The 103,780-nt window shown below is 62.8% G+C and carries 79 protein-coding genes and 1 tRNA gene; 39 read left to right on the top strand and 41 right to left on the bottom strand.

Features of this window, described 5'->3' with window-relative positions; genetic code table 11:
- Positions 1-4 precede the first annotated feature (4 nt).
- The 3 genes from RIF72_RS13615 to RIF72_RS13605 form a co-directional block, all read right to left on the bottom strand.
- On the bottom strand, positions 5-1,432 hold the full coding sequence (locus tag RIF72_RS13615) for a class II fumarate hydratase (RefSeq protein WP_309075403.1): 1,428 nt from the start codon (positions 1,430-1,432) through the stop codon (positions 5-7).
- Between the two features lie 87 nt (positions 1,433-1,519).
- A complete protein-coding gene (locus tag RIF72_RS13610) occupies positions 1,520-2,134 on the bottom strand; it encodes a carbonic anhydrase (RefSeq protein WP_011774029.1) in 615 nt (204 codons plus the stop codon).
- Positions 2,135-2,219: 85 nt separating this feature from the next.
- Positions 2,220-2,921 carry a DUF4245 domain-containing protein gene (locus tag RIF72_RS13605; RefSeq protein ID WP_309075402.1) on the bottom strand — a complete coding sequence of 234 codons (702 nt, stop codon included), beginning with the start codon at positions 2,919-2,921 and terminating at the stop codon, positions 2,220-2,222.
- A gap of 200 nt (positions 2,922-3,121) precedes the next feature.
- On the opposite strand from RIF72_RS13605, the gene glpX reads away from it, so the two are divergent.
- Complete coding sequence (glpX, locus tag RIF72_RS13600; protein ID WP_309075401.1) at positions 3,122-4,144, top strand: class II fructose-bisphosphatase; 1,023 nt, start codon at positions 3,122-3,124, stop codon at positions 4,142-4,144.
- Between the two features lie 284 nt (positions 4,145-4,428).
- Here glpX and RIF72_RS13595 read toward each other — a convergent pair whose 3' ends face one another.
- The 5 genes from RIF72_RS13595 to RIF72_RS13575 are packed head-to-tail and all read right to left on the bottom strand — an operon-like array spanning position 4,429 to position 10,051.
- Positions 4,429-5,364, bottom strand: coding sequence for a peptidoglycan bridge formation glycyltransferase FemA/FemB family protein (locus RIF72_RS13595; RefSeq protein WP_309075400.1), 936 nt, complete (start codon positions 5,362-5,364; stop codon positions 4,429-4,431).
- Positions 5,365-5,367: 3 nt separating this feature from the next.
- Entirely contained in the window at positions 5,368-6,618 is a 1,251-nt protein-coding gene (gene manA, locus RIF72_RS13590) for a mannose-6-phosphate isomerase, class I (protein WP_309075399.1), read from the bottom strand.
- 42 nt (positions 6,619-6,660) lie between these two features.
- Positions 6,661-8,289 (bottom strand): LCP family protein, encoded by a 1,629-nt coding sequence (locus tag RIF72_RS13585; protein WP_309075398.1) that lies wholly within the window; start codon positions 8,287-8,289, stop codon positions 6,661-6,663.
- A 14-nt stretch (positions 8,290-8,303) separates the two neighbouring features.
- Positions 8,304-8,867: a 5-(carboxyamino)imidazole ribonucleotide mutase gene (purE, locus tag RIF72_RS13580; protein WP_309075397.1), complete on the bottom strand. Its 564-nt coding sequence runs from the start codon at positions 8,865-8,867 to the stop codon at positions 8,304-8,306.
- Positions 8,864-10,051: a 5-(carboxyamino)imidazole ribonucleotide synthase gene (locus tag RIF72_RS13575; protein WP_309075396.1), complete on the bottom strand. Its 1,188-nt coding sequence runs from the start codon at positions 10,049-10,051 to the stop codon at positions 8,864-8,866. Before RIF72_RS13575 ends, purE begins: the two co-directional genes overlap by 4 nt.
- 181 nt (positions 10,052-10,232) lie before the next feature.
- On the opposite strand from RIF72_RS13575, the gene RIF72_RS13570 reads away from it, so the two are divergent.
- Positions 10,233-10,799, top strand: coding sequence for a GtrA family protein (locus tag RIF72_RS13570; protein WP_309075395.1), 567 nt, complete (start codon positions 10,233-10,235; stop codon positions 10,797-10,799).
- Here the strand turns inward: RIF72_RS13570 and RIF72_RS13565 are convergent.
- Entirely contained in the window at positions 10,786-11,481 is a 696-nt protein-coding gene (locus RIF72_RS13565) for a TIGR03089 family protein (protein WP_309075394.1), read from the bottom strand. The genes RIF72_RS13570 and RIF72_RS13565 overlap by 14 nt on opposite strands.
- A 377-nt stretch (positions 11,482-11,858) precedes the next feature.
- Here RIF72_RS13565 and RIF72_RS13560 point away from each other — a divergent pair, with 377 nt between their 5' ends.
- The 3 genes from RIF72_RS13560 to RIF72_RS13550 are packed head-to-tail and all read left to right on the top strand — an operon-like array spanning position 11,859 to position 17,504.
- A complete protein-coding gene (locus tag RIF72_RS13560) occupies positions 11,859-12,404 on the top strand; it encodes a WhiB family transcriptional regulator (RefSeq protein WP_309075393.1) in 546 nt (181 codons plus the stop codon).
- A 29-nt stretch (positions 12,405-12,433) separates the two neighbouring features.
- Positions 12,434-15,769, top strand: coding sequence for a glycosyltransferase (locus RIF72_RS13555; protein WP_375164229.1), 3,336 nt, complete (start codon positions 12,434-12,436; stop codon positions 15,767-15,769).
- Positions 15,762-17,504, top strand: a complete 1,743-nt coding sequence (locus tag RIF72_RS13550) for a DUF5719 family protein (protein WP_309075392.1) — start codon at positions 15,762-15,764, stop codon at positions 17,502-17,504. Before RIF72_RS13555 ends, RIF72_RS13550 begins: the two co-directional genes overlap by 8 nt.
- Before the next feature lie 5 nt (positions 17,505-17,509).
- On the opposite strand, the gene RIF72_RS13545 is transcribed toward RIF72_RS13550, so the two are convergent.
- Positions 17,510-18,028: a metallopeptidase family protein gene (locus RIF72_RS13545; RefSeq protein ID WP_309075391.1), complete on the bottom strand. Its 519-nt coding sequence runs from the start codon at positions 18,026-18,028 to the stop codon at positions 17,510-17,512.
- A 112-nt stretch (positions 18,029-18,140) separates the two neighbouring features.
- Between RIF72_RS13545 and RIF72_RS13540 the strand changes: the two genes are divergently transcribed.
- From RIF72_RS13540 to RIF72_RS13520, 5 genes are all read left to right on the top strand, one after another.
- Positions 18,141-18,548 (top strand): DUF3499 domain-containing protein, encoded by a 408-nt coding sequence (locus tag RIF72_RS13540; RefSeq protein ID WP_375164228.1) that lies wholly within the window; start codon positions 18,141-18,143, stop codon positions 18,546-18,548.
- Positions 18,549-18,693: 145 nt separating this feature from the next.
- On the top strand, positions 18,694-18,912 hold the full coding sequence (locus RIF72_RS13535; protein ID WP_309075390.1) for a Trm112 family protein: 219 nt from the start codon (positions 18,694-18,696) through the stop codon (positions 18,910-18,912).
- Between the two features lie 45 nt (positions 18,913-18,957).
- Entirely contained in the window at positions 18,958-20,436 is a 1,479-nt protein-coding gene (gene ahcY, locus RIF72_RS13530; protein ID WP_309075389.1) for an adenosylhomocysteinase, read from the top strand.
- 128 nt (positions 20,437-20,564) lie between these two features.
- Complete coding sequence (locus RIF72_RS13525; protein ID WP_309075388.1) at positions 20,565-21,779, top strand: Ig-like domain-containing protein; 1,215 nt, start codon at positions 20,565-20,567, stop codon at positions 21,777-21,779.
- 34 nt (positions 21,780-21,813) lie between these two features.
- Complete coding sequence (locus tag RIF72_RS13520) at positions 21,814-22,284, top strand: hypothetical protein (RefSeq protein ID WP_309075387.1); 471 nt, start codon at positions 21,814-21,816, stop codon at positions 22,282-22,284.
- 8 nt (positions 22,285-22,292) lie between these two features.
- Here the strand turns inward: RIF72_RS13520 and RIF72_RS13515 are convergent, their stop codons facing one another.
- The gene (locus RIF72_RS13515; RefSeq protein ID WP_309075386.1) at positions 22,293-23,096 is read right to left on the bottom strand and encodes an RDD family protein; all 804 of its coding nucleotides are present in this window, start codon (positions 23,094-23,096) and stop codon (positions 22,293-22,295) included.
- Between the two features lie 105 nt (positions 23,097-23,201).
- Here RIF72_RS13515 and RIF72_RS13510 point away from each other — a divergent pair, with 105 nt between their 5' ends.
- Both RIF72_RS13510 and RIF72_RS13505 read left to right on the top strand, forming a co-directional pair.
- Entirely contained in the window at positions 23,202-24,197 is a 996-nt protein-coding gene (locus RIF72_RS13510) for a stage II sporulation protein M (RefSeq protein WP_309075385.1), read from the top strand.
- A gap of 116 nt (positions 24,198-24,313) precedes the next feature.
- The gene (locus tag RIF72_RS13505) at positions 24,314-25,561 is read left to right on the top strand and encodes a TIGR01906 family membrane protein (protein ID WP_309075384.1); all 1,248 of its coding nucleotides are present in this window, start codon (positions 24,314-24,316) and stop codon (positions 25,559-25,561) included.
- A 53-nt stretch (positions 25,562-25,614) separates the two neighbouring features.
- Here the strand turns inward: RIF72_RS13505 and RIF72_RS13500 are convergent, their stop codons facing one another.
- Together RIF72_RS13500 and RIF72_RS13495 are read right to left on the bottom strand one after the other, a co-directional pair.
- The gene (locus RIF72_RS13500) at positions 25,615-27,447 is read right to left on the bottom strand and encodes an AMP-dependent synthetase/ligase (RefSeq protein ID WP_309075383.1); all 1,833 of its coding nucleotides are present in this window, start codon (positions 27,445-27,447) and stop codon (positions 25,615-25,617) included.
- 13 nt (positions 27,448-27,460) lie between these two features.
- Complete coding sequence (locus RIF72_RS13495; protein WP_309075408.1) at positions 27,461-29,203, bottom strand: phospholipid carrier-dependent glycosyltransferase; 1,743 nt, start codon at positions 29,201-29,203, stop codon at positions 27,461-27,463.
- Here RIF72_RS13495 and RIF72_RS13490 point away from each other — a divergent pair.
- The 3 genes from RIF72_RS13490 to RIF72_RS13480 all read left to right on the top strand — a co-directional run bounded on the left by RIF72_RS13490 (position 29,202) and on the right by RIF72_RS13480 (position 31,929).
- Positions 29,202-29,354 (top strand): hypothetical protein, encoded by a 153-nt coding sequence (locus RIF72_RS13490; protein ID WP_309075411.1) that lies wholly within the window; start codon positions 29,202-29,204, stop codon positions 29,352-29,354. The two genes, RIF72_RS13495 and RIF72_RS13490, sit on opposite strands and share 2 nt — an antisense overlap.
- Before the next feature lie 57 nt (positions 29,355-29,411).
- Positions 29,412-30,287, top strand: a complete 876-nt coding sequence (rsmI, locus tag RIF72_RS13485; protein WP_309075407.1) for a 16S rRNA (cytidine(1402)-2'-O)-methyltransferase — start codon at positions 29,412-29,414, stop codon at positions 30,285-30,287.
- Between the two features lie 160 nt (positions 30,288-30,447).
- Complete coding sequence (locus RIF72_RS13480) at positions 30,448-31,929, top strand: NAD-dependent succinate-semialdehyde dehydrogenase (protein ID WP_309075382.1); 1,482 nt, start codon at positions 30,448-30,450, stop codon at positions 31,927-31,929.
- A 146-nt stretch (positions 31,930-32,075) separates the two neighbouring features.
- On the opposite strand, the gene RIF72_RS13475 is transcribed toward RIF72_RS13480, so the two are convergent.
- The 3 genes from RIF72_RS13475 to RIF72_RS13465 are packed head-to-tail and all read right to left on the bottom strand — an operon-like array spanning position 32,076 to position 37,133.
- On the bottom strand, positions 32,076-34,571 hold the full coding sequence (locus RIF72_RS13475) for a DUF3488 and transglutaminase-like domain-containing protein (RefSeq protein ID WP_309075381.1): 2,496 nt from the start codon (positions 34,569-34,571) through the stop codon (positions 32,076-32,078).
- Positions 34,568-36,031 (bottom strand): DUF58 domain-containing protein, encoded by a 1,464-nt coding sequence (locus RIF72_RS13470; protein WP_309075380.1) that lies wholly within the window; start codon positions 36,029-36,031, stop codon positions 34,568-34,570. The genes RIF72_RS13475 and RIF72_RS13470 overlap by 4 nt, the downstream gene beginning before the upstream one ends.
- 13 nt (positions 36,032-36,044) lie before the next feature.
- A complete protein-coding gene (locus RIF72_RS13465) occupies positions 36,045-37,133 on the bottom strand; it encodes a MoxR family ATPase (protein WP_309075406.1) in 1,089 nt (362 codons plus the stop codon).
- Positions 37,134-37,329: 196 nt separating this feature from the next.
- Here RIF72_RS13465 and RIF72_RS13460 point away from each other — a divergent pair, with 196 nt between their 5' ends.
- The 5 genes from RIF72_RS13460 to RIF72_RS13440 all read left to right on the top strand — a co-directional run bounded on the left by RIF72_RS13460 (position 37,330) and on the right by RIF72_RS13440 (position 43,467).
- A complete protein-coding gene (locus RIF72_RS13460) occupies positions 37,330-38,226 on the top strand; it encodes a TatD family hydrolase (RefSeq protein WP_309075379.1) in 897 nt (298 codons plus the stop codon).
- 291 nt (positions 38,227-38,517) lie between these two features.
- Positions 38,518-39,687 carry a transglycosylase family protein gene (locus RIF72_RS13455; protein ID WP_309075378.1) on the top strand — a complete coding sequence of 390 codons (1,170 nt, stop codon included), beginning with the start codon at positions 38,518-38,520 and terminating at the stop codon, positions 39,685-39,687.
- Between the two features lie 26 nt (positions 39,688-39,713).
- Positions 39,714-40,595, top strand: a complete 882-nt coding sequence (gene rsmA / locus RIF72_RS13450) for a 16S rRNA (adenine(1518)-N(6)/adenine(1519)-N(6))-dimethyltransferase RsmA (protein WP_309075377.1) — start codon at positions 39,714-39,716, stop codon at positions 40,593-40,595.
- Positions 40,592-41,584 (top strand): 4-(cytidine 5'-diphospho)-2-C-methyl-D-erythritol kinase, encoded by a 993-nt coding sequence (locus RIF72_RS13445; RefSeq protein ID WP_309075376.1) that lies wholly within the window; start codon positions 40,592-40,594, stop codon positions 41,582-41,584. The genes rsmA and RIF72_RS13445 overlap by 4 nt, the downstream gene beginning before the upstream one ends.
- A gap of 50 nt (positions 41,585-41,634) precedes the next feature.
- Positions 41,635-43,467, top strand: coding sequence for an ABC-F family ATP-binding cassette domain-containing protein (locus RIF72_RS13440; protein WP_309075375.1), 1,833 nt, complete (start codon positions 41,635-41,637; stop codon positions 43,465-43,467).
- A 480-nt stretch (positions 43,468-43,947) separates the two neighbouring features.
- Here the strand turns inward: RIF72_RS13440 and RIF72_RS13435 are convergent, their stop codons facing one another.
- A complete protein-coding gene (locus tag RIF72_RS13435) occupies positions 43,948-44,547 on the bottom strand; it encodes a TetR/AcrR family transcriptional regulator (protein ID WP_309075405.1) in 600 nt (199 codons plus the stop codon).
- A 288-nt stretch (positions 44,548-44,835) separates the two neighbouring features.
- Here RIF72_RS13435 and RIF72_RS13430 point away from each other — a divergent pair.
- From RIF72_RS13430 to sufU, 10 genes are all read left to right on the top strand, one after another.
- Positions 44,836-44,907 (top strand) — tRNA-Gln (locus RIF72_RS13430).
- A gap of 123 nt (positions 44,908-45,030) precedes the next feature.
- Positions 45,031-46,530 (top strand): bifunctional UDP-N-acetylglucosamine diphosphorylase/glucosamine-1-phosphate N-acetyltransferase GlmU, encoded by a 1,500-nt coding sequence (gene glmU, locus RIF72_RS13425; protein ID WP_309075374.1) that lies wholly within the window; start codon positions 45,031-45,033, stop codon positions 46,528-46,530.
- Positions 46,527-47,507 (top strand): ribose-phosphate diphosphokinase, encoded by a 981-nt coding sequence (locus tag RIF72_RS13420; protein WP_011774071.1) that lies wholly within the window; start codon positions 46,527-46,529, stop codon positions 47,505-47,507. The genes glmU and RIF72_RS13420 overlap by 4 nt, the downstream gene beginning before the upstream one ends.
- Positions 47,508-47,826: 319 nt before the next feature.
- Complete coding sequence (locus RIF72_RS13415; RefSeq protein WP_309075373.1) at positions 47,827-48,402, top strand: 50S ribosomal protein L25/general stress protein Ctc; 576 nt, start codon at positions 47,827-47,829, stop codon at positions 48,400-48,402.
- A 116-nt stretch (positions 48,403-48,518) separates the two neighbouring features.
- Positions 48,519-49,103, top strand: coding sequence for an aminoacyl-tRNA hydrolase (pth, locus tag RIF72_RS13410; RefSeq protein WP_309075372.1), 585 nt, complete (start codon positions 48,519-48,521; stop codon positions 49,101-49,103).
- 141 nt (positions 49,104-49,244) lie between these two features.
- Positions 49,245-51,977, top strand: coding sequence for a LuxR C-terminal-related transcriptional regulator (locus RIF72_RS13405; RefSeq protein WP_309075371.1), 2,733 nt, complete (start codon positions 49,245-49,247; stop codon positions 51,975-51,977).
- Positions 51,978-52,018: 41 nt separating this feature from the next.
- Positions 52,019-54,670, top strand: a complete 2,652-nt coding sequence (locus RIF72_RS13400; protein ID WP_309075370.1) for an AAA family ATPase — start codon at positions 52,019-52,021, stop codon at positions 54,668-54,670.
- A gap of 472 nt (positions 54,671-55,142) precedes the next feature.
- Positions 55,143-57,650 carry an ATP-binding protein gene (locus RIF72_RS13395; protein ID WP_309075369.1) on the top strand — a complete coding sequence of 836 codons (2,508 nt, stop codon included), beginning with the start codon at positions 55,143-55,145 and terminating at the stop codon, positions 57,648-57,650.
- A 79-nt stretch (positions 57,651-57,729) separates the two neighbouring features.
- Positions 57,730-59,055 (top strand): cysteine desulfurase, encoded by a 1,326-nt coding sequence (locus RIF72_RS13390; RefSeq protein WP_309075368.1) that lies wholly within the window; start codon positions 57,730-57,732, stop codon positions 59,053-59,055.
- Between the two features lie 68 nt (positions 59,056-59,123).
- Positions 59,124-59,576: a Fe-S cluster assembly sulfur transfer protein SufU gene (gene sufU / locus RIF72_RS13385; protein WP_309075367.1), complete on the top strand. Its 453-nt coding sequence runs from the start codon at positions 59,124-59,126 to the stop codon at positions 59,574-59,576.
- Positions 59,577-59,592: 16 nt separating this feature from the next.
- On the opposite strand, the gene nhaA is transcribed toward sufU, so the two are convergent.
- The 4 genes from nhaA to RIF72_RS13365 form a co-directional block, all read right to left on the bottom strand.
- The gene (nhaA, locus tag RIF72_RS13380; protein WP_309075404.1) at positions 59,593-60,879 is read right to left on the bottom strand and encodes a Na+/H+ antiporter NhaA; all 1,287 of its coding nucleotides are present in this window, start codon (positions 60,877-60,879) and stop codon (positions 59,593-59,595) included.
- A gap of 191 nt (positions 60,880-61,070) precedes the next feature.
- Positions 61,071-61,292 (bottom strand): SCO4848 family membrane protein, encoded by a 222-nt coding sequence (locus RIF72_RS13375; protein WP_309075366.1) that lies wholly within the window; start codon positions 61,290-61,292, stop codon positions 61,071-61,073.
- Position 61,293: 1 nt separating this feature from the next.
- Positions 61,294-61,791: a DUF2505 domain-containing protein gene (locus tag RIF72_RS13370; RefSeq protein ID WP_309075365.1), complete on the bottom strand. Its 498-nt coding sequence runs from the start codon at positions 61,789-61,791 to the stop codon at positions 61,294-61,296.
- 47 nt (positions 61,792-61,838) lie between these two features.
- On the bottom strand, positions 61,839-63,365 hold the full coding sequence (locus RIF72_RS13365; RefSeq protein WP_309075364.1) for an SDR family oxidoreductase: 1,527 nt from the start codon (positions 63,363-63,365) through the stop codon (positions 61,839-61,841).
- 109 nt (positions 63,366-63,474) lie between these two features.
- Between RIF72_RS13365 and mfd the strand changes: the two genes are divergently transcribed.
- On the top strand, positions 63,475-67,107 hold the full coding sequence (mfd, locus tag RIF72_RS13360) for a transcription-repair coupling factor (protein WP_309075363.1): 3,633 nt from the start codon (positions 63,475-63,477) through the stop codon (positions 67,105-67,107).
- Between the two features lie 4 nt (positions 67,108-67,111).
- A complete protein-coding gene (locus RIF72_RS13355) occupies positions 67,112-67,921 on the top strand; it encodes a metal-dependent hydrolase (RefSeq protein WP_309075362.1) in 810 nt (269 codons plus the stop codon).
- A 30-nt stretch (positions 67,922-67,951) separates the two neighbouring features.
- Here the strand turns inward: RIF72_RS13355 and RIF72_RS13350 are convergent, their stop codons facing one another.
- From RIF72_RS13350 to RIF72_RS13335, 4 genes are all read right to left on the bottom strand, one after another.
- Positions 67,952-69,088, bottom strand: a complete 1,137-nt coding sequence (locus tag RIF72_RS13350; protein ID WP_309075361.1) for a right-handed parallel beta-helix repeat-containing protein — start codon at positions 69,086-69,088, stop codon at positions 67,952-67,954.
- A gap of 10 nt (positions 69,089-69,098) precedes the next feature.
- Complete coding sequence (locus tag RIF72_RS13345) at positions 69,099-69,326, bottom strand: hypothetical protein (protein ID WP_309075360.1); 228 nt, start codon at positions 69,324-69,326, stop codon at positions 69,099-69,101.
- Positions 69,327-69,378: 52 nt separating this feature from the next.
- Complete coding sequence (deoC, locus tag RIF72_RS13340; RefSeq protein ID WP_309075359.1) at positions 69,379-70,071, bottom strand: deoxyribose-phosphate aldolase; 693 nt, start codon at positions 70,069-70,071, stop codon at positions 69,379-69,381.
- A gap of 115 nt (positions 70,072-70,186) precedes the next feature.
- Positions 70,187-71,074 (bottom strand): FAD-dependent oxidoreductase, encoded by an 888-nt coding sequence (locus RIF72_RS13335; RefSeq protein ID WP_309075358.1) that lies wholly within the window; start codon positions 71,072-71,074, stop codon positions 70,187-70,189.
- 189 nt (positions 71,075-71,263) lie between these two features.
- On the opposite strand from RIF72_RS13335, the gene RIF72_RS13330 reads away from it, so the two are divergent.
- The gene (locus RIF72_RS13330; protein ID WP_309075357.1) at positions 71,264-71,860 is read left to right on the top strand and encodes a dihydrofolate reductase family protein; all 597 of its coding nucleotides are present in this window, start codon (positions 71,264-71,266) and stop codon (positions 71,858-71,860) included.
- Between the two features lie 30 nt (positions 71,861-71,890).
- Here the strand turns inward: RIF72_RS13330 and RIF72_RS13325 are convergent, their stop codons facing one another.
- Positions 71,891-72,280 carry a metalloregulator ArsR/SmtB family transcription factor gene (locus tag RIF72_RS13325; RefSeq protein ID WP_309075356.1) on the bottom strand — a complete coding sequence of 130 codons (390 nt, stop codon included), beginning with the start codon at positions 72,278-72,280 and terminating at the stop codon, positions 71,891-71,893.
- Positions 72,249-73,526 carry an MFS transporter gene (locus RIF72_RS13320; protein WP_309075355.1) on the bottom strand — a complete coding sequence of 426 codons (1,278 nt, stop codon included), beginning with the start codon at positions 73,524-73,526 and terminating at the stop codon, positions 72,249-72,251. Before RIF72_RS13320 ends, RIF72_RS13325 begins: the two co-directional genes overlap by 32 nt.
- A gap of 228 nt (positions 73,527-73,754) precedes the next feature.
- On the opposite strand from RIF72_RS13320, the gene RIF72_RS13315 reads away from it, so the two are divergent.
- Positions 73,755-74,186, top strand: coding sequence for a translesion error-prone DNA polymerase V autoproteolytic subunit (locus RIF72_RS13315; RefSeq protein ID WP_309075354.1), 432 nt, complete (start codon positions 73,755-73,757; stop codon positions 74,184-74,186).
- Positions 74,187-74,191: 5 nt separating this feature from the next.
- Here RIF72_RS13315 and RIF72_RS13310 read toward each other — a convergent pair whose 3' ends face one another.
- Positions 74,192-75,199, bottom strand: coding sequence for a LacI family DNA-binding transcriptional regulator (locus RIF72_RS13310; RefSeq protein WP_309075353.1), 1,008 nt, complete (start codon positions 75,197-75,199; stop codon positions 74,192-74,194).
- Between the two features lie 135 nt (positions 75,200-75,334).
- On the opposite strand from RIF72_RS13310, the gene RIF72_RS13305 reads away from it, so the two are divergent.
- Complete coding sequence (locus RIF72_RS13305) at positions 75,335-76,801, top strand: sugar porter family MFS transporter (protein ID WP_309075352.1); 1,467 nt, start codon at positions 75,335-75,337, stop codon at positions 76,799-76,801.
- A 173-nt stretch (positions 76,802-76,974) separates the two neighbouring features.
- Positions 76,975-78,273, top strand: coding sequence for a Y-family DNA polymerase (locus RIF72_RS13300; protein WP_309075351.1), 1,299 nt, complete (start codon positions 76,975-76,977; stop codon positions 78,271-78,273).
- A 13-nt stretch (positions 78,274-78,286) separates the two neighbouring features.
- Here RIF72_RS13300 and RIF72_RS13295 read toward each other — a convergent pair whose 3' ends face one another.
- The 3 genes from RIF72_RS13295 to nirB are packed head-to-tail and all read right to left on the bottom strand — an operon-like array spanning position 78,287 to position 83,131.
- Complete coding sequence (locus tag RIF72_RS13295) at positions 78,287-79,444, bottom strand: uroporphyrinogen-III synthase (protein ID WP_309075350.1); 1,158 nt, start codon at positions 79,442-79,444, stop codon at positions 78,287-78,289.
- Between the two features lie 12 nt (positions 79,445-79,456).
- On the bottom strand, positions 79,457-80,491 hold the full coding sequence (gene cobA / locus RIF72_RS13290; protein WP_309075349.1) for a uroporphyrinogen-III C-methyltransferase: 1,035 nt from the start codon (positions 80,489-80,491) through the stop codon (positions 79,457-79,459).
- A 9-nt stretch (positions 80,492-80,500) separates the two neighbouring features.
- Positions 80,501-83,131 (bottom strand): nitrite reductase large subunit NirB, encoded by a 2,631-nt coding sequence (gene nirB / locus RIF72_RS13285; RefSeq protein ID WP_309075348.1) that lies wholly within the window; start codon positions 83,129-83,131, stop codon positions 80,501-80,503.
- A 281-nt stretch (positions 83,132-83,412) separates the two neighbouring features.
- Between nirB and nirD the strand changes: the two genes are divergently transcribed.
- Entirely contained in the window at positions 83,413-83,775 is a 363-nt protein-coding gene (gene nirD / locus RIF72_RS13280) for a nitrite reductase small subunit NirD (RefSeq protein WP_309075347.1), read from the top strand.
- Positions 83,776-83,780: 5 nt separating this feature from the next.
- Here nirD and RIF72_RS13275 read toward each other — a convergent pair whose 3' ends face one another.
- The 4 genes from RIF72_RS13275 to RIF72_RS13260 form a co-directional block, all read right to left on the bottom strand.
- A complete protein-coding gene (locus tag RIF72_RS13275) occupies positions 83,781-85,526 on the bottom strand; it encodes a phospho-sugar mutase (RefSeq protein ID WP_309075346.1) in 1,746 nt (581 codons plus the stop codon).
- Between the two features lie 101 nt (positions 85,527-85,627).
- A complete protein-coding gene (locus tag RIF72_RS13270) occupies positions 85,628-87,250 on the bottom strand; it encodes a glycoside hydrolase family 32 protein (protein ID WP_309075345.1) in 1,623 nt (540 codons plus the stop codon).
- A 90-nt stretch (positions 87,251-87,340) separates the two neighbouring features.
- Positions 87,341-88,939: a glycoside hydrolase family 68 protein gene (locus RIF72_RS13265; protein WP_309075344.1), complete on the bottom strand. Its 1,599-nt coding sequence runs from the start codon at positions 88,937-88,939 to the stop codon at positions 87,341-87,343.
- 461 nt (positions 88,940-89,400) lie between these two features.
- Complete coding sequence (locus tag RIF72_RS13260; RefSeq protein WP_179019401.1) at positions 89,401-90,201, bottom strand: purine-nucleoside phosphorylase; 801 nt, start codon at positions 90,199-90,201, stop codon at positions 89,401-89,403.
- Between the two features lie 121 nt (positions 90,202-90,322).
- Here RIF72_RS13260 and RIF72_RS13255 point away from each other — a divergent pair, with 121 nt between their 5' ends.
- Positions 90,323-91,732 carry an NAD(P)H-quinone dehydrogenase gene (locus RIF72_RS13255; RefSeq protein ID WP_309075343.1) on the top strand — a complete coding sequence of 470 codons (1,410 nt, stop codon included), beginning with the start codon at positions 90,323-90,325 and terminating at the stop codon, positions 91,730-91,732.
- A gap of 100 nt (positions 91,733-91,832) precedes the next feature.
- On the opposite strand, the gene RIF72_RS13250 is transcribed toward RIF72_RS13255, so the two are convergent.
- The 3 genes from RIF72_RS13250 to RIF72_RS13240 are packed head-to-tail and all read right to left on the bottom strand — an operon-like array spanning position 91,833 to position 97,012.
- Positions 91,833-93,395 carry an FAD-dependent oxidoreductase gene (locus tag RIF72_RS13250; protein ID WP_309075342.1) on the bottom strand — a complete coding sequence of 521 codons (1,563 nt, stop codon included), beginning with the start codon at positions 93,393-93,395 and terminating at the stop codon, positions 91,833-91,835.
- The gene (locus RIF72_RS13245) at positions 93,392-95,599 is read right to left on the bottom strand and encodes a molybdopterin oxidoreductase family protein (RefSeq protein WP_309075341.1); all 2,208 of its coding nucleotides are present in this window, start codon (positions 95,597-95,599) and stop codon (positions 93,392-93,394) included. The genes RIF72_RS13250 and RIF72_RS13245 overlap by 4 nt, the downstream gene beginning before the upstream one ends.
- Complete coding sequence (locus RIF72_RS13240) at positions 95,600-97,012, bottom strand: MFS transporter (RefSeq protein WP_309075340.1); 1,413 nt, start codon at positions 97,010-97,012, stop codon at positions 95,600-95,602.
- Positions 97,013-97,304: 292 nt separating this feature from the next.
- Between RIF72_RS13240 and RIF72_RS13235 the strand changes: the two genes are divergently transcribed.
- Positions 97,305-98,714, top strand: coding sequence for an MFS transporter (locus tag RIF72_RS13235; RefSeq protein ID WP_309075339.1), 1,410 nt, complete (start codon positions 97,305-97,307; stop codon positions 98,712-98,714).
- Between the two features lie 68 nt (positions 98,715-98,782).
- Here RIF72_RS13235 and RIF72_RS13230 read toward each other — a convergent pair whose 3' ends face one another.
- The 3 genes from RIF72_RS13230 to RIF72_RS13220 all read right to left on the bottom strand — a co-directional run.
- On the bottom strand, positions 98,783-100,654 hold the full coding sequence (locus tag RIF72_RS13230) for a biotin carboxylase N-terminal domain-containing protein (RefSeq protein ID WP_309075338.1): 1,872 nt from the start codon (positions 100,652-100,654) through the stop codon (positions 98,783-98,785).
- 60 nt (positions 100,655-100,714) lie between these two features.
- A complete protein-coding gene (locus RIF72_RS13225) occupies positions 100,715-101,386 on the bottom strand; it encodes a nucleoside triphosphate pyrophosphatase (protein WP_309075337.1) in 672 nt (223 codons plus the stop codon).
- A gap of 118 nt (positions 101,387-101,504) precedes the next feature.
- Positions 101,505-103,780: MMPL family transporter (locus tag RIF72_RS13220; protein ID WP_309075336.1), on the bottom strand; the 2,276-nt coding region annotated here is incomplete at its 5' end.

Below are 103,780 nucleotides of genomic sequence, written 5' to 3'. Positions count from 1 at the left end.
AGTATTAGTTCTTGTGAGCAGGGGACGTCATGGTGGTGACGTCGAGGGCCTTGTCGAGCTCTGCCTCGGTGACTTTGCCTTCGCCCTCGCCAACGAAGCCAAGCTTCTCGGTGGCCTGGCGGATGGTTAGGCCCTCCTTCACAGCGATCTTGGCGATCTTGGCAGCGTTCTCGTAACCAATGAACTTGTTCAGCGGGGTCACGATGGACGGGGAAGCCTCTGCAAGGAAGCGTGCACGCTCAACATTGGCGGTGATGCCGTCGATCATCTTGTCGGCCATAACGCGGCTGGTGTTGCTCAGCAGGCGGATGGACTCGAGCAGGTTGGCGGCCATGACGGGGATGCCGACGTTGAGTTCGAAGGCGCCGTTGGTGCCCGACCAGGCGATGGCGGTGTCGTTGCCGATGACCTGGGCGCAGACCATGATGGACGCTTCGCAGATGACCGGGTTGACCTTGCCCGGCATGATCGAGGAGCCCGGCTGAAGGTCCGGAATGGCGATTTCGCCGAGGCCCGTGTTGGGGCCGGAGCCCATCCAGCGGAGGTCGTTGTTGATCTTCATGAAGGAGATCGCGATGTTGCGGAGCTGGCTGGAACCTTCGATCAGGCCGTCACGGTTTGCCTGTGCTTCGAAGTGGTCGCGTGCTTCGGTCAGCGGCAGGCCGGTGTCGGCGGCGAGGAGTTCGATGACGCGCTCCGGGAAGCCGGCCGGGGTGTTGATTCCGGTACCAACAGCGGTGCCACCCAGGGGAACTTCGGCAACGCGGGGGAGTGCGGCGTTGATGCGCTCGATGCCGTACCGGACCTGGGCAGCGTAGCCGCCAAATTCCTGGCCGAGCATGACCGGTGTGGCGTCCATGAGGTGGGTACGGCCGGACTTGACGACGTCCTTGAACTCCACGGCCTTCCGATCGAGGGAAGCTGCCAGGTACTCCAGGGCCGGGATCAGGTCGTTGATCAGGGCTGAGGTGGCGGCGACGTGCACGGACGTCGGGAAGACATCGTTGGAGGACTGCGAAGCGTTCACGTGATCGTTCGGGTGGACAACTTTGTCACTCCCGGCGGCCGCGAGGGCGCGCGATGCCAGTTCGGCGATGACCTCGTTGGTGTTCATGTTGGAGGACGTGCCCGAACCGGTCTGGAAAACGTCAATCGGGAAGTCGCCGTCGTACTTACCGGTGGCAACCTCATCGGCAGCGGCGGCGATAGCCTCGGCGAGCTCACCATCGAGCACCCCCAGTTCGGCATTCGCCAGTGCAGCTGCCTTCTTCACGCGGGCAAGAGCCTCGATGTGGGTGCGCTCAAGCGTCTTGCCGGAGATCGGGAAGTTCTCCACAGCACGCTGCGTCTGGGCGCGGTACAGGGCGTTCACGGGGACGCGAACTTCGCCCATCGTGTCATGTTCAATACGGAACTCAGTGGTGGAAGTCATGGGGCTAGCTTAGGGCGATCGGACGCTTCACAGAAAACCCGGAGGGGAGTGCTACGTGCTCCGGCGCTGGGGCCGGAGCACGTCCTCTTAGAGCTTGCCGATCCCGGAAACGAGCGCCGCACGGCCTTCATCGAGCTTGTACGACAGGCCGATCACGGCAACCCGCCCGTCGTCGATGGCGTCGGAAATCACACGTGAGCTGTCAGCCAGGCGGGCAGCAGTCTGCTTGACGTGCTCCACCACCATGTCGTTGACGTCTTCCTGGCTATTGCGCTTGGCAGTCAGGACGGACGGTGTGATGCGCTCCACGAGATCGCGGATGAAGCCCGGAGGCATCTCGCCGGTTTCAACGGCCGCCTTGGTGGCCTTCACGGCGCCGCAGCTGTCATGGCCCAGGATGACGATCAGCGGAACCCGGAGTTCGCTGATGCTGTACTCGAGGGAGCCCAGGACCGCATCATCAATGACCTGGCCGGCAGTGCGCACCACAAAGGCGTCACCGAGCCCCAGGTCAAAGATAATTTCTGCAGCGAGCCGTGAATCCGAGCAGCCGAAGATCACGGCGAAAGGGTTCTGGTTCTCAATGAGTGATGATCGTCGCGAAGCATCCTGGTTGGGGTGCAGGGATTCGCCGGAAACAAAACGTTCGTTGCCCTCGCGGAGACGGCGCCACGCCAGGGCTGGAGTCAGGTAAGTAGGCACGAGCCTTACTTTACGACGCGGACTGCGCAGTCCGTGAAACTGTTGCGCCGGGTTAGGCGGATGCCCGGGGCCAGCGGACAGGGAGTTAGGCGGACGGCTGCGCGGAAGCAGTCGCAGTAGCCGGCGCGCTTGCAGGCGGCGCCTGCTCTGCAGACTTCACGACGGCGGCCGCCAACGTTGCGAACTCTTCCAGGTTTGCGGTGCCGCTCAGGACGATCGTGGTGCCGCGGTACTCCAGGACCATACTGCGCTTCTCTTTGCCTGAGTCGCGCAGCTCCCATTCCTGGCCGCCTGCACTACGGGTGCCGGTGACAGGAAGGTTCTCCGTTTGCTGCACAACCCAGGTGGGGTTCGCCTGGTTGGTTTGGGAGAGTCCAATGAAATTTTCTTTGGGAGTCAGGAAACCGATCTCCCAGGTAGGAACGCCGCTTCCGCTGCCGGACTCCCAGCGGGCGTAGTTGGGCTTGAATGTGTCGCCCGTATCCGGGGTAACCGGTGTGAATCCCGCCACACCCGTGGCGTTGCGGGCAATGGCCGCCACATCAACATCCGGCCTGAAACCTTCGCCCTTGGGAGCCGGGTTCATCAAAACGATGGGGAGGAAAGCCAGTACACAGACAAGCAGCGCAATGACCATGCCGATGACCGAAGCGTTGGCCCGCTTGGCAGCTTTCGCCGCAAGGACGGGTTTGTAGGGGGCATCCGAGGATGCCTGGGTGCTTGTTTGCTTAGCCTCCGCGGCATCCGGCTCATTGCCGGCAGCGGGCTTGTCCTGCGTTTCACTCACCCCTCCATGATCGCTTATCCCGGCAGGGAACACACATCCGGCAACCTCACCATTGGTATTGCGGTCCGTGGTCATCCAACGACTCCCGGACCACGTGGCGACTATGATCGTTGATAGAGGAACCCCGGGTTGCCCTGCGCAACCATGTCCGGTCCCGTGAATCGTCACTCGAAGAAGAGGTTCAAGTGTCTCCTGCACCAATGACCCAGCAGTATTCCACGATTTCGCCGTCGCTCGCCGTCGGCCTCGACGAGCCCGACCGCAACCTTGCGCTTGAACTCGTCCGAGTCACCGAGGCTGCGGCAATTGCCGGTGGCCACTGGGTGGGTTTCGGTGACAAAAACAAGGCAGATGGCGCCGCCGTGGATGCCATGCGCTCATTCCTCCAAACCGTCCACTTCAATGGTGTCGTGGTGATCGGTGAGGGCGAAAAAGACGAGGCCCCCATGCTGTTCAACGGCGAGCAGGTTGGTGACGGCACCGGTCCCGAGTGCGACGTCGCCGTGGACCCCATCGACGGCACCCGCCTGACCGCCCTCGGCATCAACAACGCCCTCGCAGTGTTGGCTGTCGCTGAACGCGGATCCATGTTCGACCCCTCCGCCGTGTTCTACATGGAGAAGCTCGTCACCGGCCCCGAAGCCGCCGACATGGTGGACCTTCGACTGCCTGTCAAACAGAACCTGCACCTCATCGCCAAAGCCAAGGGCGTCAAGGTCAATCAGCTCAACGTCATGATCCTGGACCGCGACCGCCACCGTCCGTTGGTGGAGGAAATCCGCGAAGCCGGCGCACGTACCAAGTTCATCATGGACGGTGACGTCGCCGGAGCTATCGCTGCGGCCCGCACCGGCACCGGCGTGGACGCTCTCATGGGCATCGGCGGCACCCCTGAAGGCATCGTCACTGCCTGCGCCATCAAGTCCCTCGGCGGCGTCATCCAGGGCCGCCTGTGGCCAACGTCGGACGACGAAAAGCAGAAGGCGATCGACGCCGGCCACGACCTCGACCGTGTCCTGTCCACCAATGACCTCGTCACCTCTGACAACTGCTACTTCGCAGCCACCGGCATTACCGACGGCGACCTCCTCCACGGCGTGCGCTACCAGAAGGACAGGGTCCTGACCCAGTCCATCGTGATGCGTTCCAAGTCCGGGACAGTCCGCTTCGTGGAGGCTGAGCACCACGCATCCAAGTGGGAGACGTACGCGCGCAAGCCGTAACCCCTCTGCACCTGACAGAAGGACGGCGAGCATCGCTCGGCGGCTATCTCCTCGTACCTCGTCGATTTGATGCCGCTTTCGCGATACTCGCCGTCCTTCTCTGCGTCCCGCCAAGTTCGGTCGCGCGCGGATTTGGGTGGCAGTGAGCGAGGTGTGCCGTTATCACCTACTTTGACTTTGGAAACCTGCGGACACGCCGGGATGGCCGGCGTGTCGAGATGAGGGCGTCCTCAAAGTAGGTGGCGGAGGTACAGGTTCCTCACGACACCCTTCGGCGAGCGGGCCTAGCGCAGTTTGTCGCGGAGCTTCCTGGCCAATTGGTAGGCGCCGTAGCGAAGTTTCCTGACCGGGAGGTCCCAAGTACCAGGGTAAGACACTTCACGGCCTCCGAATGACTTTTTGAACGCGGTGAAGCCCGCCCATTTGTGGTCCGGCTGGTCCTCCGGTGCCACACCCCAAAGGTCAACGTGTTTGAGCCCCTTTTCCTTGGCATCGGCCATCAGGGTGACCAAGAGGGGGATGCCCGCGCTGAGTTTGCGGTGGGTATCGTCCAAGGCGGCGTGCGCGTACACACGGGTGTCGGCGGAGTCGTAGGCGAAAGCAGCGGCGATCGGTTCCCCCTCAAGCTCCGCGATGAACAGCGTTCCCGCACCATTCGGCAGCAGGGAAGCGGCTACTTGCGTGAGGTACTCGTCGCTTTGGGGCTTGAAGCCGTTCCGGGCAGCTGTCAGATGGAGGAAGTGCAGGAGCACCGAGATGTCGGCGGGGTCCTGGGAAGTGCGGAAAGTCACGCCCTTCTTGTGGATGTTCCGGTAGAGGTTTCGGTTGGTTGGTTTCATACCAGCCAAGACGTCTTTGAAGTCGCTCTCAAGATCCACGATCCAGCTGAGCTCAGGCTGCTGGTTGACCGGCGCCGGCGTCAAACCACGGGCGCGAAGGAGAGTGTCGGCGTCGGACGCCGTGAACCCGGCGGCAGCGGGCTCCATCCGCACGAATACGGCACCCTCCGCCTGTGCCAGGGTCACCAAGGCCGCAGTGGCGGCGTCGAAAGCTTCCACTGACTCCGCTACGGGGCCGTAGGGGGTGTAGATGACCTTGCCGGCGGGGTTCTTCTCCTCGATGGCGAGGAAACTCCAGCCCGGCCCGGACTGCTCATACACACGGCGTCCGAGGGAACGCTGAACAGCGGCCCATGCGGGCGTTTGCAGGAAAAACTCCATGAATCAGTTCCCCAGCCCCGTGGTCACCGCAAAGGCAACACTGGTCTCTGTCGCTCCCTGCACGGGATGGACGTTCACCGGGGCCTCGACGTCGGGGATGAACGCTGCAGCGCCACGCTGAAGCCTGAGATCGCTCTTGGGGGAGTCGAGCAACACCGAACCGGACACCACGACGACGACGGCGGGTCCGGTTTGCGCCAGCGGCACCGGCTCGGCGCCCGGGCCAAGCTCAATGCGCTGCAGCTGGAATTCCTTGAAAGGCGGACGGTACAATTCCTGCCCGAACTCGGTCCCGCTCGCCTCGACGCGGGGTACACCGAGCGCTTCGAAGCGCACAGTCTTCAGCAACTCAGGGACGTCCACGTGCTTGGGCGTGAGTCCGCCACGGAGGACATTGTCAGAGGAAGCCATGACCTCCACGCCCAATCCGTGGAGATAAGCGTGGATGTTGCCGGCAGGCAGGTAAACCACGTCACCAGGCTGCAAGGAAAGATGGTTGAGAAGAAGGGAAATGAGGACGCCGGGATCTCCGGGGAAGGCTTCATTGATGTCCACCATGGCGGTCAACGCTTCGCGGTGCGGCTCCAGCGGTGCGCCGGCGGACAGGACAGCGACTACCTCGTTGATGGCGTCGGAGACGCTGGTGCCACCTTGGATGAGCCGGCTGAACGCTGCTTTTAATGCTGCGGGCTCATCGTGCTGGCCAAGATCTGCGATCACCCCGTTGATGACATCCGGAACGTCCACTGCCGCGGAATCAAGGACGTGGGCAAGGTGCCCAAAGATGTCCTTGGACTCCGAAGGTGAACGGAACCCACACAATGCCTTGAACGGAGTGAGCGCGAAGATCATCTCTGGTTTGTGGTTGTCATCCCGGTAGTTGCGGTCCGCTGCATCGGCGGGCATCCCTGCCGCATTCTCCCGTGCGAATCCTTCCCGAGCCTGGTCAAGGCTGGGGTGTACCTGCAAGGACAACGGCTGCTCTGCGGCCAGGAGCTTGGTGAGGAACGGCAGCCGGGGTCCGAATTCGGCGAGGCTTTCCGAGCCGAGGCAGCGCAGGGGATCCGAAGCGATCAACGCGTCCAAGGGCTGGGTGACCCCGTTGGGGTGGACGGCTGTGGAGGGGGAGTCCGGATGGGCTCCGATCCACATTTCGGCTTCGGGACCACCTGATGCCGGTCGACCAAGCAAGCCGGCGATCGCCGTCGTCGAACCCCACGCATAGGGTCGCAAAACATTCTCAATCTGGTACACGAAAGAAAGTCCTTATCGTTGCGCTGAACGTGGGGTGGGCTGCTACAGCGGTGCGCACTGTCCGTTGGTTGCCACAAGGTTGCGGATGCCTTGCTCATCGCCTTGGGCCTTGAGGCCGTTCAGCAACTCGATGGTGATCGGAGTGCCGTCCGGCGTGGTGGTCACCGGCGTGAAATCAGCCGACGGCGACGGCGACGGCAACTGGCCGGCGGGAACGGAACCGGCGAGCGGGCCTGCGGCCATGACGGCTCCCGCACCGGCGCCATCATAGGAAACGACGGCGTCGCTCGCCTTGGGGGTGTTGGAGGAGGACAGCAATTCCTGAACCTTGGAATGGATCAGGTCAAAGTCAGGCACCGTGGAGAAGGACACATCAAAGTCCGGCGGACCGATAGTGAGGCGCTTGACGGGCTGGTTCTTGGACTTCAAAGCGAGGTCCACAAAGCTGCCCAGCTGATTGGAGGAAACGTTGGAGTCAACCACCTTGGTACCGGCGTTGGCGATGTCCTCGAACTTGGTGAGGAGCGTCGCAGGGTCCAACTGCCTGAGCATGGCTTGCTGCACGCACTGCTGGCGCGCGATGCGGGCGTAGTCATCCACGAATTCGCGGGACCGTCCGTACCAAAGGGCCTGGAAACCATTCAAGTGCTGGTCCCCGGCAGGGATCCAGCCATCGGGCATGCCGTGAATGCCGTTGGCCTCGTCAGTGACGGGACCACTGATGGGTACCCAGCCACCGGCTTTGATACGGATGCCGCCCATGGCATCGATGAGTTTGGCGAAACCGTCCATGTCCACCAGGACATAGGCCTGGACGGTGATACCCAAAGTGCCGGACACCGCTTCGAGGGTGGCCTGCGCTCCGGGATCCGCGACGCCTGGATAGAGATCCTGGTGGTTGTTGGTGACCTCTGTGTTGACGGCGTTGATCAGGCATTCGTCACCGCAGTTGTAGCCATCGGGGTAGATCTCGCGCATCGGCGAGCCCTCGCTGAATTGGGCGTTCTGAAGGTTGCGAGGGACCGAGATGATGGCGCTCTCGCCGGTTTTCGCGTCGACGCTGATGACGGAAAGGCTGTCCGGGCGGCGGCCGGTCCTGTCGTCTCCGGCGTCGCCACCCATCATGAGGAAGTTGTATCGTCCGTCCACAGGATCAATGGAGGGACCTGCATTGAAAATGCTGCCGATTGCGTTGCGGCTCACGTTCAAGACGTAGGCGAGATAGCCCAGCGATCCGCTGGCGAGGACAGTGGTTACCGCCAGGACCACGGCGATGATGGGACGCATTCCCGGTGCCAGGAGCGCGGGCCTGATGATCCTCAGGGTATTGAGGAACAAGAATGCCCACCCCAACGCCAACGCCACGAGGATCACAATGATGAACAACGAACCCACCGGATGCGTGACTACGCTGAGCAGCAGCGTTCGGTTCACCAAGGCGATAAACAGGGTAAGCAAGGCCAGAGCCCACACAGTGATGGTGACGCGCAAAGCAATGCGGCCAAGTTTGCGGTCCCCGGCAACGATTTGCGCGCTGCCGGGAACAAAGAGGGTGAGGAGGACCAGCACGAAGGCGCGTTTGGTCCGCACCGGGGCGCTTGCGCCGGACGGATAGCGGACGGGGTCAGTCAGGGCGGAACCGTGCTGACTCGGGGTCTTGTGCGTGGTCATCAACTGCTGCCTTCCTAGCGGGAGCTCCGGGCAGAGGCATTGGCAGGGGAGAAGACCTCTTCCACTTTGTGGCGCAGGTTTTCACCCTTCTTGGTGGCGACGTCATTCAGTTCCTGGGCAAAGGTGAGGAGGTCTGCGCGGAGCTTCGATGCAAGTTCGTCAGTTCCCGAAGCCAACATGCGGACGGCGAGGAGACCAGCGTTGCGGGCACCAGCGATGGACACGGTGGCCACTGGAACGCCGGCAGGCATCTGGACGATGGACAGCAAGGAGTCCATGCCGTCCAACGTTTTGAGGGGGACGGGGACGCCGATGACGGGAAGGGGCGTGACGGAGGCAAGCATGCCGGGAAGGTGGGCTGCCCCGCCGGCTCCGGCAATGATGACGCGCAACCCGCGTTCGTGGGCAGTCTGGCCGTACCGGATCATCTCGGTAGGCATGCGGTGAGCTGACACGACGTCGGCCTCAAAGGGGATACCGAACTCGGCCAGGGCGTCCGCGGCGGCTTCCATGACCGGCCAATCGGAGTCCGAGCCCATCACGAGCCCAACCAGCGGGGCTGTTGTTTCCGAAGTCATGCGGTCTCCTCAAAGGTGGTCTGCTCGGGCTTGCGGCCGTCACGGATGATGTTGGCCACGGCGGTAGCGCGCTGGCGGACGGAGTCGACGTCGGAAACCGAGCTGCCAACCAGGTTCACATGGCCGATCTTGCGGCCCGGTCGAACGGACTTGCCGTAGGAGTGCACCTTTGCCGCGGGCTCGAAGGCCAACGCCATGGGGAAGGCCTTAAAGAGGTCCTGGTTGTCGCCGCCCAGGAAGTTCTTCATGACCACCACCGGGGCCAGTGCATCAGTTGCGCCCAACGGAAGGTCCAACACGGCCCGCAGGTGCTGCTCGAACTGGCTGGTGATGGAGCCGTCCTGCGTCCAGTGCCCCGTGTTGTGGGGACGCATCGCCAGCTCGTTGATGAGGAAGCCTGCTCCGATTCCCGGGGTTTCAAACAGCTCAGCGGCCATGACCCCGGTGACTCCGAGCTCGTTGGCAATGCGCAGGGCAGCCTCTTCGGCGGCAGCTGCAACTTCGACGGAAATATTCTGGGCGGGTGCGATCACTTCATCGCAAACACCATCCACTTGAATGGTGTGGGCAACGGGCCATGCTCGGGATTCGCCGCTGGGGCTCCGTGCAACAAGGGCCGAGAGTTCGCGGCTGAAATCAACCTTGGCTTCTGCCAGCAGGGGGTTCATGGCTTGGAACCAGTCGGCAGTTTCCAAGGCATCGTCTGCGGAGTCGACAATTCTGACTCCTTTGCCGTCATAGCCACCGCGGGGGGTCTTCAGAACCACGGGCCAGCCGATCCTGTCGCCAAAGGCCACCAGATCTTCAACGCTGCTGACAGCTGACCACTCGGGGTTCGGCAGGCCCAAGCGGTCGATTGCAGCCCGCATCACCAGCTTGTCCTGTGCGTTAACCAACGCATCAGGGCCGGGTTGAACGTTGACGCCGGCGTCCAAGAGGGCCTGCAGGTGTTCCGTGGGGACGTGTTCGTGATCAAAGGTCAGTACGTCCAGGCCCTTGGAGAACTCAAGAAGAGCGTCCAAATCCTTGTAGTCGCCAATAGGTGCAGTGGCCACTGCAGCCACGGCAGAAACGTCCTCACCCTCGGCCAAAACACGGAGTTCGAAGCCCAAGGCGGTAGCGGGCGGAGCCATCATTCGTGCGAGCTGGCCGCCGCCAACAACGCCAATTACTGGAAAAGTCACAAGGTTCAGCCTACCGAACCACCGGCAGGATCACTGATTCTGCCGTCCTTTGGGATGGTTTTTCTGCGGCGTGAGGCGACCGTATCGGCGTTCTCACAGCGCCCTCAAAGGCAGCACAAGGAAATCGGCGCTAAAATGGGTGAGGCCCATCGGCCCACTTTTTCAACGGCCATGGAGGGTCATGATCACCACACTTGCAGATCGCATCCGCGGACTTGCCTCACTTTTTTGGCGTGAGGTAGCAAAGTTCGGCGCCGTCGGCGGTGTTGCTTTCGTCATCGACTCGGCGGTCTTCATCTGGCTCTTTTCGGGCCCGATGCACGGCAGCGAAGTGTGGGCCAAAGCCATTGCAACCATTGTGGCAAGTATTTTCTCGTGGGTCGCCAACCGTTTCTGGACGTTCCGACACCGTAAACAGGCCAATGTGGTCCGTGAAGCCGCGCTGTTTGCCGTCATGAACCTTGTGGGGCTCCTGATTGCGTCGGGCTGTGTGTGGTTCGCCAAGTACATTCTTGACCTCAACGACAAGCCGTCACTGTTCATAGCCGGCAGCGTTGTGGGGCTCATCCTGGGCACTATTTTCCGATTCTTCGCCTACCGCTTCTGGGTGTTCAACGAAGAACTGGATGCCGAACCCGAGTTCTCGCATGACCACGAGATCATTGAACTGCACCACAAGCCCAAGGCAGGCTCCGAGTCCGGCGCCAACCCGGCAACCGGCGAATTCCCGTCGGTTAAGAACGGCTGACGCGCTCGTTCTCCAGAAGGTGCCCGGTCACTTCGAGCCCGGGGTGGACCAGCACTACGGAGCCGTCCTCTTTCCACGCCCCCAAAGAAGCTGCCAAGCACGATTCCAGGCCGTCCGCCGCGCGTACCAGTAGCCGGACGCCTGGTTCCTGGGCGGCGGCAAACCCGTCAATAAGATCCTCGTGGGGAAGTCCTGAGGTTCCGCGTACGGCGGGCAGGCCCGCCTCGGGTTCGTTATGAGCCATGAAGACGTCGCCATGGGAACGGACTTCCGCCGCATAGTCCACGACGCCGGACGGCAGCTCACCCGGCCAGCGCATGGCAAGTGCAGCGAGGGGCACGGCGACGACTGCATCGAAGCCGGCACCGGCACCATCGTAGGGCTTGTCGGTCGCCAGCAGATCCGCTGAGGTGTCGTTGAAGACCACCTCCATTCCCAGTTGCCACGCTGCAAGGGCCCAGACGAAGGATTTCCAATGTGCCGGGAGGTCCAGCTTGATGGACATTCCGGGTTCGGCATCCAATTCGTCCTGCAGCAGGTTGCTGGTCTTTGCGACCCAGTTATCCAGGACACGCCCCGAAAGTTCCACCCGTTCGGAGTCGGGACCATACCAGGTGAGTCGTGGTGACGTTGAATGGCCGGATCGCAGGGCGGTCATGAGGTTCGCTGCCGGGATGCTCATGCGTCAATCTTGCCACGGGGGTTGCGCCGCGTCCGTGGGCTTCGCAGCACGAATGTGAAATGCGACACACTATAGTTTTTCCAGTCGATGGTCGACTTGGGGGCCCGGGGCGGTTTTCCGCGGAAATTCAATGAAAGTTCACCTGAACCGATCAAACGCTTCCATTTGCCGCCCCGACACACGGGGCGCGGCTGAAAAATGTTGGGCGTGGCGCATCCCACGTTTCTACAGATTCTTGATTATTATCCCGGCGCGGCTTGACTGGCGGGTAGTTACACGCGTGTAATTAGTAATCAACGCCGCTGCACAGATTCCCGGAACGTCACCGGTAGTCGGAAACACATCCAAGCAGCAGCTGCAAAATCAGGAGGGACGCCATGGGGCAAGCGTTGCGTATCCAGGAAGATGCAGTCGTCGCAGAACATGCGTCGGTGAAGTACCGTTCGAGGGAAGTGCCGGGGGATTGGTACGTAGACCCGGCGGACCCGGAAGCGGCAGACCGATACAACCAGAATGTGCAGCAGTCCTTGGAGGATCAGGCAACTGCCCTCCTGGCCGCACATGAGGCGTTGGTCGGGGACCTGCCCGCTGGACCGGACGAAGATATGGACGACCCTCCCATGGAGCTGCGTCGTCCGCTTGAAACGCCGGGGCAACCTGTGTGGATCGGCCTTCCCAGCCAGGGGGACTTCGACGACGAAGGTGAACTGGGCTGGCAGACGGACGCACTCTGCGCACAAACAGATCCCGAAGCTTTCTTCCCGGAAAAGGGTGGTTCCACCAGGGACGCCAAGAAGGTCTGCGGAGCGTGCAACGTCCGCTCGCAGTGCTTGGAGTATGCCCTGGCCAACGACGAGCGGTTCGGAATTTGGGGCGGACTCTCTGAGCGGGAACGTCGTCGGCTAAGGAAGCGAGCGGTCTGATTCTCAAGGAAGTACACGTTACCGCCGTTGTGGTCTCCCACGACGGCGGCAACTATCTCCCCAGGACCTTGGCGGCATTGTCGGACCAGACGCGTTCGGCAGATGCCGCCATTGGCATTGATACAGGTTCCACTGATAACTCGCTGGACTTGCTCCGTGAAGCGCTCGGACAGAACAGCGTCACCTCTTATCAGCATGCAAGATCCGGTTTTGGCGCGGCTGTTCGTGCCGGCCTGCACGAGCTCGCTCCTGCCGACGGTGTCACGCAGGGTGATTCCGTGCAATGGATCTGGCTGTTGCACGACGACGCTGCTCCCGCGCCTGATGCCCTGGCGGAGCTGCTCCATGCGGTTGAACGCGCCCCCTCCGTAACCGTGGCGGGCTGTAAGCAGCTCGGCTGGGACAACAAGCGGCATCTGGTTGATGTGGGACTTTCAACCAGCCGCTGGGCTGAGCGCCTCACCCTGATCGACGCCGACGAAGTAGACCAAGGGCAATACGATGCCCGCACTGACACTTTTGCGGTGAACTCCGCAGGTATGTTGATCCGCCGCGACGTCTGGGAACTGCTGGAAGGTTTTGACCCGGCCTTGCCCGGCAGCGGCGATGACGTGGACTTTTGCTGGCGTAACTGGCTTGCGGGCAATCGCGTAGTTGTAGTGCCCAGTGCCCGGATGTTCCACGTGGAGCACCGCCCGCATGGCCTGGGAACATCCTCCGCGGCGCGCAAAGCCCAGATCCATATGCGGCTCAAGCACACGTCCTGGTGGAAAGTGCCGTTCCAAGCAGTGGGCGCCTTGTTCGGCGCCATCATCCGACTGATGCTGAGCATCCTGGTCAAAGAACCGGGATATGGCTTCTCCCAATTCACCTCCACCATTGCTGCCCTGGTCCGCCCGGTTGCCATAGCCAGGGGTCGCCGCGTTGCGGCCAGGACACGCCGGGTACACAGGTCCGTGGTCCGGGGACTTCAGACACCCACGCGGGACGTGCGTGCCAACAGGCGCTCGTTATTGGAAGCAATCCGCCCCGCCGAAGAAACTCCCGCTGTCTCTGACCTTTTGGCCCCTGAACCCAGCGGGGACGCGGCGGATGATTTCACCGCACTGGCCACCAATGAACGTGGCTGGGTGGGCACAGGCGCCGTCGCAGCTGCACTGATAGCCCTCGCCGCAGCACTCGTGGGACTGCTGGGGCTGCTTCGCTCAGGCACCGTTGCCGGTGGCGGGCTCCTCCCTCTTTCGGCGTCACCAGGCGACATTTGGTCGAATGCGTCCACGTGGTGGATTTCGTTAGGAGCAGGCCTGCCCGGACACGGCGATCCGTTCGGCTACGTGTTGTGGCTGCTCTCGCTCTTTGGAGGCGGGGATGGCAACACCGCGATGGTTTGGCTGCTGATCCTTGCCATGCCGTTGTCCGCACTGGGCGCATGGTTCGCGGCGGGCGCGCTGACTACCAAGCGTCGCTTCCGGGTAGCGGCGGCACTAGCGTGGTCCGGTGCTCCCGCACTTCTGATCGCGATCAACGAAGGCCGTGTCGGCGCCTTGGTGGCGCACGTCATGATGCCGTTGCTGCTCCTCGCGCTGTTGCGCGCCTCGGGATCGGCGGTCGCCCAAGGGGCCGCTTTGGCGGGGACACAACTCAGCCGCCGTCCGGCCCTGATCGTCGGTAAGCCTGGCATCAATGGGACACCGTCATGGACTGCCGCAGCCGCCGCAGGTCTTGCCATGGCCGTTGTCACGGCTTCTGCTCCGTCATTGTTGGGGCCCATCGCCGTTGCCGTGATTCTCGCCGCGGTGGTCCTCGGGCATCGAGGCAAAACACTGTGGTGGTCGCTCCTGCCAACTGTCGCTTTGTTCCTTCCCTACGTGGTGTCCGTGCTGGACAGGCCGCGCTCGTTGCTCGCCGATCCCGGAATGCCGCTGACGTTTGAGGCTGCTCCGTTGTGGCAGCAACTACTTGGCCAGCCGCTTGCCTTCGACATCGACGGCGGTTTGACCGGTCTGGCGATCTTCGGTCCTGGCGCTGTGCCCTGGGCTCTGTTGCAGGCTCTGCTGGTCATCGCACCAGTCCTGGTCCTGGCGGTTGCTGCCTTGTTCGTTCCGGGTAAACGCGCTGCGTTGGCCCGGGTTTTCTGGCTGGTCGCCCTGGCTACCCTTTCGAGCGGTTGGCTGGTGGGCCATGTAGCCACCGGGGTCAATAACAACGTGATTGTTGGGCCGTTCACCGGCCCGGCTGTATCAGCGGCAGGGATGTTGCTTCTAGGCGCTGCCGTTCTCGGTGCTGAGAAGCTCTTCACAGCAGCGCGAAAGATGCCCAAGGCTCCCCGGCGCCACCTTCCGCTGCGGCGCATGGCCTCGGCCGCGACCATGACGCTTCTGGTTGCCGGACCGCTCGCCGGCATGGCTGCCTGGACGGCTCAGAATGTGGTGCAGCCTACGCCGACTGCCGTGCCCGTTACGGCACCCACCACTGCCGAAAAGACGTCGTCCCTTGGCGCCGAACGGCAAATATGGCCGGTGGATACGGGCACGTTGCCCGCCACCGCCGTCGACCGTGGCCAGGGACCGGAGCGAACGCGTACGCTGGTCATCACCACCGGTGAGCAGGGCGCATTCTCCTCTTCCTTGATGCGGGGAGCCGGGACCACGTTGGACAGCTTGTCCACCATTGCCTCTGCACGAACCATCATTGGCGCGCCAGGACGCGAGGAAATCGCAGCCGATGACGCTGCCACCACATCCCTTCGCAGGGCAGTGGCCACCATCGTGGCGGGGACGGGCGTGGACCCCCGCGCCGACCTTGAACAACTTGGTGCCGGATTCGTGGTCCTCAAGGCAGCAGATAACGCCGCACAGTTGACGGCCAGCAGGATCGACGCCGTTCCGGGACTCGTAGCAGTTGGCCAGACAGACGCCGGATGGCTGTGGCGAGTGACTCCCCGGAACCAGCCCGCGGCTACTGCCGCGGACACGGCACACCGGGTACGCGTCGTGGACTCCCAAGGCGCTTTACTGAATGCGCTGCCATCCGAAGACGTGGATGTCGCTGCCACCGTGGAATCGGGCAATGAGGGCCGAAAGGTGGTCCTCGCCGAACGGTCCGATCCGGGCTGGAGCGCCTGGTTGGATGGCCGCCAACTGAAGGCCACCACGTCCGGCTGGTCCCAGGCGTTCGAGTTGCCTGCCAGCGGCGGCGACCTGGAAATCCGCTACACCAACCCTTGGGCCTTATGGATCGGAATCCTGCAGGCTGTGGTGATTGGATTGACGGTCCTGTTGGCCGTTCCCATGCCCGCACGCCGCAGCCGAACCGGTATGTCGAGGGATGAAGTCTCCCTCCGTAAGGAGTACAGCAGTGTCTGAGGACCAGAAGAGCGTGTCCGGCGAAAGCACTGGAGGCCTGGAAAAACCCAAGTCCCGTGCCGGGAACACGGGAGGAGCAAGCGGTTCGGGTAAGAGGTCCGGGAGCTCCAAGGTCCGCACTTCCGATTCCGGCAGTTCCAGTTCCCGAAGCACGAAGTCCCGCAGCTCCAACAAGGGAATGATCACTGGCGTCCTGTCAGCGGTGGCCATCCTTGCGGCGGGCGGAGGCGCCGTGGCCGCGACGTCCATGGTCCCGGAACCTTCCGGGGGCACCACCATGGATATCCGGCAGGCTGACGTTCCCGCGGGCCGTTCCATGGGTGTCTGTCCGGAACCCGCGAGGCTTGTGAGCGGAACCGTGGTGGGCACGGATGCTGACTTCAGCCCGGTGTCCACCACAGCCACCAGCGCCCTGAACGCAGTGGTGCTGAGCAACCCGGCGGGTACTGTGCCCGAGAGCAACGTGACCTCGCTGGGTGGTGAGACAGTGGATGAGATCGCCAAGGCTCCTACCAGCACGCCTACACCCACTGTTGGTCCGCCCGTACTCGCGGCCGGGGTTGCGAACATCAGCCCGGTGGCGTCTCCCTCGGTTGTGGGAGCCGAGGCCCTGGGAAACGAGCAAGCCTCCCTGGCTGCCAACCTTAGCTACTCAGCTACGGACGGCGATCTTCGCGGCCTTGCGTCAACACAATGCCAGCCACCGGGTAACGATGCCTGGCTCCTGGGGGCCAACACTTCGGTGGGCAGGACAGCCGTCCTGAACGTGAGCAACGCCTCGGAGACCCCGGCAACAGTAAACCTTGACCTTTTTGGATCCGAGGGACAGATCCAGGCCCCCGGGGCACGTGGTCTCCTGGTGGCTCCCGGAACCACCCGCTCGGTGAACCTGGCTGGACTAGCGCCGGGCGAATCGCAACTAGCCGTGCACGTGCGCAGCACAGGCGGTCCTGTTGCCTCAACTATCCAGCAGAGCGTGTTGCGTGGAATCGCCCCAGGCGGTGTGGAGTACCTCTCGCCAGGTTCGGCGCCTTCCAACCTGCAGGTGATGTCCGGCGTCGATATCCAGGATCCGGCGGCCGTCAAGGCGCTGGCCGGTAAGTCAGGTTTCGCGGATGCCGTACCGGCACTCCAGATCGCAGTCCCCGGATCCACGGACGCCGTTGTGCAAGTCGGTCTTTACGGCGCCAACGGTGAACGAAAGATTCCCAATGGGGGAGTCGTGACGGTTAAGGGCGGGACAGTATCCACACTTAACCTTGATGGCGTCCCGGCCGGTAGCTACACCGTCAGAGCCAGCTCGGATGTATCGTTCCTGGCATCGGCGAGGGTCACCCGCGGTTCCAAAGCCGAGGAACCAACCGACTTTGCGTGGTCGCCGTCATCGGCCCGTCTTGGCAGCCAGCACTTGGTGGCCGTACCGCGGGAAGGCCAGAGGTCTTTGAGCTTCGGCGTTCCCGAGGGGCGCGGCACGGTCAGTTACGCTCCCGTGACTGCTGACGGAAAGGTCGGCAAAACCGTTGATGTGGACATGTCCGGCGGGACCACATCTCTGATCGGGCTGCCGGACAAGTCCGGTGGCTCGGCTGTGGTGGGCTACGTGGTTTCCGCTTCGGGTGACCCGGTGTACGGTGCGCTGGTACTTGGAAAGCAAGGACGGGCAGACGTTTCCGTCGTGGCAATACAGGACGCGGCAGCGGGACTTGAGAAGGTCCCGGTCTCAGTCGGCTACTAAGGAAGCTATTGGTACCGGCGGCGGTAGACCGGGTCCAAGGTTTCCGGGGGCACGCCTAGCATTTCTGCGGTGTACTCGACTACGACGTCGTGGACAAGGTCCTGCAGTTCTTCACGGGTAGCAGCGCCTTGCTCAACCACTCGGCGGTACACCGTGATCATAGGTGCCTCGCCGCGGCCGCCGGGGGTGTAGGAGCCCAAGGGGGCGGTGTTTCCTGTAGCAACCAGCTGCTCAAGGTTGGGTGGAATCTCATCGACCGCAAAGAGAACGCCGTCGAGCTGTTTGCCCCACATGTCCTGAAGCCGTTCGGCGGAGTCCAGCACCATGTCATCAAAGCGTTCCGAGCGGGTGCGGAAGCCGGGGAGATTAGGGAGCATCAACTCCCCACGCAGTCCCCGTCCGTGCCGGTTTCGCCGGCGTCGCCGGAAGCCCCGCGCTTCCGAACCGGCGTGTTCCTGGGCCTGATCGCCATCGGCGTCAGTCCACCGGATGTTGAACCCGGGAACATGTGGCTGTGACTGCATATATCGACTTTAGTCCTGAGGAACCGCCAGCGCGACATCAAGGGCCCCACCGCGCCGCATCGGGGGATACTCGCGTTGAGTTCGTGGGGCACGGGCGGGCAATGCGCAATGTATGGGGCCATTGGCGCTAATCTGGGATGTTGTGGGTGCCATTCGTCAGTGTTCCAGATCAGCCTGCCGCCAGTCCGCGGTGGCCACTTTGACGTACGTGTACGCAGAGTCAACCGCAGTCCTGGGTCCTCTGGCCACGTACGCAGAACCGCATGCGTACGATCTTTGCTCGCAGCACGCAGAATCGCTCACGGTCCCGCGGGGCTGGGAAGTCCTGCGCCTCGCCATGCCCACAACGCCGCAAGAGCCAGGCCCGGATGACTTGCTGGCACTTGCCAACGCGGTCAGGGAGGCGGCTTCGGCCACCACCGAAACTTCAGCCCGGCACAGCCACCCTCAGATGGAGCCACCCGCCGGCACCGAAGGCACCCGTCGAGGGCACTTGCGCATCCTCCGCGAGCCGTCTTAGCCGGACGGCCTTCAGCTCCTGAGTTTCGGCTCCCGGACGCATTTCGTCGCCTGGATCAAAACAGGATCTCCCTGCGCGGTAGTCTGGAATCTGCAGATATATCCGCCAGCGGCGCCATGCCGGCGCCACCCAGGGAGCATCATTCATGCCAAAGGTCAGTCCTGAACTGTTGTCCATCCTGCGCTGCCCCGTTACGGGTTCACCGCTGGTCCAAGAGGGCGATGAGTTGGTTTCCACCGATGCCGCTGCGGAAGGCGAAAAGCTCCGCTACACCATTGAGGACGGCATCCCGCTGCTCCTGCCTCCCGAACTGCTGGCCGCAGCTAATGCGGCAACCTCAGGCCAGCACGATTCCAAGGCCTGAGGCGCTTTCTTCCATCAACTTCGCACGGTACCCCTAAGGACTTCCATGACTTTTGACTTCAAAGTGGCTGATATCACTCTTGCGGAGGCCGGCCGCCACCAAATCCGTCTTGCCGAGCACGAAATGCCGGGCCTCATGTCCCTTCGCGCGGAGTTCGGCGCGGAGCAGCCCCTCAAGGGTGCAAGGATTGCCGGTTCCTTGCATATGACGGTCCAAACCGCAGTGCTCATCGAAACCCTCACTGCCTTGGGCGCAGAAGTTCGCTGGGCTTCCTGCAACATCTTCTCCACCCAGGACGAAGCCGCTGCCGCCGTCGTCGTCGGCAAGGGCACCCCGGAAAACCCGCAGGGTGTTCCGGTTTTCGCTTGGAAGGGCGAAACACTTGAGGAGTACTGGTGGACTGCGGAGCAGATCCTCACCTGGCCTGGTGCGGACACCAACCCGGAGTTGGGTCCCAACATGATTCTCGACGACGGCGGCGACGCCACACTGCTGCTGCATAAGGGCGTCGAATTCGAAGCCGCGGGTGCCGTGCCGACGGCCAGCGAGGATGATCCGGAGGAATACGTCCTCATCCTGGATCTCCTGCGCAGGACCCTTGCCGCTGATCCGCAGAAGTGGACCCGCCTGGCTGCCCGCATCGAAGGCGTCACCGAGGAAACCACCACCGGTGTGCACCGCCTGTACCAGCTCGCGGAGCAGGGCAAGCTGCTGTTCCCGGCCATCAACGTCAACGACTCCGTCACCAAGAGCAAGTTCGATAACAAGTACGGCATCCGCCACTCCTTGCCGGACGGCATCAACAGGGCCACGGATGTCCTGATGGGCGGCAAAGTGGCGGTCGTGTGCGGCTATGGCGACGTCGGCAAGGGCGCCGCTGAGGCGCTGCGTGGACAGGGCTCGCGTGTCATTGTCACTGAAATTGATCCTATCTGTGCTCTTCAGGCCGCTATGGACGGCTACCAGGTTGCCAAGCTGGAGACGGTGCTCGCCCAGGGCGACATCTTCATCACAACCACAGGCAACAAGGACGTCATCATGGCCGAGCACATGCTGGGCATGAAGAACAAAGCGATCGTTGGCAACATCGGCCACTTCGACAACGAAATCGACATCGCCGGGCTTGCCAGGATTCCGGGCGTCAGGAAAGTTGAGATCAAGCCGCAGGTCCACGAGTGGGTGTTCGAGGCCGGGACGGATTCCGAACGGTCCATCATTGTGCTGTCCGAGGGCAGGCTGCTCAACCTGGGCAACGCCACGGGCCACCCGTCGTTCGTGATGAGCAACTCGTTCGCCAATCAGACCATTGCGCAGATCGAACTCTGGACCAAGAAGGACCAGCCCGCCGGTGAGCGCGAGTACCGGAATCAGGTCTACGTCCTTCCCAAGATCCTTGATGAGAAGGTTGCGCGCCTCCACTTGGATGCTTTGGGCGTGGAGCTGACGGAATTGAGCAAGGACCAGGCGGACTACCTGGACCTGGATGTTGCGGGTCCGTACAAGCCTGAGCACTACCGCTACTAAGCTGCATAGTCCGCCCCCGGCGGTACCCAAATCGATGGCGAAAGGCCGGGCACGCAACCAGCGTGTCCGGCCTTTCCGGTAGAATTGGGTGTTCGGTAATGCTTGCGGGGGACAGGATGACGGGAACCATGACGGAAGTCGCCAAACGTAAAAAGGGCAAGATCCTTGCCATCATTGGAGTCTGCGCAGCTATTGTCGTGGGTGGAATCGGCGTGGTCACGGTGCCGGGCCTGCTGGCAGGTTCTACGCAGGATTCGGCGGTCGCGCCCACTCCTACCGTCGAAGCCAAACCAGTAGAGTTGGGGATCACCCCGCTTGATGGAGCTGTGGAGTGGAACCCTGTTGTGGGTCCCCAGATCAAAGCAGTCAACGGCAAGCTGAAGGACGTAGTCCTGGCACCGGTGGGTGGCGGGACGGCTGTCCAAGGCAAGACCAGCCCTGATGGCAGCACCTGGACCACTCAGGAAGTGCTGAAGTTCAAAACCCAATACAGCTACACCTTCACCGTTGTGGATACTGCGGGGAAAGAGACCAGGAAGTCCCAAACCTTCACCACGGTTTCTGCCGCCTACGAGGCCGACGCTTCCATCTACCCCCGCCACGGCACCACAGCCGGCTCCGGGCAGCCCATTGAAATCAACTTCAGTGAGCCCGTTGTGGACAAGGCGGCAATGGAGAAGCGAGTGGCCATCACGGTCTCCTCCGGCCAACCCGTGGCCTGGCACTGGTACTCGGACAAGAAGGTCAGAATCCGTCCGGAGGCTTTCTGGGCGTCCGGCACCACCGTCACCGTGGACATGAAGCTTTTGGGCGTCGATTTCGGAAACAACATGATCGGCAACGCTGACGTGGTCTCAACGTTCACCACCGGCCCCCAGAGAGTGGCCGTGGTGGACGACAAAACCAAGACCATGAACGTGTACTCCGACGGCCAGTTGGTTCACACGGCTCCTGTGTCCCTTGGCGGGGAAGACTGGCTTTCGCCCACCGGGTACGCGGTGATCATGGAACAGGAACGCCACTCCAACTTCAACGCCGGAACAATTGGCCTGAAGCCCGGTGACAAAGGCTATTACCCGCCCCTCGTAGTGGAATATGCCAACCGGCTGACGTGGTCCGGCGTGTACGTTCACCAGGCCCTTGAGGCCGCATGGAGCTCCATTGGAGTAGCTAACGTCTCGCATGGCTGCGTGGGCCTGCTGCCGGCGGATGCTGAGTGGTTCTTCAACAACATGAAGACCGGTGACGTTGTCCAGATCCTGAACACCGGCGCACCGGCAGTGGAGCCGCTGGAAGGCTTCGGCGACTGGAACATTCCGTGGGCGAGCTACGCCCAGCGGTAGTCCTGCCGTTAAGATTGTCGAAGCCCGGCAACGGATGTTCGATCCAGACCTCGCATTCACAGCGGAGCACCTTTCCGAGCGCATAACGGCCGCCGCACAAGGTGATGCGTCCACGGTCCTGGCCACCGACGTCGAAACTCTCCATGGAGAAGTCCGCGCACTCCTGACGGAGGTTAGCGAAGAACTACGCGCCTCCTACGGGGCCGAGGACAAGCCAAGGCTCGACGCCGGCCGCCAACCGGGTGCCGACGCCAGGTTGGGCGGCGCTGATCTGATGGGAGCCGACCTCTCCAGCGCGCTCTACCTGACCCAACCGCAGATCAACGCCGCTGAAGGCGACCCCTCCACCCAGCTACCCCACGACTCACAAGACCGGATCACTGGTGACTGCAGCGGTATCGGGACTAGCCGGTCGGCCGGCGTCCGGCAGCGTGCGTCTAAGCGAGGAACGAGCGAGCGCGCCGAGGACGGCGGCCGACCGGCGATGGCTGGCGTCGGCCGGTAGCGGGGGCACTAACCGTTAGTGAACGGCAGCTTCCTGAGTCGTTCCCCTACGGTCGCGTTTCGCTGCTCCGCTTGGCGGAGCCGTGTGAGTTCGCGGTTGCGCCGTTCCCCGAGGACTGCTCCTATGTAGTCTTCGGGGATGGTGCCGGCCGGCGGGGGTGGGGCGACGTACCTTGCGAGTTCCGATGCGAGCGAGGCAGCCATGTTAATGCGTGAGGCGGGTGCCATCAGGTAGGCCTGCTGCACGAAGGTTCCTGCCCGGCGAGCGGTGGCATCCGGTACCCTGCCGATATCTGCCATGGCCACCCATGCTTGCAAATGGTGCGGGGCTACGGGCATGATGCGGGGCGTTGAGGGTACTCGTTGCCGGAGGGAGTAGGTGCCCGCAACGATGTCGCCGAGGCGCTTGGATTTGTCGTTGAACAGTGCAACTCCGATTGCGAGGCCGCCGAAGGTCAGGTAGATCTCCAGGAATCCGAGGAGCCCGCGGATGAGGGCGTGCCGAAAACGGATGGATCCGCCGTCGTCGCGCACTATGCGGAGCCCTGTTGCGAGCTTTCCCAAGGATCGCCCCCGTGTCAGGGTTTCCACGGTCACGGGGACGATGACCACCGAGAATATGACGCTGCCGAGGACCATTGCCTGTATGGCTGCGTCGTCGAGATCGCGGGAGGCGCTCGTGATCAGGATGATCAGCAGTATGGCAAGGACGACTTGGGAGATGACGTCCAGGACGAGCCCCAGCGCACGCGCTGCGAAGGAGGCCGGGCGAAGTTCGAGGACCACGGCCTCGCCTGTGATGATTGAACTCATGCCTGCCCCCATGTTTCGCCAACGCTTCGGGCCACTCGACTGCCCGCTGCAACGAGTCTAGCGGCGGGCTGACCTGCCGGTGGATACAGGCGCTAGGGTGGTGGCGTGGACATCGATGCCTTCTCGGCCGTACATGGGGACAAATGGTCGCGGCTTCATTTCCTGGCGCATAAGCGAAGGCTTACGGGCGCCGAAGCGGATGAACTCCTGCGCCTGTACCAGACAGTGTCCGCGCACTTGTCCCTGATCCGGTCCGTGGCGCCCGAGACAGGGTTGTCGGCATCCTTGTCTGCAGCGTTGGCTCAGGCCCGGACTAGGTTCACGGGGGCCCGCTCCAATTTCATGGAGGACCTGGCACGGTTCTTCGTGATTTCCCTTCCCGCGGCCTTCTACCGGATCCGATGGTTGACCATTTGGTGCGGGCTTGCCTTCGTCCTGGTGGCGGGCGCCTATGCCTTGTGGATTGGCACTTCACCGGAGGCGCTGAGGGCCGTGGCGTCCAGCGATGCCAAGGTGCAGCAGTATGTGGACGAAGACTTCATCGACTACTACTCCGAGAACCCCGCGGCCTCGTTCGCCGGCTTGGTGTGGACGAACAATGCGTGGATTTCCGCACAAGCTGTGGCTTTTGGCATTACCGGATTCTGGGTGCCCTTCATCTTGTTCATGAACGCGCAGGCGCTGGGAATCGCGGCGGGACTTTTCCTGGCCACGGGGAAGATGGACATCTTCTTCAGCTACATCCTTCCGCACGGCCTCATGGAACTCACTGCTGTCTTCATTGCCTGCGCGGCGGGGCTAAAGATTTTCTGGGCTATGGTTCGGCCCGGACCGCGGACAAGGCTGCAAGCTGTGGCTGATGAAGGCCGGTCGCTGATTACCGTTGCTTTGGGATTGGTGCTCGTCCTGCTGGTTTCGGGCATTGTTGAAGGCTTTGTGACGCCGAGCCCCCTTCCCGTATGGGCTAAGATCACCATCGGTGCTCTGGTTTTGGCCGGGTACTGGGTCTACACGTTGGTGCTCGGTGGGAAGGCAGTCCGCGCGGGCGTTACAGGAGATATGGATGCCAACGACGCCGGGTATCGCAGCATTGCATCGTAGACCTTACAGTTACGTTTCAATCTGGTCGCAGCCGGGGTGGCACCGCGTGTCAGTGTAATGCCGGGCGGTAGGCTCGAATGCAGACAAGAGAGCCGGCAGCAAGCAATCGCCGGTGGATGCCTACGGAAGTGAAACCCGCTGTGAGCGACAAGAGCCCAAAACCACAAGAACCGGACACGGACGTCCATGAGGACCCCAATGAACCGGCCTTCGACTGGATGAAGCCGAAGACGTCCAGTGGTGCATCTGCGGCCACTCCTGCAGCCAGCACCGGATCTGCGGCCGGCACCGGAGCCACACACAAGACCGGGGCAACGCCGTCGGCCGCGAAGCCGTCAGTCAACACTGCGTCAACTCCCACTACCGCGACGCCTGCCACCGGCCAGCCCGGGAGCCGCGCGGACCGCAAAGCTGCAGAAGCGGCGGAGGGGGAAGTCGAGCCGCCGCTGTTCGCCGACACCCTCGCGGGCGCTTCCAGCACCAAGCAGCCGGCGCACTACTCAGAACCCCTGCCGACGTCGGCTCTTCAGATACGTCCTCCGGAAGACGAAGTGGCGCGACGAAACGCTGAACGCGAGCAAGCAGCAAAGGTGAAACCGATCGGCCCGCGGATCTTCCAGGTGCTTTTGGCGGTTTTCTACCCGGTGATCCTGTTGGTGCTTGCCGTGCGGGCAGTCACCAGCCCGCTGTTTCTCTGGGTGGAGTACAACCGCCCGGGCTTCCCCGGCGACGGCTACGGTTTCAGCACTGATGACCGTATGACGTATGGCTCATATGCGGTTGATTACCTCAGTAACTGGGCCGGCCCGCGCTACCTGGGAGGCTTGGTCAACCAGGACGGCGACAAGCTCTTCACCGACAGCGAAGTGTCGCACATGGCCGACGTGAAGCTGGTCATTCTGTCCTCCTTCGGGGCCGGGCTTTTGCTCATCATCCTCAGCATCATCGCCATCCTGTATCTGCGTAAGAGAAGCACGGGCGGGATCCGCCGCGGACTCTTTGCCGGTTCAATCGTCACGCTGGTCGTCATTATTGGCCTCGCCGTTTTGGCCGTCCTGAGCTGGCAGCAGTTCTTTACCGAGTTCCACCGCATCTTCTTCGCGAATGGAACGTGGACATTCTCGCTGGAAGACACCCTCATCCGGCTCTTCCCGGGACAGTTCTGGATTGACGCGGGCATTGTCATCGGGGCACTGGTGTTCCTCGCAGCGACGCTGACATTCATCTTCACGTGGCCTACCAAGCGGCGTCGCGGCCTTGCGACGGCACAAACAGACGAGGACCGCGAGGAACTTGGCGAGGCGGCTTCCACGAACGACGACGCCGACAGCCTCCGCAAGGAACCCACAGGAATTACGCGCTAGCAGGTACGTCCCGTGCCGTGCTGCATCTGCGGTGGCCCAGCCAAGCGGGGAATCTACTTCGCATAGAGCTTCTCCACAGCCGCTGAAAAGTCGTTGAGCACCGCGGCCCGCTTCAGCTTCAGCGAGGGCGTCAGGTGCCCTGACTCGACGCTGAGTTCGGCCGTGATGAAAGCGAACTTCTTGATCGACTCGGCAGCCGAGACGAGCTTGTTGGCCTCGTCCACTGCCGACTGAACAGCCGCCTTTACCCGGTCATCGCCAGCGGCTTCCTCGGGGGTCAGGGCGCCGGCCTTGTTCTCGGCGCTCCAGTCGGCAAGTCCTTCGGGGTCCAATCCGACCAGTGCCGCGACGAAGGGCCGGCCGTCGCCGACCACTACTGCCTGACCCACCAGGGGGTGTTCGCGGAGCTTCTCCTCCAAAGGGGCCGGTGCCACGTTCTTTCCAGCGGCCGTGACCAGGAGGTCCTTCTTGCGGCCGGTGATGGTCAGGAAGCCGTCGGCGTCGAGCTCGCCGAGGTCGCCGGTGCGGAAGAAGCCGTCAACGAAGGAAGCCCGATTGGCCTCTTCATTGTTGTGGTAGCCCTTGAAGACACCAATGCCCTTGACCAGCACTTCGCCGTCCTGCGCCACCCTGATGGTGGTTCCAGGGAGGGGAATGCCCACCGTACCGATGCGGGACATGCTGGGAGTGTTGACGGTACAGGGTGCAGTGGTCTCTGTTAGCCCGTAGCCCTCAAGAACGGGAACTCCCGCGCCGTGGAAGAAATGGTTGTCCCGGAGGCTGAGGGGACTGGCTCCGGAAACCGTGTAGCCGACGTCGCCGCCGAAAACGTCCCGCACCTTGGGATAAAGGAGCTTGTTGAAAGTGGTGTGCTTCAGGCTCAGAAGCCAACCCGGTCCCTGCCCCTCACCACGGCTTGCGAGGTCCACCGCCGTCGAATATTCAACCGCGGTGGCCGAAGCTGCCGAGAAGAGGGCGGACTTACCGCTCATGGCCGCTTTGTGGCTGGCGCCCGCGTAGACCTTCTCGAAGATGCGGGGCACGGCGAGCAGGAAGGTGGGCTTGAAGGATCCAAGATCCGCCATGAGTCCGCTGGTGCCGGCACTGTGTCCCAGCGTGATGCCTGCCGTGAGGCAAACAACCTGCACAGCCCTGGCGAGGACGTGCGCCAGGGGCAGGAACATCAGGGTTCGTGCGTCTTGCTGCATGAGCAGTTCGGGGAGGAACGGGATGACGTTACGTGCCACGAGGACAAAATTGCCATGAGTGATTTCGCAGCCCTTGGGCTTGCCCGTGGTTCCGGAGGTGTAGACGATTGATGCCAGGCTCGACAGGTTCGCTGCGCTGCGCTGGCGCTCCAGTTCGGCGTCCATGATGCCGACCCCGACGGCGGAGACGCTGGTCAGGTTGGGTGCGTCGCCGTCGTGCTCCATCCGGATGATGGCCACAGGTTCCTCAGCCAGGGCCGCTGAGTGTTCCACTACCGCATGGACGAGGCTCGCTTTGGCAGTGTCCTCCACAAAGATACGCCTGGCTCCGGAGTCCGTGAGGATCCACTCGATCTGGCTCCCCGAAGACGTCTCATAGATGGGGACGGTGACTCCGCCGGCCATCCAGATGGCGAAGTCCACCAATGTCCATTCAAAGCTTGAGCGGGACAGCACGGCTACGGGATCTCCGGGATTGAGCCCACCCGCGATCAGGCCTTTGGCCAAGGCAGTGACGTCGGCCAGGAACCTGGCGGCCGAAATGTTCAGCCAGCCGTTCGCGGTTTTGTGCGCGTACAGGTTACCGAACGGATCCTTGTGGCAGCGTTCCAGGAGGAGGTCCGTCACGTTGGTGTTCGGGTCCGCCTCGACCAGAAGCTCCGTGCTTGCTTCCCTCACTGCTTGCCTCCTCCTAGATCCACGATGGCATCCACATCCTCATCCGCCACTCCTGGTAGGTGATGACTTCCGCCGTGAGCACAGGATAGAAGAATGCTGTGGTCAGCACTGCCAGCACCAGGACCAGGGCCACTATGTAAAACCCGGATCGTCGCCGCCAGACGGGATCGCTGCTGCGTCCCAATACCAACCCCAGCACATACGTCAAGCCCAAAACCAGGAACGGTTCGAAGGAAACGGCGTAGAAGATGAACATGGTGCGTTCCGGGTACATGAACCACGGAAGGTAACCGGCGGCTACGCCGGCGAGGATGGCACCGGCACGCCAGTCGCGGCGGCCGGCCCACCAGAACAGCAAGATGACCAAGGCGATGGTTCCACCCCACCACAGCACTGGATTGCCCACCGGCAGGATGGCCGAGGAACACGTCTCAACAACACAGCCCGGGGTACCCGGTTTGGGCGTCTGATAGAAGAACGAAGTGGGACGGCCCATGATGAGCCACGTCCACGGGCTCGACTCATACGGATGGTCGGAGCTGAGGCCTTGATGGAATTTGTAGGCTTCAAGGTGGTAGTGCGCCAGGGACCGAACGGAGTTGGGCAGCCAGTCCCAGCCGGGGGCCGGGTTGGTGGCAGCCCACTGCCGATAGTAAGCGTCCTTCGAGAGGAACCAACCCATCCAACTAAGCACATAGGTGACGGCGGCAACCGGGATGATGGTCACGAAGGCGGGGAGGCCATCCTTGATGATGCCGGCGCTGAACCAGCTCCGGATGCCTGCGATACGCCGGGCGCTCAGGTCCCACAGCACGGTCATCAGTCCGAAGGCGGCCACGAAGAACAGCGCCGACCATTTGGTTCCCACAGCCAGGCCAAGGCAGAGGCCGGCAACCAGTCGCCACCACCGCATTCCAAGCCAAGGGCCCGCAACCAGTTGGGTCGGTGTGGGACGGTGTCCCGGCGAAGCAGCCGCTTGAGCGGCGAGACGGGAAGCCAGACGACGGCGGCCGTCGTCGCGGTCCATCAATAGGGCGCCGAAAGCGGCCAGTATCCAGAGTGCCAGGAAGACGTCCAGCAGCGACGTACGGGAGAGCACCAGATGATGGCCATCGGTGGCCAGCAGGAGCCCGGCAACAGCACCGAGAGTGTGCGAGCGGAACAGCTTCAGTGCGATGAGTGAAACGAGGAACACCGTCAGGGTGCCTGCCAAAGCCGCGCCGAACCGCCAGCCAAAGGGGTTGTCTCCGCCGAACAGCCACATCCCGAAGGCAATCATCCATTTACCGACCGGCGGGTGGACCACGTACTCGGGAGTGTTGAGTAGTATGTCCGGGTTGCCGGCATTGAAGGAATCGTTTGCGTTGGCCGGCCAACTGCGTTCGTAGCCACTTACCACATAGGAGTAGGCATCCTTGACGTAGTACGTTTCGTCGAACACCAGGCTATGCGGGGTATCCAGCCGGAAGAAGCGGAGGATGCCGCCCAGGAGCGCCGTAATGGTGGGGATCAGCCAAAACCACAAGCGCAACGAGGCCGGGTAGTCGCGCCAGCTTTGCACACCACCGATCAGGCGTTCCTTCAACGCTTGGGCGGTGTACGCCTCGGCCGGTCGGACGATCCAACGGTGGCCTTCCAGCACGCGGCCAGGCAAAGTTCCGCCGGGGCTGTCGTTCAACGCCGCCGCCTGCCGAGGTGCTAACCCGACTTCGCGGTTGGGTGCATCCGGCTGACCGCTGCTTACCTTCACAGCCATGTCTGCTGGTTCCGGGGTCGCCGGGGACACCACCGGAGATCCGGAAGCGGTAGCAGGAATGGGCGACTGGTTCACCCGCTCATGCTACCTTTCCATCCTTGCTGTATCCCTGAACCCCGCGGCTGCATCCTTGAAGCCCCTGCGGCATTAGGCTTGGCAGGTGGACGAACAACGCAGCACCCCGGACGAGACACCCTTCAACGACGACCTGGATGAGTCAGCCGCTGCCGCTGATTCCGGTGCAACTCCCGGCGTCGGCAGGATCGTGCTTGCCGCAACACCCATCGGCAATGTGGGCGACGCATCCGCGCGCTTGGTTGAACTCCTTGGCACCTCAGACATTGTGGCTGCAGAGGACACCCGGCGTTTGCACCGGCTGGTAACGGCGCTGGGCGTCGAGGTCACCGGACGCGTCATCAGCTACCACGAGCACAATGAAGTGGCCAAGACTGGTGAACTCCTAGACCACGTGCGCGCCGGCAAGACCATCCTGATGGTCAGCGACGCTGGCATGCCCGCGGTTTCCGACCCGGGTTTCCGTTTGGTGGAGGGCGCAGTTGCCGCCGGACTAACAGTAACTGCCGTTCCCGGACCCTCTGCGGTGCTGACGGCCTTGGCGCTGTCCGGCTTGCCCACCGACCGCTTCTGCTTTGAAGGATTCCTGCCGAGGAAGTCGGGGGATCGGAACTCACGTCTCCTTGACCTCGCAAACGAACGCCGCACCATGGTCTTCTTTGAGGCCCCACACAGGCTTGAGGTCATGTTGCGCGCACTGCACGAGCGCTTCGGGGCCGATCGCCGTGTGGCCGTGTGTCGCGAGCTGACCAAGACCTACGAGGAAGTCATCCGCGGCACGTTGCGTGAACTGCTGGAGTGGGCGGAGAACAACGAAGTACGTGGCGAAATCGCTGTGGTGGTGGGCGGTGCACCCGAACAGGAACCCGGCAAGCCTGAGGACCATGTCGCCGCGGTGAACGAACTCATTTCCCAAGGTATCCGCTTGAAGGAAGCTGTGGCCGCAGTGGCCGACGATGCCCGCGTCAGCAAGCGGGAGCTTTATTCGGCAGTCCTCGCGGCGCGCTGACGGACGCTGTGCAGCTGCACAAAACGGCGGCCTTGTGGCAGTGCGTGAAGGCGTAGACACTGCTTCTCGGGTGGCAGTACCGTGGCAGTAATTCAAGCCACTTCCGGCAACGAACCCCAGTGGTGCAATTCTCCAAAGCACCCTAGACGAAGGAGTCGCCATGACTGTCACGGTTGAACGCGAAAGCGAACTGCTGGCTTCCGTCCCTACCGGCCTGCTGATCAACGGTCAGTGGCGCCCGGCTGGTTCTGGAAAGACCTTTGATGTTGAGGACCCGGCCACGGGCAAGGTCCTGCTCAGCATCTCCGACGCCGGTGCTGAGGACGGCGCTGCCGCGCTCGACGCCGCTGCTGCCGCCCAGGCTGATTGGGCCCGCACGGCACCGCGCGAACGCGGTGAAATCCTGCGCCGCGCCTTCGAATTGGTCACCGAGCGCGCCGAAGACTTCGCACTGCTGATGACCCTTGAAATGGGCAAGCCCCTTGCCGAAGCCCGCGGTGAGGTCACCTACGGTGCCGAGTTCCTGCGTTGGTTCTCCGAGGAAGCAGTCCGCGTGTCCGGCCGCTACTCCGCTGCTCCTGATGGCAAGAACCGCCTGCTCGTGCAGAAGAAGCCGGTGGGCCCCTGCCTGCTGATTACCCCGTGGAACTTCCCGCTGGCCATGGCCACCCGCAAGGTAGCCCCCGCCGTCGCTGCTGGTTGCACCATGGTGCTCAAGCCTGCAAACCTGACTCCGCTGACCAGCCTGCTCTTCGCTCAGGTCATGCAGGAAGCCGGTCTGCCCGCCGGTGTCCTCAACGTCATTCAGACCTCCACCGCCGGTGCCGTCACGGGTCCGCTGATCAAGGATGACCGTCTCCGCAAGATTTCCTTCACCGGCTCCACCCCGGTTGGTCAGGCCCTGATCCGTGAAGCCGCGGATAAGGTTTTGCGCACCTCCATGGAACTGGGCGGCAACGCCCCGTTCGTGGTCTTCGAAGATGCTGACCTGGACAAGGCCGTTGAAGGTGCCATTGCCGCCAAGATGCGCAACATGGGCGAGGCTTGCACCGCCGCGAACAGGTTCATCGTGCACGAGTCCGTGGCTGATTCCTTCGCGGAGAAGTTCGCCGCCAAGATCGGTGCATTGACCACCGCTCGCGGTACGGAGCCTGAATCCAAGGTTGGTCCGCTGATCGACGGCAAGGCCCGCGATGGCGTTCACGCCCTCGTTTCCGAAGCCGTAGCGGGAGGTGCCACAGCCGTCACCGGTGGTGCCGCCGTCGAGGGTCCCGGCTACTTCTACCAGCCCACCGTGCTGAAGAACGTCGCAGCCGATGCCCGCATCCTGCAGGAAGAGATCTTCGGGCCGGTAGCGCCGATTATCACCTTCTCCACCGAGGATGACGCTGTTCGCCTGGCCAACAACACCGAATACGGTCTGGTGGCCTACGTCTTCACGAAGGACCTCAACCGCGGCCTTCGAATCAGCGAACGTATCGAGACCGGCATGCTCGGCCTCAACGCAGGCGTCATCTCCAACGCCGCTGCACCGTTCGGTGGCGTCAAGCAGTCCGGCCTGGGCCGCGAAGGCGGTTCTGAAGGCATCGAAGAGTACCTCTACACCCAGTACGTAGGTATCGCGGACCCTTACGCCGACTAGGCCGCACAGGATCCGGTCCGCCGCTCTCGCAACAAGAACGGTTGACATACGCAGGGGCCCGGCCCCGGAACCATAAGTTCCGGCGTCGGGCCTTTGCTTTACCGCGGGTTGTCCTGACCGCGAACGGATCTGAACCGGGCCTGAATCTAGCGGCGCTGGGGGAGCAGGCCCCTGAATCTGTGCCACCACCGGGCAACCGCCCGGCCCAGGGCCTTGCCGAGTCTTCCAACAGCCCGGAACGGCGCCCCGAGCGCATGGACCCAGCGCTGCATCATCGACGGCGGCAGCCAGTCAGCGCGGAAGCGCACCAACCACCGGGCATTGTTTCGCAGCGCCTCACGGACGACGGCGATACGGCCCGCCGCTGCCGGCGCCGGCGTTGCCATGCGACCGTAGCGTTGCCGTTCGAAATCCGAGGTGAGGGAAGCGACTGCTGCGTGCGCGGCGTCGTCGAGCCCTCCCGAGTCTCCAAGAGCGGCACTGGAGCGCAGCCGGACGGAGAAGTGCCGGGGCGTCTCGCTGGGTGTCGATGGCACGCCGTAATCGGTAGCGAGGTCCTGCAGCTCCTCCCACGCAAGTACGGGGGAAGGATCCTTGAAACCAGGGATGCCGGTCTCATCCGGAGGTTTTTGGTTCAGCCGGCGTCGCCGGAGGACCGTCCGGCTCAGCCTCGGGGACCAGAGGAATCCGGCGAGCAGCAACACCCCGGCCGCCGCGGCGGCGATCGCGGGGAGCGGGTTGGTAGTGGCTGAACCCGCCGAAGGGCTCTCCACCCCGGGAATCGGGACGGGCGCTGCTGCCGGCGGGGCGGGGGTTGTGAGGACTTCTTTCTCATCTGCGTTGGTGCTGAGATTACTGGGAACAGAGGATTCCGTGGCGTATTCGGGGACGACGCCCCGCGACGGCGTTGGTTCAAAGGGAACCCAGCCCAGGCCCTCAAAATACAGTTCGGGCCATGCATGAGCATCCCGGGCGTCTACCTCGTACTCCGGGAAGGAACCCTGGCCGACCAAAGCCACGGACTCGCCCGTGAGGCGGCCAGGCGCGTACCCGACGGCAATGCGGCTCGGAATGCCTTCGGCCCTCGCCATCACGGCCATGGCTGAGGAGAAATGAACACAATAGCCGCTCTTCACTGCAAGGAAATCAGCCAGGACAGAGAGGCCATTACCGTCATAGCCGTTCTGCACAGGAGCTTGCAGGGAGTAGATGAACTCGCCGGAACGCAGGTACTTCTGGAGGGCCAGCGCCTTGCCGTAGTTGCTGCCCGCGGATGCCGTAACGGTATCGGCTGTTTGGCGCACGATGTCTGGAAGGTTGCCCGGGATCCTCAGGAAGTCTTCTGAAATGCCCTGCGGAACGGAAGTGGCTTGGGACAGGGACTCTGATGTGATCCTGGGGGCTGCGGAGAAGACGACGTACCGTTGCGCACGGGTGGTAGTCTCCGTGCTCATGATGCTCAAAGTGGCCGGATCCCATGTCCAGCGGCCGTTGAGGCCGTTCACCGAAGCCGGAGCAAACGGGGCAGGAAGGTAAGGGCTGGTGAACAGGCCTGCGTTGACGGAGGTCACGGCATTGACCACCTCGCCTTGGACGGCATACCCCGTCTCGATCCTGTCCGCACCTACGCGGCGCTCGCCTGCACGATCATCCGGAGCCCAGGTTTCGCCGTCGAAGTGGTCAATGGTGACTGACCTCAAATACAGGGGTGCGTTGGCGCTCGTGGCATACGTGATGCGACCCGAACCGGTAGGACTCCTGAGGCTGTTGCCCAGGGTGATCATGGGATTAAGCCCATTGGAGGTGCCCCACGGGCTGAGCCGTGAACCCTGCGGAAACGTGCCGGTCTCGAAACCCGGTATGGCCAAGGGCACGGTCATGGTCAATGCCAGTGCCAATCCACCAGTGATGACTGAGCGCCTGAACTGGCCGGCACCACGCCCCGAACCGGACTGGAGCCTGGCATCAGGGGCGAACCAGTGGCTGCACCCAAGGATGAGCAAATAACCCACGGCCGCGCCGATGAATCCCGCTACTCCCACGCTCTGCGGCTTGATGGTGGCCGGAACCACCATGACCGCCAGCAGGCCGATGCCGCTGGCCGCAGGCATGGAAAGTGGGACGGCCAAGGCATCAATGAGGATCACCAGAAGCCCCAGGCAGGCACACACAACGAAGACGATTCCAGCGTTTGGTGCCACCGGCGCGCTTTCGGACACCACGGTTTCGGCGGCCCGTTTGATCAGACGTCCGACGGCGGTGAAGGTTTCGGTGGTAGGAATAAACCCCGCCAGGCTCTCCTGGCGGCAGAAGATGAAGCTGAGCACAGCTGCCAAGGTGGCAAAGGAGCCCAAAGTCGCGATCAGCGGCTGGGCCCGTAGCGCCCGGAGGACAGCAAGCGTCAGTGCCACCACTACCACGGTGGTGATCAGCGGCATGAACCAGGCCCAACCCCGGAGGACACCGTTCAAGGACAATGCCGCACCAAGCACAGCAACCACCACTGATCCTGCCATGGCCCATGGATAGGGCCCTGGACCCGGGACCTGAGGCCGGGACGGCTTCGTGGACGAAGGCGCGCGGGCAGTTCCACCCGGTTGCGTCGGAGCGCTGGGGGAGCCCTGGTGGGATGTCGCGGTCATCGTGGCACCGCCGCTCCACGCCGGACGTCCATGGCCGCGTCGGCGGCTGCTACGATGCCGCCAGCATCGAAGGCTGACCAGGCAGCCGTCAACTGGGTCTTCGATGTCACAGCTGCTGCCTTCCAGCCGGCGAGGCGCAAGATCTCAAGTACTTCCTCGTTGTTCCGTGAAGCATCGGTCATCACCAAGGCAAAGGCGTTGGCGCCATAGCCGGCCGCCGGGGCGAGCGTCCTTGCCTCGGCATGCGTCAGGTTACCTACCAGGGCAAGCAGGGGACCGCGCAAACGGTGCGCTGAGAGTTTGTCCATGAGACGGTCGTTAAACGGCGAATCAGCTTCCGTGCCTGCCGGACCGGGGGAGCCCTCTTTGTGTTGGGAGATTTGGTTGCGCTCTGAACTGTGCTCCGTCCTCTGGTGCTCCAGCCTGTTGTGCCTCGGGCCGCCCAGCTCCACTGCTGCAAGACTCTCTGCGATGGCTTGAAGGCCGCCCACCCCCGCGAACTCCTCCATTTCCGGGTCCGGTGCTGACCGCGAACGATGGAACGCCGGGCTGCCAAATGCGTCCAGGAGCCGCAGCGAATAGCTGCGTTCTGCCAAGTGCGCGGCAATGGAAATCGCCGCCGTGACCATCCACTCGAAGTTCGCATTGGTGACAAGGTCCGAGTCCTCATCATGGCTCCCGAAGACAGAATTACCTCCGGCGGCAAAGGCGGCGAATCTCTGGTCAAGGATGAGAGTGGCCTCAGGGGTGGTCACCGACTCCTCCTGCCGCACCATGAGCTGGCCATGGCGGGCAGTAGCTGCCCAGTGAACGCGGCGCATGGGATCACCGTGCCTGTACTCACGGGTCATGATGTCGTCGTCGCTGGGATTGGCCCGGATACGGGTCGCCGTCACGCCATCGTTGCCACGCGCACCGGCGAGGCCCGTGACGGGAAGTTCGACGGCGGCGGGCGTCACTGTGAGGATGTCGCCGTCGTCAATTGCATGTCGCCGCAGCGATAAGCCGAAAGGGTCACTGAACTCTGCAGTGACCGGACCGATCCGGAACTGTCCACGCTTGCCCGAGCGCAAGTGATATTCGTAGCGGCTGGTGCCTCCGGAAGCTGATCGGGCGGGAAAACGGAATGCGGGTGGCTCACCGAAGCGGGGAGGCAACTGCTCCTCCATGATCACGTGCCCCGTGGAAAATGACGACCGGGCAACAGCGAGGCGAACGGTCGTGGTGCCTGACGTCTCCACCGTGGACGGATTGAACTCCCGGTACACCTGGAACTTGGGTTTGAGCACCCGGACACCGGCAAGCGCCACCAGCGGAAGGAGAAGCAAGAGGACAGCCAGAGTCAAGAGGTCACGCCTGCCCATGACATAGGCGCACCCCAGGGAAACGGCCCCGGCGGCCAGAAGCCCCCAGCCACGGTTGGTGAATAGGTGTTTGGGAAGCCGATCCATGAGCGCCATACCGGCATCTCTCCTAAACGCTGTGCCTATCCCTGCGCCATGCGCCGGGCGGTTCCTGGGCCACGGGTAAGGAAGCGAAGATGCCCCGGAGAATGCTCTGCGGCGTATCGCCCGAACTCGCAGCCTTGCGGTCCAGTATGATCCGGTGGGCGAGCACCGATTCGGCCACGTCCACTACGTCATCCGGGAGGACGAAATCGCGGCCATCCAGTGCCGCCGTTGCCTTGGCCGCACGGAGCAGTTGCAGCAATGATCGGGGGCTGGCACCAAGACGGAGCCGTGCACTGTCGCGGGTCGCCCGTCCAATGGCCACGGTGTACTCCTTAATGGCAGTGGAGACATAAACCTGCTGGACGGTGGCGATCATGGCGGCCACATCGGCGGCCGTAACTACAGGCGTCACCTTAATCAGTGGCGAGGACGCCTGATGCGTCTCCAACATCTCAATCTCGGCGTCCTTATCCGGGTAGCCCATGGAGATCCTGGCCATAAAGCGGTCACGTTGTGCCTCCGGCAGCGGGTACGTGCCTTCCATCTCGATGGGGTTCTGTGTAGCTACCACCATGAAAGGCAGTCCCAGCTGATACGAATGGCCGTCCACAGTTACCTGGTGCTCTTCCATGCACTCAAGCAAGGCGGACTGGGTTTTGGCCGAAGCGCGGTTGATTTCGTCGCCGATCACGATGTTCGCGAACACGGCACCAGGCCGGAACTCGAACTGCCGGGACGACTGGTTATAGATAGACACCCCGGTGACGTCGGAAGGGAGAAGGTCCGGGGTGAATTGAATGCGGGACACCGTACAGTCAACAGTGCGGGCCAGCGTCTTTGCGAGCAACGTCTTGCCGACCCCCGGCACGTCCTCCAGCAGGAGGTGCCCCTGGGCCAGCAGCACAGTTAGCGCGAGCTTGGCGGCGTCGGCTTTTCCATCGATGACTTTGTTGATGGAACCAAGGATGCGCTCGCTGGCATCGTGGAACCGTTCCGCATCCATGACGTGCGGCTTGTGCCCATTGAGCCCCGCGCCGTCACGCGGCAGGGAACTGTAAGCCTCGCCCTGAACAGGAGAAGGTTCAACGGTGACTTGTCGCTTGGACTCCATGAATTGCCCTTCAGCCATGGCCGTGCCAGTAGCTGTCTTCGCTGAGTGCTGCTGGTGTTGGCCGCTTGTCCGTTCCAGACTACCCAGACATTGGCCTGCGCTAACATACTGCTCCGGAATTTATGTGCCAAAGGGAATTTATGCTTCGCTCCTCCTGGGCGCCCGGGGAGGACCGCGGTCCGATTAAGGTGGAAGCATGTGCAATTCCCTCGCTCCCGCACCTTACCGGGCGCCTTCCGACGCAGCAGACGAAAAAGACTCACGCCGGGAGTACCCGCCAGCGCCCCAACCACTGCCCGTGCCCGTGATGGACAACCACACGCATCTGGACTTTAGGCACGGCTTGATTGAGATCTCGATCCGGGACGCGATGGACTCCGCGGAAGCCGTTGGTGTGCAGGGGGCGGTCCAAGTGGGCTGTGACCTCGAATCCTCCCGGTTCACAGTGCAGGCGGTGGAAGCTGACCCCCGGCTACTCGGTGCCGTAGCAATCCACCCCAACGATGCCCCCGAATATGCGGCGCGTGGTGAACTGGAATCGGCGCTCACCGAGATCGAGGCGCTGGCCGGTCATCCGCGTATCCGGGCCATCGGCGAGACAGGGCTGGATTTCTTCCGAACCCACGGAGAGGGGCTCGCCCATCAGCGGTACTCCTTCCGGCGGCACATCGATATCGCCAAGAGGCTCGGGCTGACGCTGCAGATTCACGACCGGGATGCCCACGACGACGTAGTGCAGGTCCTGCGGGAGGAAGGTGCCCCGGATCGCGTGGTATTTCACTGCTTCTCCGGAGATGAGGAACTAGCCCGGATCTGTAACGAAAACGGCTGGTACATGTCCTTCGCCGGCACCATGACGTTCAAGAACGCCGGGAATCTCCGCGCTGCCCTGGCCATTGCTGAACCCAGCAGGATTCTGGTGGAAACCGATTCGCCGTTCCTCACGCCCCATCCCCACCGTGGGCGGCCGAATGCGAGCTACATGGTTCCCTATACAGTCCGGTCCATGGCTGACGTGACAGGAGATGACTTGGCCGAACTCTGTTCGCGGTTGTCCAAAAACACCCTGAATGCCTATGGTTCATGGGCCTAAGCCCCCTCTGTCGACTACCAGGAGCGCCCCCACCGTGGATACCCGGTATGCACCATTCTTGGTTCGTTTATAACGGATCGGTTACTGTGTTAAACAAGTAGCCGGGGTCGGGGAAGGCCTTCGGACAACTGCGCCGGTTGATTCCGGAGCAATCAGTTGAATGTTTTTTGGCGGCGCAGATGCCGGCAGCAAGTGTAGGACCAGGCTTATCGCCTGGCCCTCCGTTTTTGCGGTCGGCATTACTTTTGCGCTTTTCCCCGTGCCCGGATGGTCTGAGAGTAATGGGCGATCGTGATCAAGTTCTTCACAACGGATGGCAAGTTCAGTTTCCTCAAAGTAGGTACCCAGTTGCTGGTGGTTGCAGCGCTGGTGGTTGGTGTCGTGGCCTTTGTCGGCAACAACAAGACCGTCACCCTCAACGTGGACGGCAAAGTGAGCTCCATCCAGACCTTTGGCGGCACTGTTGACCAAGTGGTCAAAGCAGCCAAGGTCGAGTTGAAGGACGCAGACCGCGTTTCCCCGGCTCTCGACGCGCGGATCGAAAACGGATCCGTAGTGAACGTCAACCTGGCCAAGGCAGTGTCCATCGAACTGGACGGCGCCCGGAAGACCGTGAACACCACAGCACCTGACGTTGCAGGCCTGGTGAGCGAACTCGGTGTGGCAAGTTCCTCCGAAATCTCCCAGCCCAAAGAAGCGTCCTTGGAAGTAACAGGATCCTTCGTTTCCATCTCCACGCCCAAGACCATCAGCGTCGTAGCTGACGGCAAGGACACCAGCACCACCACGACGGCGAACGACGTCGCCACCGTGCTCAAGGACACCGGAATCACGCTCGGCGCCAACGACCGCATCTCCCAGCCGGGCAATGCCCCCATCGTCCAGGACATGGTGATTAAGGTCTCCCGCGTGGACACCAGCAAGACCGCCGAAGCCACCGAAGAAGTACCCTTCGAAAGCGTGAAGAGTGATAGCGCTGAACTCTTCAAAGGTGAAGAGAAAGTGACTCAGGAAGGCGTGGCAGGGTCCTTGGTCAAGACCTTCAAGCTGGTCCTCGTGGACGGCCGCGAAGCGTCACGCACCCTGGTCTCCAGCAACGTCGCGACCGAGCCGGTGACCGAAAAGATCAGCGTCGGCACCAAGGCCCGCCCCGTCCCCACCCCTGCCCCGCAGGCAGCAGCCGCAACCGCAGCGCCCACAGCCAGTGGCCCCACCGGTGCACCGAACGAAGCCATGTGGGACAGGATTGCACAGTGTGAATCGGGCGGAAACTGGTCCATCAACACCGGCAACGGCTACTACGGTGGCCTTCAGTTCTCCAGCCCCACCTGGCTTGCCAACGGTGGTGGAGCCTACGCTCCCAACGCCAGCCTTGCCACCAAAGCCCAGCAAATTGACATCGCCAACCGCCTCTACGCCAAGAACGGGCTCAGCGACTGGGGCTGCGCCCACGCAGCCTGACCCCGCACAGGCGATACGATACCTAGGTGACTGAACCGAATTCCGAACCCGCCGCCGTCGCGCCTTTGATGGGCGCCACAGACATCCGACGGCTCGCCGAGGAAATCGGTGTACGCCCCACGAAAACTCTGGGGCAGAACTTTGTAATCGACGGCAACACCATCCGTAGGATTGTGGCCGCAGCAAACATTGGCGACGACGAAACCGTGCTGGAGGTGGGCCCCGGGCTTGGCTCCTTGACACTCGGTTTGCTGGACGCGGCCAAGGCTGTGGTCGCCGTCGAAATCGACCCCGTGTTGGCCGAAAAGCTACCGGCGACTGTGCGCGCCTGGCGGCCCGGGGCGGAGGACAACTTCCACCTGGTGTTGTCGGACGCCATGAAGGTCACTGAGCTGCCTGTGCCACCCACCGCGTTGGTGGCCAACCTGCCTTACAACGTGGCCGTTCCCGTGGTGCTCCACCTGCTGCAACACTTCCCCAGCCTCCAGCACGGCTTGGTCATGGTTCAGGATGAGGTTGCAGATCGCCTGGCCGCCACACCTGGATCCAAGATCTACGGTGTCCCGTCGGTCAAGGCAGCCTGGTACGGGCATATGCGCAAGGCCGGCGTTATCGGGATGAACGTCTTCTGGCCCGCGCCGAAGATCCATTCAGGCCTGGTTGCCTTCACCCGGCACAACCCCCCGGAAACGCATGCCACGCGTGAACAGGTATTCGCCGTCATTGATGCTGCCTTCGCGCAGCGGCGGAAAACGTTGCGCGCGGCACTCGCCGGTTGGGCCGGGAGCGCCGCCGAAGCGGAGCAGTGCCTCGTGGCCGCCGGTGTTGACCCCACGGCACGCGGCGAGGTCCTGGACATCCATGCCTACGTCAGGATCGCCGAAGCCCGCCACCCCGTGGACGCATGAACCCGGGTAACCGCAAGCCAAGCAGCCTCCCGTTTGTGGGGGATCGCTTTCATGCCCGCACGGTTCGCGTCAAAGCCCCGGGCAAGATCAACGTCTCCCTGAGCGTAGGACCGTTGCGGCCCGACGGATACCATTCGGTGGCCAGCGTGTACCTCGCAGTCTCCCTCTACGAAGAAGTGGCGGCCACAAGTACTGAGGCTGAAGGAATCACTGTCAGCATCAGCCCGGACAGCACACTGGACCTGGACGGCGTGGACATCCCCTTGGACGAGCGCAATCTCGCCTACAAGGCTGCGGCCATCATGGCTGAAATGTCCGAGAAGCCAACCGGCGTGCACTTGGAAATCACCAAGCGTGTTCCCGTGGCCGGTGGCATGGGCGGTGGCTCTGCAGACGCCGCCGCCACGCTCCTGGCCTGCGATGCGCTCTGGAACAGCGGCCTCTCACGCGAGGAACTGGCGCATCTGGCAGCCGAGTTGGGCGCCGACGTGCCGTTCTCACTCCTGGGAGGCACCGCCGTCGGGCTTGGGGTGGGAGATAAACTTTCGCCCGCACTGGCCAAGGCGCAAATGGATTGGGTGCTGGTCTTTGCCGACTACGGACTGTCTACTCCCGACGTGTTTCGCACCCTTGACGGGCTTCGGGACTCAGAAGGCATCGAGATTCCCGAGCCCGTTGACGTGGATCCCACCATCCTCCAAGCCTTGCGGAACGGCGACCCCGAAACCCTCAGCCGTGTGCTGATCAATGACCTCCAGCGGGCCTCCATTACGCTCGCACCCCAGCTTCGCGACACTATTGGACTGGGTGAAGCGCGCGGTGCCCTTGCCGGCATGGTGTCAGGCTCAGGCCCCACCATTGCCTTACTCGCCCGTGATTCCGTATCAGCCAGCGTCCTAGCCGAAGAGCTGGCACACCGGGGTCACAATGCACTGGCGGTTCACGGTCCCGTGCCCGGCGCCCGGATCATCTCCGATACCCTCCTTTAGTACCCCGCATTTTTTGTACCCCGCATTCCAGCAGTAGAAAGTAGTACCCATTGGCCCACCTGCTTGGCGGCGAAAACCTCACCGTTTCGTTCGCGACCCGCACTGTCCTCGACGGCGTCACCCTCGGTTTGGAGGATGGCGACCGCATCGGCATGGTGGGGCGCAACGGCGACGGCAAATCGACGCTCATGCGCCTGCTCGCCTTACGCTCGACGCCCGACTCCGGCCGTGTCACCAAGCGCGGAGACGTGAACGTCGGCTACCTGGATCAAGGCGACGTTCTCGACGGCGACCTCACCGTAGGCGCTGCGATCGTCGGTGACCGCGCGGATCACGAATGGGCGGCCAACGCCAAGATCCGCGAAGTCATGGGCGGATTGGTGGGCGATGTCGATTGGCACGCCAACGTCCACGCTCTCTCCGGTGGCCAGAAACGCCGTGTCGCTTTGGCCAAGCTCCTCATCGAGGACCACGACGTCATCATGCTGGACGAACCCACCAACCACCTCGACGTCGAAGGCGTGGCGTGGCTCGCCCGGCACCTCAAAACCCGTTGGCGCGCCAACCAGGGTGCGTTCCTGGTGGTCACCCACGACCGCTGGTTCCTCGATGAAGTCTGCAACTACACCTGGGAAGTCCACGACGCCATGGTGGACATGTTCGACGGCGGATACGCCGCCTACGTTTTGGCGCGCGCCGAGCGGGACCGCATGGCCGCCGTCGTCGAAGGTAAACGGCAGCAGCTCGTCAAAAAGGAACTGGCGTGGCTTCGGCGTGGGGCACCTGCCCGCACGGCCAAGCCCAAGTTCCGGATCGAAGCTGCCAACGACCTCATCGCAGACGTACCCGATCCCCGCGACTCCGTGGCCCTCAGCAAAATGGCCACCGCGCGTCTGGGCAAGGACGTGTTGGACCTCGAGAACGTCACGCTTGATTTTCTCGACGGGGAGGACGGGCAGAAACTCTTCGACAACATCACCCTGCGCCTTGCGCCGGGTGAAAGACTTGGCTTGGTGGGCGTCAACGGCGCCGGTAAGTCCACGCTCCTGAAGTTGCTCAACGGCGAGATCCAGCCGAGCTCCGGCAAGGTCAAGCGGGGCAAGACCGTGGTCACCGCAGTGCTCACCCAGGACGTCAAAGAGCTCGACGACGTCTCGGACCTGCGCGTCATTGAGGTCATTGAACGCGAAAAACGGTCCTTCAGCGTGGGCGGCAAGGAGTTCACCGCTGGTCAGCTCGTGGAACAATTGGGATTCACCAAGGAAAAGCAGTGGACCCCCGTCAGCGATCTCTCCGGCGGTGAGCGTCGTCGACTTCAGCTTCTGCGCCTGTTGGTAGGAGAGCCCAATGTCCTGATGCTCGACGAACCCACCAACGACCTCGACACCGATACCCTGGCCGCCGTCGAAGACGTCCTGGACGGGTGGCCCGGGACGCTCGTGGTGGTCAGCCACGACCGCTACCTCTTGGAACGCGTCACGGACAACCAGATGGCTCTATTGGGCGATGGGAAACTCCGTGGCCTGCCGGGCGGCGTGGACCAATACTTGGAACTGCGTGAAGCTGCACTGGCGTCCGGTGCTGTTGGCGGCGGCTCAGGTGCTCCCACTTCTGCGAGTGGCGGTTCTTCATCGAGCGTCGCTCAGTCCGGTGCCAGCGAAGCCGAAAAGCGCGAAGCCCGCAAGGACCTCAATAGGATCGACCGCCAGCTCGGCAAAATCTCCCAACAGGAAGAAAAGCTCCACACCCAGATGGCCGCGAAATCCGAATCCGGCGACTTCGATGCCCTGGGGGAGCTGAACGCCAAGCTCAAAGAACTGCTCGACGAGAAAGAGGTCCTGGAACTCGAATGGCTGGAGGCCGCCGAAATCCTCGGTGAGTAGATTGAGCGATGAGTGCCGTCTCGCCGTGGCTTAGCTGCGTCCCAGCGGCACGCATCCTCCGCTTAGCTGTATCCCAGCGGCACGCATCCTCCGTGTGCTGCTCCTTCGTCGCTTTGACGCACGCTTCCGGATGCCTGCCGCTGCGCCGACCGCCGATTACCAACGCTCTCTCACGTCCCGCGGGTTTGGGGCGGACCGTCTCTCACGTCCCGTATAGGCCGTGGCGGTCCACCACCTGGTGGGTCTGGTGCACCCCATGGTTTCGACGCAAGTGGTCTACAATTCGGGCCTCCGTCGGCGAGTTTGTTGAAACCCTCGGCGCGGTTGAATTCCAGGTTGCTACAAGGAAGGAGCCACGGTTGCGGGAAACACGTCTCCAACACGCAGTGGCGTCGTTGCCCGGCAACGGAATAGCGGCCCAACAACGTCAAAGCCGAACACCCCCGAGCTCCATGACTGCAGTGCCGGTGAGAGTGCCCGTTAGCCCTCGGAGCGGAGCCCGGGCTCTTTTTGCAGCCCCGTCAGGCCGTTCCACGCCAAATTCACCAGGTGAGCGGCAACAGCCCGTTTGTCGGGAGTGCGGCTGTCGAGCCACCACTGGCCTGTCATGGCCACCATTCCCACGAGCATCTGTGCATACATGGCTCCGTCAGCGGCGCTGAATCCACGTCGCGCGAATTCGTCGGAAAGCAGGTGTTCCACCCGGGCCGTTACGTGGGTGAGCAGCGTGGAGAAGGCGCCCTCGGGCTGTGAGGGCGGGGCGTCGCGCACGAGGATCCGGAAGCCGTCGGTGCGGTCTTCGATGTAGCCAAGGAGTGCCAGGGCAGCTCGTTCGACCAGGACGCGGGGCTTGGCTTCGGTGCTGAGTGCCTGGGTGATGGAGTCCAGGAGGATCCGGAATTCGGTCTCCACAACCTGGCGGTACAGGCCTTCCTTGGAGCCGAAGTGTTCGTAGATCACGGGCTTGGAGACTCCGGCGGCGGCGGCGATTTCCTCAATGGTGGTGCCATCAAGTCCTCGGGCGGCGAAGAGGGCGCGTCCGATGCCGACGAGTTGTGATTTCCGTTGCTGTCCGGTCATCCGTGTGCGCACTGCCGGGCCGCTGCTGACGTGCTCTGCGTGCCCGGAAGTGCCCGCCGGCCGGGGGAGTTCAGTGCGGTTGCTCACGTGTCCATCATGCCCTACGTGACTGCTGGAACGGGCGCAGGGCAGGTCCTCCGGGGCCGGAACGGTCAATCCCGGAGCGGCCTCAGGGTGGTCAAGTCGCGAAGCATGCATTGGTCATGGCAAACTAGATTCTTGTGTGTGCATCCCGGTGATCCGGGAAACCCTCCGGACCGCAAGATCCGGGGGATGAATCATGCACGGTCCGCTCTGGTGTAATGGCAGCACCCCGGCCTTTGGAGCCGTGGAGTATAGGTTCGAATCCTATGGGCGGAACGGTCGGAAAATGCGCTCCTTCTCTGTACCTGTAGCGGCTCTCATGGTGCCTGGGTCCATTGCTGGATGGCAGCATTCCGAAGCCGGGTTACCCGGGACATACCGAGCAAGGAGAGCCAGTACGTGAGCCCCGAAACCACCGGTCCCGCAGCGGTGATCGTTTTGGCCGCAGGTGCCGGAACGCGCATGAAGTCGCGGACTCCCAAAATTCTCCACGAAATCGGCGGCCGCTCCATGGTGGGCCACGCTCTCCTCGCCGCACGTGCCATCAACCCGTTGAAGCTGGCCCTCGTTGTCCGCCACGAGCGTGACCGCGTAGCAGAGCACATTACAGTGCTGGATCCGGGAGCACTCATTGTTGATCAGGACGACGTCCCCGGCACTGGCCGCGCAGTGGAAGTCGCGCTCAACGCGCTGGACGCCGATGCTGAGCTTTCCGGCACCGTGGTGGTCACTTACGGCGATGTCCCGCTGCTGACCGGTCAACTGCTTGGCGAGCTTGTGGCAACACACGAGGCTGAGGGCAACGCCGTCACCGTCCTCACCGCAGTGCTGGACGACGCAACCGGCTACGGCCGGATCCTGCGCGCCGAAGATGGCACCGTCACCGGTATTCGTGAGCACAAGGATGCCAGCAACACCGAGCGCGCTATCCGTGAGGTCAACTCCGGTATCTACGCTTTCGACGCCGCCGTTTTGCGCACCGCACTGGCGAAGGTCACCACGGACAATGCCCAGGGCGAGATGTACCTGACCGACGTCCTCGGTTTGGCCCGTGACGCAGGCGGCCGGGTTGCCGCCGTCGTGACTGAGGACCGATGGCAGGTTGAAGGTGCCAACGACCGCATCCAGCTGTCCGCGCTTGGCGCCGAGCACAACCGCCGCATTATTGAGTCCTGGATGCGTGCGGGCGTGACCGTGGTGGATCCCGCCACCACTTGGATCGATTCCACCGTAAAGCTTGATGAAGACGTCCGGTTGTTGCCCAACACCCAGTTGCACGGTTCCACCACGGTGGCGCGCGACGCCGTCGTGGGTCCTGACACAACGTTGACCGACGTCAATGTTGGCGAGGGCGCGAAGGTGATCCGGACGCACGGTTCGGGTTCCACCATCGGTGCCAAGGCGAGCGTAGGGCCGTTCACGTACCTCCGCCCCGGTACGGTCCTGGGCGAGACCGGCAAGATCGGCGCCTTCTACGAAACCAAGAACGTGACGATCGGCCGCGGCTCCAAACTGTCCCACTTGGGCTACGCCGGTGATGCTGAAATCGGCGAAGACACCAACATCGGTTGCGGCAACATCACCGCCAACTACGACGGCGAGAAGAAGCACCGCACGGTGATTGGCTCGGGCGTCCGCACGGGCTCAAACACGGTCTTCGTTGCACCTGTGACAGTTGGCGATGGCGCTTACAGCGGGGCCGGGGCGGTTATTCGCAAGGATGTTCCCGCCGGAGCCCTCGCCCTCAGCCTGGCCGCACAGCGGAACGCCGAAGGCTGGGTAGCAGCCAACCGGCCGGGCACCGCCTCCGCGAAGCTGGCTGAAGCAGCGCATGAGCTGGCAACGACATCCACATCTTCACAATCCCCGGCAACCATAGAAGAAGGCAAACAGGCATGAGCGAAATTACCGCACACGGCGAGAAGAAACTGATTCTCGCCGCCGGAAGGGCGCATCCGGAGCTGGCGCAGGAAATCGCGAAGGAGCTGGAGACCGAGCTCCTGCCCATCGACGCCTACGACTTCGCAAACGGGGAAATCTATGTCCGTTCGGCCGAGAGCGTGCGAGGCACTGATGCCTTCGTCATTCAGGCCCACCCGGCTCCGTTGAACAACTGGCTTATGGAACAGTTGATCATGATTGACTCCCTCAAGCGCGCCTCTGCCAAGAGGATCACGGTTGTTTCCCCGTTCTACCCGTACTCCCGCCAGGACAAGAAGGGCCGTGGTCGCGAGCCCATCTCCGCCCGACTGGTTGCCGACCTATACAAGACTGCCGGCGCGGATCGCATCATGTCCGTTGACCTGCACACTTCGCAGATCCAGGGCTTCTTCGACGGTCCTGTCGACCACCTGATGGCCATCCCGCTGCTGGCCGACTATATCCGCACCAAGGTGGAAGCCGACAACATCACGGTTGTTTCGCCTGACACCGGCCGCGTCCGGGTAGCCGAACAGTGGGCTGAGCGCCTGGGCGGTGCCCCGCTCGCGTTCGTTCACAAGAGCCGCGACCTCACCGTCCCCAACCAGGCCGTCTCCAAGACCGTTGTTGGCCAGGTTGAAGGCCGCACCTGCGTCCTCATCGACGACATGATCGACACCGGTGGAACCATCTCCGGCGCCGTCCAGGTGCTGAAGAACGCCGGCGCAAAGGACGTCATCATTGCCTGCACGCACGCGGTCTTCTCCGATCCTGCCGCGCAGCGCCTCGCTGATTCCGGTGCCCGCGAAGTCGTGGTCACCAACACACTGCCCATCCCTGCAGAGAAGCGCTTCCCGTCGCTGACGGTGTTGTCCATCGCACCGTTGATTGCCCGCGCCATTCGTGAAGTGTTCGACGACGGTTCGGTCACCAGCTTGTTCGACGGCAAAGCATAACGCCGGGCTGCTGAATTCGAGCGGGCCATTCGACGCCTTCGGGCGTGCGGGTGGCCCGTTTTCATTGCCGTTTTCAGAAAGAGCGCGAACCGCTGCTAAACTCTTGGGGATACCTTGGCGAGGGAGAGCACATCCGGTCCGCACTTTGTGGACCAGGGTTGCGGGTCTCCGTTATCGACTGGGTCTGCATCTCCTTCAACACAGGCGGAACGGCTGCTCGGCGGCCGATCTCAGCCGGGCGTAGAAGGTCTCCAGACCTCCGCCCTTGCTGATAGACCAGCCCGGACTTTCCGGGTGCCACAGTAATCAAGGAGTACACATGTCTGAGCAGAAGCTCACCGCAGAACTGCGCACCGAATTCGGCAAGGGTTTCGCCCGCCGTGCACGCATGGCCGGCCAGATCCCGGCTGTCATCTACGGCCACGGCGCAGAGCCCATCCACATCAACCTGCCGGGCCGCGCCACCACGCTGGCAGTTCGCGTCTCCAACGCCCTGCTTGCAATCGACGTCGACGGCGAGCAGCACCTGACGCTCGTGAAGGACATCCAGCGCGATCCCGTAAAGCAGATCATCGAGCACGTTGACCTCCAGACGGTGAAGGCCGGCGAGAAGGTTACCGTTGACATCGCCGTCCACGTTTCCGGTGAAGTTGCTCCGGGTGCTGTCGCCAGCCTTGAAGCCACCACGGTTTCCCTCGAAGCTGAGGCTACCCACGTTCCCACCGCCGTCGAGGTCAACATCGATGGCCTCAAGGCCGGCGAGAGCATCCACGCTTCCGACCTTGTCCTGCCGAAGGGTTCCATCCTGCTCACCGAAGGCGACACCCTGGTGGTCCGCATCGCTGAAGCCGCTGGTGCTGATGAAGAAGAGAGCACTGAAGCTGCCGCTGAGTAGTCTTCTGACTGCTTGAGGCTTATGCCGTTGAGTGGCCGGGCACCCTTGGGGTCCCGGCCACTTTCTTCTTCGCCCCCATCCCTGCTGATCAACTGACCCCTCCCTAGGATGAGACCATGACTGACACTTGGCTGATTGTCGGCCTCGGCAACCCCGGCAGCGAGTACAGCAACAACAGGCACAATGTTGGCCAGATGGTGCTGGACGAACTGGCTTCCCGCATGGGTGGAAAGTTCAAGGTCCATAAGGCGAGGGCCCAGGTGGTGGAGGGGCGGCTGGGCATTGGAGGCCCCCGAGTGGTACTCGCTAAGCCCATGACGTACATGAACGTCTCAGGCGGACCCGTGGCAGGGTTGTGCAACTTTTTCGACATCGCGCCGGATCACGTCATTGCCGTCCACGACGAGATCGACATCCCTTTTAACACAGTCAAGCTAAAAATAGGTGGCGGTGAGGGTGGGCACAACGGCCTGCGGGACATCTCCAAGGCACTCGCCACCAAGGATTACCTGCGCGTCCGTGTAGGCGTGGGCCGGCCGCCGGGGCGCATGGAGACGGCGGACTATGTCCTCCGGGATTTCGCCACCCCGGAGAAGAAAGAACTGCCGTTCCTCGTGGATGAAGCGGCTGACGCAGTGGAGCTGCTCATGGATCAGGGCTTGCTCGCCGCGCAACAGAAGCACCACCCTGCCAAAGCTTGAGCAAATCTTGAGGAAAGCCTGAGGAAAGCCTGACGGTCCTGAGGACCTTAAGGCCTACAAACTGTGGGCGCCCAGCGGTAGTGTGCATGTTACGCAAGCAAGCGGTGGGGGACTGTCGCGGATGTGTAGCTAAGGATGCGGATGTCGGCGGAGTTGCTAAACAGGAGCGGGGGAGGCGTAGCGAGAGCTGCGGCTCCCGATCTTGTGGGCGGCCCAACAGACCGTCAAACATGGTCGCTGTTGGCCCGGAGCCACGATTTGTCCAAGGCGGGCAAACACCTCGAATCGCCCGACTCCTACGGGGTGGTCCTTACCGGGGAACGGGGAATCGGTAAATCAGGCCTGGCAAGGGCAGTGGTGTCATCGCTCGGCCCCAAAGTCCACAGCCTCCAGCTGCGCAACACGGTCGCAAGCGGCCAAACCCCCTATGGATGCCTTGGTTTCCTGCTGGCCCGGTTGCCTTCGGGTGCCGTGGGCTCGCCTACGGGCATCCTGCACGCGGTCACGAACCTGATCAGGACAGAAGCCGCGGGCCGGGACACCGTTTTCATCGTGGACAACGCCGGCGGCATGGATCCGATGAGCACGGGCGTGCTGTTGAACCTCATGGCTACCGGTACCGCGAAAGTCATCGCCACCGTGCAACGCGCCAGCGACCTCCCTGCTGATTTCCATCGGCTGGTCCTTGAAGGAACGCTGGGTGAGGTACATCTGAATACGCTCAGCGAAGAACAGACCAAACAGGTCCTGGGCTCGGTCCTGGGGCACTATGTTTCGTCAACACTGGTAGGTTCGCTGCACTCTGCCGTGGGCGGCAACCCCATGCTCCTGCATGCCCTTCTCGAGGAGCAACGGCACACGGGCAACCTGGTTCTCAACGACTCCGTCTGGACGCTTCGTGACCGAATCAAACTTGAGGGCGCCGCGGTTGTGGAGGACTTTGTCCGCTCCAGACTGGCGCGCGAACCGCAAGCCAGCAGGACCGTCGTCGAAATCCTGGCCTGTGCGCAGCGCGCAACACTCTTGGATCTGGCAGACATCTTCGGCACCGAAGTTCTTGTGGAGATGGAAGAGTCAGCCCTGCTGACCATTGAGAAGGACGGGGACCACTGGGTTTCGCTCCGGGACCCGTACGTGGGAGAGGTAGTGCGCGGCTGGTTGAGTACCCGCCGTATGCGCGAGTTGCGGTTAATGCTGCACGGTCCCAAGGAACCTGAACTCCACGCATTGGCACCACAGGACCTCCTCAGCTATGCGGCGTGGATGCATGCGTCCGAGGACGAACCCGCGCCGTCGCCCGCGCATGCACTTGCGGCCGGACGGGCCGCGTTGGATGACTACGACCCCAACTTCGCCATCCAGTGCACGCTGTCACTGGACCCGAAGGACAGCGAATGGGTACCCGGACAACGGCTCAAAGCTGCGGCCTACCTCTTGCTGGACCTGCCGTTGCACGCGGCCCAGGCGTTGGACGAGGTGTCCGATTCCCACATCGCGGCTTTGGATCCGTTGGAGTTCGCTGAAGTCATCGCGGCAAAATGCCGGGCGATGACGTGGATCGATGGTCGGTCGGGAATGGTGCCGGGAGTTATCGCTGCCGGCCTGGAGACGCTCGAAGCCAAGGCCGGGGATTATCCGGCGCAGGCCATGGCTACGGCGCGCAACCGACTCCGGCTTTGCAACTACGAGTACCAAACCTACATGGGTGAGTACGCCGCCATGCTTGACGCCTTGGAAGAGGAATATGCCAAGGACTCCGGGGAGGATCGTGAACACTGGCTCAACTCATCCTTCTTCCTGATCGAAGCCCGCTGCATGCTGGGCAGGGAGTTGGAGGCACAACAACTTGCGCGAACTGTTTCCCGGCACTTGGGGGACACGGACCGTCCCGCACAGCTGGAGGAATCCTTCGCCAGGCACGCGTTCCTGGTCCTCCTGCTGTCCGGGCAATGGCGGAAGTGCATCGAACTCATGCGTCGCACACCCTCAGGGTCCTCACGCCTTCAGTACCGGGGCGCGCTCACAGAACTGGGCGTTGGGCTCGCATTCGCTTATGCCGGCAAGCCCGCCAGCGCAATCGAGCCCCTGCGCTCCGCCGTTGCCCAACTTGAGCTCCGGCCCAGCATGAACATGAACAAGGTTGCTTATGCAGCCACCGCTTTTGCCTACGCTCAACTGGGTAACTCCGTGGAGGCCGGCCGATACCTGGACCTCTATAGAACCTGCAGGGGAGTGGGGACGTATTTCTCTGAATCAGTCGCTGAGTTCTGTGCGGAGATGGCTGGGCGGTGGATGGGTGACCCTGATGTGAAACAGCGACTCCTTGCCCGGGTACGCACCGACATCGAGCAGCAGCGCTTCACTACGGCCGGCATCTACCTTTTTGGCGCCACCGTGGAAGGTACGGATGAGGAATACCGCTTGCTGGAGGACATTGCCGGCCGTCGACAAGGGCCATTGGCGAAGATTTCCGGCGACCTTGCGCGCGGTGCCCTGACCAAGAGCTCCCGCTCATTGCTGACGGCCGCTGACGCCGCAGCATCCCTTGACCTGTTGGTGGTCGAAGCCCGGTGCGTGGCCATGGCACTCGATTACGCCAGGGACGCCGGGGAAACAACAGCAGCCCGAACGGCACAGCTGAGGCTTGAACGTCTGGAACATTCGATCCCCGCGTTGCCGATCCAGCCACGCAGCGACGCGCCGGTGTTGACCGAACGGGAACGCCAAATTGCTAAACTCGCGGGAAAGGGTGTCAGCAACCGTGAAATCGCGATGGATATTGGGGTGTCTGTGCGAACTGTAGAAGGTCATCTGTACCAAGTGTTCACCAAGCTCGGCGTATCGTCTCGGGGCGAGCTCAATGGACTGCTGTGAGGCAAGCGGCGAAGCTTCCGTAGACACGGTGTGGGTTGCCCATGCAGGCTGAGCACCTTGTAGGGCGGGACGCCGAGTTGGAACTGGCCATGGACATTCTGCGCCAGGAAGGCGCAGGGGCCGTGCTCCTGGTTGCGGATCCCGGCATCGGAAAGACCGCATTGGCAGCCGAAATCGCGGCGCGCTTGGCCGGGGAAATGGTGGTGATGCGGGTTCATGGGAGTCCAGCTTTGTCCGCCGTGCCGTACGGGGTCCTTGCCCCGTACTTGCTGGATCTTCCTGTTGAGCAAGCGACATCGCCTGTGTCGATCCTGCGCGAGTTCTGGTCCCAGTTCGAGAAACGGCGTGGCGGCGAAGGCGCGCGCCTGCTGTTGATTGTGGACGACGCACACGACCTCGATGAAGGCAGTACGCAGATCCTGGCCGAGCTGGTCACTGCGGGATGGGCGCGGCTCGTAGCCACCAGCAGGCCCAGGCCGGGCTTGCCCGCGGCCTTGCTTCAACTCTGGTACGACGGACTGGCAGAGCGGCTGGAGCTCCACCCGCTCGACAAACATTCGGTCACTGAGCTGGCAGAAAAGACGCTCGACGGAACCGTCATGTCCAGCGCGGCTGAGGTTCTGCACTCTGCGTCCGAAGGCAACCCGTTGCTGCTCCACTGCCTCCTTGAGGATTCAAAGACCGAGGGAAACCTGGTACGCCGCAACGGGGTCTGGCTCCTGACCAAGGCACTCTCCGGGGGCGGCGAAAGCCTGGCCGAGGTAGTCCGCAACAGGGTGCTCCGTACCAGCGAAGCTGAACGGGAGGCGATGTACATCATTGCCCTTTCCGAGCCCGTCCCTGCCGCTGTGCTGGATGCACAGGTGGGCAGGGACACTGTACGGGCATTGATGGACAGTCGGCTGGTACTTTCAGCCAACGGACCCGGCGGGCCCCTCAAGATGTGGCACCCCTTGTACAGTGAGGCGCTCCGCAAGATCGTTTCGCCTGCCCGCAGCCTCCAGATCCGCCGGCGCATGGAACAGCAATTGCCCGCAGAACCGTCCACAGCGGAGGGACTGCTCCGGATGGTGAGCTGGGCCCTGGACTGTGGCGCCGACGTCGACGATGAACGATTGCTGCAGGCAGCATTCCTGGCTGCCCGGCTGTTGCAGAATCCGCTGGCGATAGCGGCAGCGGGCAAGGTTCGATCTGAGGCCCTGCGTCCGCGGGCGCGTGCAGTCATGGCCATGGTCCACTACAACGACGGCGACTACCGCACTGCTGTCCAGTTGCTGGAGGAAGGCTCCGGGTTCCTGGACGCTGATCCGTCAAGGCCTTTGGGCGCAGGCCTTCTGTGGGTTGCCGCGCGTACTGCCGCAGGCGACCCGTCAGCGGACATCGTGGCTGATGCGCGGACCGCTGCCAAAGCCCTGATTGGTGAGCGGGAGACTTCGGACCCTGTTGTCCAGCAAGTCGAAACTCACCTGCTGGCGCTGGAATTGGCAGTACTCGCCAATGATGGCCGCTATGAGGAACTCCGTGAGGGCCTGGAGCGGTTCGCTGAAGCGTCAGGGCCTGATGGACCCGACCTTGCCATGAACCGGGTCTTCCTGTTGGCGATGCAGTGTGAGCTCCTGACGGTAGAGGGGCAACCCGTGCAGGCTTTGGAAGCTGGCAGGGAAGCCTTGCTGCTGTTGGAAGAGGACAACGACTTCCTGTACTTCAGCGACTTTGTCATGCTGCGCTATACCTTGTCCGCTTTGGAATCCGGAGACTGGGAAGCGGCAGCGACAGCCCTTGACCGTTACGCCGCCGGTTCGGCCACGGGACTCGTCTATTTTGGTGGAGGCGTTGAAGCGCTCAAAGGCATGTCTCTGCTGCGCCAGGGCCGCTTGGAACACGCCACGGAGCTGCTGACGCCCGCCGTCGAAGCACTGCGGGTCAGGGACCCGCTGCAATTGCGAAGCCTCGGAAACGCGTTGGCGTTCTACGCCGCAGCGAAGTCCGGCGACACAACGCTCGCCCGGCGCCTGGAAAGCGAACAGGGAACGGCAGCCGGAGCCTTCGTGGAAGCCCTTGCGGAGCTGTTCAGGCTTGCAGGCCAGGAACTTCTCAGCAAAGGCACAGGCGTGCAGAAATTGAGCCGGCTTCCGGAATCCGGACATTTGCACCAGTTGCCCGGCATTTTGATGCAGAACCTGGTTCTCAGGGCCGAGCTCGGGGACGTGCAGGCCATGGAGTCCATCCAGGAAACGGCGTCGTTGATGGACGGCGGCTGGGCCGCAGGGTGGCAGTCGCTTGCGGAGGCGCAGATGCGCGGTGAAGGCCAAGGGTTCGTGAATGCGGGCAACCTCCTGGCTGCTTCCGGGATGCCCGGACCGGCCGCGGTGGCCTTCGACAAAGCTGCTGTGACTTTCGACGCTGAAGGCAAACGGCCGGAAGCACGGCAAGCAGCTGTACTGCGCGATGTCAGTGAGGCCAGCTTGGGCGATGCCCTGGTTCATGACCCGCACGCCGAGGCTGACCGATCCGTGCCGCTTACCAGACGCGAGCAGGACATCGTTGCCCTGGCCGTCGCAGGACTGACCGACCGCCAGATCGCCGAGAAGCTCATGGTGTCAGTCCGCACCGTGGAAGGTCATTTGTACAGAAGCTACGCCAAGTTGGGTATCCGGCGGCGTGAAGATCTTGGCGCGGCCGTCCGTCACTGACGCGCGCTGCTGAGTACCCGGTCCAGGGCCTCCCTGCCCACCTGCTACCGGAATCCCGCGGAATTTAACCAATCAGTGGAATAATGCGCGGGTAGTCCATGCCGAAACCAAGTAGTGCCCGGTCCGGAGACTGAGTACAACAGAGTATCGGGGTACCAAAAGCTGCCCGCTTTTCGAGTACCAACTACTGATGTACGGCATGTTGCGCCCCGGCAATATTGATCTTGGAAGAACGGTTCAGCCCCAAGCATCACCGGGATTCCGAAAGTTGCATCACCCGCATCGGAGGTCTCTTGAGTCGATGCACCGGCCGCCGAAAGGTGGTCCGGCCCTGTACGAAGCCGGCGGCGACAGAGTCTTCTGAGACCGAGACTCTCCCCCCAGCCGCCGCCGGCTTCTAGGCCAGGGACCCCGCGAATCGCGGACTACCCAACCCTTCCCGCATCATGGGACTGCTGCTATTGGAGTGTGCATGTTGCCGGACCCCTGGCTGGACGAAGACACCGTCACAGCAGGGCTGAGGCCATCAACATTCCCGGACAGGGCGCAGCTGCTCGAGCTCATCCTTTCCGCCGTTCCATCCGCCTCCACCAGCGGCATCGTAGTGGTGGGAGAGCAGGGTTCCGGAAAGAGCCACCTTCTGCTCTCCATCAAAGAGGGGCTCCCCAAAACGGTGGATGTCCGCACCTTCACCGGAAAGCCGGAACTTAGGGCACTCCACTTCGGCGCACTGGGAACCATTTCCTCAAGTGAAGGGGACGAGGCCGTAGCGCCGGGCCTTCACGTTCTCCGCGCCCTCACCAGCACTCTGGGCCCGGCCGACTACCTGTACAAACCCCCACCCGGACGACGCCGAAACAAGCGGACCGCTCAACCGGCACGGCCGCAGCTGGTCCTGTTGGTGGACGATATCCATCACATCGATCCCGCCTCATTGGCGGTCCTGCTGCAACTCATCCCCGGTTTCGGGGCAACGATTGTAGCCACGGCTGAAAGCCACCACCCCCTTCCGCAAGACCTCTACCAGCTCTGGGAAGACGGCTTCCTGGAGCAATACTTCCTGCCGTCATTCAGCTTCAGCGAGGCACATGCCCTGTGCGAATCCATACTGGGTGGGCACGTCCAGCGGCGCGCAAGCAGCCTCCTCGCGGCTATGAGCGGCTTCAACGTGGGGCTGCTCTGCCTGGCGGTGAATGACGCCCGCCGCGCAGGGTTCCTGGTGCAGATGGATGGATTCTGGACCATCGATGTCCGGGCGCACTGCGACTGGCCCGGCGTGGTGGAGCATGTCCGGGCGGAGAACGTTTCCCGGCCGCCCGAAGAGCGCCAAGCATTGGAACTCATCGCGCTCGCAGAGCCTGTGGCGCTTGAGGTAGTGGAACACCACTTCGGGCAGAAAGCCCTGGAGCATCTCCTCACGAACCATGACATCAAGTTGCTGCCCGGCCGGCTTCCGCTGGTCCGCACGAGTTCCTGGCTGCGCGGGGAAGGGACCCGTTTGTCCGTGCCGCGGTCCCGGAGCATGGCACTCCGGCTGGGGATGGAAGAGCCCGCGCTGACTACGGAGACGGCCCCCGCCATGCTGCGATGGATGACATGGACCCTCGACTGTGGCCTGACCCTCTCCGACGAGGTTCTCTTGGCCGCTGCGCCCGCCGCTGACAGGCCGTCCACTGCCGAACTCGCCCGGAGGGCCGCCTCAGCAGTGACTGGGGCGGATCATGCAGACGAGGCCAGGCTGCTCAGGGCGCGGGCGTTGATCGCCGAGGGCCAGCTCGCGGAGGCAGCTCCGGAACTTCGGCGTTTGGCAGCCGCGGGTGGGCCCCTTGGAGTGAAGATCGGCGCAGCACACCGACTTATGGCTCTCGGATTATTGGGTGCTGCGCCTGGCGTCGCGTCCCTTGAAACGGAACTTGTCGAGTTGGAGTCTGGTGGGCCGGCGCCTAACGGCCAAGGCGTCAAGGAAGGGACGGACCCGGCCGCCCGGATCCTGTGGAATGTCCGGGAAGCCGAGCGCCTTCTGCTTTCCGGGGCGGCGCCGGAAGCGCTGCAGAGGTCGTCTGCTGCGATGGAAGCCATCGGCGCCGACCCGGCTATGGAGATGTTCCTGCCGGGGGCGATGCTTCGGCATGTCATGAGTCTCCGATACAACCTCGCATGGGGACTGGTGGACCCGCTTTTGGACTGTCCCGCCGACTACGTCATGCCGATGTACCTTTCGGCATGCCTGGACGTCGCCCGCGGTTACGTCCAGCTAAGCCAGGGTCTCCCGCGGGCAGCCCGGGTCACCTTGGAGCCCGTCCTTGCTGAACTGCACGACGCCGGCCTACCGCCCGTTCTCGCCCTGGCTGCGGCCCTGCTGGCGTACTGCGAGGCGCATTGCGGTAACTCGCGGCAGGCCATGGCCAGGGTCCGGCAGGCCATGGCTGCGCAGGAAGCCGCGCAGCAAGCCACGCAGGAAGCCGCTCGGAACACTACGAGTCTGGATGGCCTGTTGCTACAGCTCAGCACCGTGTATATCGCGGCAGCGCAGACCCAGGCCTCCGGCACGTCAACTCACTTGTTGGCCCTGGCGGAAAGGTTGCACTCACAGGGCAGCACTTTGATGGAGGCGGAGGTGTTGTCACTCCTGACGCTTAACGCGGGCGGTGCCGTCGTCGACGATCTTGAGATCGTGCGCCGCCTGGGCGCTCTGGCGGCTATCCTTCCCGGCCCGGGTGGTGCGGCATTAGGGACGTTCGCATCGGCTTTGGCGGACAACGACCCCAAAGCGTTGGAGTCGGCTGGGCGGTGCCTGTCCGCGGACCGGCAGTTTGCCCATGCTGCCCTTTGCTATTCGCGGGCGGCCAGCGGTTACGAAGCCAGGACCCGCGCGGCAGCGAGTCGTCGGGCCTCGGTGCTCGTCGAGCGGCTCCGGAGTGCCTTCGACAGCGGGCTGGTTCCACCACTGGGATGGGTTCCGGGGCGGGCCGGCAGCTGACGTGCTGTACGGCACACCGCCGGGTAGGGGTCAGCGTGGGATAATGAGGAGTCCCTGAAGGATTTCCAAGGAGCGCCCCTTGACTGCCGTATCAACTCCCGCCTCACTGCAGCGGTCCATGCACGCCATGGACAACGCGGAGGTGTTGCGGATCCGGAACGATTTCCCGGTGCTGGACCAGCTGGTCAACGGCAAACCCTTGATCTACCTCGATTCCGGCGCTACCTCGCAAAACCCGCTCAGCGTTATCGAAGCCGAGCAGGAATACTACGAGCAACGCAACGCCGCCGTGCACCGCGGTGCCCACCACCTTGCGGTGGAAGCCACTGAGGTATTTGAGGACGCACGCCAGACCGTAGCGGACTTTGTTGGCGCGCAGTACGAGGAAACCGTTTGGACCTCCAATGCCACGGAGGGCCTCAACCTCATCAGTTACGCACTGTCCAACGCCGCCCTGTGGGCTGCCCAGGGACGTGGTGGTTCGGCCCTGAAGGACCTCGCGATCGGTCCGGGCGACGAGATCGTCGTCACGGAAATGGAGCACCACGCCAACCTCATTCCTTGGCAGGAACTGGCCTTCCGGACCGGTGCCACGCTTAACTACATCCCCGTGACGGACGACGGGATCCTCCGGCTGGATGCAGCCGCTGAAATCGTGGGGGAGCGGACCAAACTCCTGGCCTTCACCCATGCATCGAACGTCCTGGGAACCATCAACCCTGTACCTGAACTGGTAGCGATGGCCCGCCGCGTAGGTGCTTTGGTGGTTCTGGACGCTTGCCAGTCCGTCCCTCACATGGCAGTTGACGTCAAGGAACTGGACGTAGATTTCGCCGTTTTCTCGGGCCATAAAATGCTGGCCCCCACGGGTGTGGGTGTGCTGTATGGGAAGCAGGAGCTTCTGAATGCCTTGCCGCCTTTCCTGACGGGCGGGTCCATGATCACCACGGTCACCATGGAACGGGCCGAGTACTTGCCGGCGCCACAGCGGTTCGAGGCCGGAACTCAACGGATCTCCCAGGCCGTTGCGCTCGCAACTGCCGTAAACTACCTCACCGAGACGGGCATTGACCGCATCCACGCGTGGGAAACGGAGCTTGGCCAGCGCTTGGTGAAGGGGCTGGAAAGCATCGACGGCATTCGCGTGGTGGGTCCGGCCTCCGGTTCTGAACGGATCGGACTGGCAGCCTTCGACGTCGCCGGGGTCCACGCCCACGACGTCGGGCAGTTCCTTGATGACCGCGGCATCGCCGTTCGCGTGGGCCACCACTGCGCCCAGCCGCTGCACCGCCGGCTCGGACTCACGGCCACCACCCGAGCGAGCACGTACCTTTACAACACCACGGACGACGTCGATTCTTTCCTCGACGCCGTTTCGGGTGTCCGGGCTTACTTCCAAGCCTGACACGCGGAGCCGGCCCTGTGGCGGGCAGCCGTTAGCCAACAACTTTTCCAGAAGAGGCAAAAAGCATCATGAGTCTTGACCAGCTGTACCAGCAGATCATCCTGGACCATTCCAAGCAGCGGCACGGCAGCGGCTTGGCCGAAACGGATGCTCCGGACGGTACATCCACCGGTCAATCGCACCAGCTGAATCCCGTGTGCGGGGACGAAGTGACGCTGCGGCTTGCGGTATCCGATGGAACGGTCCAACAGATCAGCTGGGACGGCGCGGGCTGTTCCATCTCCATGGCTTCTGCCTCGGTGCTGAGCGAACTGGGTGAAGGCATGTCCGTGGAGGAATTGCACTCCGTCATTGATAACTTCCGCGAGGTTCTGCGTTCACGCGGAAAGGTCCAGGCCGACCCCGAGATTCTGGGCGATGCAGCTGCCTTCGAAGGGGTGGCCCGCTATGCCGCCCGCGTGAAATGCGCCATGATCTCCTGGGTTGCCGCCGAGGACGCGCTCAACCAAGCCACCACGTAACAGCAGTACCTCCGCGTTAGGCGCGCGCAAAGACGTCAGGGACGCCGTCGCCGTCGTCGTCCCGTTCTTCATCTGCCTGCACCTGGCGGTAGCGCCGGTTGCGGGCCTTGAGCACGACGGCGGCCAGCAGCGCCGAGATCAGGGAACCTGCCAGGATGGCCACCTTGGCGTGGTCGTTGTGGGCCGAGCCCGCTCCAAAGCTCAACTCGCCGATCAGCAACGAGACTGTGAATCCGATGCCGGCCAGCAGAGCCAACCCGAAGAGGTCGATCCAAGCGATGCTGGAGTCCAAGCTTGCGCGGGTGGTTTTGGTGACCAGGAACGTGGTGCCGAAGACACCCACGGCCTTGCCTACTACAAGCGCTGCAACAATGCCCAAGGCCACCGGGTCACTGAGGGCGGCTCCCATGCCGTCCAATCCGCCCAACGCCACGCCAGCCGAGAAGAACGCAAAGACAGGCACGGCAAAGCCTGCCGAGAACGGGCGTAGTTTGTGTTCGAGGTGCTCGGCCAGGCCCTCGGCCGGTTCTCCCTTTTTGCCGCTGGCCAGGACCGGAACCGCGAAGCCCAACAGCACTCCTGCCACGGTGGCGTGAATGCCGGAGGCATGGACAAAGCCCCACGTGGCCAAGGCGAGCGGCAGCAGGAGATACCAGCTGCGGATCCGCTTCTGGACAAGGAACGTGAAGAGGGCCAGCGGGATCAAGGCAGCCACAAGCATGAGGGGCTGGAGCCCGGTGGAGTAGAAGAAGGCGATGATGCCGATGGCGATGAGGTCGTCCACCACTGCGAGCGTCAGCAGGAATGTCCGGAGCGCCGCGGGCAGATGCGTGTTGATGACGGCCAGCACTGCAAGGGCGAAGGCGATGTCCGTGGCTGTGGGAATGGCCCAGCCATTGAGTGTTTCTCCGCCCGATCCGAGGTTGAAGAGAACGTAGACAAGGGCCGGAAGCACCACTCCGCCGATTGCAGCGGCCACCGGGACAACTGCCCGGGCAGGTTTGCGGAGTTCGCCAGCTACGAATTCACGCTTGAGCTCTAATCCCGCGAGGAAGAAGAATACCGCCAGCAAGCCATCAGAAGCCCAATGGCCCAGGCTCAGTTCAAGATGCCAGGGTTCGTAGCCGATCTTGAGGTCGCGGAGGGCGAAATAGCTGTCTGCTGCCGGGGAGTTCGCCCAGATGAGCGCCACCACGGTGGCTGCCAGGAGGAGGCCGCCGCCCACTGTTTCCGTGCGGAGGATCGAAAGGATCCTGCGGTACTCGGGGTAGCTGGAGCGTGAGAAAACTTTGCCGCGCTGCATAAGGGCTGCAGGGGTCTTCTGGGGCACGAGGGCTCCTTAACATCAGGAAAATGAGTCGGTCCAAGGGGAGCACAATGACTCCGCCGACCAGACTTCCCGGCACACCAACGTCCATACTACCCAAGTAAGTCGCAGATCAGGTCGCTTGGAACGCTCCAAACGACCTGATCTGCGACTCAGTTGGGTGAAGCTTAGACGACCAAGCCCGCGATCCCGATAACCGCCGTCGCGAGTCCGAGCACCATGGAGATGGTGACCAGCACAACGTGCACCGTGAGGAACTTGGTGGCCTTCCCGGCAGCATCGCGGGCGCGCGGGTCCTTCATGACGCGCTTGAGGAACTGCGGCCACACCACCAGGGACCAGACACCGGCAACGATCAGGACAACCGCCAGGATTGCGGGGAGCTCCACGCTAGTGGCTTTCGAGCCAGGCCTGCGCCTGCTGCGACTGAATGCCCAAAGCCTTGCCCACCATGGGCTCGGCAGCATCAGCGATCTTGCCACCGAGGAACGGAACCGAGGAGGTCACGTTGCCTTCGAGTTCGATCTTCGTGCTGCCGCCCTCGGCGACCAGACGCTGGACCGCTGTGACATCAAGCGGAGCGCCCGAGATCTTCAGGGCAATCGTGCTGGACCGTGAACCGTCGGCAGCCGGGGCTTCCCACTTCTCGGTCTGGGTCACCTTCAGCGTTTCGCCAACGAACTTGCGGGCGATCTCCGGCAGGCGCGTGGTAGGCAGCGTGCGAACCGTGGTGGTGGTGAAAGCGCCGGCAGTGTCGCCGTCAACGGTGAACGATTCCAAGGAGCCGCCCACGTATTCGCTGGTGTGACGCAGGAAATCTTCGTTGACGAAGACGGCAGCTACGCGGTCAACGCTGTGGGGCAGGGTGGTGGATGCACTCAGGGCCATGGGTCCTCCGTGGATGGTTGTGGTGAAGCTTTTTAGCTCCCAACATCCTACGGGGTCTGGGTAGACACGCTTGAACCAGCCTCCTGGAGGGTAGTGGCTGCGGCCGAAATGTTGCGGGCCATTGAAGGAAAAATGAATCCGTGGAAGGGGTACACGCCAAGCCAGTAAAGCCTGCCCGCCAAGCCGCGGGGGAAGAAGATTGCGCGTTGCTTATAAAGGGTGCCGTCACCATCGGGCTCCACTGCCAACTCAAGCCAAGCACCGCCGGGGGCACGCATTTCGGCGCGCAACCGCAGCAGATGTCCGCGGTCTATGGTCTCCACCCGCCACCAATCCACCACTTCACCTGTGTTCAGGGTCTTGGGGTGCCGGCGACCCCTCAAGAGCCCTGCGCCACCCTGCAACTTGTCCAGCCAACCCCGTACCCGCCAGGCCAAGGGAAGGGAGTACCAGCCGTTCTTGCCGCCGATGCCTTCAATGATGGTCCAGACGTGCTCCGGCTTGGCCTCGCTGTGGAAGGTCCGTTCGTCAAGGAAAACCTTGTAACCGGCCCAGTCGGGATCGCTCGGCAGGGGATCGGCGTCAATGCCCGCGTTCGCCCACGTTGTCTCTACCTGCCCGTCCCGTTCCTTGCCCAACGCCAAGGCGACGGCGCGCCGGTAGGGAGTCAGGCCGCCGTCGGGCTGCGGAATGTAATCATCGACGTCGTGCTCCCGCGACACTGCGTCGTGTTGCAGCGACTGCACCAAGGGGAGGGACATGGACAACGGAATGGGAGTCACCAGGGCTACCCACAAACCCGCGAGCTTGGGAGCAGGCACCGGAAGCGCGACCACCAGCCGCCGGGGGAGCCCTCGCTCCACGGCGTACTCGTTCATCATGTCCTTGTACTTCAGGACATCCCTGGAACCGACATCGAAGGAACGGTTCAGCTTCTCCGGGAGTGCGGCGGCGGCCACAAGGTAGTGGAGGACGTCACGAACGGCGATGGCTTCCACGCGGTTATTGACCCAGCTGGGCGCGGGCATGACCGGCAGGGTCTCTGCGAGATGCCGGATCATCTCGAAAGACGCCGAACCCGAACCGATCACCACACCGGCCTGGAACACGATGGCGTCAACCGCAGACTCCAGGAAAACGCGGCCCACGGTCTCCCGGGACCGCATATGGATGGAAAGCTCCGCGTTTTCCGGGTGCAGGCCGCCAAGGTAAACGATCCTGTCCACCCCCGCATCCGTGGCTGCACGCGCCACGAGCCTGGCCATCGCCTCTTCTTTGGCTTCAAATCCGCTGCCGGAAGCCATCGAGTGGACCAAGTAGTAGAGGACATCCACGCCGGTCAGTGCGTTCGACAGGCTTTGGGCATCAGAGAGACTGTCCTGGATGATCTCAACCTGATCGTGCCAGGGAACATCGGCGATCTTCTGCGGTGTGCGGACCAGGACCTTGACCCTGTGACCGGCTTCGAGGAGCCGGGGAACCAATCTCCCGCCGATGTAGCCCGTTGCGCCGGTGACCAGCACCGTCTTGGTGTCCTGCGGGGTATTGGAATGCGTAGCTTCCGAATGCTGCAAAGGAACTCCTGTGGCTGGGGGTAGAGGTAGGCTGGAATGACCCGGCATTCGTCTGAATTTCCGGGCATTTGTGTTGCCTGCCCTTGGACCCACCCTAGGAGTTTCTGCCATGAGCCTCAACGGTCTGCGCCGCGCACTGGCGGAGGACAAGACTTTTGCGCGCGTTCGTACGGAGGCACAACGGTCCTTCAACGACCGGAACGCCGACTACCAGATCAGCGCTCCCACTGGCATGCGTGCCGTGTTGCTCGCCGAAATGGCCGATGCGCTGGCTGACGCTGCGGCCGATGGCCCGGGCGCTCCCGTGGTCCTCGCCGTGACCGCTACCGGCCGCGAAGCGGAGGACCTCACCGCTGCGCTCGCTTCCTACCTCCCCGCGGAGTCCGTGGCCACTTTCCCCAGCTGGGAGACCCTTCCGCATGAGCGGCTTTCGCCCCGCTCTGACACTGTGGGCCGCCGACTCTCCGTGCTGCGCCGTCTGACACACCCTGAAAGCTCGACGGCGGCCCCGTTGCGCGTGGTGGTGGCTCCGGTTCGCGCCGTGGTCCAGCCGATTGTGGCCGGCTTGGGCGACCTGGTTCCGGTGACGCTACAGGTAGGGCAGGAGCGTTCCTTCTCGGACGTTGTCAGGGCGCTGTCCGACGCCGCGTATGCCCGCGTGGACATGGTGACCCACCGTGGCGAGTTCGCGGTCCGCGGCGGTATCCTTGACGTCTTCCCACCCACCGAGGACCATCCCATCCGCGTGGAATTCTTCGGCGACGAAGTGGACCAGATGCGCTGGTTTGCCGTGGCGGACCAGCGCTCGCTGTCCGCACCCGGAATCCACCACCCCACTGAGCTGCACGCCCCGCCCTGCCGGGAAATTCTGATCACAGCTTCCGTGATGTCCCGTGCGGCCAAGCTCAAGGCCGACATGCCTGCCGCGGCCGACATGCTGGAGAAGATCGCGGGCGGCATCGCTGTTGAAGGCATGGAATCACTGGCCCCCGTGCTGGTGGATGCCATGGTCCCGTTCGTGGATCAGCTCCCGGCCGGTTCGCTTTCGGTGGTCATCGAACCCGAGAAGGTACGCACCCGCGCCCACGACCTCGCAGCGACCAACGAGGAGTTCCTGGAAGCTGCTTGGTCAACGGCGTCCGACGGCGGTGCGGCGCCCCTTGATCTTTCGTCCCAGGCATCCACGGACCTGCATGCGGCCAGTTTCCGTTCGCTCACCGACACCCGCTCAGCCGCCCTGGAACATGGCGTGTCCTGGTGGTCCATCACCTCACTTGCCTCGGATGAAGACCTGGTGCTGGACATCGATGTCCTCAACATGCGCGCCCGCGAACCTCGAGGCTACCAGGGTGACGTGGCGGAAATGCTGGAATTCATCGGCTCCCGTGTCCGCGAGCAGTGGCGTGTGGTGGTGGTGACAGACGGTCCCGGACCCGCCCAGCGCCTGGCCGAACTGTTCCATGACGCTGACATTCCTTGTTCCCGCGTGGAGTCCCTGGATGAGGAGCCCCAGCGGGGCATCATCGAGGTGACCACCGCCGCCGTCGGACGCGGTTTTGTCCTGGACGGCCTCAAACTTGGCTTGCTGACTGAAGCCGATTTGCTGGGCCGTGCCACGGCGAGCTCCACCAAGGACATGCGGCGCATGCCGTCCAAGCGCCGCAACGCCGTTGACCCGTTGCAACTGCATGCCGGCGACTTCGTGGTGCACGAACAGCACGGTATCGGCCGGTTCGTGGAGCTGATCCAGCGCAAGGTAACCGGAACGTCGTCGTCCGATGCCGGGCTGCGGGAGTATTTGGTGCTGGAGTACGCGCCGTCCAAGCGTGGCGCGCCGGGGGACCGGCTCTTCGTACCAACCGACCAACTGGACCAGGTGACCCGCTACGTGGGCGGAGATGCGCCGGCGCTGAGCAAGATGGGCGGCGCGGACTGGGCCAGCACCAAGTCCAAGGCACGCAAGGCCGTCAAGGAAATCGCGGGTGAGTTGATCCGGTTGTATTCCGCCCGCATGGCTTCCCGGGGCCACGCTTTCGCGCCCGACACCCCGTGGCAGCGTGAGCTTGAGGAAGCGTTCCCCTATGTGGAGACGCCGGACCAGTTGACCACCATCAACGAGGTCAAAGCGGACATGGAGCGGGAGATCCCCATGGACCGGTTAGTCTCCGGTGACGTGGGTTACGGCAAGACGGAAATCGCCGTTCGCGCTGCCTTCAAAGCCGTCCAGGACGGCAAGCAGGTGGCGGTCCTGGTTCCCACCACGCTGCTTGCCCAACAGCACTACGAAACGTTCACGGAGCGCTTCTCCGGCTTTCCCCTGCGCGTGAAGCCGCTGTCCCGGTTCCAAAGCAGCAAGGAAGCCAAGGAAACGGCTGAAGGCGTCAAGAGCGGGGCCGTGGACGTGGTGATCGGTACGCACCGGCTTTTGTCCAAGGACTTCGAGTTCAAAGACCTTGGCTTGGTGGTGGTTGACGAGGAGCAGCGCTTTGGTGTGGAGCACAAGGAAGCGCTCAAGAAGATGCGCACCAACGTGGATGTGCTGGCCATGAGTGCCACGCCGATTCCTCGAACCCTGGAAATGTCGCTGACGGGCATCCGGGAAACGTCCACTTTGGCGACACCCCCTGAGGAACGCCACCCTGTGCTGACATACGTGGGCCCTTACACGAACAAGCAAACGTCCGCTGCGATCCGACGCGAACTCATGCGCGAGGGACAGGTGTTCTTTGTCCACAACCGCGTTTCGTCCATCGAACGAATCGCCGCGCAGATCCGGGAGCTGGTTCCCGAAGCCCGGGTTGAAGTAGCTCACGGGCAAATGTCCGAAAGCCGCCTCGAGAAGATCATTGTGGACTTCTGGGAGAAGCGTTTCGACGTCCTTGTCTGCACCACCATCATCGAGACCGGTCTGGACATCTCCAATGCCAACACCTTAATCGTGGACGGGGCCGACAAATATGGCCTTTCGCAGCTCCACCAGCTCCGCGGCCGTGTTGGCCGTGGCCGGGAGCGTGCCTACGCCTACTTCCTTTACCCTTCCGAGAAACCCCTGGGCGAGGTGGCATTGGAACGGCTTAAGGCTGTGGCAGCGCACAACGAGCTGGGCGCGGGCATGCAGCTGGCCATGAAGGACCTGGAAATCCGTGGTGCCGGTAACCTGCTGGGCGGCGAGCAATCCGGCCATATCCAAGGCGTCGGCTTCGACCTCTACATCCGGCTGGTGGGCGAGGCTGTTGCCGAATACCGTGGCGAGGCAGAGGAGAAGGCAGCCGAGATGAAGATCGAGCTGCCGGTCAACGCCCACCTTCCCCACGACTACGTGCCCGGCGAACGGTTGCGCCTGGAAGCGTACCGGAAACTGGCTTCCGCCATCACGTACGAGGCCATCGATGAAGTCCTGGCCGAACTAGTGGACCGTTACGGCGAGCCGCCGCTGCCTGCACAAAACCTTATTGCCGTGGCCCGCTTCCGGGTGGGCGCCCGCGAAGCCGGCCTGTCCGACGTCGCACTCCAAGGCAACTTCATCCGCTTCTCGCCGGCGCAACTGCCGGAGTCCAAAACAATGCGCCTGAACCGCATGTATCCGGGTTCGCAGGTCAAGCCTGCCTTGGACGCGGTGCTGATTCCCAAGCCCAAGACGGCCAGGATCGGCGGACGCGATCTGCAGGACGCTGAGATCCTGCAGTGGGCCAACAACGTCATTGAAGCGATTTTTGCTGAAGTACCTGTAAAGGCTGGCTAACTGCATGATGGGAGGACATCACGCCGCGTCGGGAGCCGCGGCGTGGATTGCCATTGCCTCGACCGGCCCGTACGCCTTGGGTTGGTACCCTTTGGATTCCACCGGAATCCTGATCGGCGCCATGGCGACGGCGGGAACTGCTTTGGTGGTCGACTGGGACCATCGTCACAGCACTATCGCGAATTCGCTGCCGCCCCTGTCGAATGTGATTGCGGTGGGGATCGAAAAAGCCAGCGGAGGGCACCGCCAGGGAACACACTCGCTGTTGGGGGCTTCCGCGTTTGTGGCGCTCGCAGCCATGGCTGCCCAGTTCCAAATGGTGACGCCGGTAGGCAAGCTCTCCATAGGAGCCGGGCTGCTGTGCATGTTCATGATCAATCTGGCGGCCAAAGCGTTGAACCTGTTTCCTAAGTCGGGCTGGATTACCAACTGGCTGTTCGCTTTGGTGATGGCCGGCCTGGTGACGTGGTTTGCTCCGGATCAGTGGGGTTGGCTGCCGCTGTCCATGCTTACAGGTGTGGTGGTGCACATCGTGGGGGACATGATTACTGTGGGCGGGGTGCCGCTTTTATGGCCCATTGTCATTAAGCCACCGAAATTCCTGCGGAAGTCCATGATCCGGGGAATCTGGCGCCCGAATGGCGCTTTCTCCATTCCGTTGCTGGGGCGTGCCGGTTCCCGACGCGAATGGCTGGTCCTGATCCCGGTCAGTGGCTACGCCATGGTGGGCATGGGTGCCGCCGCCTGGACTTTGGCGCAACAGCATTGGCCCGGCGTTCTGGCGGCTCTGGGCGGAGTAGTGCAGCTGCCCTAAGGAACTCCTGGTCAGCAGTTAGTCGCCTGGTCAGCAGTTAGTCGCGTTGTTGGCCACAAAGTTTCCTGGAGCATCCTCGATCATGATCGTGCCGGCTTGGCAGGTGACGTTGTCGGTCACAATGATGTTTTCCAGGTCGCCATGAAAATTGAGCCACGGGCCTTGAAGGTCGAAGAATTTGTTGTTCGTGACCGCAACATCGTGAACCGCCGCGGTGCCCTCGTCGTAGTAGCCGGTTTTGACGCCATCCGGAGAATCCCAGAACCGATTGTCATCCACGGTGATGTTGTAGATTTCATGCTCGCCAACGGCCAGCTGCAATCCCGAACCGTGGGATCCGCCACGCACGTCATTGTTTCTGTAGGTCACGTCATGAACGGACGCGCCGAGGGCTTGGGCCACGAGGCCGTCGTCTCCGTCATCTCCCTGACGCTGGTCAACTGTGTTGCCCTCCACCAACCCTCCATGGGAGTCAGTGATGTGGATGCCGTCCAACTGATCGTATCGGCCGCTGCTGGTCACCAATGTGTGGTTGTCACGGACGCAGAAATTGCTGCTGGCAACCACGGCGATGGAGTACGTGTAGGGATTCCGGGTGCTGACACCCTCCACCAAGACGTTGCTGGAGTGGCGGACGTCCACTAAGTACTCATTCAGGCGTCCTGGAAGATTCCCATCCAACTCTTCACCGTTTTGGTCCGCTGTGAGCTGAGAAATGGTGACGTTTTGTGCGCCGTCGGTGGTGATCAGCGGGTGGCCGCCGTAGGGCCCCTCGAATTCAAGGAAGTCCGGGCCTGCTTTCAGGACGGTGGTTGGCCCGGCTCCCCTGAGGAAAACATTGCTCTTGATAACCAAGGGACGTTCCAGTAGGAAAATACCCTCGGGCAACTGCACGATGGCCCCACCATTCTTGGAAGCGGAATCTATGGCCTGTTGCAGCGATTTGGACGTGTCCTCGGGGTCGAGATATCCCTCCACCACCCATTCTTTGACGCTGACGGCTTTGCTTCCCAACACATCGCAGGAGGCTGGTTCCGCCCGTTCCGGTGCATCCGGCTGACTGAGGGCGCTTGCTGAACCGCAGCCAGTGAGAAGCAGCGTGGTCAGCAGGGAAATGCCCAACAAAAAGGAATGGCCCAGGCGGGGGCCCGGGCCATTCAACGTCATAGTGCGGGTTCTAGCTTTCGCCGGCGGAGTCGGAGCGGCCAAGAATGGTCTGCGGGATCCAGAAAGCGAGGGCGAACAGGCCGAGGCAGACGGCCATCGGCCACGGGTTATCCAGGCTGAGGAAGGAAAGCGAGTAGATGGCGCCCAGGAAGAGCACAATCATCACAAGGAACAGCACAATGCTGCTGCCCAGGCTGTTCTCTTTTTCAATGGGGGCGCTTGTGGCGTTCTTGGACATTCATTCCTCCTCGCCCCGCAGGGCTCAAAAATCTCTGACGGCAGCGGAAGCCCTAGTAGGCGGATGAACCCTGTTCACCCTTGACAATGGCAATTCCGGAGCTCGCTCCGATACGTGTTGCACCAGCAGCAATCATAGCCTGTGCATCGGCTAGGGAGCGCACGCCGCCTGAGGCCTTCACCCCCAGCTCCGGTCCCACGGTCTTGCGCATCAAGGCAACGTCTTCAACGGTGGCACCGCCGCCATTGAATCCGGTGGACGTCTTGACGAAGTCCGCCCCGGCTTCCACGGCCGCTTCGCAGGCTATGACCTTCTGCGCATCGGTCAGCATGGAGGTCTCGATGATGACCTTCAGGATGGCCTCACCGGCGTGGACTACCTCGGACACGGCCCTTATGTCGTCCACCAGCGCACCCTTGTCGTTGGCGCGGGCAGAAGCCATGTTGATCACCATGTCGATTTCATCCGCACCGTCCAGCACGGCTCCGCGGGCCTCGAAGGCCTTGACGTCGCTGGGGGTGGCGCCCAAGGGGAAGCCGACCACCGAGCACGTGAGCACGCCCGAACCTTTGAGGGCCTTGGTGACGGTCTTGACCCAAACCGGATTCACGCACACCGACTTGAACTTGTACTCGACTGCCTCGGCGCACACCTTAAGGACGTCAGCCTCGCTGGCCTCCGGCTTCAACAGTGTGTGGTCAATGTAGGAGGCGATATTTGCAGGGGCGACGGCTTCGTTGCTCATGGGATCCTTCCGTGCAGGGCGTGGCCGGCCCGGTGGCCGCAGGGTTGTCACTGCCCGTCAAAGGACCATCTTGCCACATGCGCAGACGGCCCCTCGGGCCACCGTCAGCGGGGTGTCAGGCTGCGATCAACGCTGGCTGATCGTCTTTGCGCGCACTCAAGAGCAGGCCTGAGGCGCACAGCATCGCAGAGGACTCAGCGGAGAGAAGCAGGCCCAGTCGAAGTCCGTCGCAGGAGGCGGCATCGCCAATCGCCCAGATGCCCGGTACGGACGTGGCGAGGTCGCGACCTACTGAAATGCCGCCGTCGGGAGCGGTTGTTAGCCCGGCGCTTTCGGCGAGGTCGTTACGGGCAGTGCGCTCCTCGGCCAGCACCACCAGGTCGCCTTTCATGCTGCTGCCGTCTTCGAAGAGAATGCCCGTGGCAGGCAGCATGGAACCCGGCGCACCGGTGCCGCTGCCGGCGGAAGGCACGACGGCGGTTGGGCGGAGGGTTGTGCGGACGGGGCGGACCCCGCGGGCACGCAACACAGCCTCGGCCTGGCCCGCTGCCGGTCCGTTCCCAACGAGGATTCCCAATGGACGGCGGCCTACAACGCGAGTGACGTCCTTGACCGCTTCGCCGATGTTCGCGGCGTCGTCGATGGTGGAGTAGCTCAGGCTGGATTCGGCGCCCGCCACCGGTGGGAGGGCCGGTGCCGAGCCGGTCGCAATGACCAACTGGTCGTAGGAAAATTCCATGCCATCCACGGTGGTGACAATTCGTGAGTCAGCGTCGATGAAGCTCGCCGCCTGCCCGAAGCGGACCGAAACCTGGGGAAGTTCAGCGAGTTCCAACAGGGCGTCCGCGTAGTCGTCGCGGTTGCTGAGCAGAGTGATGGTTCCGTGGAAAGCGCGCTGACGGGAGTCGGTTCCTCCGGCAAGTCGCCGCACCAGAGCCTGGGCCGCTGGACCAGCGCCTGCAATGACGATGTGGAGGGAAGATGCGGACGGGATGGCGGACATGTTTGGCCCTTTCGCTCATGTGACCTGCTGTTGATCATCAGCGTAGGGGGCCGGTTTTTCGCGGGTGTTTCACCGCTGTTGCCATCTTTGGCCGATCCGTAGCGTGGTGTTTACCGGCCGGTAATAACGTGGATCACATTGCGCGGGCGGACCGTTCTGCCCCGGCCGCCGTGGTGGCATGATGGGCGAATGAGCCAAGTCACGTGCGATCTGACTGTTTCCCTGGATGGATTTGTTGCCGGCCCCAACCAGCGCGTGGAGGAGCCGTTGGATGACGGCGGAGAGCTCCTGCACCGATGGATGTTCGAAGAGCCGGAGGCGAATGCGCCCGAGATTGAAGGGATCCTCGCGGCCGGTGCGTTCATCATGGGACGCAACATGTTTGCCGGCCCAGGACCCGAGGCATGGGGCACGGAATGGCGGGGCTGGTGGGGCGACGAACCGCCGTATCACGCACCGGTTTTTGTCCTCACCCACCATCGCCGTGAGCCGTTGGAGATGGAAGGCGGGACAACGTTCAACTTCGTCACCGACGGCATCGAATCAGCGTTGGCGCAGGCCCGGGATGCTGCCGGTGACAAAGATGTGGCCATTGCCGGGGGAGCGCAGACCGCCCGCCAGTATCTTTCGGCCGGGCTCATGGACGAGCTCCGGCTCCACATTTCACCCATGGTCCTGGGTGGTGGCGAGCGATTGCTCGACGGCGTGGGGGACCTGAGGCTTGAACAGGCAGAGGTGCGCGGGACTGGCCTGGTGACACATGTGCGGTATCGGGTGATCCGTTAGTCTCGTTCTTCTTTGGCGGAGTCGGGAAACTCAGCCGTGAGTGGGTTCGCCGGTGAGCCGATGATCGGCGTGGTTGATGGTTTCCTGTATCAGGCGGAGAAGGTGTCCATCATGGAGCGAATAGATGACGTGTCTCCCGTCTTTCCGGGTGTCCACCAGGCCGCTCAACCGGAGCTTGGCAAGATGCTGACTGACCACCGTGCGCGGGACCGTTGCTTCCCCCACAAGTTCCGTGACAGTTTTTGGTCCCTGCGCGAGCTGCCAAAGCAAGTGCAGGCGTGTCGGTTCGGCCAGCATCCGGAGTGTGCCCGCGGCACTCTCAAGGTGCTCCGGCCCCGGGACGACCAGGTGGAACAGCGAAGGCTGTTCAGAAGCGTCGTGGGACTGGTTATTCGGTTGGTTGCTTGGTTGGCTGCTCAACGCTGTACTCCCTCGCAACGGACTCTTCGGCTCCCGTGACGGATTGCCGGGGCCAGGACAGGAAAGCTCCCGCACTGCCTAGTATCGCAAGAATTGTCAGTGTCAACGCAGCCCAGCCCAGACCAGCGGCGGCACCAAGCCAGCCGGCCAACGGGTAGGCGAGGATGTAGCAGGCATGCGACAGGGAAAACTGGGCGGTGAACACGTAGGGCCTGGTGACGACGGCGGAGGCGTCCCGCAGGAGTCTGGAAGATGGCGTGAGGATCGCGGAATTGCCGGAGCCCAGCACGAACCACAACCCCATCAACCACCACCAGCCACTGTTCGGTGAAGCCAGGGAGGTAACTGCCGTGGTCACCACCAGGGCCACGGGGATCACGGCGGCACCGGTGAACAGGACGGCTGCGTTGCCAAACCTCTGAAGTGCACGTGGCGCCAAGATGGCCACCATCATCGATCCAATCCCAAAGCTGGCCAAAGCAAGAGCCAAATCGGTCTCAGGTCGATGCAAGACTTCGCGAACGTAGACCACTGAGTTCACCAACACCAAGGCCGTAGGAGCGGCTACCACCACGTTGAGCGCAAGCAGAGATCGTAGCCTGCGGTTGCTCCAGAAAATGCGTGTACCAAGGGTGGTCCGGTGCCAGAGTGTTCCGGACGTTCCATATCCTGACGCAGTGGAAGGAAGCGCAGTGATAGCCACCATGCCGGCAGAAAACAGGAATCCGAACACAGTACCCAGGAAGAGGTTGCTGTAACTGACCACTGTGAGCAACAGCGCTGCGACGGCGGGGCTGACGAGGGTCTCCATGTCGTAGGCCAGCCGGGATAGGGACAATGCCCGGGTATAGTCCCGGTCCTTCTTGAGCACTTCGGGAATCAGGGACTGGAATGTTGGTGTAAAGGTGGCGGAGGCTGACTGCAGCAGGAAGACCACAGCATAGATTTGCCACTCTTCAGTGATGAACGGCAGGCACAAAGCCATCAAGGCCCTGATGAGGTCCGCGCCAATCAACACTGGCTTTTTAGGAAGCCGGGCTACGAGGGCGTTGATCACGGGGGCGAAGCCTACGTACGCCAGCATCTTGATGGTTAGGGCAGTTGCCATCACCGCACCTGCATTGCTTGCGGCTAGATCAAACGCCATCAGGCCCAAGGCCACCGTCAGGAGGCCGGTTCCGATCAGTGCCACGACCTGTGCTGCAAAGAGCCGACGGTACGTGACGTCCTTCAGCACCGACAACATAAAGCACTCCTTCATCCCATAAGTGCACATGTGCGCGTTCATGCACTTATTAGCGTAGCTCGGAGTGGGTGCGGTGGAAGCGGGCGGATGGTCGAGGTGTCCAACGAGGTCCTCGGTAAGGCCGGGCCGAACACGTGAAACCACCGCCACCCTGCGGCGGAGTGGATTCAATGTCTGTCACCCGCTGTACACTGAACTATCGAACATATATTCGAAAAAAGGTGTGTTGTGGGTGTGATAGTCGGCCCCCGCGTGGTAGATGCGGGCTTTTCCCTTATGTCAGTACTGCTGGCGCCTATCCCGGTGGCGGCGGGCTATCCATCGCCTGCGCAAGACTATTTTGATGGTCGGATCGATCTCAACGAGCACCTGATCAAGGATGTCACCAGCACTTTTGTCGTGCGGGTGACCGGCGAGTCCATGGAGGGCTCCGGTATCAGCGACGGGGACGAGTTGATCGTCAACCGGGCGCTCGAGCCCAAGGATGGGTCCGTCGTCGTGGCTGTCCTTGATGGCGAGCTGACCATCAAAAGGCTGCGGGTCACGCCCTCCGGCGTAGTACTGCAGGCCGACAATCCCAAGTACCCGGACATTCGCGTCCCCGCAATGTCGGAGCTGACCATTTGGGGTGTGGCCACCACATGCCTGCATCATATTTGACTGTTTCAACCCGGCGGGGCTGTCGAGTTTCGCACCACGAGCTGCGGTGCGAGGCGCCTGTCTGCGGCGGGCCCATCGGGATTGCTGAGGCGTTCCAGGGCAACGGTTCCCGCAATCTGCCCGAGTTCAACGGCGTGGAGGTCAACGGATGTGAGGTCGATGCCATGAAGCCCTGAGGTCCTCGAGTTGTCGTATCCCACCAGGGAAAGCTCGGACGGCAACGAAAGGCCCTTCGCGTACGCAGCCTCGCGGGCGCCGAGGGCGAGCTGGTCATTGTGGGTGAAGATAGCCGTTGGTCGGTCAGTCATGCCGAGCAATTCGGCGGCCGCCCGCCGTCCTGCGTCCTGCGTGAAGTCATCGGCCGCCAGCAAGAGCGGCTTCAGCCCGGCGTCGCGCATGGTTTGTGCATAACTCTGCCTGCGGACCGTATGGCCGTCGTGCACGGGACCTGCCAAGTGCGCGATCCTCGTGTGGCCCAGCCCGATGAGGTGTTCGGTGGCTGCACGGGCGCCGGCGGCATCGTCTGAATAGACACTGTCCACGCCATCCACGGGACGCGTCACGCTGACCAGCGGAACGATCTTGGCCAATTCATGGACCCGTTCGTCCGAATCCAGCAGGGTGGCGGCGATGATTATGCCCACTCGTGCCTCAATGAGTGATTCCAGCGCGCCTTCATCCTCGCCGTCAACGGATCGGGAGACGCTCAGGATGAGCCTGTTGCCGTCCTGGGGCAGCGCCATGCGGACGCCACTGAGGATGTCGGCGTAGATCTCGTTGCGGATGTCCATGAGATGGAGCCCGACGGCGGAGCGATGCTTTCGTGCGAGATCGGCGGCTACTGCGTTTGGCCGGTAGCCTAGACGCTTTGCGGCATTGAAGATTGCCTGTTTGCTTTCCTCGCTGACGCCCGGCGCACCCCGGAAGGCAAAGGACACTAAGGTTCGGGAGACGCCGACTTCCCTGGCGACGTCGCTTTGGGTGGCCGAACGATGACGGTTGTCGATAACCATGTCCTCATCCTCCCATGACGCAAAGGCGTAAATTCAGCAATTTGTTAGTTTGACCTTACATTTAAGCCTTTCGCGCGTTAGTCTGTATCTGGGACGGGTGAATATGACCCGCAACACACTGACAAAGGAGTCCTGATGTCTGCCACACAACTGCAGCGGGGTGCCGCCGATGGCACCTCACTCCCGCCGCTGACAAATGGTCCGCACAGAAAGCGCCTGGGCCTCGTTGCCTTGGTAGCCACCTTCGGTGGTCTTCTCTTCGGCTATGACACCGGAGTCATCAACGGCGCACTGAGGCCGATGACCCTGGACCTTGCATTGACGCCACTGACGGAAGGGATTGTCACCAGCTCCCTGTTGTTCGGAGCGGCCGCCGGAGCAGTTGGTGGTGGGCGCCTGTCGGATGGTTGGGGTCGCCGCAAGACGATCATCCTGCTTGCCGTCCTGTTCTTTGCCGGGACGCTTGCGTGCGTCTTCGCACCGAGCTTCGAAGTCATGGTGCTGGGACGGGTCATCCTCGGGTTGGCCGTCGGTGGCGCCTCTACCGTGGTCCCTGTATTCCTGGCCGAGCTGGCACCGTATGAAATCCGCGGCTCCCTTGCGGGACGGAACGAACTCATGATCGTCATTGGGCAGCTCGCGGCTTTCGTGGTCAACGCCATCATCGGCAATGTCTGGGGTGAATTCGGGGGAGTCTGGCGCATTATGCTTGCGGTTGCAGCCCTGCCCGCCATAGCCCTGTTCTTCGGTATGCTGCGCATGCCTGAATCGCCGCGTTGGCTGATTTCCAAGGGGCGCTCGCAAGAAGCGCTGGAAGTGCTCAAGACCATTCGATCCGTGGAGCGCGCCCAAGCTGAAATGGCCGATGTGAAGCACTTGGCTGATGAGGAACGGGCGTCGAAGGCAACCTCCTGGGGAGCGCTCAAGGACAAATGGATCTTGCGGATTGTGCTGGTAGGTATCGGCTTGGGCGTGGCTCAGCAGCTGACGGGTATCAACTCGATCATGTATTACGGCCAGTCCGTGCTGGTTGAAGCCGGCTTCGACTCAAGTGGGGCCCTCATAGCCAACGTCGCCCCCGGTGTCATCGCCGTCGTGGGTGGCGTCATTGCCTTGACGCTCATGCAACGGATCAATCGACGTACCACCCTGCTCCTTGGATTCACGCTGACCACTGCCTGTCACTTCCTCATCGGAATCGCCTCGATCGTCCTGCCCGTCGGCAATGCCGCACGCCCCTTCGTCATCTTGTTCCTGGTGGTTGCGTTTGTGGGTTCCATGCAGACATTCCTCAACATCGCAGTGTGGGTGATGCTGTCCGAGATCTTCCCGCTGCATGTTCGCGGGTTCGCAATAGGCCTGTCGGTATTCTGCCTCTGGATCGCCAATGCGCTCCTCGGCCTCTTCTTCCCCACCTTGGTGGCGGGCGTCGGGATTACGGGAACGTTCTTCCTCTTTGGGATTGTTGGAATCCTGGCCCTCATCTTCATTTACACGCAGGTTCCCGAAACCCGCGGACGCACCCTGGAGGCACTGGAAGAAGACGTGACCACCGGGGCCATCTACCTGGTGCACAAGAAAGAGTCGGCTGGGATTTCCTAAATCTCAGTACTAGCCGCATCCCGCTGGGCCGGACTTTTCCACAGTCCGGCCCAGCGGAATGTTTCTTGTCAGAGGCTGCCGGTACAGTAAATGTATTCGAACATACGTTCGAATGCGCGGCGTGTCCCGCACCCGAATTCGGGCACGCGTGCTAGCTCGAGTCAGGGAGTGGAATGTCCAAGCCAGCGCTCATGCATCGCATGCAGGAGATCGCCCACGTGGATATCAACTGCTTCTATGCTTCGGCAGAACGAGCCTTCAACCCTGCGTTGGAGGGAAAGCCGCTGATCGTCCTTTCCAACAACGATGGCTGCGCCGTCACCAGGTCGCCGGAAGCCAAAAGACTGGGGATCGGACTCGGGGAGCCGTGGTTCAAGCTTGCTCCGCGTGCCAAGGAATGGGGACTCATTGCACTCTCAAGCAACTACGAACTGTACGGAGACATCAGCTCGCGTGTGATGGAGCTCCTGGCGCGGTACTCAGCATGGCAGGAGGTGTACTCCATTGATGAAGCGTTCCTCGGAGTGAAAGGGCAACCCGATGAACTGCTGGAGCTAGGGCGCGCCATCAAGGCTGCCTGCCAACGTCACGTGGGGGTTCCCGTTTGCGTAGGTATCGCGCGCACCAAGACGCTTGCCAAGCTGGCCAACAAATGGGCCAAGCACAACCCGGCCTTCAACAGTGTGTGCCGTTGGGACTCCATCCCGGAGGCCCAACGTGAAGCACTCATGGCCCGGCTCTCAGTGATCGAGATCTGGGGCGTCGCCACCAGGCTCACGAAACGCCTGAACGCGATGGGGATCTTCTCCATCTTGGACCTGGTCCATGCCGACCCAGTGGCGTTGCGGGACAAGTTCTCCATCGTCATGATGCGGACTGTGCTGGAACTGCAAGGCACGCCCTGCATCCCCATGGAGGAGGAACGAATCGGACGGGATCAACTGATCTTCTCCCGGTCCTTCTCAACGCCCATCACCACGGCCGCCGAGTTGCGGCAGGTGCTGAGCGTCTATGGCCAGATGGCCAGTGCCAGGCTGGCCAAGCATGACCTTCAAGCCAAGCTGCTGACTGCTTTTGCGGCAACATCGGTCTACAACCCGAACGACAAATCATTCCCCACTGTCAACGTCAAGCTGCCGATGCCCACCTCGGATCCGGTGTTGCTGACCAAGGCCGCGCACGCACTGGTTCCAAAAATTCAGGAAGGCGTGAGGTACGCCAAAGCCGGAATCATGGTCACGGACCTCCGACCCAGCGGCAACCAGAAACCGCTGGAAATCTTCGAGAACCGGCATGAGGAACGGGGCATAGGCCCCTTGCTGGAGCAGGTCAGCAAACGGTATGGCCGGGGCTCCATCGGTTTGGGCCATGCAGGGATCAAAGGCGGTCCGGACTGGTCGATGAAGCGCGACATGCTCAGCCCCCGTTACACCACAAAATGGGACGAGCTTCCCCTGGTGAGGGCGGCCTAGCTTGTCCGGGAGCCTAAGCCCGCAGCCGGTAGCCGCGCTTCACTACAGTTTCCACGAGCTTGCCATCAGGCAGGGAAGACCGCAGCCGGCTCACCGTCATGTCCAAGGCATGGACAGAACCGCGCAGGTCCAACAAATCGGAGAGAGCTTCCCTGGAAAGAACAGCCCCGCCCGCGCCGAGCAGCGCTCGCAGCAGCAGGAGGGGAGCCGGTGCAAGGTCCACCACCTCACCGTTGATCCGCAAGCAGCGTCCACGGAGCTCGATGGTCGCGCTCTTGGTTTCCAAACGCCGCACGTGGTTCAGCGAAAGATGTTCGGTAACCAGCCTGATGAGCGCACCCATGCGGTAGCGATCAGGGATCAACGGGGTCAGCCCGGCGTCGACAAGGGGTTGAGCGGTGACCGGACCGACGGCCGCAACAGTTACCGGACCCTTGAGAGCTTCGATGAGCTGGCGGTAGAGGCCCATTTCGTGTGCGGTGCTCCACATGGCGTCCACTGCCGGGGCACTGGTGAACGTCAGGACATCGAGGTTTCCGCTGACCACGGCTTCGATCAGGCGCGGCAGCTTATCTTCGCCGTCGGGCTTCACCCAGCGGTACGGAGTCACCGTCAAGACGGTAGCGCCGGACATGCGGAGCCGTTCCAGCTGGCGGACGTCCGTGTAGCCGTGCAGCTGGACGGCCACGGTCTTACCGCGCACGCCTTCGGCCAAGAGCATGTCCACCAGCGTGGCGGTGGTCTCGTCGCTGCTGATTCCGACGTCGGCAAGGCCGGCCGCCCGAACGGCGCCGCGGGCTTTGGGGCCACGGACGAACATTCGGCACGCGGACAGCGTGTCCAGGAGTTGCTCGCCGATGCCAAACGAATCAGCGGCTTCGCACCAGCGGCGCATGCCGTAGGCGGTGGTGGCGATACAGATGTCCGGCTTGGCCTCGATAATGGTGCGGGTGTCCTCTATGAGGACCATGTCCTCCTGCACAGGGGCGATCTTCAAAGCGGGGGCGTGCAACACGCTCGCACCACGGCGCTCCAGTGCCTCAATGAGGTCGCGGGAGCGGCGGTGCGAGGTGACGCCAATGCGGAATCCGTCCAACGGCGCTTCAACGGTTTCGGTAACTTCCGGTGCGGAGGTAGGGTCCTGGACTTCGATGGCACGTGCAACAGTCATGTGTTCTTACCTTCAGGCTTCAAGGAGCGAAGCCGCGAGTCGGCTCAGTTCAGCGGATGCTTCGGCATGATTCCGGTTGGCTTCAGCAACACGGACCACCTCGCCGATGACCAACACGGCCGGGTTACTGCAGCCGGTAGCTGCCGTTTCGATGGTACCGAGGTCAGCGATAGTGGTGCGCTGTCCCGGGCGGTACCCACGTTCCACCACAGCCATTGGCATGTCCGATTTCATCCCCGCCCGGCGGAGTCCGGCCGCCAGCTGGGGCAAGGTGCCGATGCCCATGAGGACCACGATAGTTCCGCCAAGTCCGGCAAGGTGGGTGTGTTCCTTCTCGGTCAACGGGGCATGGCCGGATACCACGGTGAACATGTGGCTGACCTCGCGGTGCGTCACCGGGATTCCGGCTGCTGCGGGAACGGAGATGGCACTGGTGACACCGGAGATCACCCTCACAGGGACGCCGGCAGCAACACACGCAGCCACTTCTTCGCCTCCGCGGCCGAACACGTACGGATCGCCGCCCTTGAGTCGGACCACATTCTTGCCCAGGAGCGCAGCCTCCACCATCAACTTCTCGATGTCCCTCTGAGTCACCTTGTGAAGCCCGGGCTGTTTTCCAACGTCCACGAGTTCAGCAGAGGTCAGATCGGCCAGTTCCTGATAGGGGGCAAGCCGATCGTAAAACACCACATCGGCATCGCGCAGCGCGTCCACAGCACCCACCGTGAGCAGGTCCAGGGCTCCCGGGCCTCCACCCACCAGGGTCACATGGCCTTCGGTACCGGGTGCAGGCTCAAAAGCAACGGGAATCCCGGCGTCGCGGCAGCGTTCCACCAGCGGCAGCCAGCCGGACTCGCCGTCGTCCACTACCGCCACCAGGAACGGGCGCTCGGGAAGTTGACCGTCCCCAGGCACACCTTCCGGGGAGCTGAGCCGGTACACGTTGGCACCGGCGCTCTGGTAGCGGCGGACCGCTTGGCGGGCAGACTTCTCAGATCCCGTGACAAGGACGTCACGGCCGGTGAGATCAATGGTGAGCTGCATGGTGAACCCCTAGTTTTCTACGCCGACGGTTTCGCTGCGGACCGGGATAGTGGAAGCGATCAGCACGCCGCCCTTTTCCTCGTTGGTGGCCGGACGGATCTGGCCACGCTCCGGAACAAAGGAAATGGACTCGTCCTTCTGGTTGGGAGCGTTGACGAACGAACGGAAACGGCGGAGACGCTCCGGGTCCTTCAAAGTCTCGGCCCACTCGTCCTCGTAGGTGTCGATGTGTTTTGCCATGGCGGCTTCAAGCTCCTCGGCGATGCCCAAGGAGTCGTTGACCACTACTTCCTCGACGTGCTTGATGCCGCCGTCGAGCTCTTCCTGCCAGCGCGCGGTGCGCTGGAGGCGGTCAGCCGTTCGGATGTAGTACATGAGGTAACGGTCGATGTACTTCAGCAGGGTTTCGTCGTCCAGGTCCTTGGCCAGCAGCTGGGCGTGCGCCGGGGTGGCCCCACCATTACCGCCCACGTAGAGGTTCCAGCCGTCGGCCGTGGCGATCACTCCGACATCCTTGCCACGGGCTTCGGCGCATTCACGGGCGCAACCGGACACACCCATTTTCAGCTTGTGCGGACTGCGGAGGCCGCGGTAGCGCAGCTCCAAGGCGATAGCCATGGCCACCGAATCCTGCACGCCGAATCGGCACCATGTGGAACCAACGCAGGACTTCACCGTGCGAAGGCTCTTGCCGTAAGCCTGTCCGGATTCGAAGCCGGCGTCCACCAGTTCCTTCCAGATGTCCGGCAACTGCTCCAGCCGCGCGCCGAACATATCGATGCGCTGTCCGCCCGTGATCTTGGTGTACAGGTTGTACTTCTCAGCCACTGCCGCGATGACGCCGAGACCCTTAGGCGTGATCTCGCCACCTGCGATGCGTGGGACCACCGAATAGGTGCCGTCCTTCTGCATGTTCGCCAAGGCGCGGTCGTTGGTGTCCTGCAGCGAACCACGCCCGGCATCCAGGACGTAAGCGGAGTGCTGGCTGGCCAGGATGGAAGCAATGGTCGGCTTGCAGATATCGCAACCTGCGCCGGTGCCGTACTTTGCCATGATGTCCTCGAAGGACGTGAGCTCAAGGACGCGGATGGCATCAAAGAGTTCCTGCCGGGAAAGGCTGATGTGCTCGCACAGTGCCTTGGAGACCTCAATGCCGGACTTCTTCAGTTCGCCTTCAAGGAGCTTCTTGAGCATGGGAACGCACGAACCACACTGCGTGCCGGCCCTGGTGCAGCCCTTCAGCTCACCGAGCTCCTGGACAGGGGAGTTACCCTCGCAGGCACCGCAGCCGTTGATGGTGTCACGGATAGTTCCGGCGGCCACGTTGTTGCAGGAGCACAGGATGGCATCGTCCGGAAGCTCAGTCTCCGGAGCCTCGCCACCACCGGCAGCGCTCAGATAGGCGCCAGGTTCGGCGGACAGTTCGCGGCCCAGAAGCGGGCGTAGGCCCATATACGGGGATGCGTCGCCCACGAAGATGCCGCCCAAGAGGGTCTTGGCATCATCGGTGGTGACAATCTTCTGGTAAACGCCACGAGCGGGGTCGGCGTAGACGATTTCCAGGGAGTGCTCGGTGCGGGCAAACGCGTCGCCGAAGCTGGCCACGTCAACGCCGGACAACTTGAGCTTGGTGGCAGTGTCAAAGCCCGGGAACGTTGCTTCTCCACCGTGCAGACGGTCAGCTACGATCTCGGCCATGGTGTTGGCGGGAGCCACGAGGCCCAGGCACATGCCCTCGAAGTTGGCCACTTCGCCGATGGCCCAGATGCCCTCTACTTCGGTGGCACAGAAATCATTGATGACAACGCCGCCCCGCTGGCCCAGGCTAAACAGCTGCTCTTCGCCTTCAGCCGCGCGGAAGAGATCGTCGCGGGGCCTGACACCGATAGCCACGATCACGAGGTCCGCGTCAATGGTGCGGCCGTCAGCCATCAGGACACCGGTGACGTTGCCGTCGTCGTCCGTGACTACCTCGGAGGGGAAGACGCCACCGTGGACTTCGAAGCCCTTGGCCTCAATCAGGCGGCCTAGGGCCTGACCTGCACCCTCATCCAGCTGGGTGTTCATCAGCCACGGTGCGCCGTTGATGACGATCGGTGTGGCGCCCAGCTGTTCGGTGCCGGCAGCGGACTCAAGTCCAAGCAAGCCACCACCAATAGTGACGGCGTTGACTTTGCGGCCGAGCTTCCCGCGTAGCTCGGCGATGGCCTTGTTGATGGCCCAAACGTCCTCGAGCGTGCGGTAAACGTGGGTGTGCTCGGCGCCCGGAATGGGGAGGCGGGCCGCATCCGAGCCCGAAGCCACCACCAAGTGGTCGTATTCGTACTTGTTGCCGGCGGCTGTAAGCACGCTCTTGGCAACGGAATCGATCTTGACGGCGCGCTCGCCGGTGATCAGAGCCAGGGCTTCGTGGTCCCACATGGACGCATCGCCCAGGGTGAGGTCCACGCCGGTTTCCGTGAGGGCCTTGCTCAGCGCAACGCGGTCGTACGGGAGGTGTGCCTCTTCGGTCAGCACCGTAACCTGCCAACCTTCAAGTCCGCGATTGAACATGGCGTCGGCGAAACGGTGGGCAGCGGGGCCGCCGCCGACGACGACGATGCGGCGCGGGTTCTCTGTACTTGAAGTGTGTCCGGTCACTGGTGGGCCTTTCGCAGATGTTGCAGACGGATCTCCGCAACTTGTGGTTCCAGCCTAGGGACGGGCAGTTTCGCTTCAGTTTCCCTTTTGTTTCGTGATCTTAACTTCTGCATCACGAACGCATTTCCGGGGGTGTGAGGTCTCTTTTACGCGTTCGACACAAACGCGGACAACCGATGAAACACCTGGGTCCTAGCTTGGAGTAGTGGCCGCAAGTGTGGCCCGGTCCGGGGGAGTGACGGCGGAGATGCCAGCACCCGGACACAGTGAGAGGGGCTGAAATGACCGTAATTCTGGACCGTGCCGAGGACCTGACCGCTACCGTCGCCTGGCACCGCGTTTGCCCGGTGGACGAACTTGAACTGGCTTGGGGCGAGGCCGCACTGATCGCCGGCCGTCAGGTTGCGCTGTTCCGCACAGCGCCCACCGAGGTCTTCGCCGTGGCACAGCAGGACCCGGCGACGCTCGCCAACGTCATGGCCCGCGGAATCATTGGATCCCGCGGAAGCCGGCCGACCATCGCGTCGCCGCTGCACAAAGAGGTCTACGACCTCGAAACCGGTGAGTGCTTCACCAACCCGGAACTAAAGCTCGACGCGTTTGCCACCCGTTTGGTGGATGGCTTCATCGAGGTTGAACTCTAAGAGTCCTACAAGCCCAAGGCTTCGCGGACGTCCCTGAGGACATCGTCCAGGGACGTCCGCGCTGCCTGGCGTGCTGCGGGAAGTTCGGCCGCGGATTCCACGGCCTGGATGACTTCCAGGTAACACTTGAGCTTGGGCTCGGTGCCGCTGGGACGGATGATGACGCGGCTTTGGTCCCGGGTCAGGTACAGCAGTCCGTCTGTGGGAGGCAGGGCTTCGCTGCCTTCCGCGAGATCGGTTGAAAGCTCGACGGCGGAACCTCCGAACGCTTCCGGCGGGTTCACCCGCAAACGGTTCATCATGGCATCGAGCAGTCCCAAATCGGCCACCCGGATACTGAGTTGGTCGCTCGCATGCAGTCCGTGCACCAGATACAGGTCATCCAGGGTGTCGAAGATCGTCTTGCCCTCGGCCTTGGCAGTTGCTGCGAGTTCGGCGATCAGCACAGCCGCCGAAATCCCGTCCTTGTCGCGCACCAGGTCCGGCGCCACACAGTACCCCAGCGCTTCCTCGTACCCGTAGGTCAGGCCGGGAACCCTCGAAATCCATTTGAAGCCGGTGAGCGTTTCCTCGTGGGCGTATCCTGCTGCGGCAGCGATGCGTGAGAGCAGTCGGGAGGACACGATCGAGTTGGCGAACACTCCGGTTTGCGGCTCATGCCCGCCCCCGGCAGTCATGCGCGCCACAACATGCGCACCCAGCAGCGCCCCTACTTCATCCCCGCGAAGCATCCGCCAAGCTCCCGCGGCGGGATCCAACGCAGCAACTGCTGCCCGATCGGCGTCGGGGTCGTTGGCCAAAACGATGTCCGCACCCGAGTCCGCAGCAGCGGCAAGTGCCAGGTCCAGCGCCCCGGGCTCCTCCGGATTGGGGAAAGCGACGGTGGGGAAGTCCGGATCCGGCTCGGCCTGTTCGGCCACGAGCGTGACATCGGCGAAACCGGCGGCGTTCAGGACGGAGACGGCTGTTTCTCCGCCGACACCGTGCATGGGCGTCAGGACGATCTTGAGGTCCCGTGCCGGGAAGTGTTCCCTATCCACCAGTCCCGCCATGGCAGCTTCATATTCTGCGGCGACGGACGTGGGCAGCACAGTCCAGCCGTTTTCTGCGAGTTCAATGGAATCCAGCGCCCCCACGGCCTCGATCTTCGCCGCGATCTCAGCGTCGTACGGCGCCACGATCTGAGAACCGCGCCCGCTTTCAGATACTGCATGGCGCCCAAGGTAGACCTTGTAACCGTTGTCTTGCGGCGGGTTGTGGCTCGCTGTGACCATGACACCGCCGTCGCAATCCAGCGACCTCACCGCATAGGCGAGCAACGGCGTCGGAAGCGCTGCCGGCATCAAGAAAGTTTCAATGCCGGCTGCCGTGAATATCGCAGCGGTTTCCTTGGCGAAGATGTCCGAGTTGTAGCGTGCATCGAAGCCGACGACGGCGCGCGGCCTCGTGCCCGGCGCAGCTGCGGCTACCGCGTCGGTGAGGAAGGCCGCCAGGCCTGCCGCTGCCCGGCGGACAACAACACGGTTCATCCGGTTAGGGCCTGGCCCGAGCGCTGCGCGGAGGCCGGCTGTGCCGAATTGCAGGGTGCCGTTGAAGCTGTCGCCCAGTTCCTGGGCTGCTCCCGCATCACCGCCGCTGGCAAGCTCGGCCAACTCAACGAGAGCAGCCGACGTCGCCGGGTCCGGGTCTTGGGAAGCCCATTGGCGGGCGTCGGTGAGCAGCTGTTCAAATGCGGCATCGCTGGATGTCATAGGGACAAAACTATCCTCAATGCGTCCCTCCCGGGCAACGAGGAGCGGGATCTCGGCCTTTTGAGTGGTTGTAAAGGGTGAGATCCCGCTCTTGGGGGCATTTAAAGAACGTGTGTCGTGACGGTGAAGTCCGTGTCGCCCTCCATGCTGAAGGCCGAGGCGCCGGTGTTGTCCCAGTCCGGGAAGAACGTATCCGAAATAACCGCAGTTCCACCCGCAGCGAAGACTTCCACCGAGGATGAATCGAGGAGGATCGTGAGATGGACCTTGCTGCCGGGGGAAGGCAGGGCTACTTCATGGAATGGGCTGAACTTTTCGGAGAAGTTGCTGGTTCCGGCCTTTGACCGGTCCACCCTGACCCTGCCTGTTTCCTTGTTATAGGAGATCCGCAGCCCGGTTTCGGAAGCGGAGGATGAGTGGCGAAGGAGAACCCCGGCTTCGCGCGCCGACGTCAGGTCCATGTCCAGTTCGATCAGCTGGGTGCGTCCCCGGAACTCCTGCCCAAGGTCCTGCGGCGAGGAGCCAACGGTGAGGTTTTTGCTCTTCACTTCACCGGAGCGGTCCAGCGTTTCCCGCGCCGCGCCGGCTATGGCAGATCGGAGCTCGAGCCGCTTCTCACCCCGAACCAAGGTCAGTTCGCGGGGAATAGCCATAGAGCCGCGCCATGGCGTTGTGGGCGCATTCTGGGCGTAGTCCCAGTTGCCCATCCATCCCAGGAGCACGGGCTTGTCCCCGGGTGCGCCGGAGATGGAGTTTGCGGCGTAGTAGTCCGCGCCGTGGTCAAGCCACTGGGATTCGGTGAGCGGCGCGTCGGAAGCTGCCGCGTTTTCAGCCGTAAAGTGCGTCCCATCGAATTCGCCCACGAAGTACTGCATTCCTGAGCCGCCCGCGATGCCGCCGGGGTTGATGCTCAGGAGCATGACCCACTTCTTTGCGGTGGAGTCCTCAACGTCCATGTGAAGGAGTTCCGGCACTTCCCAGAGGCCTCCTTGGGTGCCGACGCCGGAGAAATCGCTCAGGTATTCCCAGCGGAGCAGGTCGGTGGACTTGAACATCTTGACCACTTGGGCGTCGGCCACCACGGTGCTCATCACCCAGTATCGGCCGGGTTCGTACCAGGTGATTTTGGGGTCGCGGAAGTTGTTGTTGGTGGGTGCAAGGTTCAGGACCGGGTTGCCCTGGTATTTCTGCCACGTGGTCCCGTTGTCCAGGCTGAACGCGACAGATTGTGCCTGAGAGCCCTGAGGCAGAGCGCCGTTCTTCCCGTAGGCACTCGTGTAGACGGCCACCATGGGCGGGTTCTCTGCTGAGCCAAGACCGGAGGCGTTGGTCTTATCAATCACAATGCAGCCGGAGAAAATCTCCTCTTCAGGGCTCGCCTCCATGGCGACGGGTTGCTGCTCCCAGTGCACCAGATCCTTGCTGGTGGAGTGGCCCCACGACATGTTGCCCCACGAGTTGCCCCGCGGGTTGTACTGGTAAAAGGCGTGGTAAGTGCCGTCGTGGTAGACGAGACCGTTGGGATCGTTGAGCCAGTTCTTCTCAGCCGTCAGGTGCGCGAGAGGACGCCACGGATCCGAAGGAGAAGGGCCGTGTCCGACCGGGCCGGGAACCGGCGTCGGGCTTTCCGTTTGCGTGCAGGACGCGGCGGAAAAGGCGACTACGACGGCGGCACTGGCGGCCAGCATTTGGCGGCGGGACAGCTGGGGGCTGGGAAAAGTCATGGGGAAGATCCTGGGGTTGGGGGTAGCAGGGGTGCCGGTCCTCGTGGGTCCGGCACCCCTGCCGTGGCCTGTCGACCGGGGTGTTACTGCTTACTTGTAGAGGCCCTCGCCGCCGACGCGAACGTTGGTGGGAAGGTAACCGAACGGGCCAAGGCCGTTCTGGCCGAAGCTGCGGTCAACCTGCGTCACGCCGCCCTTGAAGTTCATCTTCACGGTGGGGGACAGGGAACCGCCGCGGACGCCGTCCACGTTGTCGATGAAGGACTGGACCAGGCCGCCCGGCTGTACGTAGTGCGAGTAGGCCTGGAACTGACGGCCGTTCTGACGCGGGTCCGGACCTTCCGGCGCGTTGGCCGGCATGTTCAGGTCCGTGGGGGAGCCCAAAGCCAGGCCGCTGTTGTTGACCGGCTGGTAGTCGGACCGGACGCCGTTGCCGACGAAGCCGTACACGCCGTCGGGGCCGCGCATTCCATCCGCATACGTGAACTGGTGGCTGATGGTGAACAGGTAGTACTTGTTCTTGCCGTTTTCGTTCTGGATGTAGATCTGCGGACGTTCAGTCTGGTCGTTGACGCAGTTGGCCGAGAGGATCGGCGGCAGGAAGCTCCACTTGGTGAGGTCCTTGTTGTCGGCCACGGCGAGGCCCACGTTGGCAGTCTGGTACCAAGCGCCGGTGCTGTTGACCTGGGCCACAGTCTCGGCGTTGGGGTCGCCCGGCTGGTAGCCGAGGTCTTCCTGCTTGCACTTGTAGGAGCCGCGGGTGCCACCAGTGTTGCCTTCGAAGACCATGAACGTTTTGCCCGGGTGGGCGGGGTCCGCGAAGGTGTATGGGTCACGGAACGCGAAGCCGGGGTTCTGGGCTTTGTTCTGGTACATCTTTCCATCCGGTTCCAGCAGTTTGGTGTGCTGAAAGCCGTCGAAGGTCACGCCGTCCTTGGTGGCATGGATGTTACCCAGTGCCTTGGCGATCGCGGCGTCCGGAGCGATCCCGCCACCGCCTGCATTCCGCTCGGCGACGTCGTAGAACGTGGTGGCGGTGTAGAAGACGTTGATCTTGTTGCCCTGCATCAGGCGCGTGGAGCCGGACCACTCCGTGTTGCCGATGGACGTGTTGTCCAGGAACACGTGTCCGCCGTAGTTCCATTTGTCCTTGGCGGGATCAGCGTTGGTCTTGCGGAAGAAGTAGCCGATCCTGGCGTTCCAGTGGCGCTGGTCGAAGCCATACCCGGCATGCCGGTCAGCGACCAGGGAGAAGATGACATCCCAACCCTTGTAGCTGATCTGGTTGGCGTTTTCGTCTGTCAGGGACCAAGTGTCCCAAACCCAGACGTCGTCGTTCATTGCGGGGAAGTCCTTGGGGATTTCCGGCATGGTGACGTTGGGGCTCATGGAGTTCTCGCCGGGGGCAACATTGGGGTTGCTTTGGGCCATGATCTGCTTGGCGTCGGCTCGCGTCCACTTGGACGTGAAGTCTGCTGCCGGATCGTATGCCTGCTGGGTGTGCGTGGTGGGCAGTGGGAAGCCGGGCGTGGGTGCCGGCATGGTGCTCGACGGCGGGTCGGCCGGCAGGTTGGCTTGCGCGGCCGGCGTGACCAGCAGGATGCTGCCGGCCACGCCGGCCGCCGCTGCGAGGGCTACTGCCTGTCGCAGCCGGCGGCGCGGCTTTGGAGGGGTTGAGTGCGTGTTCATGCTTGCTCTTCTCGCGGAGTGTTGGACTTCGTGGAGTGGGGCGCATGCCCTGACCCCCTGTTGGGGGTTCTTTACTCAGGCGTCCGTCGATCCGCTGTAGGCGTCATCGAAGGACGCCATCGTTTCGAGGTGCGGGGAGCTTTGTAGCTATTCCCCGCGGTGGCTCCGGCACGTCGACTTACCGGAACAATCTCCACGCTAGACACGTGTTAGGTCTGAGGGCAAAGGTCATTTCAGGGGCTTTTCCGGTTACTGGCCAGTTCGTGCGCAAGCGCTTACATTGCCAACGTGCGCGCGTGACACATCCCGGCAGCCACAATCAAATGTTTCGCCATAAATCAGATTTATCCTGAGAATTCGCTGTGCGTTTACTTCTCCTCCGGAATTGTGATCGCACACAGTTAAACAGCGAATGCGGAGCCACTGTTGATGGTGACCCCGCATCTGCAGACGAGTCGGCCCTAGAGCTTGGCGATAATCTCCGCCAGAAGCTTCGAGATCCGCTTGCCCGCTGCGTGTCCGGCTTCAAGGACTTCCGCGTGGCTCAAAGGAACCGGGCTGATGCCGGCTGCGAGGTTGGTGACCAGGGAGATGCCGAAAACTTCCATTCCTGCATGGCGGCCCGCAATGGCTTCCAGCGCGGTGGACATGCCCACCAAGTCTGCGCCGATCCGCTTGGCGTACTGGACTTCTGCCGGTGTCTCGTAGTGCGGACCTGTGAACTGTGCGTACACCCCTTCCTGCAGCGAGGAATCAACTTCACGGGCAAGGTCGCGGATGCGTGAGGAATAGAGGTCCGTGAGATCAACGAACGTGGCTCCCTCAAGCGGTGATGTTGCGGTGAGGTTGATGTGGTCGCTGATGAGTACCGGAGTTCCGGGGGTCCAATCTTCATTGAGCCCGCCACAGCCGTTGGTGAGCACCAGCGTCTTGCACCCGGCGGCTGCGGCCGTGCGCACGCCGTGGACTACGGACCGCACGCCGCGACCTTCGTAGTAATGGGTCCGGGCACCCAGGACCAAGGCTCGTTTGCCCTCCTTGGTGAGGACGGAGCGGATGGTGCCAACATGGCCCACCACCGCTGGTTTGTGGAAGCCGGGAACCTCGGAAGCGTTCAGGGTGGCGGTGGTTTCGCCGATCAGGTCGGCGGCCTCCGCCCATCCGGATCCAAGCACCAGGGCTACGTCGTGGGACTCGACGCCGGTCTCCGCGGCTATGAAGTCCGCGGCGGCCTTCGCGGCCTCAAAAGGGTCAGTGTTCATCAGCTCAGTGTTACTCACTGGTACAAGCTACCCTGCGGCTACAGGACTTTGGTAGGGATCGGCGTGGAGTGAGGTTGGGCTGGGTGGCGACCGGCGTGGCAATGAGCGAGAATTGAGGATTGTGACCACCCAAGTTGACTTCAGTGCCCCCCGTATCGCGATCCTGGGAGGTGGTCCCGGCGGATATGAAGCTGCCATGGTTGCTGCCTCGCTCGGCGCGCACGTCACCATCGTCGAACGGGCAGGCCTCGGCGGCTCCGCGGTGCTGACCGACGTCGTGCCTTCCAAAACCCTAATTGCCACCGCCGACCTCATGACGCGCGTGGGTGAGGCGGACGAACTCGGAGTGAAGTTCGACGGCGATGGCACGGCCTCCAAGCCGCGTGCCGACCTCAAACACATCAACGATCGCGTCCTGACCCTCGCCCATGGACAGTCTGACGACATCCGTGCAGGCCTCGAGCGCCTGGGCGTGGAGATTGTCATCGGTTCCGGCAAGCTGCTGGACAACAACACCATCGAGGTCCTCACCCTCGAAGGAACACGCACCATCGACGCCGACGCGATCCTGCTGGCTGTTGGTGCCCACCCTCGCGAACTTCCCACGGCCAAGCCCGACGGCGAACGCATCCTCAACTGGGCCCAGATCTATAACCTGGACGAGCTTCCCGAAGAACTCATCGTTGTGGGTTCGGGCGTTACTGGTGCCGAATTCGCATCCGCTTACAACGGTTTGGGCTCCAAGGTCACCCTGATCTCCAGCCGTGACCAGGTTCTTCCCGGCGAGGACACAGATGCCGCCAAGCTGCTGGAAGGCGTTTTCGAACGCCGTGGCGTACGCGTCCTGTCGAAGTCCCGCGCCAATGCCGTGGAGCGAACCGACGACGGCGTGAAGGTCACCTTGGGTGACGGATCGATCGTGACAGGTTCGCACTGCCTGGTGTGTGTTGGCTCCATCCCCAATACCGCGGGCATCGGGCTTGAAGAAGCAGGCGTGACCCTGACCGAGTCCGGGCACATCAAGGTGGACGGCGTTTCCCGCACCACTGCCCCCAACATCTACGCCGCCGGCGACTGCACGGGTGTGTTCGCCTTGGCATCTGTTGCAGCCATGCAGGGCCGCATTGCGATTGCCCACTTCATGGGCGACGGCGTCAAGCCCCTGAAGCTCAACCAGGTGGCGTCGAACATCTTCACGTCTCCTGAAATCGCTTCCGTGGGCGTCTCCGAGGCCGACCTCGCGTCCGGCAAGTACCAAGGCGACGTTGTGATGTTGTCCCTGCTCAGCAACGCCCGCGCCAAGATGCGCAACACCAAGGACGGCTTCGTCAAAATCATCGCGCGCAAGGGCTCCGGCACCGTGATCGGTGGCGTGGTGGTTGGCCCGAACGCTTCGGAGCTCATTTTCCCGATCTCCGTCGCGGTGACCCAGAAGCTTCACGTTGATGACGTGGCCAGCGCCTTCACGGTGTACCCGTCGCTGACCGGTTCCATCTCGGAGGCTGCGCGTCGCTTGCACGTGCACATGTAGCTCCACCCTGACGCCCGTTTCGGGGGTTCCCTGCCGATCATGCCGTGCGCACGGCACCTCCAGCAGGGAACCCCCGAAACGGAGCGAGGACTAAACGGCTTCAGGCGGCAGCCGCTTGGAAGTGTTTTTCGATGATCCCCTTGATGTCCTCATGGCATCCTCCGCAGCCTGTCCCGGCGCGGGTGGCCTTGGATACCTCGCCCACGGTGCTGCAGCCGTCCGCCACGGAATCCTCGATGCTGGCCGCACTCACCCCGGCGCAGCGGCACACGGTCCTTTGGGGATCGTTGCTCGTGGCGCCGGCATCCAACTGGTCAGGCCCGTCCAGGCGCAGCAGCAGGGACCGGTCTGCGGGCAGCTCCGAGGAACGCTCGAAGAGCACCACCAGCTCGGCAGCAGTCCGGGGCATACCTACGGCCACCAAACCTTCCAGCACACCGCCGCGGGTGGTCATCTTCACGTAGCGGCCGTGTTCGGGATCCGCCCACTGGGAGATTTGCCGGCGGGCACGCCCTGACGCGGCACCGGCTTCCAGCAACTCTTCGTCCCATGGATCGGCCTGGTTGTCGCCCGCCACGGCCAGGTTGATGCCGCGTGCCTTCAGGACAACCACCCCGGGCTTCTCCTTGGGCAGCGCTTCCAAAGCATCTGCGGCGGCCTGGCCATCCCGGGCCAGGACGGCGAGGTATTCGGCCAACCACTCAGCCTGGCGCCAGCCCGGGCCCACCAAGCCGGAGGGCCCGGCGGCTGTTCGGCAATCAACGCAGGCAGCGTCGGGGCAGCGCACTTCAGCGCAGTCGCCGATCGCGAACATGTGGGGTTCGTGATAAGTCCGCAGGTGGTGGTCCACGAGGATCCCTGTTGCAACAGGGAGGCCGCAGCCTTCCGCCAATTCGATGCGGGGACGCACACCACAGGACAGGACCAGCAGGTCGCCGTCGATCGCCGAGCCGTCATCCAGGAGCAAAGCCGAGAAGCTGCCGCCGGGGCCGGAAGTTTCCACACCAGTAGAACGTGCATTGCCTGCCATCCGGACACCGCCGGCCCGCAGGCTGTTGATGAGGACTGATCCACTGCCGCGGTCAATGCTTCTGCCGAGGGGGAAGGGGCCATTGTGAACCACAGTGGCTTGAGCGCCCTCTTCCGAGGCAGCCAAGGCGGTTTCCAGGCCAAGCACGCCCCCACCCAGCACCACCACTCGCTTTCCCTCGGCCACGGCCGAACGCAGCACGGCAGCATCCCGTAGATCCCGCAAAGCGGTGACTCCGGCTGGAAGTACTGGCCGGGAAGGATCCGGGTTGAGCCCGGTGAGGTTCGGGATCACGGGACGGGACCCGGTAGCGAACACCAGTCGGTCATAGTGCTCAGTGCTGTCATCGGACAGCACTATGTTTTGGCGGGCTCGGTCGATCCTTTTGACCTTGACGCCCAAACGCACTTCCACGCCTTCGGCTTCCAGCTCGGACGCATCAGCCATGGCCAATGCTTCCGCTGTGGTGCGGCCGACGCCCAGTTCAGCAACCATGACGCGGTTGTAGGCGGCCTCGGCTTCCTGGCCCACCACCAGCAGTTGGACCAACCCGGTGCGGACAGCAGGCAGTAGCTCCTCCACCAGACGGGCTGCAACTGGCCCGAATCCAACAACCACAATGCGCTCGCTCATGATGCCTCCTTGACGTGCAGTGGCAGCCGTGTTCCAGCAGGAACCGTGTACGAGGCCGGTTCCTGAGTGGAGACTGCCTTCCGGGCCCATACCCGGCTGGTCTTGAACTCCGGCATGCCGGAAATGGGATCTGTGGCTGCCTCGGTGAGGCGGTTGGCGTTTTCCTGGCCGGGGAAGTGGAACGGCAGGAAGACAGTGTCCGGGCGGACCGAGTTACTGAGCTCGGCACGGCAAAGCACTTCACCGCGTTCGTTCGTGACGGTGGCGTAGTCGCCGTCGGCAATGCCGCGTGAAGCCGCCGTTCCCGGATGAATCAGGAGTCGGGCCTGCGGCTGGGATGCCAGGAGCTCGCTCACGCGTCGGGTCTGGGCGCCGGATTGATAATGCTCCAGGAGCCTGCCGGTTGCCAGGGCCAGTGAATCGTCCGCGAACGAACGAACGGCCCGCTTGGACGGCGTCACCGGAACCATGACGGCCCGGCCATCGGCATGGGCAAACCCCTCGGTGAAGAGTCGCGGCGTCCCGGTGCTTCCCACGGGGTAGGGCCAGTATGCAGCTTCGCCGCGGTCCAGCATGGCGTAATCGATGCCCGAGTAGTCGGCCAAGCCACCGGCCGAAGCCAAGCGGAGCTCTTCGAAAACGGTCTCGGGATCGTCACTGAAGGTTGAAGGGGCGTCAAGCAGTTCCGCCAGCCGGGCCATGAGCCACAGTTCGCTGCGGACACCCGGGGGAGGAGTCAGCGCGCGGCGGCGCCGGATCACGCGGCCCTCCAGATTGGTGAGCGTGCCTTCTTCCTCGGCCCACTGGGTCACAGGCAGAACCAGGTCGGCTTCAGTTGCGGTCTCGGACATGAAGAAGTCGCAGACCACCAGGAAGTCCAAGCTGCGGAGGCCTTGGATTACTGCGTTGGTATCGGGTGCTGAGACCACCACATTGGCGCCGTGCACGAAAAGGCATCGGACGCCGTCGGGCTTTCCGAGCGATTTGAGAAGTTCGACGGCGGGGAGGCCAGGTCCCGGGATCAGCGACTCGTCGATTCCCCACACTCCGGCGACATGGGCGCGGGCGGCAGGATCGGTGATCTTCCGATAGCCGGGAAGTTGATCGGCTTTTTGCCCGTGTTCGCGGCCGCCCTGGCCGTTGCCTTGGCCGGTGAGCGTTCCGTAGCCGCTGCGGGCCGAGCCGGGAAGGCCCAGGAGAAGGCTCAGGTTGATCGCCGCAGTGGCAGTGTCCGTGCCGTCCACGTGCTGTTCCACGCCGCGGCCACTGAGGATGTAGCTGCCACCGTCGCGGGCTCCTTGTGCCAAGCGGCGCGCGGTCTCGCGGATCAGGGTGGCGGGGACGCCGGTGATGGACTGCACGCGTTCCGGCCAGAACGCGGACAAGCTGCGCACCACGGCTGCGTAGCCACTGGTGTTGGCCTCGATGTAGTCTGCGTCCACCAGTCCTTCGTGGACCACCACGTGGCTGATGCCCAAAAGGAGTGCTAAGTCCGTGCCGGGAGTCGGCTGCAAGTGGAGGCCGCCGCCGTCGCCCGTGAACGCCGCAGTAGCCGAGCGGCGGGGATCCACCACAATCAGGCCTCCGGCATCGCGCGCGCCCTGCAGGTGCTGGACGAACGGAGGCATGGTCTCGGCAACGTTGGAACCGAGCATAAGGATGACGGACGCGGTGTCCAGGTCCGTAACAGGGAAGGGGAGGCCGCGGTCCACGCCGAACGCCCGGTTGCCCGCAGCTGCGGCCGAGGACATGCAGAAGCGGCCGTTGTAGTCGATCCGCGAGGTGCGCAGGGCCAGCCGGGCGAACTTGCCCAGCAGGTAGGCTTTCTCATTCGTGAGGCCGCCGCCGCCGAAGACTCCCACAGCGTCATTCCCGTACTGCTGCTGGATATCCTTGACTGCAGTGGTGATGAGCATGAGTGCTTGGTCCCAGGAGATGGGCTGGTGCACGCCGTCGGAACCTTTGAGCATCGGTTCGGTGACGCGACCGTTGTGACGCAACAACGACGCCGATGTCCAGCCTTTGCGGCACAGCCCGCCCCGGTTGGTGGGGAAGTCGCGTCCGGATACTTCCAAGGGCACGTCAACTTTGGCGGGTTCCGCCTCCGGCGCGGGCGCTGCCCCAGCTGCGGAGGCAGCCGGGGTCAGCGTCATGGCGCACTGGAGCGCGCAGTACGGGCAGTGGGTATCGGCGCCGTTGGGCATTTAGATGTGTCCGATCGTGTTGCGCTTCCGGGCGGGGCGGATGTAGCAGACCCAGCAGACGGCAAGCATGAGGACGTAGGCGCCAACGAATCCGTAGAAAGCCGGGGTGTAAGAGCCGCTGGCCGTATTGGAAGCGTTGAGCACCTGCGGGATCACAAACCCGCCGTAGGCGCCGATCGCGGAGATCAGGCCCAGCGAGGAAGAAGCGAGTCGAGCGGTGGTGGAGCTCGGGGCGCCTGCACGGGCTGCCCGGCTGGATGTTGCGAAGATGACCGGGATCATGCGGTATGTTGCACCGTTTCCGAAGCCGCTGGCCAGGAAGAGCAGCAGGAACAAAGTGAGGAAGAGCCAGAAGTTCTTCAGGGGCAGCGTCCAGATCATGGTCAGCGTAATGACGGCCATGGCAGCGAACGAGGCGATGGTCATCCGGGCACCACCCATGCGGTCTGCCATGCGTCCGCCGTAGGGGCGGGCCAGGGAACCGACCAGAGGGCCGAGGAATGCCAGCGAGAGTGCCACCGCACCGACGTGGATGGAGGAGAACTCCGGGAAATAGTCCTTGATGAGCTTGGGGAAAACGCCCGCGAAGCCGATGAACGAGCCGAAGGTACCGATGTAGAGGAAGGCCATGATCCACAGGTGCGGTTCCTTGAGTGCAGCCAGGGAGCCAGCCACATCACCCTTGGCGCTGGTGAGGTTGTCCATGTACTTCCAGGCGCCGAAGGCGGCGATGATGATCAGCGGAATCCAGATGATGCCCGCCATTGGCAGGTTGACGGCTCCGGCGGCCAGCAGGGTGATGGCAATCGGAACAACCAGCTGTGCGACGGCGGCACCGAGGTTGCCGCCGGCTGCGTTCAGGCCCAGCGCCCAACCCTTTTCGCGCGCCGGGTAGAAGAAGGTGATGTTGGCCATGGAACTGGCGAAGTTGCCACCACCGAACCCGGCGAGAGCTGCCATGAGGAGCATGACACCGAAGGGCGTCTCCGGGTTTGAGACACAGATGGCCAGTCCGGTGGTCGGAATCAGCAGGAGCAGTGCCGAGACGATGGTCCAGTTCCGGCCACCGAATCTGGGAACCATGAATGTGTAGGGGATGCGGAGCGTGGCACCGACGAGGCTGGGGATGGAGATGAGCCAAAAGATCTGATTGGTATCAAATGTGAAGCCAGCTGCGGGGAGCTGGACCACTACGATGGACCACAGCTGCCAGACGACAAATCCGAGGAATTCGGCGAAGATCGACCAGTTGAGATTGCGCCTGGCGATGGACCTGCCTTCTGCTTCCCACTGGCCCTTGTCTTCGGCATCCCAATTGGCAATCCAGCGGCCGGGGCGGTGTTCAAGGGCGGGAGTGGTGGTGGCAGTGGACTGGACAGGGGTCAGTTCATCTGCGGAGCGATCAACAGTCACGGAGTGCCTCCTTGGTGGGGGACGTTGTCATTCCAAGGTAGGTTTCGCGCATTTCGTGGACGGGCGCCGTTTGTAAACGCCCTGTGACATTTCCCTATCGGCGGGGTCACCGGCGCGTGAGGCAATGGTGAGGTAATGTGGCGGGGACCACACGGTGAGATTTTCCTGACTGTCCGAATGTTGGACTTAGTTGTCCGGTCAATGGACCGTGGGAACTATGATTGAACTCTCGAATAATCCACCGCCGGGCTACCCCAGGGCGTCGGCCGGCGTGAAAGAAAGCTGCAAATACATGTCTTCCACTGCACCATCCAAGGAAGGCGAGTCCACTAAGCCAGTGAACTCGCGGGGCAAGGTGATCTTCGCGAGCCTGATCGGCACGACGATCGAGTTCTACGACTTCTACGCCTATGCCACCGCGTCGGTACTCGTCTTCCCGAAGCTCTTCTTCCCGGACGCCACTGACATTAACGCGCTCCTCAGTGCGTTCGCCATTTTCGGCGTTGCCTTCTTCGCACGGCCAATCGGCGCCGTGGTCTTCGGCCACTTTGGTGACAAGATCGGCCGGAAGGGCACCCTGGTTGCATCGCTGCTGACCATGGGAATCGCAACCTTCCTCATCGGCCTCCTGCCCACGGCGTCCATGCCGGGATGGGCCATCCTGGCCCCGATCATGCTGGTTATCCTGCGGTTCTGCCAAGGCCTCGCGTTGGGCGGCGAATGGTCCGGTGCTGCCTTGTTGGCCACCGAGAACGCTCCCGAAGGCAAGCGTGCCATTTACGGAACGTTCCCGCAGTTGGGTGCTCCCATCGGGTTCATCATCGCCAACGTGATCTTCATCTGGATGAACGTCTCCCTGAGCCCCGAAGAGTTCCTTGCCTGGGGTTGGCGTGTACCGTTCATCCTCAGCGCCTTGCTGGTCATCGTGGGACTCTACGTCCGGCTGAAGCTGGTGGAAAGTTCATCCTTCACCAAGGTGGTCCAGCAGGAAAAGGTCCAGAAACTGCCCCTCGCCGCCACGCTCAAGAGCCACTGGCGCCCGGTTGTTGCGGGTACCTTCATTATGTTTGCCACGTACGTGCTGTTCTACATCATGACCACGTTCACTCTGTCCTACGGCACCAAGCCCACCCTGGCAGGCGCCCAAGCGGCAGCAGAAAAGGCCGGCACTCCCATGACTGCCGAGCAAGTGGCGGCATTCGTGCCCGGACTGGGCATCTCACGATCCGATTTCCTCTGGATGTTGATCCTCGGCGTCGTCTTCTTCGGCATCTTCACCGTGGTCTCCGGGCCTCTCGCTGAGAAGTGGGGCAGGCGCAAATTCCTGCTGGGTGTCACCGCCGCGATCTTCATCTTCGGTGCACTCTGGTTCACCATGTTTGGTCCCGGCCAGGCAGCTGCGATGGTGGGCCTGATCGTAGGCTTTACGCTCATGGGCCTGACCTTCGGTCCCATGGCAGCCATCCTTCCCGAGCTGTTCCCGGCCAACGTCCGCTACACAGGCTCTGCGGTGGCGTACAACCTGTCGTCCATGATCGGTGCCGCGCCGGCCTCGTTCGTTGCCATCGCACTTTGGCAGGCAGCCAACGGAAGCACGTGGTTGGTGGGCGTTTATATGGCGGCCGCAGCCGTGGTGACGTTCGTGGCGCTGTGGCTGACCCGCGAAACCAGGGATGTGGACTACGAGAACAACGTAGCCTAAGCAGCCCTCAACGACGTCGGCCCCGCACCAAACGGTGCGGGGCCGACGTCGTTAAGAGGTTCTTGGAGTTAGTTCTCGATGGTGGCGATGATTGCACCTGCGGCGACGGTCTCGCCTGCGGTGGCAGCAAGGCCCCGCACGGTGCCGGCTTTGTGGGCGGTCAGGGGCTGTTCCATCTTCATGGCCTCAAGCACCACGATCAGGTCGCCCTCAGCCACAACGTCGCCTTCAGAAGCTGCCACCTTGACGATGGTGCCCTGCATGGGGGACGTCAGCGCGTCACCGCCCGCAGCTGCAGCCGTTGCACCAGCTGAACGGGAGCGCTTCTTGGACTTGCCGGACTTGGCGCCCGAACCGCTGGAAACCGCAGCAATGCTGCCGCCCAGACCGGATGGCAGGACGACCTCAAGCCGCTTGCCGCCAACCTCGACGACGACGCGCTGGCGCTCACCGGCGTCGGACGTTTCAGCGTTCGCACTGTTGGCAGACCAAGCCGGGATGCTGTTGACGAACTCGGTCTCGATCCAGCGGGTGTGAACCTTGAAGGGTCCTTCCGCCGGAGCAAAATCGGGATCGGTGACTACTGCGAGGTCGAACGGGATGACAGTGGGGATACCCTCAACCACCATCTCCTCCAACGCGCGACGTGAACGCTGGAGGGCTTGCTCGCGGGTGGCGCCCGTGATGATGAGCTTGGAGAGCATGGAGTCGAAGTTGCCGCTGATGACGTCGCCCTGCTCAATACCGGAATCGATCCGGACGCCGGGGCCGGTCGGGTTCTTCAGTGTGGTGATGGTGCCGGGGGCAGGCATGAAGTTGCGGCCCGGGTCCTCGCCGGTGATGCGGAACTCGAAGGAGTGGCCGCGGACTTCGGGGTCCTCATAGCCCAGGGCTTCACCGCGGGCGATGCGGAACTGCTCTCGGACGAGGTCGATTCCCGTGACTTCCTCGGACACGCAGTGCTCCACCTGGAGGCGGGTATTCACCTCGAGGAAAGAGATGGTGCCGTCCTGGCCCACCAGGAACTCGCAGGTGCCGGCGCCGAGGTAGTTGGCTTCCTTCAGGATGGCCTTGGACGACTCGTACAGACGCTTGTTCTGCTCTTCGCTGAGGTACGGAGCCGGAGCTTCTTCAACAAGTTTCTGGTTGCGGCGCTGCAAGGAGCAGTCGCGGGTGGAAACCACCACAACGTTGCCGAAGGCATCGGCAAGGCACTGGGTTTCGACGTGGCGCGGGGCATCGAGGAAACGCTCAATGAAGCATTCGCCGCGGCCGAAAGCTGCAACGGCTTCACGGACAGCTGATTCGTAGAGCTCAGGGATTTCGTCCATGGTGCGGGCGACTTTGATGCCGCGTCCGCCGCCGCCGAAAGCAGCCTTAATGGCGATAGGAAGGCCGAACTCCTCGGCGAACTTCAGGATTTCGTCGGCGGATTCCACGGGGTCAGCCGTGCCGGGGACGAGGGGTGCGCCTACTTTTTCGGCGATGTGGCGGGCCTGGACCTTGTCACCCAGGGCCGAGATGGCTTCGGGGGAGGGGCCGATCCACGTGATGCCGGCGTCGATGACCTTTGCGGCAAATTCGGCGTTCTCGGCGAGGAAGCCATAGCCGGGGTGGATACCGTCCGCGCCTGACTGCTTGGCGACGTCGATGATCTTGTCCATCACCAGGTACGACTCGGCGGCGGTGTTGCCACCCAAAGCGTAAGCTTCGTCGGCGAGGCGGACATGGAGGGCGTCACGGTCGGGGTCGGCGTAAACGGCTACGGAGGCGATGCCTTCGTCCCGGGCGGCTCGGATGATGCGGACCGCGATTTCGCCGCGGTTGGCAATCAAGACCTTGGTGAGAGGGCTGGAAATGGGCTGCGCCGGGTTAGCTGACAAGTTGTTGACTCCTTCTGTCCTTGAGGAGCCTAGCGTGATTGTGAGGGTTCCGCCCATATTGATGGGGGATTCCGTGTGTGAGGCGATGTTCCTTTGTAGGGTTGCTACAAACCGCCTCTACTGGCTCTTCACGTCCCACAGCTGCGTGATGCCTACCTTCGCATGGACCAGCAGGTCCCGGAGGGTGGAGATGGAAAGCCCGACGACGGCGTGCGGGTCGCCGTCCACCTTACGGATGAAGGCGCCACCCAAGCCGTCGATGGTGAAGGAGCCAGCACAGTGGAGGGGTTCTCCGGTGGCGATGTAGGCGTCGATGTCCTGGTTACTCATTTGGGCGAAGTGGACCTCAGCGCTCGACACCGCTCCCACCGTGGCGCCCGTGCCTTCGGGAGTTTCATCTGCGGCTGCCTCTTCGTCCGCGTCAGCGGCGGTGTCCCGGCAGTCAACCAGCCAGTGGCCGGTGTGGAGCACTCCCAGGGAGCCGCTCATCCGCAGCATCCGCTCCCGCGCGACCTCCGCGGTGTAGGGCTTACCGTGTGATTCACCGTCGAATTCGAAGACCGAATCGCAGCCGATCACCAAGGCACCCTCAGCTTCGGGGAGGGCGGCAACAGCCTCGGCCTTGGCCCGGGCCAGCAGGAGCGCGGTGTCGTGGGCGTCGGTTACACCGTACTTGGCCTGCACCGCATCCTCATCCACATCCGAGACCAGGACGTCATGCCGAATCCCGGCTTCCGTGAGCAGCTTGGTGCGGGCGGGGGACTGGGAGGCGAGGATCAATCGGGTCACGGTCCCAGCCTAATACGAACCGTCTCTCACATCCCGCGTGCTTAAACCGAACGCTCGCTCACTTGCCTCAGGCAAGTGAGCGAGCGTTCGAGAATATTGGCTGTTATGTGAGAGAGCGCTAGTGGACCAGTTCCTCGGCGGAGGCCTTCCGACGATCACTGCGGTCCAGCTTGGCGCCTTCCACATCCACATCCGGGAGGATCCGTTCCAGCCACTTGGGGAGCCACCAGGCCTTCTCGCCCAGGAGGTACATCACGGCGGGAACAATCGTCATGCGGACCACGAAGGCATCAATCAGCACACCGAATGCCATGGCGAAGCCGAGGGGCCGGACCATGGTGAGGTGGCTGAAGATAAAGCCGGAGAACACACTGACCATGATGATCGCGGCCGCGGTGACCACTGCTGCGGCGTGACTGAACCCGGAGCGGACAGCGTGCTTTGCGGACTCACCGTGCATGAAGGACTCCCTCATGCCGGAGGTGATGAACACCTGGTAGTCCATCGCCAGGCCGAACAGCACACCGATCAGGATGATGGGCAGGAAGCTCAGAACAGCACCGGGATTGGCGACGTCGAAGATGCCTCCCAGCCAGCCCCACTGATACACGGCAACCACGGCACCGAAGGCAGCGGCCAGCGAGAGCAGGAATCCACCGGTGGCCAGCAGGGGCACCACGATGGAACGGAACACCAGCAACAACAGGAGCAGTGACAGCCCGACGACGATCGCCAAGTACGGCGGCAACGCCGCGCCGAGCTTGTTGGAGACGTCAATGTTGCCTGCGGTTTGGCCGGTCAGGCCGATGGTCACGTCCAGATCGTCCTGAATTGCTGAGCCCTTGGCGCGGAGATCGGACACGACCTGAACGGTGCCGGCGCTGGCGGGACCCTCCTTCGGAATGACCTGGAAGACGGCGGTGCGGCGGTCGTCGCTCAATGCGACCGGCACGGCGGCAATGACGTTTTCTACGCTGCGGAGCTGGTCCGCGACGTCGAACTGCTTGTTCCTGGCATCGTTTTCGCTGAGGCCTTCGGGGAATTCGCCAACGACGACGATCGGTCCCGTTACGCCTTCGCCGAAGCTGCTGCGCGTGAGGTCGTAGGCCTTGAAGGCTTGCGAATCCACTGGCTCGGAGCCGCCGTCGGGAAGTGCCAGCCGCAGCTGCGATGCCGGCAACGCCAAGGCACCCAGCAGGGCGACGCTTGCCACGAGGGCAACCCACGGGTGACGCGTGACCATACCGCCCCAGCCACCGCTGCTGCGCTTCTCTTCGCGTTCCCTGTCCGCAGCTTCGTGGCCGGGCTCGGCGTTGTGCTTTGCAGCCTTGGCCCAAGCGCGCTTGGAAATGAGTCGGCGGCCAATCAGGGCCAGGACGGCGGGCGTCAGGGTCAAAGCTACGACGACGGCCACGCCGACTGTTGCTGCGGCCGCAACACCCATCACTGCGAGGAACGGCAACCCGGGAACCACCAGGGCCGCGAGGGCGATGATGACCGTGAGGCCGGCAAATAGCACGGCGTTGCCGGAGGTACCGGTGGCCAAGGCCGCAGATTCCTCGGCGTCCATACCGGACAGGAGCTGCGTGCGGTGACGGTTGACGATGAAGAGGGAATAGTCGATGCCAACCGCGAGTCCGAGCATCAGGGCAAGCATGGGGGAGATGGAGCTCATGTCGATCACGCTGGTGAGGGCGAACGTTCCACCGACACCCACCGCAACGCCGATCAGCGCCATCAATAGAGGCAGGCCAGCCGCGATCAGCGTGCCGAGCATCAGGATCAGGACAAGGGCGGCCACTGCTACGCCGACGATTTCTGCAATGCCGAAGATCTCAGAGACGTCCTCGGTGATTTCCTTGCTGGCGTAGGCAGTAACACCGGCGGAAGAGACTCCGTGGACGATCTCCTGGACTTCTTCGCGGACGGCGGGGTCAACGGCGTTGATGGAGGTCTTGAACTGGACCTGCGCGATTGCAGCTCTGTTGTCGCTGGAGACAAAACGCATGCCCTCAGAGGCCTCAAGCTGTCGCTTGCCGAGGGCCAGAGCGGCGGCTCCGTCGGCGGCTTCCTTGATTCCGGCGTCGAGCTTTTCCTTCCCTGCGGCGAGTTCGGCGCGCTGCGTAGCCAGCTGCGCTTCAATCTGTGCAGGACTGAGGCCGGCCGCGGCCAGTTGCTGCTCCGCCCCAGCGAGCTGAGCTTCGCCTGCAGTCAGCTGGGAGCGAGCGGCGTCCAACTGGGTTTGTCCCTCGGCGGCCTTAGCTTCACCGGCGGCAAGGTCCGCGGCGGCCTTGTCCAATTGCTCCTGCGTTGTGAAGGGGTTTACGGTGCCCTGCACGTCCGGCATGGCTTCCAGCTTGATGAGCGCAGCGGCGACCGCGTCCTTCTTGGCTT

Source organism: Paenarthrobacter sp., from assembly GCF_031180005.1.
GTDB lineage: Bacteria > Actinomycetota > Actinomycetes > Actinomycetales > Micrococcaceae > Arthrobacter.
This window is presented reverse-complemented; position numbering and strand designations above follow the sequence as displayed.

Bases quoted from the DNA above. Each gene is read 5' to 3' on its own strand.
- RIF72_RS13465 (WP_309075406.1), bottom strand. From the start codon at position 37,133: ATGGAGTCCAAGCGACAAGTCACCGTTGAACCTTCTCCTGTTCAGGGC.
- RIF72_RS13275 (WP_309075346.1), bottom strand. From the start codon at position 85,526: ATGACATCCAGCGATGCCGCATTTGAACAGCTGCTCACCGACGCCCGC.
- cobA (WP_309075349.1), bottom strand. From the start codon at position 80,491: ATGCAGCTCACCATTGATCTCACCGGCCGTGACGTCCTTGTCACGGGA.
- RIF72_RS13495 (WP_309075408.1), bottom strand. From the start codon at position 29,203: ATGGCTGTGAAGGTAAGCAGCGGTCAGCCGGATGCACCCAACCGCGAA.
- RIF72_RS13570 (WP_309075395.1), top strand. From the start codon at position 10,233: ATGATCACCACACTTGCAGATCGCATCCGCGGACTTGCCTCACTTTTT.
- RIF72_RS13335 (WP_309075358.1), bottom strand. From the start codon at position 71,074: ATGTCCGCCATCCCGTCCGCATCTTCCCTCCACATCGTCATTGCAGGC.
- deoC (WP_309075359.1), bottom strand. From the start codon at position 70,071: ATGAGCAACGAAGCCGTCGCCCCTGCAAATATCGCCTCCTACATTGAC.
- RIF72_RS13370 (WP_309075365.1), bottom strand. From the start codon at position 61,791: ATGGCCCTGAGTGCATCCACCACCCTGCCCCACAGCGTTGACCGCGTA.
- RIF72_RS13460 (WP_309075379.1), top strand. From the start codon at position 37,330: ATGTGCAATTCCCTCGCTCCCGCACCTTACCGGGCGCCTTCCGACGCA.
- RIF72_RS13245 (WP_309075341.1), bottom strand. From the start codon at position 95,599: ATGCCCAACGGCGCCGATACCCACTGCCCGTACTGCGCGCTCCAGTGC.
- pth (WP_309075372.1), top strand. From the start codon at position 48,519: ATGACTGACACTTGGCTGATTGTCGGCCTCGGCAACCCCGGCAGCGAG.
- RIF72_RS13345 (WP_309075360.1), bottom strand. From the start codon at position 69,326: ATGTCCAAGAACGCCACAAGCGCCCCCATTGAAAAAGAGAACAGCCTG.
- RIF72_RS13310 (WP_309075353.1), bottom strand. From the start codon at position 75,199: ATGGTTATCGACAACCGTCATCGTTCGGCCACCCAAAGCGACGTCGCC.
- RIF72_RS13270 (WP_309075345.1), bottom strand. From the start codon at position 87,250: ATGACTTTTCCCAGCCCCCAGCTGTCCCGCCGCCAAATGCTGGCCGCC.
- RIF72_RS13235 (WP_309075339.1), top strand. From the start codon at position 97,305: ATGTCTTCCACTGCACCATCCAAGGAAGGCGAGTCCACTAAGCCAGTG.
- RIF72_RS13545 (WP_309075391.1), bottom strand. From the start codon at position 18,028: ATGCAGTCACAGCCACATGTTCCCGGGTTCAACATCCGGTGGACTGAC.
- RIF72_RS13585 (WP_309075398.1), bottom strand. From the start codon at position 8,289: ATGACCACGCACAAGACCCCGAGTCAGCACGGTTCCGCCCTGACTGAC.
- RIF72_RS13330 (WP_309075357.1), top strand. From the start codon at position 71,264: ATGAGCCAAGTCACGTGCGATCTGACTGTTTCCCTGGATGGATTTGTT.
- RIF72_RS13565 (WP_309075394.1), bottom strand. From the start codon at position 11,481: ATGAGCATCCCGGCAGCGAACCTCATGACCGCCCTGCGATCCGGCCAT.
- RIF72_RS13540 (WP_375164228.1), top strand. From the start codon at position 18,141: ATGGGGCCATTGGCGCTAATCTGGGATGTTGTGGGTGCCATTCGTCAG.
- RIF72_RS13480 (WP_309075382.1), top strand. From the start codon at position 30,448: ATGACTGTCACGGTTGAACGCGAAAGCGAACTGCTGGCTTCCGTCCCT.
- RIF72_RS13535 (WP_309075390.1), top strand. From the start codon at position 18,694: ATGCCAAAGGTCAGTCCTGAACTGTTGTCCATCCTGCGCTGCCCCGTT.
- RIF72_RS13265 (WP_309075344.1), bottom strand. From the start codon at position 88,939: ATGAACACGCACTCAACCCCTCCAAAGCCGCGCCGCCGGCTGCGACAG.
- RIF72_RS13475 (WP_309075381.1), bottom strand. From the start codon at position 34,571: ATGACCGCGACATCCCACCAGGGCTCCCCCAGCGCTCCGACGCAACCG.
- RIF72_RS13515 (WP_309075386.1), bottom strand. From the start codon at position 23,096: ATGAGTTCAATCATCACAGGCGAGGCCGTGGTCCTCGAACTTCGCCCG.
- RIF72_RS13230 (WP_309075338.1), bottom strand. From the start codon at position 100,654: ATGGGCGGAACCCTCACAATCACGCTAGGCTCCTCAAGGACAGAAGGA.
- RIF72_RS13445 (WP_309075376.1), top strand. From the start codon at position 40,592: ATGAACCCGGGTAACCGCAAGCCAAGCAGCCTCCCGTTTGTGGGGGAT.
- RIF72_RS13260 (WP_179019401.1), bottom strand. From the start codon at position 90,201: ATGAACACTGACCCTTTTGAGGCCGCGAAGGCCGCCGCGGACTTCATA.
- RIF72_RS13595 (WP_309075400.1), bottom strand. From the start codon at position 5,364: ATGGAGTTTTTCCTGCAAACGCCCGCATGGGCCGCTGTTCAGCGTTCC.
- sufU (WP_309075367.1), top strand. From the start codon at position 59,124: ATGAGTCTTGACCAGCTGTACCAGCAGATCATCCTGGACCATTCCAAG.
- mfd (WP_309075363.1), top strand. From the start codon at position 63,475: ATGAGCCTCAACGGTCTGCGCCGCGCACTGGCGGAGGACAAGACTTTT.
- RIF72_RS13400 (WP_309075370.1), top strand. From the start codon at position 52,019: ATGCAGGCTGAGCACCTTGTAGGGCGGGACGCCGAGTTGGAACTGGCC.
- RIF72_RS13560 (WP_309075393.1), top strand. From the start codon at position 11,859: ATGGGGCAAGCGTTGCGTATCCAGGAAGATGCAGTCGTCGCAGAACAT.
- nhaA (WP_309075404.1), bottom strand. From the start codon at position 60,879: ATGCAGCGCGGCAAAGTTTTCTCACGCTCCAGCTACCCCGAGTACCGC.
- purE (WP_309075397.1), bottom strand. From the start codon at position 8,867: ATGACTTCGGAAACAACAGCCCCGCTGGTTGGGCTCGTGATGGGCTCG.
- RIF72_RS13355 (WP_309075362.1), top strand. From the start codon at position 67,112: ATGATGGGAGGACATCACGCCGCGTCGGGAGCCGCGGCGTGGATTGCC.
- glpX (WP_309075401.1), top strand. From the start codon at position 3,122: ATGACCCAGCAGTATTCCACGATTTCGCCGTCGCTCGCCGTCGGCCTC.
- RIF72_RS13420 (WP_011774071.1), top strand. From the start codon at position 46,527: ATGAGCGAAATTACCGCACACGGCGAGAAGAAACTGATTCTCGCCGCC.
- RIF72_RS13415 (WP_309075373.1), top strand. From the start codon at position 47,827: ATGTCTGAGCAGAAGCTCACCGCAGAACTGCGCACCGAATTCGGCAAG.
- RIF72_RS13435 (WP_309075405.1), bottom strand. From the start codon at position 44,547: ATGACCGGACAGCAACGGAAATCACAACTCGTCGGCATCGGACGCGCC.
- RIF72_RS13295 (WP_309075350.1), bottom strand. From the start codon at position 79,444: ATGACTGTTGCACGTGCCATCGAAGTCCAGGACCCTACCTCCGCACCG.
- RIF72_RS13300 (WP_309075351.1), top strand. From the start codon at position 76,975: ATGTCCAAGCCAGCGCTCATGCATCGCATGCAGGAGATCGCCCACGTG.
- RIF72_RS13250 (WP_309075342.1), bottom strand. From the start codon at position 93,395: ATGAGCGAGCGCATTGTGGTTGTTGGATTCGGGCCAGTTGCAGCCCGT.
- RIF72_RS13505 (WP_309075384.1), top strand. From the start codon at position 24,314: ATGCCTACGGAAGTGAAACCCGCTGTGAGCGACAAGAGCCCAAAACCA.
- nirD (WP_309075347.1), top strand. From the start codon at position 83,413: ATGACCGTAATTCTGGACCGTGCCGAGGACCTGACCGCTACCGTCGCC.
- RIF72_RS13490 (WP_309075411.1), top strand. From the start codon at position 29,202: ATGTCTGCTGGTTCCGGGGTCGCCGGGGACACCACCGGAGATCCGGAA.
- RIF72_RS13395 (WP_309075369.1), top strand. From the start codon at position 55,143: ATGTTGCCGGACCCCTGGCTGGACGAAGACACCGTCACAGCAGGGCTG.
- RIF72_RS13405 (WP_309075371.1), top strand. From the start codon at position 49,245: ATGTCGGCGGAGTTGCTAAACAGGAGCGGGGGAGGCGTAGCGAGAGCT.
- RIF72_RS13525 (WP_309075388.1), top strand. From the start codon at position 20,565: ATGACGGAAGTCGCCAAACGTAAAAAGGGCAAGATCCTTGCCATCATT.
- RIF72_RS13350 (WP_309075361.1), bottom strand. From the start codon at position 69,088: ATGACGTTGAATGGCCCGGGCCCCCGCCTGGGCCATTCCTTTTTGTTG.
- RIF72_RS13305 (WP_309075352.1), top strand. From the start codon at position 75,335: ATGTCTGCCACACAACTGCAGCGGGGTGCCGCCGATGGCACCTCACTC.
- RIF72_RS13520 (WP_309075387.1), top strand. From the start codon at position 21,814: ATGTTCGATCCAGACCTCGCATTCACAGCGGAGCACCTTTCCGAGCGC.
- RIF72_RS13470 (WP_309075380.1), bottom strand. From the start codon at position 36,031: ATGGCGCTCATGGATCGGCTTCCCAAACACCTATTCACCAACCGTGGC.
- RIF72_RS13320 (WP_309075355.1), bottom strand. From the start codon at position 73,526: ATGTTGTCGGTGCTGAAGGACGTCACGTACCGTCGGCTCTTTGCAGCA.
- ahcY (WP_309075389.1), top strand. From the start codon at position 18,958: ATGACTTTTGACTTCAAAGTGGCTGATATCACTCTTGCGGAGGCCGGC.
- RIF72_RS13615 (WP_309075403.1), bottom strand. From the start codon at position 1,432: ATGACTTCCACCACTGAGTTCCGTATTGAACATGACACGATGGGCGAA.